At 58.5% G+C, this 115,343-nt stretch carries 103 protein-coding genes, 1 tRNA gene and 1 riboswitch (2 of these 105 only partly in view); of the genes, 32 read left to right on the top strand and 72 right to left on the bottom strand.

Features of this window, described 5'->3' with window-relative positions; genetic code table 11:
• A protein-coding gene (locus tag GBK02_RS04410; RefSeq protein WP_203468541.1) for a universal stress protein crosses the window boundary here: on the top strand, positions 1-314 show its 3' portion. 136 nt of this gene lie to the left of the window's left edge; 314 of the gene's 450 nt are visible here — the last part of the coding sequence; its start codon lies beyond the left edge, outside the window; it ends in the stop codon at positions 312-314.
• A 352-nt stretch (positions 315-666) separates the two neighbouring features.
• On the opposite strand, the gene GBK02_RS04405 is transcribed toward GBK02_RS04410, so the two are convergent.
• The 17 genes from GBK02_RS04405 to GBK02_RS04325 form a co-directional block, all read right to left on the bottom strand.
• Positions 667-2,562, bottom strand: coding sequence for a potassium transporter Kup (locus tag GBK02_RS04405; RefSeq protein ID WP_239003168.1), 1,896 nt, complete (start codon positions 2,560-2,562; stop codon positions 667-669).
• 87 nt (positions 2,563-2,649) lie between these two features.
• Positions 2,650-3,498, bottom strand: coding sequence for an HDOD domain-containing protein (locus GBK02_RS04400; RefSeq protein ID WP_203468540.1), 849 nt, complete (start codon positions 3,496-3,498; stop codon positions 2,650-2,652).
• A 231-nt stretch (positions 3,499-3,729) separates the two neighbouring features.
• A complete protein-coding gene (locus GBK02_RS04395) occupies positions 3,730-4,203 on the bottom strand; it encodes a hypothetical protein (RefSeq protein WP_203468539.1) in 474 nt (157 codons plus the stop codon).
• Positions 4,200-4,499, bottom strand: coding sequence for a nucleotidyltransferase domain-containing protein (locus GBK02_RS04390; protein WP_203468538.1), 300 nt, complete (start codon positions 4,497-4,499; stop codon positions 4,200-4,202). Before GBK02_RS04390 ends, GBK02_RS04395 begins: the two co-directional genes overlap by 4 nt.
• A gap of 111 nt (positions 4,500-4,610) precedes the next feature.
• Entirely contained in the window at positions 4,611-4,760 is a 150-nt protein-coding gene (locus GBK02_RS04385; protein ID WP_203468537.1) for a hypothetical protein, read from the bottom strand.
• A gap of 75 nt (positions 4,761-4,835) precedes the next feature.
• Positions 4,836-6,083 carry a glycosyltransferase WbuB gene (locus GBK02_RS04380; protein ID WP_239003167.1) on the bottom strand — a complete coding sequence of 416 codons (1,248 nt, stop codon included), beginning with the start codon at positions 6,081-6,083 and terminating at the stop codon, positions 4,836-4,838.
• A complete protein-coding gene (locus GBK02_RS04375; protein ID WP_203468535.1) occupies positions 6,080-7,168 on the bottom strand; it encodes a glycosyltransferase family 4 protein in 1,089 nt (362 codons plus the stop codon). The genes GBK02_RS04380 and GBK02_RS04375 overlap by 4 nt, the downstream gene beginning before the upstream one ends.
• Positions 7,155-7,682, bottom strand: coding sequence for a DapH/DapD/GlmU-related protein (locus tag GBK02_RS04370; RefSeq protein ID WP_203468534.1), 528 nt, complete (start codon positions 7,680-7,682; stop codon positions 7,155-7,157). Before GBK02_RS04370 ends, GBK02_RS04375 begins: the two co-directional genes overlap by 14 nt.
• Positions 7,679-8,554: a hypothetical protein gene (locus GBK02_RS04365; RefSeq protein WP_203468533.1), complete on the bottom strand. Its 876-nt coding sequence runs from the start codon at positions 8,552-8,554 to the stop codon at positions 7,679-7,681. Before GBK02_RS04365 ends, GBK02_RS04370 begins: the two co-directional genes overlap by 4 nt.
• A gap of 67 nt (positions 8,555-8,621) precedes the next feature.
• Entirely contained in the window at positions 8,622-9,425 is an 804-nt protein-coding gene (locus GBK02_RS04360; protein ID WP_203468532.1) for a hypothetical protein, read from the bottom strand.
• A 158-nt stretch (positions 9,426-9,583) separates the two neighbouring features.
• Positions 9,584-10,792, bottom strand: a complete 1,209-nt coding sequence (locus GBK02_RS04355; RefSeq protein WP_203468531.1) for an O-antigen ligase — start codon at positions 10,790-10,792, stop codon at positions 9,584-9,586.
• Positions 10,785-11,573, bottom strand: coding sequence for an alpha-1,2-fucosyltransferase (locus GBK02_RS04350; protein ID WP_203468530.1), 789 nt, complete (start codon positions 11,571-11,573; stop codon positions 10,785-10,787). Before GBK02_RS04350 ends, GBK02_RS04355 begins: the two co-directional genes overlap by 8 nt.
• A gap of 85 nt (positions 11,574-11,658) precedes the next feature.
• Positions 11,659-12,945: a lipopolysaccharide biosynthesis protein gene (locus GBK02_RS04345; RefSeq protein ID WP_203468529.1), complete on the bottom strand. Its 1,287-nt coding sequence runs from the start codon at positions 12,943-12,945 to the stop codon at positions 11,659-11,661.
• Complete coding sequence (gmd, locus tag GBK02_RS04340; RefSeq protein ID WP_203468528.1) at positions 12,911-14,044, bottom strand: GDP-mannose 4,6-dehydratase; 1,134 nt, start codon at positions 14,042-14,044, stop codon at positions 12,911-12,913. Before gmd ends, GBK02_RS04345 begins: the two co-directional genes overlap by 35 nt.
• A gap of 49 nt (positions 14,045-14,093) precedes the next feature.
• On the bottom strand, positions 14,094-14,525 hold the full coding sequence (locus tag GBK02_RS04335) for a hypothetical protein (protein WP_203468527.1): 432 nt from the start codon (positions 14,523-14,525) through the stop codon (positions 14,094-14,096).
• A complete protein-coding gene (locus GBK02_RS04330; RefSeq protein ID WP_203468526.1) occupies positions 14,509-15,210 on the bottom strand; it encodes a nucleotidyltransferase domain-containing protein in 702 nt (233 codons plus the stop codon). The genes GBK02_RS04335 and GBK02_RS04330 overlap by 17 nt, the downstream gene beginning before the upstream one ends.
• Positions 15,211-15,212: 2 nt before the next feature.
• Positions 15,213-16,277 (bottom strand): GDP-L-fucose synthase, encoded by a 1,065-nt coding sequence (locus tag GBK02_RS04325; protein ID WP_203468525.1) that lies wholly within the window; start codon positions 16,275-16,277, stop codon positions 15,213-15,215.
• Positions 16,278-16,708: 431 nt separating this feature from the next.
• Here GBK02_RS04325 and GBK02_RS04320 point away from each other — a divergent pair, with 431 nt between their 5' ends.
• Together GBK02_RS04320 and GBK02_RS04315 are read left to right on the top strand one after the other, a co-directional pair.
• Positions 16,709-17,329 (top strand): DUF6088 family protein, encoded by a 621-nt coding sequence (locus tag GBK02_RS04320; protein WP_203468524.1) that lies wholly within the window; start codon positions 16,709-16,711, stop codon positions 17,327-17,329.
• Entirely contained in the window at positions 17,326-18,312 is a 987-nt protein-coding gene (locus GBK02_RS04315; RefSeq protein ID WP_203468523.1) for a nucleotidyl transferase AbiEii/AbiGii toxin family protein, read from the top strand. Before GBK02_RS04320 ends, GBK02_RS04315 begins: the two co-directional genes overlap by 4 nt.
• A 152-nt stretch (positions 18,313-18,464) precedes the next feature.
• Here GBK02_RS04315 and ssb read toward each other — a convergent pair whose 3' ends face one another.
• Positions 18,465-18,938, bottom strand: a complete 474-nt coding sequence (gene ssb, locus GBK02_RS04310) for a single-stranded DNA-binding protein (protein WP_203468522.1) — start codon at positions 18,936-18,938, stop codon at positions 18,465-18,467.
• Between the two features lie 12 nt (positions 18,939-18,950).
• The gene (locus GBK02_RS04305) at positions 18,951-20,159 is read right to left on the bottom strand and encodes an MFS transporter (RefSeq protein ID WP_239003166.1); all 1,209 of its coding nucleotides are present in this window, start codon (positions 20,157-20,159) and stop codon (positions 18,951-18,953) included.
• A 156-nt stretch (positions 20,160-20,315) separates the two neighbouring features.
• Between GBK02_RS04305 and GBK02_RS04300 the strand changes: the two genes are divergently transcribed.
• From GBK02_RS04300 to GBK02_RS04290, 3 genes are all read left to right on the top strand, one after another.
• The gene (locus GBK02_RS04300; protein WP_203468521.1) at positions 20,316-20,933 is read left to right on the top strand and encodes a hypothetical protein; all 618 of its coding nucleotides are present in this window, start codon (positions 20,316-20,318) and stop codon (positions 20,931-20,933) included.
• A 105-nt stretch (positions 20,934-21,038) separates the two neighbouring features.
• Complete coding sequence (gene uvrA, locus GBK02_RS04295; protein WP_203468520.1) at positions 21,039-23,864, top strand: excinuclease ABC subunit UvrA; 2,826 nt, start codon at positions 21,039-21,041, stop codon at positions 23,862-23,864.
• Positions 23,861-24,241: a diacylglycerol kinase gene (locus tag GBK02_RS04290; protein ID WP_203468519.1), complete on the top strand. Its 381-nt coding sequence runs from the start codon at positions 23,861-23,863 to the stop codon at positions 24,239-24,241. Before uvrA ends, GBK02_RS04290 begins: the two co-directional genes overlap by 4 nt.
• Here the strand turns inward: GBK02_RS04290 and GBK02_RS04285 are convergent.
• The 12 genes from GBK02_RS04285 to GBK02_RS04230 form a co-directional block, all read right to left on the bottom strand.
• Positions 24,182-24,916 (bottom strand): phosphatase PAP2 family protein, encoded by a 735-nt coding sequence (locus tag GBK02_RS04285; RefSeq protein WP_203468518.1) that lies wholly within the window; start codon positions 24,914-24,916, stop codon positions 24,182-24,184. The genes GBK02_RS04290 and GBK02_RS04285 overlap by 60 nt on opposite strands.
• A gap of 9 nt (positions 24,917-24,925) precedes the next feature.
• A complete protein-coding gene (locus GBK02_RS04280; RefSeq protein WP_203468517.1) occupies positions 24,926-26,797 on the bottom strand; it encodes an LTA synthase family protein in 1,872 nt (623 codons plus the stop codon).
• Positions 26,798-26,883: 86 nt separating this feature from the next.
• Complete coding sequence (locus tag GBK02_RS04275; RefSeq protein ID WP_203468516.1) at positions 26,884-28,194, bottom strand: sensor histidine kinase KdpD; 1,311 nt, start codon at positions 28,192-28,194, stop codon at positions 26,884-26,886.
• Positions 28,181-28,849: a response regulator transcription factor gene (locus tag GBK02_RS04270; protein ID WP_203468515.1), complete on the bottom strand. Its 669-nt coding sequence runs from the start codon at positions 28,847-28,849 to the stop codon at positions 28,181-28,183. The genes GBK02_RS04275 and GBK02_RS04270 overlap by 14 nt, the downstream gene beginning before the upstream one ends.
• A gap of 3 nt (positions 28,850-28,852) precedes the next feature.
• The gene (locus GBK02_RS04265; RefSeq protein WP_203468514.1) at positions 28,853-30,148 is read right to left on the bottom strand and encodes a diguanylate cyclase; all 1,296 of its coding nucleotides are present in this window, start codon (positions 30,146-30,148) and stop codon (positions 28,853-28,855) included.
• 9 nt (positions 30,149-30,157) lie between these two features.
• Positions 30,158-30,925 carry an ABC transporter substrate-binding protein gene (locus GBK02_RS04260; RefSeq protein ID WP_203468513.1) on the bottom strand — a complete coding sequence of 256 codons (768 nt, stop codon included), beginning with the start codon at positions 30,923-30,925 and terminating at the stop codon, positions 30,158-30,160.
• The gene (locus GBK02_RS04255) at positions 30,925-31,662 is read right to left on the bottom strand and encodes an ABC transporter substrate-binding protein (protein ID WP_203468512.1); all 738 of its coding nucleotides are present in this window, start codon (positions 31,660-31,662) and stop codon (positions 30,925-30,927) included. Before GBK02_RS04255 ends, GBK02_RS04260 begins: the two co-directional genes overlap by 1 nt.
• A gap of 120 nt (positions 31,663-31,782) precedes the next feature.
• Positions 31,783-35,196: an exodeoxyribonuclease V subunit beta gene (locus tag GBK02_RS04250; RefSeq protein WP_203468511.1), complete on the bottom strand. Its 3,414-nt coding sequence runs from the start codon at positions 35,194-35,196 to the stop codon at positions 31,783-31,785.
• Entirely contained in the window at positions 35,193-37,994 is a 2,802-nt protein-coding gene (locus GBK02_RS04245) for a PD-(D/E)XK nuclease family protein (protein WP_203468510.1), read from the bottom strand. Before GBK02_RS04245 ends, GBK02_RS04250 begins: the two co-directional genes overlap by 4 nt.
• Entirely contained in the window at positions 37,894-38,580 is a 687-nt protein-coding gene (locus GBK02_RS04240) for a ComEA family DNA-binding protein (protein WP_203468509.1), read from the bottom strand. The genes GBK02_RS04245 and GBK02_RS04240 overlap by 101 nt, the downstream gene beginning before the upstream one ends.
• 55 nt (positions 38,581-38,635) lie before the next feature.
• Positions 38,636-40,828: a patatin-like phospholipase family protein gene (locus GBK02_RS04235; protein ID WP_203468508.1), complete on the bottom strand. Its 2,193-nt coding sequence runs from the start codon at positions 40,826-40,828 to the stop codon at positions 38,636-38,638.
• 66 nt (positions 40,829-40,894) lie between these two features.
• On the bottom strand, positions 40,895-41,548 hold the full coding sequence (locus GBK02_RS04230; RefSeq protein WP_203469296.1) for an OmpA family protein: 654 nt from the start codon (positions 41,546-41,548) through the stop codon (positions 40,895-40,897).
• A gap of 175 nt (positions 41,549-41,723) precedes the next feature.
• Here GBK02_RS04230 and GBK02_RS04225 point away from each other — a divergent pair, with 175 nt between their 5' ends.
• The 3 genes from GBK02_RS04225 to GBK02_RS04215 are packed head-to-tail and all read left to right on the top strand — an operon-like array spanning position 41,724 to position 49,162.
• On the top strand, positions 41,724-43,787 hold the full coding sequence (locus GBK02_RS04225; RefSeq protein WP_203468507.1) for a site-specific recombinase: 2,064 nt from the start codon (positions 41,724-41,726) through the stop codon (positions 43,785-43,787).
• The gene (locus GBK02_RS04220; RefSeq protein WP_239003165.1) at positions 43,762-45,489 is read left to right on the top strand and encodes an autotransporter assembly complex family protein; all 1,728 of its coding nucleotides are present in this window, start codon (positions 43,762-43,764) and stop codon (positions 45,487-45,489) included. The genes GBK02_RS04225 and GBK02_RS04220 overlap by 26 nt, the downstream gene beginning before the upstream one ends.
• Before the next feature lies 1 nt (position 45,490).
• Entirely contained in the window at positions 45,491-49,162 is a 3,672-nt protein-coding gene (locus GBK02_RS04215) for a translocation/assembly module TamB domain-containing protein (protein ID WP_203468506.1), read from the top strand.
• On the opposite strand, the gene GBK02_RS04210 is transcribed toward GBK02_RS04215, so the two are convergent.
• From GBK02_RS04210 to GBK02_RS04135, 16 genes are all read right to left on the bottom strand, one after another.
• Positions 49,142-52,201, bottom strand: coding sequence for an efflux RND transporter permease subunit (locus GBK02_RS04210; RefSeq protein WP_203468505.1), 3,060 nt, complete (start codon positions 52,199-52,201; stop codon positions 49,142-49,144). The genes GBK02_RS04215 and GBK02_RS04210 overlap by 21 nt on opposite strands.
• Complete coding sequence (locus tag GBK02_RS04205; RefSeq protein ID WP_203468504.1) at positions 52,198-53,334, bottom strand: efflux RND transporter periplasmic adaptor subunit; 1,137 nt, start codon at positions 53,332-53,334, stop codon at positions 52,198-52,200. The genes GBK02_RS04210 and GBK02_RS04205 overlap by 4 nt, the downstream gene beginning before the upstream one ends.
• Positions 53,335-53,448: 114 nt before the next feature.
• Complete coding sequence (locus GBK02_RS04200) at positions 53,449-55,452, bottom strand: acyl CoA:acetate/3-ketoacid CoA transferase (protein ID WP_203468503.1); 2,004 nt, start codon at positions 55,450-55,452, stop codon at positions 53,449-53,451.
• 33 nt (positions 55,453-55,485) lie between these two features.
• On the bottom strand, positions 55,486-56,883 hold the full coding sequence (locus tag GBK02_RS04195; protein ID WP_203468502.1) for a GntP family permease: 1,398 nt from the start codon (positions 56,881-56,883) through the stop codon (positions 55,486-55,488).
• 160 nt (positions 56,884-57,043) lie between these two features.
• Complete coding sequence (locus tag GBK02_RS04190; RefSeq protein ID WP_203468501.1) at positions 57,044-58,480, bottom strand: sigma-54-dependent Fis family transcriptional regulator; 1,437 nt, start codon at positions 58,478-58,480, stop codon at positions 57,044-57,046.
• Position 58,481: 1 nt separating this feature from the next.
• Positions 58,482-59,066 (bottom strand): hypothetical protein, encoded by a 585-nt coding sequence (locus GBK02_RS04185; RefSeq protein WP_203468500.1) that lies wholly within the window; start codon positions 59,064-59,066, stop codon positions 58,482-58,484.
• Positions 59,067-59,298: 232 nt separating this feature from the next.
• Positions 59,299-59,556 (bottom strand): hypothetical protein, encoded by a 258-nt coding sequence (locus GBK02_RS04180; RefSeq protein ID WP_203468499.1) that lies wholly within the window; start codon positions 59,554-59,556, stop codon positions 59,299-59,301.
• A gap of 186 nt (positions 59,557-59,742) precedes the next feature.
• Positions 59,743-59,818: transfer RNA gene (locus tag GBK02_RS04175), tRNA-Phe, on the bottom strand.
• Positions 59,819-59,906: 88 nt separating this feature from the next.
• Entirely contained in the window at positions 59,907-61,394 is a 1,488-nt protein-coding gene (locus tag GBK02_RS04170) for a sensor histidine kinase N-terminal domain-containing protein (RefSeq protein WP_239003164.1), read from the bottom strand.
• A complete protein-coding gene (locus GBK02_RS04165; RefSeq protein ID WP_203468498.1) occupies positions 61,387-62,058 on the bottom strand; it encodes a response regulator transcription factor in 672 nt (223 codons plus the stop codon). The genes GBK02_RS04170 and GBK02_RS04165 overlap by 8 nt, the downstream gene beginning before the upstream one ends.
• 301 nt (positions 62,059-62,359) lie before the next feature.
• Positions 62,360-64,039 (bottom strand): cation acetate symporter, encoded by a 1,680-nt coding sequence (locus GBK02_RS04160; protein ID WP_203468497.1) that lies wholly within the window; start codon positions 64,037-64,039, stop codon positions 62,360-62,362.
• Position 64,040: 1 nt separating this feature from the next.
• Positions 64,041-64,349, bottom strand: coding sequence for a DUF485 domain-containing protein (locus tag GBK02_RS04155; RefSeq protein ID WP_203468496.1), 309 nt, complete (start codon positions 64,347-64,349; stop codon positions 64,041-64,043).
• 179 nt (positions 64,350-64,528) lie between these two features.
• Positions 64,529-66,181 carry a chaperonin GroEL gene (gene groL, locus GBK02_RS04150; RefSeq protein WP_203468495.1) on the bottom strand — a complete coding sequence of 551 codons (1,653 nt, stop codon included), beginning with the start codon at positions 66,179-66,181 and terminating at the stop codon, positions 64,529-64,531.
• A 73-nt stretch (positions 66,182-66,254) separates the two neighbouring features.
• The gene (locus GBK02_RS04145; RefSeq protein WP_028994852.1) at positions 66,255-66,545 is read right to left on the bottom strand and encodes a co-chaperone GroES; all 291 of its coding nucleotides are present in this window, start codon (positions 66,543-66,545) and stop codon (positions 66,255-66,257) included.
• 204 nt (positions 66,546-66,749) lie between these two features.
• Positions 66,750-67,457, bottom strand: coding sequence for an EF-hand domain-containing protein (locus GBK02_RS04140; protein WP_203468494.1), 708 nt, complete (start codon positions 67,455-67,457; stop codon positions 66,750-66,752).
• A gap of 190 nt (positions 67,458-67,647) precedes the next feature.
• Complete coding sequence (locus GBK02_RS04135; protein WP_203468493.1) at positions 67,648-68,142, bottom strand: Spy/CpxP family protein refolding chaperone; 495 nt, start codon at positions 68,140-68,142, stop codon at positions 67,648-67,650.
• Positions 68,143-68,282: 140 nt separating this feature from the next.
• Between GBK02_RS04135 and GBK02_RS04130 the strand changes: the two genes are divergently transcribed.
• The 5 genes from GBK02_RS04130 (at position 68,283) to GBK02_RS04110 (ending at position 72,120) form a co-directional block, all read left to right on the top strand.
• On the top strand, positions 68,283-68,966 hold the full coding sequence (locus tag GBK02_RS04130; RefSeq protein ID WP_203468492.1) for a response regulator transcription factor: 684 nt from the start codon (positions 68,283-68,285) through the stop codon (positions 68,964-68,966).
• Between the two features lie 3 nt (positions 68,967-68,969).
• A complete protein-coding gene (locus tag GBK02_RS04125) occupies positions 68,970-70,061 on the top strand; it encodes an ATP-binding protein (protein ID WP_203468491.1) in 1,092 nt (363 codons plus the stop codon).
• Between the two features lie 93 nt (positions 70,062-70,154).
• Positions 70,155-70,529, top strand: a complete 375-nt coding sequence (locus GBK02_RS04120; RefSeq protein WP_203468490.1) for a response regulator transcription factor — start codon at positions 70,155-70,157, stop codon at positions 70,527-70,529.
• A 2-nt stretch (positions 70,530-70,531) separates the two neighbouring features.
• Entirely contained in the window at positions 70,532-71,146 is a 615-nt protein-coding gene (locus GBK02_RS04115) for a chemotaxis protein CheC (RefSeq protein WP_203468489.1), read from the top strand.
• A complete protein-coding gene (locus GBK02_RS04110) occupies positions 71,143-72,120 on the top strand; it encodes a sensor domain-containing diguanylate cyclase (RefSeq protein WP_203468488.1) in 978 nt (325 codons plus the stop codon). Before GBK02_RS04115 ends, GBK02_RS04110 begins: the two co-directional genes overlap by 4 nt.
• Positions 72,121-72,133: 13 nt before the next feature.
• Here GBK02_RS04110 and GBK02_RS04105 read toward each other — a convergent pair whose 3' ends face one another.
• Positions 72,134-74,179, bottom strand: a complete 2,046-nt coding sequence (locus GBK02_RS04105; RefSeq protein WP_203468487.1) for a diguanylate cyclase domain-containing protein — start codon at positions 74,177-74,179, stop codon at positions 72,134-72,136.
• A gap of 261 nt (positions 74,180-74,440) precedes the next feature.
• On the opposite strand from GBK02_RS04105, the gene GBK02_RS04100 reads away from it, so the two are divergent.
• From GBK02_RS04100 to GBK02_RS04080, 5 genes are all read left to right on the top strand, one after another.
• On the top strand, positions 74,441-76,525 hold the full coding sequence (locus GBK02_RS04100) for a methyl-accepting chemotaxis protein (RefSeq protein WP_203468486.1): 2,085 nt from the start codon (positions 74,441-74,443) through the stop codon (positions 76,523-76,525).
• 83 nt (positions 76,526-76,608) lie between these two features.
• Positions 76,609-78,045 carry a D-alanyl-D-alanine carboxypeptidase/D-alanyl-D-alanine-endopeptidase gene (gene dacB / locus GBK02_RS04095; protein ID WP_239003163.1) on the top strand — a complete coding sequence of 479 codons (1,437 nt, stop codon included), beginning with the start codon at positions 76,609-76,611 and terminating at the stop codon, positions 78,043-78,045.
• Entirely contained in the window at positions 78,042-78,764 is a 723-nt protein-coding gene (locus GBK02_RS04090; RefSeq protein WP_203468485.1) for a hypothetical protein, read from the top strand. Before dacB ends, GBK02_RS04090 begins: the two co-directional genes overlap by 4 nt.
• Positions 78,765-78,796: 32 nt before the next feature.
• Positions 78,797-79,405, top strand: a complete 609-nt coding sequence (locus tag GBK02_RS04085; protein WP_203468484.1) for a YitT family protein — start codon at positions 78,797-78,799, stop codon at positions 79,403-79,405.
• Positions 79,406-79,506: 101 nt separating this feature from the next.
• A complete protein-coding gene (locus GBK02_RS04080) occupies positions 79,507-82,230 on the top strand; it encodes a CHASE domain-containing protein (RefSeq protein WP_203468483.1) in 2,724 nt (907 codons plus the stop codon).
• Here GBK02_RS04080 and GBK02_RS04075 read toward each other — a convergent pair.
• The 6 genes from GBK02_RS04075 to ubiA form a co-directional block, all read right to left on the bottom strand.
• A complete protein-coding gene (locus tag GBK02_RS04075) occupies positions 82,227-82,631 on the bottom strand; it encodes a hypothetical protein (RefSeq protein ID WP_203468482.1) in 405 nt (134 codons plus the stop codon). The two genes, GBK02_RS04080 and GBK02_RS04075, sit on opposite strands and share 4 nt — an antisense overlap.
• Positions 82,632-82,634: 3 nt before the next feature.
• Positions 82,635-83,132, bottom strand: a complete 498-nt coding sequence (locus GBK02_RS04070) for an N-acetyltransferase (protein WP_203468481.1) — start codon at positions 83,130-83,132, stop codon at positions 82,635-82,637.
• A 62-nt stretch (positions 83,133-83,194) separates the two neighbouring features.
• On the bottom strand, positions 83,195-84,568 hold the full coding sequence (cbpB, locus tag GBK02_RS04065; RefSeq protein ID WP_203468480.1) for a peptide-modifying radical SAM enzyme CbpB: 1,374 nt from the start codon (positions 84,566-84,568) through the stop codon (positions 83,195-83,197).
• On the bottom strand, positions 84,565-84,732 hold the full coding sequence (cbpA, locus tag GBK02_RS04060) for a modified peptide precursor CbpA (protein ID WP_203468479.1): 168 nt from the start codon (positions 84,730-84,732) through the stop codon (positions 84,565-84,567). The genes cbpB and cbpA overlap by 4 nt, the downstream gene beginning before the upstream one ends.
• Before the next feature lie 85 nt (positions 84,733-84,817).
• Positions 84,818-85,024, bottom strand: a riboswitch (cobalamin riboswitch).
• 14 nt (positions 85,025-85,038) lie between these two features.
• Entirely contained in the window at positions 85,039-86,514 is a 1,476-nt protein-coding gene (gene ubiD / locus GBK02_RS04055; protein WP_203468478.1) for a 4-hydroxy-3-polyprenylbenzoate decarboxylase, read from the bottom strand.
• A complete protein-coding gene (ubiA, locus tag GBK02_RS04050) occupies positions 86,511-87,392 on the bottom strand; it encodes a 4-hydroxybenzoate octaprenyltransferase (RefSeq protein ID WP_203468477.1) in 882 nt (293 codons plus the stop codon). Before ubiA ends, ubiD begins: the two co-directional genes overlap by 4 nt.
• Before the next feature lie 223 nt (positions 87,393-87,615).
• Here ubiA and GBK02_RS04045 point away from each other — a divergent pair, with 223 nt between their 5' ends.
• A complete protein-coding gene (locus GBK02_RS04045) occupies positions 87,616-89,280 on the top strand; it encodes a methyl-accepting chemotaxis protein (protein ID WP_203468476.1) in 1,665 nt (554 codons plus the stop codon).
• 39 nt (positions 89,281-89,319) lie between these two features.
• Here the strand turns inward: GBK02_RS04045 and GBK02_RS04040 are convergent, their stop codons facing one another.
• The gene (locus tag GBK02_RS04040) at positions 89,320-90,678 is read right to left on the bottom strand and encodes an MFS transporter (protein WP_239003162.1); all 1,359 of its coding nucleotides are present in this window, start codon (positions 90,676-90,678) and stop codon (positions 89,320-89,322) included.
• A gap of 55 nt (positions 90,679-90,733) precedes the next feature.
• Between GBK02_RS04040 and GBK02_RS04035 the strand changes: the two genes are divergently transcribed.
• Positions 90,734-91,621: an alpha/beta fold hydrolase gene (locus tag GBK02_RS04035; protein WP_203468475.1), complete on the top strand. Its 888-nt coding sequence runs from the start codon at positions 90,734-90,736 to the stop codon at positions 91,619-91,621.
• A 26-nt stretch (positions 91,622-91,647) separates the two neighbouring features.
• The gene (locus tag GBK02_RS04030) at positions 91,648-92,115 is read left to right on the top strand and encodes a glycine zipper 2TM domain-containing protein (protein WP_203468474.1); all 468 of its coding nucleotides are present in this window, start codon (positions 91,648-91,650) and stop codon (positions 92,113-92,115) included.
• 27 nt (positions 92,116-92,142) lie between these two features.
• Here the strand turns inward: GBK02_RS04030 and recG are convergent, their stop codons facing one another.
• Both recG and GBK02_RS04020 read right to left on the bottom strand, forming a co-directional pair.
• Positions 92,143-94,167: an ATP-dependent DNA helicase RecG gene (gene recG, locus GBK02_RS04025; RefSeq protein WP_239003249.1), complete on the bottom strand. Its 2,025-nt coding sequence runs from the start codon at positions 94,165-94,167 to the stop codon at positions 92,143-92,145.
• A 38-nt stretch (positions 94,168-94,205) separates the two neighbouring features.
• Positions 94,206-94,586 carry a RidA family protein gene (locus GBK02_RS04020; protein ID WP_203468472.1) on the bottom strand — a complete coding sequence of 127 codons (381 nt, stop codon included), beginning with the start codon at positions 94,584-94,586 and terminating at the stop codon, positions 94,206-94,208.
• 53 nt (positions 94,587-94,639) lie between these two features.
• On the opposite strand from GBK02_RS04020, the gene GBK02_RS04015 reads away from it, so the two are divergent.
• Both GBK02_RS04015 and GBK02_RS04010 read left to right on the top strand, forming a co-directional pair.
• Positions 94,640-94,966 (top strand): tetratricopeptide repeat protein, encoded by a 327-nt coding sequence (locus tag GBK02_RS04015; RefSeq protein WP_203468471.1) that lies wholly within the window; start codon positions 94,640-94,642, stop codon positions 94,964-94,966.
• Positions 94,967-95,144: 178 nt separating this feature from the next.
• Complete coding sequence (locus tag GBK02_RS04010; RefSeq protein WP_203468470.1) at positions 95,145-95,471, top strand: hypothetical protein; 327 nt, start codon at positions 95,145-95,147, stop codon at positions 95,469-95,471.
• Here GBK02_RS04010 and GBK02_RS04005 read toward each other — a convergent pair whose 3' ends face one another.
• From GBK02_RS04005 to GBK02_RS03990, 4 genes are read right to left on the bottom strand one after another with little or no spacing between them, the layout of a single operon-like run.
• Positions 95,472-96,329: an SPOR domain-containing protein gene (locus GBK02_RS04005; RefSeq protein ID WP_203468469.1), complete on the bottom strand. Its 858-nt coding sequence runs from the start codon at positions 96,327-96,329 to the stop codon at positions 95,472-95,474. It lies immediately after the preceding gene.
• Between the two features lie 8 nt (positions 96,330-96,337).
• Entirely contained in the window at positions 96,338-96,862 is a 525-nt protein-coding gene (locus tag GBK02_RS04000) for a DUF2802 domain-containing protein (RefSeq protein WP_203468468.1), read from the bottom strand.
• 21 nt (positions 96,863-96,883) lie between these two features.
• Entirely contained in the window at positions 96,884-98,089 is a 1,206-nt protein-coding gene (locus tag GBK02_RS03995; RefSeq protein ID WP_203468467.1) for an OmpP1/FadL family transporter, read from the bottom strand.
• Positions 98,090-98,149: 60 nt separating this feature from the next.
• Positions 98,150-98,548, bottom strand: a complete 399-nt coding sequence (locus GBK02_RS03990) for an acyl-CoA thioesterase (protein WP_203468466.1) — start codon at positions 98,546-98,548, stop codon at positions 98,150-98,152.
• 93 nt (positions 98,549-98,641) lie between these two features.
• Between GBK02_RS03990 and GBK02_RS03985 the strand changes: the two genes are divergently transcribed.
• The 8 genes from GBK02_RS03985 (at position 98,642) to GBK02_RS03950 (ending at position 109,571) form a co-directional block, all read left to right on the top strand.
• A complete protein-coding gene (locus tag GBK02_RS03985) occupies positions 98,642-100,462 on the top strand; it encodes an ABC transporter ATP-binding protein/permease (RefSeq protein ID WP_203468465.1) in 1,821 nt (606 codons plus the stop codon).
• A 24-nt stretch (positions 100,463-100,486) separates the two neighbouring features.
• Positions 100,487-103,990 (top strand): PAS domain S-box protein, encoded by a 3,504-nt coding sequence (locus GBK02_RS03980; RefSeq protein WP_203468464.1) that lies wholly within the window; start codon positions 100,487-100,489, stop codon positions 103,988-103,990.
• Positions 103,983-104,891, top strand: coding sequence for a response regulator (locus GBK02_RS03975; RefSeq protein WP_203468463.1), 909 nt, complete (start codon positions 103,983-103,985; stop codon positions 104,889-104,891). Before GBK02_RS03980 ends, GBK02_RS03975 begins: the two co-directional genes overlap by 8 nt.
• 36 nt (positions 104,892-104,927) lie before the next feature.
• Complete coding sequence (locus tag GBK02_RS03970) at positions 104,928-106,448, top strand: SpoIIE family protein phosphatase (protein ID WP_239003161.1); 1,521 nt, start codon at positions 104,928-104,930, stop codon at positions 106,446-106,448.
• Positions 106,449-106,468: 20 nt separating this feature from the next.
• On the top strand, positions 106,469-107,365 hold the full coding sequence (locus GBK02_RS03965) for a glutamate/aspartate ABC transporter substrate-binding protein (protein ID WP_239003160.1): 897 nt from the start codon (positions 106,469-106,471) through the stop codon (positions 107,363-107,365).
• 67 nt (positions 107,366-107,432) lie between these two features.
• Positions 107,433-108,170: an amino acid ABC transporter permease gene (locus tag GBK02_RS03960; protein ID WP_203468460.1), complete on the top strand. Its 738-nt coding sequence runs from the start codon at positions 107,433-107,435 to the stop codon at positions 108,168-108,170.
• Position 108,171: 1 nt separating this feature from the next.
• Entirely contained in the window at positions 108,172-108,846 is a 675-nt protein-coding gene (gene gltK / locus GBK02_RS03955; RefSeq protein WP_203468459.1) for a glutamate/aspartate ABC transporter permease GltK, read from the top strand.
• Positions 108,843-109,571 (top strand): amino acid ABC transporter ATP-binding protein, encoded by a 729-nt coding sequence (locus GBK02_RS03950; RefSeq protein ID WP_203469291.1) that lies wholly within the window; start codon positions 108,843-108,845, stop codon positions 109,569-109,571. Before gltK ends, GBK02_RS03950 begins: the two co-directional genes overlap by 4 nt.
• A 48-nt stretch (positions 109,572-109,619) precedes the next feature.
• Here the strand turns inward: GBK02_RS03950 and rplQ are convergent, their stop codons facing one another.
• The 11 genes from rplQ to rpsE all read right to left on the bottom strand — a co-directional run.
• On the bottom strand, positions 109,620-110,018 hold the full coding sequence (gene rplQ / locus GBK02_RS03945; protein WP_203468458.1) for a 50S ribosomal protein L17: 399 nt from the start codon (positions 110,016-110,018) through the stop codon (positions 109,620-109,622).
• A 58-nt stretch (positions 110,019-110,076) separates the two neighbouring features.
• Positions 110,077-111,051, bottom strand: a complete 975-nt coding sequence (rpoA, locus tag GBK02_RS03940; protein WP_203468457.1) for a DNA-directed RNA polymerase subunit alpha — start codon at positions 111,049-111,051, stop codon at positions 110,077-110,079.
• A gap of 24 nt (positions 111,052-111,075) precedes the next feature.
• Positions 111,076-111,705: a 30S ribosomal protein S4 gene (gene rpsD / locus GBK02_RS03935; protein WP_203468456.1), complete on the bottom strand. Its 630-nt coding sequence runs from the start codon at positions 111,703-111,705 to the stop codon at positions 111,076-111,078.
• A gap of 12 nt (positions 111,706-111,717) precedes the next feature.
• On the bottom strand, positions 111,718-112,107 hold the full coding sequence (rpsK, locus tag GBK02_RS03930; RefSeq protein WP_066880003.1) for a 30S ribosomal protein S11: 390 nt from the start codon (positions 112,105-112,107) through the stop codon (positions 111,718-111,720).
• Positions 112,108-112,119: 12 nt separating this feature from the next.
• On the bottom strand, positions 112,120-112,482 hold the full coding sequence (gene rpsM / locus GBK02_RS03925) for a 30S ribosomal protein S13 (RefSeq protein ID WP_203468455.1): 363 nt from the start codon (positions 112,480-112,482) through the stop codon (positions 112,120-112,122).
• Positions 112,483-112,530: 48 nt separating this feature from the next.
• Positions 112,531-112,644, bottom strand: a complete 114-nt coding sequence (gene rpmJ, locus GBK02_RS03920) for a 50S ribosomal protein L36 (protein WP_028994206.1) — start codon at positions 112,642-112,644, stop codon at positions 112,531-112,533.
• A 73-nt stretch (positions 112,645-112,717) separates the two neighbouring features.
• On the bottom strand, positions 112,718-112,936 hold the full coding sequence (infA, locus tag GBK02_RS03915; protein ID WP_203468454.1) for a translation initiation factor IF-1: 219 nt from the start codon (positions 112,934-112,936) through the stop codon (positions 112,718-112,720).
• Between the two features lie 14 nt (positions 112,937-112,950).
• Complete coding sequence (gene secY, locus GBK02_RS03910; protein WP_203468453.1) at positions 112,951-114,264, bottom strand: preprotein translocase subunit SecY; 1,314 nt, start codon at positions 114,262-114,264, stop codon at positions 112,951-112,953.
• 21 nt (positions 114,265-114,285) lie between these two features.
• Positions 114,286-114,720 carry a 50S ribosomal protein L15 gene (gene rplO, locus GBK02_RS03905; RefSeq protein ID WP_203468452.1) on the bottom strand — a complete coding sequence of 145 codons (435 nt, stop codon included), beginning with the start codon at positions 114,718-114,720 and terminating at the stop codon, positions 114,286-114,288.
• Positions 114,721-114,723: 3 nt separating this feature from the next.
• Positions 114,724-114,906 (bottom strand): 50S ribosomal protein L30, encoded by a 183-nt coding sequence (gene rpmD, locus GBK02_RS03900; RefSeq protein WP_203468451.1) that lies wholly within the window; start codon positions 114,904-114,906, stop codon positions 114,724-114,726.
• Positions 114,907-114,909: 3 nt separating this feature from the next.
• Positions 114,910-115,343: the 3' portion of a 30S ribosomal protein S5 gene (gene rpsE, locus GBK02_RS03895; protein ID WP_203468450.1), read on the bottom strand. Its footprint extends 94 nt past the window's final position; 434 of the gene's 528 nt are visible here — the last part of the coding sequence; its start codon lies off the right edge, out of view; it ends in the stop codon at positions 114,910-114,912.

Here is a 115,343-nt window from a genome sequence, read left to right as displayed (position 1 = left end):
AGCACGGCATGGGATTGGGCAGCTACATCGATGTCGACCGCACCAAGCAAGCCATTCGCGACAGCTCGCAAGCCCTGCTCGACAACGCCGGCAAGCTGGCTGCCGCCGCCGGCGTCAACACCGAAACCCGCCTGCTGGAAGCGACCGACCTGCGCGTTGCCGAACAGATCGCACATGGCGCCGAAGCTTTCGGTGCCGACCTGATCATTGTCGGCACCCACGGCCGGCGCGGCTTTGCCCGCCTGCTGGTCGGCTCGGTGGCTGAAAACCTGGTGCGGATTGCCCACACCTCGCTGCTGATGGTCCGGCTGTAATCCTGTAGCCTGAAGACAAAACGCCGAAGAGAAATCTTCGGCGTTTTTTTTTGCGCTATCGCAACGTGTCCAGCAAATCCCTGACCCGTGCCGGGAAAACCTTGATCTGGTCGAAACCGAAATGGGGAAGGCGTTCTTCAATCACGCTGAATACAGCATTGACGCACTCGGTGAATTTAGCCTTGTTGCATTTGAACTCGGCACATATGTTTTTTCAGGAAAAACAATGACGCCCTTGATTTGTCCTGAAAACACTAATAATTCAAATAGTTAAGAAAATTTCGTCCATAAAAAAAGCCCCTCGGAAAACAACCGTTTTCCGAGGGGCTTTCGCAAGCGGCAACTGGCCGAGTTACAAAACCACCTGAGTCCCCAGTTCGACCACCCGGTTGCTCGGGATCTTGAAGAAGGCGGTTGCCGAGCCGGCGTTGCGGAACATGGCGATGAAGATTTTCTCGCGCCAGAAGGCCATTTCGGAACCCAGACGCGGGATCAGCGTTTCGCGGCCGATGAAATACGAGGTTTCGAGCGAATTGAATTCCAGCCCCGAATCGGCACAGAGCTGCAGCGCCTCGGGAATATCCGGCTCATCCTTGAAGCCGTACTGGATCACCACGCTCCAGAAATTCTCCTTCAACTGGCGCACTTCGATCCGGTCGATATCCGGCACGTAAGGCACGTCGAAGAACTGCACCGAAACGAGCACCACGCGCTCATGCAGCACCTTGTTGTGCATCAGGTTATGCAGCAGGGCATGCGGCACGCCCTTGGGGTCGGCATTGAGAAAGACCGAGGTGCCTGCGACGCGCGTCGGCATCGACGAAGCCAGCGACTCGATGAACATCGACAGTTCCAGCCTTTCGCCCTTGAGACGGTCGGCCAGCAACTGGCGGCCACGCTTCCAGGTGGTCATCAGGATGAAGACGCCCATCCCGGCGACCAGCGGGAACCAGCCGCCATCAGGAATTTTGAGAATGTTGGCGGCCAGAAACACCAGCTCGACCGACAGAAAGCACGAGAACAGCAGCACGGCGCGCGTCCAGCCCCACTTCCACGAACGGGCGACGACCACCGTGGCGAGCAACGAGGTGATCACCATATCGCCGGTCACCGCAATACCGTAGGCTGCGGCCAGATTGTTCGACGACTTGAAGCCGAGCACGAGGATCATCACCGCTGCCATCAAGCCCCAGTTAACCGCCGGCAGGTAGATCTGGCCGGCTTCCTTGTCGGACGTGTGCTGCACCTCCATGCGCGGCACGAAGCCCAGTTGCATGGCCTGACGCGTCACCGAGAACGCGCCGGAAATCACCGCCTGCGAAGCAATCACCGTCGCCACCGTGGCCAGGCCGACCAGCGGCACCAGCGCCCAATCCGGCGCGAGATGGAAGAATGGGTTGGCCGCAGCTTCCGGCTCGGCCAGGATCAACGCGCCCTGACCGAAATAATTGAGCACCAGCGCCGGCAGTACAAAGGCAAACCAGGCACGCTGGATAGGCTTGCGGCCAAAATGCCCCATATCGGCATAGAGCGCCTCGGCACCGGTCACCGCCAGCACCACATTACCCATCGCCACCAGCGCCATGGCCTTGTTGGCGAAGAGGAACTCCAGCCCGTAAGCCGGGTTCATTGCCGAGAGAATGGCCGGATGTTCAACGATGCTGTTGATCCCGAGCAAAGCCAGCGTTGCAAACCACAGCACCATGATCGGCCCGAAAAACGCGCCGACCACCGCCGTACCGCTGCGCTGGACAAAAAACAGGCCGAACAGCACCAGCATGGTGATTGGAATCACAAAAGACTTGAGCGCCGGGGTAATCACCTCCAGCCCCTCGACCGCTGAAAGCACCGACATCGCCGGCGTCACCATACCGTCGCCGTAGAACATCGCCGCGCCGAGGATGCCGACGATCATGATCGCCTTCATCTGCCACGGTTTGCCCTGCGCATCGTGCAAGGCCAGCGCGATCATCGCCATCACCCCGCCTTCACCCCGGTTGTCGGCCCGCATGATGAAGATGACGTATTTGATCGAAACAATGATGATCAGCGCCCAGAAGAAGAGCGAGAGGCTGCCGAAAATATTGGCTTCGGTGACCGGAATCGGATGATTGCCGGCAAAAACCTCTTTCACCGCATACAGCGGGCTGGTGCCGATGTCGCCATAAACCACCCCGAGGGCGGCCAGGGCCAGACCGGCAAGACGCTTGCCAGTCGCATCGACGGCCATATCGTGACTACTGCTCATAAAACCCCTTGAAACACCGGCGACTCAAATCGCTCTGAACATGGTGCAAACTTCGGCCCGCCGATCATCGGCCGGACCGCCAAAACATTAGCCACCCAGCGCCGATTTCAGCGACTGAACTTCTTCCTGCGACTCTTCGATGATTTCGGCCAGCATGGCCGGATCGAAAATTTCATCCAGCATCGAGGTGTCGACCGCGCCACTCAGCGAGGTATCGCGCCAGCACGCCGAACGGTTGGCGATCTTGTTGGCGACATAAAGCACCTCGGACAAAGTCTTGATCTCGGTGATCGGCCGATCCGTTTCGTGCTCCTGCACCGCCGTCACCACCGATTCCGGCAGACCCAGCGCCGAAAGCAGCGCGTGGCCGATGTTGTCGTGCCAATCGACCAGCAGCGCGTGCAGCTCGGGGCGGTCATTGGCGATCTCGGGGAAATTGGCCGCCCGCGACATCAAATAGAAGACGCCGAGGTCATGCACCAGACCGGCAAACATCGCCTCGTCGCCATTGATCTTGGCCAGCTTGCGCGCCAGCACGCGGCACAACGCCGCCACATGCGAAGAATGCTCCCAGAGCTTCTTCGAAATATCCTCAAAGGCATGCATCTGCTTGGACTTGAGCAACTGCTCCATGGCCACCGCAAACGACACCGTACGCACCGCCTCCATCCCCACCCGGACAATCGCGCTCTTCACATCGGCGATCTCGCGCCCGGAAGGATTGAGCGCCACCGAATTGGACATGCGAATGATCTTGGCGCTCATCAGCGGCTCGGCCCCGACCAGCTTGGCCAGTTGCTCGACGCTCAGATTCGGGTCTTTCAGCGCGGTGCGCACCTGGAAGGTGATATCGAGAAAAGTCGGGAAGGTGATTTCCTCCCCCGACAGATCACGGGCGATGTCTTCGAGAATCTTGAAAGTAGTAGCGTTGGACATGTCTTTATCCTTGACGGCAATCGGTGCGATGCAAGCTGCATCGGCCACTTGAACCTGAGCCATCAATACAAGAACGCGGGCGCAGGATCAGCGCGCATTTTAGCCCGAAAATTTCATCGGGCAGGCCATCGCTGACGCAGCCCCACCTCAGCGATTACCCCCATCACCCACCGTAAAATGACAATTAAAATTGTAGTACGCTAAAAATTGTGTACTACAAAGCTTCGCGGCCTATTTGAGCAGGGGCTGGATGACCGGCTCAACACGAGCCAGCAATGCATTCAATATTTGTACGGCCCCGACCGCCTCATTCAAATAAGCCGCCTTCAAAGCATCATCCTCAGGGTAATCATGGGCAAAGTGGTTTCTGACTGCCCGCAACGTATGCCACTCATCCACAGATTCGAGAAAAGCCAGCTTTTCCAGACGATGTAACTTATCCAACATGGGCCGGTCCTCATAAGGCTCTTGAAGATAAGCCAACAAAGCCGGGTACAAGCGCGCGCCCATGGCATCCTGCAGTTTGGTAAAACGCAGAATGAACTGATCCCAATCCTGCACAGTCTCGTCATCCATCGCTGCAACCCTATCCGGCGACACAGGCAACAACGGGGTAATTGCCGCTAGCGCATGGTGAAGATGATGCAAATGCCGTTCACATTGACGCCAAGCATCCAGCAAGCGAAGCAAGATTACATCTGTCATAGCAATACGCCCTCCCTACGGGCAATCGCATAAATTGGCGCATCCTGTTGCCGAGTTGGAAAATCAATCAAGAGGTCAATTTTTTGCTCACCAAGCCGAGCATAAACAAAAGACAAGAAGCGGGTATGCGCCTGCGCAATCAGGCGGGCATCCGTCATGCGGGTTTCAACCAGCAAATCAATGTCGCCCCCCCGGCCTGCATCATCAAGACGCGAACCAAACAAGCGCACAACGGCATCTGGCTCAAAAGAAATTCGTGCGGCCTGTACCAAGGTTTCACCCTCGAATTTACTCAAGCGCATCACACCACTCCCAAAATTAACCAGGCCAATTCTAAGTCAAATCAAACCAGCCAATTTCATGCGCAGCCCGCTTCCCCAAATATTCAGGTTCAAAGCGGCCAATTTTCAATTCAATGGCGACCAGACAATCAGCCCCCGGTGAAAGAACAGCAAATCCAGCACATAACTATCCTTGAACACACTCAATGCCTCTGGATGAATTTGTGACAGCACTGCTGACATTTTTGCCGGACCAAGCACCGTACGCTCAAACAAGGCAGTCTTAAACTGTCGCTCAAGTTCACGGCTGCTCCATTGCTCCCGCACCGCCAACCGCAACCGATAAGCAAATTAGCCGATTGCTGCGGTCGACCGCGACTTTTGGGCCAATTTGATCAACTCCGCCTCAAACCGTCGCAACACCGTTTCCTTGTCCAGATTTTCTTCGGCATAGCACCGTGCCGCCACGCCATAACGCTGGCGCATCTCGGCATCGTCGGCCAGCGCAGCAATCGCATCGGCAAAGGCACGGGGGTTTTCCGGCGGCACAACCAGACCGCAGCCCTCGACCACCCGCGCCACCTCTGTGCCGACATGCGCGGTAGCAACCACCGCACGGCCACTGGCCAGCATCCCGGTCAACTTGCTGGGCATGACCAAATCCGCCGCATCGGCCCGTTGCGGCAACAGGTGAATATCTGCCGAAGCCAGCATGGCCCCCAACTTTTCCAAGGGCTGCAGATCGAGGAAGCGCACATTGGGCAAACCAGCGCATTGCGCCATCAGATCAGCCCGGCCAGCCCCATTGCCGCAGAAAACGAACAACAGCCGGAGATTGGCCTGCAGCAAGGCCGCAGCCTGCGCCAGAATTTCCAACCCCTGCTTGCCGCCCATATTGCCGGAATACAGCGCAATCACCTGATCGGGCGCGGCACCCAACTCAGCCCGAAAATCATCACAGCGCATCTCGGGGCGAACCGAAGAGATATCCACCCAATTGGGAAACAAAACCAGCCGGTTCGCAGCAACGCCCTTGTCTGCCGCTCTTTCCAGCATGCGGTGAGAAATGGTGGACACCACATCAAAGCGCTGGAACATCCAACGCTCAACAGCCAGCACCATGCGGCGCAACAACTTGCCCTTGAGCAAGCCCAGATCAAAAGCGGCATCCACCTCGTAATCCTGAACATGAATCCAGGCCGGCGCACCGGAGAGTTTCGCGGTCAACCACGTTCCAGGCGCACAAAAGAAAGCCGGCGCCACCATCCAGACCACATCGGGCTTCCAGAAAATCTGGCGCAGCATGATCGGCAGACTGGAAAGAGCAAAGCTGGCCAAGTGGATTAGACGCTTCAAACCACCAGGCAGCGAGGGAACCCAAAGGGGGCAACGATAAACAAGGCTCCCCCCAAGCGGCTCTATTTGATAAGCATTCGCCGAATAGCCCTCAGAGACACGCCATACAGGGTAATAAGGTGGCGTAGTAACAATATGGAGTTCATGACCTTGTAAAGAAAGCCACGCAACCATTTCACCGGAGTATTTGCCAATTCCGGTTAACTCCGGAAAAAAATTCAACGATACACAAAGTATCCTCATACGGCTAAGCCGCACCTATTGAGCGCATCAACGAAACGATCCGCCATTATTTCAGCCGAATAATTATTTTTACAACTGTCTGATATTTTAGCAGCTGAATCAGCCCATTTGTTTCTTTCGTTCCAAATCAAAATCATAGAATCAGCTAATGATTGTTCTGAATCAGTATCAAAAAAAATACAATTTTCACCCTCAACTGCGGCCTCAATTTCAGGTGCATGAGGCTCATCTCTTGAAATAACAACTGGAACACCAAAACCTAAACTTTGAGTAATAGACAAACCGATGTAGCCAGGTGACAAACTACTGACTGACCTACTATACAATTTAGCAAGTTCTAACTCGTCAGAAATGTGACCAAAAAACAAAACGCATTCATTTAATCCTAAGCGTGAAACCAAATTTTCACACTCACTTCTAAGCGGGCCATCACCAACAATAAGCAGTTTGGCATCGATATTTCTATTTTTTATTAAAGAAAATGATTTAATGGCGAGAAGAATCTTTTTAGACTCAACCAATCGCCCCACATAAATAAATGAATCTCTATTAGAAACAACTGATTGCATTTGCTGCTTTCTATATAGCGCATTGGGCGCAGCAATCAAGCGGCCAGAATCAAATCCATATTTTTGCAACTGCGACTTTTGAGTTTCTGTATAAACGATGAGAACATCGCTTAATGCGCGCATCAATGATCTAATAACATCACTGTGAGAACTGATACCCTTCCTTGGCCAAGCATGCCCCCAAAAAATTGTTTTCTTGCCAAAAATTTTTCGCAAAAACACAACAATCCAATTTGTTATTATTCTGGGATTCAATTCCAAGACAACCACATCAGCCATTACAGCAGGAAATACCGCCCGCCACTGAAACAAAAAACGACGATTTAAAACAAAACAATTATTTACACTAGAATAAACAATTGGCTTCTTAATACCCGTTATGAGAGACGATTCAAAATACCTATCACCACACATTATAGAAAATCGATCACCAAGTCTGCTAAACACCTCTTCGAGGAATGCCTGCCTATAATCTCCAATCGCTGTCTGAAGAAGTAAAATATTATTTGCAGTCATATCGCCCCTTGATTGGCTTTGCTGGATTACCGACGCAAATAGTGTACTCAGGCAGATCTTTAGTGACCACCGACCCAGCGCCAACAATTACTCCATCACCAATGTGAATATTACCAACCACCGTAACACCGTGACCAACCAAACAATCTCTACCTACCACTACCTTGCATGGGGGCAAACGCTTTCCAGAATAAACAGTTTTTTTTCTATCAGAAAAATCATGATCATTCCCCACCATTGAAACTCTTGATGAAATCAATGTATCTTCACCAATCGTACAATTAACCTGTAAGAAAAATTCGCGCCCAATAGAAACCCTATCAGCAACGACACAAAACTCCGGTGGATGCACAATACACTTAGCACCAAAATATGTTCCTCTACCAACCCTTATATCCTTACCAAGAGACTGATATTTTATTAAAACAAATCTAACCCACCTCAAAAATAACCTTAATGGATGAAGAAAGCCGGGAATCGGTCTAGCAGACTCAGGTGAAGCAGAACCAATCATCGGAAAAACTTCCTAATAGAAAAGAACAGAGTTCTTGGAACAAAGATAGAAACAAACATTCTTAGTAACCTAAAGGCGCCACCCGCACCATGAACAGCTGCTGCAATTTTAGTATCAGAAGCACGGTGCAAATTACCGATTGAATAGTCCAATGCAGCAACATTTAATTTTATCGGTCTAATAGCATTCAAATGCACTTCTTTCGATGTGTGAGTTGCAACTGAATCAACCCCAAGATATTTAATTAGCATCCCAGGAGGGCAAATTGAATATCTCCGAAGAACCCAATTGTACAAACACCATTGGACATCCCATGCATTCATTTTTTGTTGATCAGCCAATTTAAACAACAACAAAAAATATCCTAGCTGCTTCCATGGCAACGATATTGAACTAATCAGCCGAAAGCGCTGCAAAAAGCCATATTTCGAAATATCTCGATCAAAACCTATCCACCTATCTTTCCATGTTGCCCATCCCCAAGTAACCGGAATCATGGTGTAACAAACTTGGTCCATTGGCACCTGTTTATCAAACTGGCACCCTGAAATAAAGCCAACCTCCCTATTTGTTCTGTATTCATGTAGACCACGCTTGCAAAACTCTAGAAATCCTTCGGCGGGTAGGCAGTCATCTTCAATAATCACACCCTCTTCAACATTTTCAAAAAACCAATTTATTGATGAATAGACTCCAAATCCTGCGCCATTATTTCTAGACGCCAGAAGAGTTTTTATATTAAATCTTGACGAGAATTCGTGAACCACACATTTCACTTGCTCAACCAATTCAACCTCACCCTTAACATGAGGGCGGGCACAGTCAATTGATATATATAAATTTCTAACGCCAGAATTAAGTAGGAAATTCAAAATCTCCCTTGTAGATTCAGGCCTCTTAAACAGAACCAAAAGAACCGATATATTTTCTATTAGCATATTAAAAACAGACTAAATTTTTATTCTCAATCAAATCGGATTTAATTTGTTCTTTTCCATCCATATTCTTCTGCCAAACCTTCAAAGAACGAATTGTAAGTGGTTGTTCATACCCGGTTCCAACAATAAGCATATATTTTTCGCGATCAATAGATGAAAACCCTTTTTCCCATTTTTTCAAATCGAAATCATCATCAACTCGATAATCCCAAGTAACCCCCATGCCTACTTTATGTGAATCAACAAAAAACGTTGCGCTACCTTGCCTTGAAGATGTAGCGGGCACCCATAGTAATCCGTACCTATGAAATTTAGAAAAATCAAAAAACAAACCCGGAAATCTTTTACTATCACGCGTAGGAATTGAATATCTACAGAAATTTGGAACGCACGTTTCATTGTAGACACCATACCAATTATGAAAACCACCACCATAGTAAAATTTATTTGATTGGTTATACTCGAATATATCTATTTCAACAGTATTTGCGTATTTATCGGCGGCACCAGGCCAAGTCAACCCGGCGAATTTTTTCCCGTTATTAACAATTGGTATAGCCCAAAACGATGGCCATCCATTTTTTGTATTAACAGTTGACGGGTCGAATTTAAACTCAATTTCAAAATACGCCCCCCCCTTAAAAACTGTTCCGACATATGAATCATGATCATTCTGATCTAGGGTTGCTGTTGCCAAATGTCCATTCGCAAATTTTTTACTTCCACTTACAACAAGATTTCCATTCTCATCAAGATAATCATTATCTTTATTATATTTCCATCCAAAAAACCTAAACTCAAACAATCGGTCACTAGACTTTTGTTCACAAATATAGTTAAGGGAGTAAGTCAGCGTGGAAAACCCAGCACTTTTAACCTCGAATGGAGGCTCTTCAGATTTGCAATCACACGCCCCACAAAGAAATGCGAAAAATATTATATTAAAGACCGCTCGGCACATTTTTATATTTTAAAGCCCAATTTAAATCTAACCACCAATGCATAGTATGAAAAACAAACGCCAAAAGAAAGCCAAACAATTCGCTGAAAAAGGGCGGGAGACAATGAAACACTTATAAGTATCAAAGCGAAAATTGCAATCATGTACTTGCGAGACTTAAGTAACCATGGATTACCTGTTTTTTCGTAAAGGCTTGAGAAACTTCCTGCAAAAATACCAAGCATACCGATAAAAGAGAGAATCCCTCCTTCTCTAAAAGACCGAAGGAATATATTGTGGACGTAATCACCAAGCAATGACAGAGTAACTTCGTCTGAGTTGCCTACGCCAACAAATGGATTATTTATAATATCCTCAACAGCTAACTCATAAACAATAAATCGAAGACCTAAAGTCCCCTCCTCTGTTGACAAATCTTTTTGCCCGACAATTCTATCTACAATATTGTTTTCGCCACCAATAACAGCAAATAAGCTCACACAAAAAATCGAAACCAAGGCTACAAAAAACAACTGTTTTATAAAAATGTAATTTTTATCTTTATACTCATAAAATGTTAAGATAAATATTGCAACCAATAGCGCACCAACAGACGTCATTGAAGATGAAAGAACCAGCCCAATCATCGACAACAAAAAACTAATTGCGCATGCCGTTGTCTTAAGAGCTGAATTTGAATTCTGGAATATATATATGCATACAAAACATGCCATTGCACAATGAAAACCAAGTTCATTTGGATGCTCTGTAAATCCCGTCATCCGACCATATTGCTCAAGCCCCCCCAAACTCCCAATACCAATAGTTGCTTGCAATAATGACCCTATGCCACTTATCGCTCCGGATAGCATTAATACATACATCAAATTAAAAAAACGTACTTGCGAATTAACCAACATAGGCAGACACAAGTAAAAAACCAAAAATGAAAAACAAAATTTTGACAACTGAACTAAAGAATCAAAAACATAGCCAGAAAACAAATCTGAAATAAAAAACCCGGACAAGCACGCTAGGAATCCAGCACCAACTAATGGGCTCAAATTTTTAAATGAGAACCCAAGAAATCCAAATAAAACCCAAATCGCAACAGCGCCCAAAAAGAATATATCGTATATAGTTGCTCCGATATCTCTGTATGCTGAAAATCCAATAGACAGAACACCCCCTTGCAAAACAAACCATGGGATTCTGTGTAGAATATTATTCATACTTAATATTTTCTATAAATATAGGGGCTATTTGATCTGACATTCCAACCTCAATCTCCCATTGAGAGTTGTCATTCAAGGACTGCTGCTTTAATCCTTTATACCAAATACTTGGCATTTGCCCCAAGAATGCTCCCCACATGCTAAATGTCGAAGCCGATGCAATTAAGCATGCATGTTCAGATATTAGGAGGATATCCTCAGCCGCATTTCCACCTAATGCTCTAGAAACATTATCCAAGCTGAGCAAGGGGCTTAACTCAAAATCAGACGCATCTGAAAATACATTAAATTTCACTTGACCAGAGTAGTGAGTGTTGAGTTGATTAACGATAGCGACATACCACTCAATTGGAATTCTGATATTTCTAACTTCATTATCTAGATCAGATACTGTGGGCACTTTAAAGTCACCAAATCGAACGTGCACGGCAATACTTTTTCTTGGATTTAACTTATCCATAAGCGAATCAATATTATTACTGCTAATTAATATTTTTTTAAACTCGCTTTTTAAAAATGATGAATAGCCGATTAAATCCATAAAATAATCGCCTAACCCCTCAAAAACAATCATATCTCCAGCTCTAGCCTTACCAATAGATGATTCCGGAATTTTTCTATCGATTACAATTCTCTTACACTTGACAAAGCCGCCAACCTCAGAAACACCTGGACGAAACATACCCGTGTAAAATCTTTTATCAGGCTCATTCCGAATAATAGGTCCGACTTTAAACTGGGGCCACGTTGGTGTAATAAACGTGCAATTGTTTTTCATCGCAAATATTTTCGCCCGAGCCCAAGGAAATAACAAGTTCCCCAATCCGGGCCCGAGGAGCCTGAAGAATATAAAATCTAACTTACTAAACCTTGGGTAGACGGAAAGCACTGCGAACTCCATTTAAATATGATGCAAAATACAAAAATAAAACCATAATCAAACCAACAAAAACAGATATTGCTGCACCTACCATTCCATATATTGGTATTAATAACAAGTACAAGGCAAATACGACCCCCCCTGAAACCAGCTGTGCAAGCATCGCCAATCGTGACTTATTTATCACAACTAAAACTGAAGACGTAATAAGCACTATCGAATTAACCAAATGCGCCGCACCAAGGTAATAAATTACATCAACCGCAAATGAATATTTCTCATTGACCATACCAAGAATATTTGAACCATAAATGCATAAAAACAGATAGGCTAGGACGGCTGAACTCACTCCCACACCAAGAGCCCGAACAAAAATTTTAGTTAACTTTTTATAGTCGCCTTGCGCATAGTACGCTGCAGCATTAGGTTGCATCTGTGATGCAACAACCATTGGGACAAATATAATTAATCTTACAAAATTACAAACCATATTGTAGGCACCTACTTCAAAATCGCTTAAGTAGGCTCCGAGAATTAAGGTATCCAACTGAAAGAAAACAAAGCCTGTAACTCCCAAAATCAGAAAGTCAAAGTACTTCGAACCTACCATTACAAATTCGGATTTATCTAATTTTCCAATCGAAACCTTGGAAGACAAAAAAACGCTTACCAAAAACAGCAATAACGAGACAACAAAAAAAGATATGAGGTTATCGCCCCATCCAAAAAAAACAGCTAAATATAACACCAAAAATAGCAGCACATTCTTGACTAGCATTTCAAGAAAATCAGCTTTTAAAAATTTACGCGCACCTCTTAGCCAACCAAGATAAACGTAATACCCACACTGAAAAAAAACACACGCCCATATATTTATAGCGCCAAATTTTTTGTCCGCTATATAAAAACCAAATAAGCCATCAAAATATATCACTCCACTTACAACCACTACTGATGTTATTAACACGAACACCAGCCCACTAATTAACAACCCATCTGTATTTTTATTGTTTGATATATTTATCGCTGTATTTTTTAATACATTAACCTCAACTCCTGATTTTGAAAATATCAAAAGCAAAGAACAGACCGTTAAAAACAAAACATACTTGCCGTAGTTATCTCCACCGTAGTTTTTAACTATCCAAATTTGCAAAAAGAGGGCAAATATTGCCCCCCCTCCTCGCAAAAATATGCTCGATAAAATATTTAGCTTCTTAATCATCTGACCGATATCATCTCTCGGTACTAACCGCCACATCAAACCCATGCTTTTTCAACAGCGCATGGCGCTTGGCAGATTCCAGATCAGCTGCGACCATTTCTTCGCACATTTCCTGCACGGTGATTTCCGGCACCCAGCCGAGTTTCTGTTTGGCCTTGCTCGGGTCGCCGAGCAGGGTTTCCACTTCCGCCGGGCGGAAGTAGCGCGGGTCGATCTTCACAATCACGTCGCCCACCTTGAGTGCGGGTGCGTTGTCGCCCTTGATGGCGGCCACGATGGCAACTTCATCGACGCCCGTGCCTTCAAAGCGCAGCGTGATGCCGAGGTGTTCGGCTGACCAGCTGATGAACTGGCGCACGGTGTATTGCACGCCGGTGGCGATCACGAAGTCTTCCGGGGTGTCCTGCTGCAGCATCATCCACTGCATGCGCACGTAGTCCTTGGCGTGGCCCCAGTCGCGCAGCGAATCGATGTTGCCCATGTACAGGCAGCTTTCCAGCCCCTGGGCAATGTTGGCCAGGCCGCGGGTGATCTTGCGGGTGACAAAGGTTTCGCCACGGCGCGGCGATTCGTGGTTGAACAGAATGCCGTTGCAGGCATACATGCCATAGGCTTCGCGGTAGTTAACGGTGATCCAGTAGGCGTACATCTTGGCTACAGCGTAGGGGCTGCGCGGGTAGAAAGGTGTGGTTTCCTTTTGCGGGGTTTCCTGCACCAGGCCGTAAAGCTCGGAGGTGGATGCCTGGTAGAACCTGGTTTTCTTCTCCAGCCCCAGGAAGCGGATGGCTTCAAGCAGGCGCAGCGTGCCGATGGCGTCTACGTCGGCAGTGTATTCCGGCGCTTCGAAGCTGACAGCCACGTGCGATTGGGCGCCCAGGTTGTACACCTCGTCCGGCTGCACTTCCTGCAGGATGCGCGTCAGGTTGGAGGTGTCGGAAAGATCGCCGTAGTGCAGCTTGAAGCGGCTGTTTTCGATGTGTGGATCTTCGTAGATGTGGTCGACACGCTGGGTGTTGAACAGCGAGGCGCGGCGCTTGATGCCGTGCACCACGTAGCCCTTTTCGAGCAGGAATTCAGCCAGGTAGGAACCGTCCTGGCCGGTAACACCAGTAATGAGGGCGACTTTGGGTTGTTGTGTGGTCATGGTTGATTTTCCATTTGTTGATCGGCTATTACTAATGCGTGACTTTTTGTCACGGTTTTATCTTTTGATCGACGAGTTTTTCAAGTGCGGTGAGTACTTGATTTGCCGCATCGATTAAATCAATAACGATTCGCGCATTGATGCTGATATCTCCTTCGTATTCTGAGAGATTCCGCATATCGTGGCACTTGGCAAGAATGCGCCACACCGTTGGCCCCAGCCCCAATGTATGGGGCAAAACCTGAAACACGATGTAACGGTTCTTTGCGCGAAAGTCTTGCTGCCTCAGGGCGGCAAGGCAGAGTGCGTGGGCTGCGTTGTAAGCGAGATCAAATCTGCTCTCTAACGACAGGTCGCCATTTTGTGCGTCTTGCAGACGGGTTTTGCCCGACTTGATGAGCCCTCGTGTTTCATTTTCATCTTTTGGCTCAAATACAAGGCTGCCTGTTTGCGTAGCGAGTTTTTCAAGGGGCGATGACATGCTCGTCTCCTATGAGCCAGATTTTCGGCTGACTCAAAACTCGAACGATGAAGGCGTTGTCGCTGCTTGCCCTCTGTTGTATTTCGGCTGTGCTGTAAAGCGTTGGATTGATCTGCCGCCCGAGGAAGTTTTCAACCTGCGACACGCGAGCGTAAAGGTCGGCATAAGCCAGTGTTTCGCTGATGATCATCAGATCAACATCGCTGCTCGCACTGTCGGTTTTCTTGGCTACAGAGCCATAGATAAAAGCTGCCCGTATCTCCGCACCAAACTCGGCGAGTGCTTCACGCAATGGCCCGGCAAGACCGAAGGTTTTTTGTACGATGCCACAAAGCTCCTGATAAATCGGTGAAGCCGGGTTGGCCTGGTAGTGTTTTTGATTTCCACGCCGTTCGATACGGAGCAAACCGCTATTTTCCAGGCGCTTCAATTCCCGTTGTACTGCACCTGTACCGCCACCCGTCAAGGCAATCAGTTCATTGGCAAAAAATGTTCGCTCAGGCTGCCCAAATAGATAGCCGAGTACGCGTTGCTGCGTAATCGAAAACAAGGCATTGCCCAAACCGTCTTTGTGCATTGCACCGCCCCCTTTTAAAAAACCCATATTGGGGTTAATCATACCCGAAACGGGAATGATCCCTATCGGAATAACGAGGGGAGCCAGTGATGCCTCGGCCAACTTCACGATCAGGCCTGGTAATCCGCATAGGCTTGCTGCAAGCCTTGCTTGAGATCGATGCGGGCTTTCCAGCCCAGTGTTTCGAGACGGCTGCTGTCCATCAGTTTGCGGAAGGTGCCGTCCGGCTTGCTGGTGTCGAATTCGATATTGCCGGTATAGCCCACCACCTCGGCCACCAGTTGGGCGGCTTCCCTGATTGTCAGGTCGCTGCCGTAGCCCACGTTGATATGGCTGAGCATGGGCTGGGTGTTGGCGTCGTAACCGGCTTTGTCCAGGTTCATCACGAAGATGCTGGCGGCGGCCATGTCGTCCACGTGCAGAAACTCGCGGTACGGTGTGCCGGTGCCCCAGAGCGTTACGCTGGTTTTGGGGCTGATGCTGCGGTCGACCGCGTTAAAGCCGATCATTTGGCAAATATCGGCCGGGATTTCGCCCTTGCGTTGCTGGTCGGCTTCAATGCCGGCAAGGTCGCCGGCCCGGGCCAGCTTGGCCAGGTGAAACTTGCGGATCATCGCCGGCAGCACGTGGCTGTTGGCCAGGTGGTAGTTGTCGCCGGGGCCGTAGAGGTTGGTCGGCATCACGCTGCGGTAGTCGCGGCCGTATTGGCGGTTGTAGCTTTCGCACAGCTTGATGCCGGCAATCTTGGCAATGGCGTAAGGCTCGTTGGTGGCTTCGAGCACGCCGGTCAGCAGCGCGTCTTCACGCATCGGCTGGGCAACGGCTTTGGGGTAGATGCAGCTGGAGCCGAGAAAGAGCAGCTTTTGCACGCCATGGGCGTGGGCCGACTGAATGATGTTGGCCTGGATCATCAAGTTTTCGTAGATGAACTGGGCCGGGTAAGTGTTGTTGGCGTAGATGCCGCCGACCTTGGCTGCGGCGAGGTACACCTGCGTCGGCTTTTCTGCGGCAAAAAAGGCGTCGACCGCAGCCTGGTTGGTCAGATCGAGCTCGGCATGGGTGCGGGTGACAATGCTTTGCTGCCCGGCAGCCTTGAGTTGGCGAACGATGGCCGAGCCGACCATGCCGCGATGACCGGCTACGTAGATTTTGGTTTGTGCGTTGGATGACGACATGAATTCGAATTCAGCAAGTTTTATGAGTTGTGTGCTTGGTATTGACGTCGACCTTCCCCCATTGAAATCAGCTGATTAGCGCGGTCGACCGCGCGATTTTCCCATTTCCCGCCACAATGATAAAGAAATATCGTGCAGCGCAGCATTGGGGCATAAAACCCTATCACCATGGTGATATTTCATATGCTTTTCAGGGGAAAACAGACAATCGACCGGTTAAAGCTTGCCGGGCAACGAGGGCTGATTTTGGGGGGAGTTGTCGCGTTACGGCAAAAATATGTATTCAGCGAGATATCTTGGCAGAAAAACATCTCACCGGGAGATCGCCCGTCGTATTGCGCCATGCCTGGTCACCAAACAAGCGCATTCGAATTGCTTTATTTTTCAGGAAAACACTGGTTTTTTCCTGAAAAATAACTATCCTTCGATTAATGCAAGCCATTGAACAAAAGATACTTTCCAGGATATATGGGCGCGGCAGGGGTTGGGCATTTACAAAAACAGATTTTATTGCTGGTTTTGGTGAAACCAATATCCATCAGGCGCTATCCACGCTGGCCCGCTCGGGGCGGATTCGTCGCGTCTGCCACGGGGTTTATGATTACCCGCGCTACAGCGATCTACTCGGCCAGAACTTGAGCCCGGATATCGATCAAGTTGCGGAGGCGCTGGCGCGCAAATTCAATTGGCGAATTCAACCCTCAGGCGAGGCGGCTCTTAACATGCTCGGCCTGTCGACACAGGTGCCAGGCCGCTGGGTCTATCTTTCCGACGGGCCGAGCCGAGAGTACCCGGTTGGCGAAGATAGCCCACAGGTACTGGCTTTTCGCAAGGCGCCGCTCAAGGATGTCGGTTTCAAATTTCGCGAGAGCGGCCTTCTGGTCCAGGCACTGAAGGCGCTCGGCAAGGAGCGGGTAGATGCAACTGTTGTCGATACCCTGCGCCGCTGGTTGCCAACCAGGCTGCACCATGCCGTACTCAACGATACGCGAACTGTCAGCGGCTGGATTTTGCAGATTATCAAGCAGGTTTGCGAGGAGGTCGGCGAATGAAGAAAGTTGCTCAACTTTCGGCCACGCAACGCCGCGAGCTCTTTTCTGAAGCAGCGGCCCGCCTTCGCATGACGCCAGCAGTGGTTGAAAAGGATTTCTGGGTAACCTGGGTCCTCGACCGCCTGTTTTCCACACCGAACTTGGCTCGATTGCTGATGTTCAAGGGGGGTACCAGCCTGTCCAAGGTTTATGGCTTGATCGAGCGGTTTTCAGAAGATATCGACCTGATTCTTGACTGGCGGGTGCTCGGCAACGACGACCCGCTGGCCGAACGTTCGAAAAGCCGGCAAACAGCATTCAACGAAGCAATCAATGAGCAGGCCAAGGCTTACATTGCCGGCCCCTTGCTGACTGAACTATCGACGGCATTGGCCGGTATCGCCGAATGCCGGATCGGCGAGGATGATCCGCATGTGATCGAAGTACGCTATCCGGCGGCTTTTGCCGATACCTACTTGCGCCCCGAGGTAAGGCTGGAAATTGGCCCGCTGGCTGCTTGGCTGCCACATGAAAATCGTACGATTACGGCTTATGCAGCAGAAGCGTTTCCCGGTTTGTTTGACCGGCGCGAAGTGGCGGTGCGGGTGATCAGTGCAGAGCGAACTTTCTGGGAGAAGGCAACCATCCTGCATCAGGAGGCGCATCGTCCTGATGGTACGCCGCAGCCATCCCGCTATTCACGCCATTACTACGACCTGGCCCGGATGGCAGACTCACCGGTACAGGTGACAGCCCTCGCCAATCGAGCCTTACTGGCCAACGTTGTCGAGTTCAAGCAACGGTTCTATCCACGCGCTTGGGCGCGCTACGATCTTGCCACGCCAGGCAGCTTGCGCTTGTTGCCCGGTGATGCTGTATTGGCAACGGTATCCGCTGATTACCGCGCAATGGCCAACATGATCTTCGGCCAAATTCCACTTTTTGCAGACATCGTGGAGCAACTGGATGCCCTTGAAAAAGCCATCAATGGCAAGGTTGCATAGGCCACGTACACAAAAACACCTCCCGGAACACACCTTCCCATATACGTTTCTAATGGCACATAGCCTTAACTGTGACCTTTGCGAAACAAAGAAAAAGCCCGGTAACCATTACGGTTACCGGGCTTTATTTACTTTTTAAAACCAGGTGTACTTCAGAACGGAATGTCGTCGCCGAGATCGTCGAACGAAGGTTTCGGCTTGTTGGCGCGGGCCGGGGCCGGCGAGTAATCCGGTTCGTTGTCGTAACCGCCGCCACCGCCGCCGCCCGACGAGGCCGGGGCGCCCATGCCTTGACGCGAGCCAAGCATGGTCATTTCAGCACCGCGAATTTCGGTGGTGTAACGCTCCTGGCCATCCTTGTCGGTCCATTTGCGGGTGCGCAGGCTGCCTTCGACATAAACCTGCGAGCCTTTTTTGAGGTATTGGCCGGCGATTTCAGCCAGCTTGCCGAAGAAGGAAATGCGGTGCCATTCGGTCAGTTCCTTCTTTTCGCCGCTCGCCTTGTCGCGCCAGGATTCGGTCGTGGCCAGGGTGAAGTTGCACATGGCTTCGCCGCTGGCGGTGTAGCGAACTTCCGGGTCCTTGCCCAGGTTACCGACGAGAATCACCTTGTTTACCGATGCCATTACCCTTTTCTCCTAAACAGTTTGGGTCGCTGCCGGCGCTGTGCGCGGCCGCGGAAAATTCATTGAGTTTGCAACGACCAGCCAGATAACAGCCAGGACGGCGGCGGTCGCAAAAACCGCATTATCACCGAAATTTTGCGCCACATAACCGCCGGCTGCGCCGCCGATGAACAGGCCGATGGCCTGCGTCGTGTTGTAAACGCCCAGCGCAGCGCCTTTGGCCGCAGCCGGTGCCGTGCGCGAAACGAGCGACGGCAGCGTGGCTTCCAGCACATTGAAGGCGACAAAAAAGAGCAGCAGCCAGAGCGAGAGCGTCCACAAACTCTGGCCGAAAAACAGCAGGCCGATTTGAACGATGGCCAGCAGGCCGATGGCGGCGCGGAAGATCGGGCGCATCTTGTCCTTGCGCTCGGCGGCGATGATCGCCGGAATCATCACGGCAAACGAAACCAGCACGGCAGGCAGATAAACCTTCCAGTGCGAGGCGGCTTCCAGCCCGCCGTGGTCGACCAGCGCATGCGGCAGAACGACGAACATGGCCATTTGCACGATATGCAGCACGAAGATGCCGAGGTTGAGGCGCAGCAGATCCTTGTCGAAAATCACCCGGCGCAGCGGCAGCTTTTCATGGCCGTTGGTTGGTGGGGCGGGCGGCACGGCCTTGAGCAGCAGGATGATGGCGGCCAGCGCCAGCCCGCCGGTCATGCAGAACAGGCCGCCCATGCCGATCCAGCCGTAAAGGATCGGTGCGCCAACCAGCGAGAGCGCAAAGACCAGGCCGATCGACGAGCCGATCATGGCCATGACCTTGGTGCGGTGTTCTTCCCGCGTCAGGTCGGCGGCCAGCGCGGTGACGGCGGCGGAAATCGCCCCGGCGCCCTGCAAAACCCGACCGACGATGATCCAGTTCATGTCCGGCGCCCAGGCGGCGACAAAGCTGCCCAGCGCAAAAATCAGCAGGCCGATGACAATGACTGGCTTACGCCCGAAGATGTCGGAGGCAATGCCGTAGGGAATCTGGAAAATGGCCTGGGTCAGGCCGTAGGCGCCCAGCGCAAAACCAACCAGCGCCAGGTTGTCGCCGCCCGGCAGGGTCTTGGCATAAACGGAGAAGACCGGCAGGATCAGGAACAGCCCAAGCATGCGCAGGGCGAAGATGGAAGCCAGCGAAGCACCGGCGCGGCGCTCTTCGGGACTCATGCGGTCAGCGGGAATGGACATCAGCGGAACAACCTTTGTTGCATTGCAGCGAAGGCGGCAATATTAGCAGGTTTGAATCGCGCTTCCGGCATAAAGACACGGCGCGCGGCACGGCGTTCAGCCGAAAATATCCTGATCGTATATGCTGCAAGCCTCACACGGAATGGGGGTGACACCATGGGACAGTCTTCACAGAAAAATCGCAGCACGCTGCTTGCCGCTTTACTGCTGGTCGTTGCCGGCACGAGCGGCTGCAGCAGCACGCGTTCCTACCTGTTCGACGCGCCGGAAGCGCCGGCCTCGACACGCACGCAGATCAAGCCGCCGCCCGAAATGCCGGGCGATGCACCACCGCAAACCACGTTCGCGGCACCGCCCCCGGCCCGCGCCAGCGAAGCACCGGCTGCGCCGCTGCAGCCCCGTGCAGCGCCAGCCGCCATGCCCGACCCGCAAGAGGCGGTGCGCAGCCAGCTGGCCGCTTGGCGGCAAGCCTGGGCCAGCCGCGACGTGCCGGCTTACCTGGCGTTCTACGCGCCGGGTTTCAAGGCCGGCGAAAGCAGCCCGGCCCGCTGGCAGGCAGCACGCCAGCGCGTCATCGGCAAGGCCGGCGAAATCGAGCTGACGCTTGGCCGGGCCGATATTCGCCAACTTGATGCGCAGCGGGTCAGCGCCAGCTTCACGCAGCAATATCGCTCGAACAGCAAGACCGACAGCGGGGTCAAGACTCTGCAGTTCCGCCTGATCGACGGCCAGTGGCTGATCGAGCAGGAAAGCTTCAGCGCTGCGCAGCGCTGATCGTCCGGCGGCACCGCCAAGCTGTATGTTCATACAGTTTGACGGTGCAATCGCCGGCTGTTTTGCGTATAGTTCCCGCTTTCACCCCAGCCGGTTAGAACAGCGATGGAAACCATCCGCATTCGTGGTGCGCGCACCCACAATCTGAAGAACATCAACCTCGACCTGCCGCGCGATCAGCTGATCGTGATCACCGGGCTTTCCGGCTCGGGCAAATCGTCGCTGGCCTTCGATACCTTGTATGCCGAGGGGCAGCGCCGCTACGTCGAATCGCTCTCGGCCTACGCCCGGCAATTCCTGCAGTTGATGGAAAAGCCGGATGTCGATCTGATCGAAGGCTTGTCGCCGGCCATTTCCATCGAGCAGAAGGCAACCTCGCACAACCCGCGTTCAACCGTCGGCACGGTCACCGAAATCCACGATTACCTGCGCCTGCTCTTCGCCCGCGCCGGTACGCCGTATTGCCCGGACCACAATCAGCCGCTCGAAGCGCAAACGGTGTCGCAGATGGTCGATACCGTACTGGCCCTGCCGGCTGAAACCAAGCTGATGATCCTGGCGCCGGTGGTAGCCAATCGCAAGGGCGAGCAGGTTGATCTGTTTGCCGAACTGCGCGCCCAGGGTTTTGCGCGGGTGCGGGTCGACGGCACGGTGTATGAGATCGACGATGTGCCGAAGCTGGCCAAGTCGCAGAAACACAATGTCGATGTCGTGGTCGACCGCCTCAAGGTGCGCGACGACATGCGCCAGCGCCTGGCCGAATCGTTCGAAACCGCCTTGCGCCATGCCGAGGGCCGGGCCATGGCGCTGGAAATGGACAGCGGCACGGAACACATGTTCTCCGCCAAGTTTGCCTGCCCGGTCTGCTCGTTTGCCTTGCAGGAGCTGGAGCCGCGTCTTTTCTCGTTCAACAATCCGATGGGCGCCTGCCCGAAGTGCGACGGACTGGGCGTGATCCAGTTTTTCGATCCCAAGCGGGTCGTCACCAATCCGGCGCTGTCGCTGGCCGGCGGCGCCATTCGCGGCTGGGACAAGAAGAACCAGTTTTATTTCCAGATCATCGAATCGATTGCCGCGCATTACGATTTCTCGGTCGACACGCCTTTCGAGCAACTTTCCGAGGCGGTGCGCCAGCTGATCCTGTACGGTTCCGGCGCGACTGAAATCAATTTCCGCTATCTCAACGACAAGGGCACGCGCTTCGACCGCAGCCACACCTTCGAAGGCATCATCCCCAATCTTGAGCGACGTTATCGCGGCAGCGATTCGCAGGCGGTGCGCGAGGAACTGTCGAAATACATCAGCAACACCGGCTGCCCGCAATGCGGCGGCACGCGCCTGCGGGTTGAGGCGCGCCACGTCCGGGTCGGCGCCAAGACGCTGCACGAAATCAGCCGCCTGCCGCTCGGCGAGGCGCGCAATTACTTCAATTGCCTGACGCTGACCGGCGCCAAGGCGCAGGTCGCCGACAAGATCCTCAAGGAAATCACCGCCCGCCTCTCCTTCCTGATCAATGTCGGCCTCGATTACCTGTGCCTCGAACGTTCGGCCGAAACGCTATCGGGCGGCGAGGCGCAGCGCATTCGGCTGGCTTCGCAGATCGGCTCGGGGCTGACCGGCGTGATGTATGTGCTCGATGAACCGTCGATCGGCCTGCATCAGCGCGACAACGACCGACTGCTCGAAACGCTGAAGAACCTGCGCGACATGGGCAATACCGTACTCGTCGTCGAGCATGACGAAGACGCCATCCGCGCCGCCGATTACGTGATCGATATCGGCCCCGGTGCCGGGGTGCATGGCGGTTCCATCGTCGCCGAAGGCACGCCGGCCGAGGTGGCGGCCAATCCGCTGTCGATGACCGGCGACTACCTGTCCGGGCGCCGCTCGATTTCGCTCCCGAAATCGCGTCGACCACAAAATCCCGACAAACAGCTCAAAGTGGTCGGCGCCTACGGCAACAACCTCAAGGATGTCACGCTGGAGATTCCCGGCGGCCTGCTCACCTGCATTACCGGCGTTTCCGGCTCGGGCAAGTCGACGCTGATCAACGATACGCTGTACGCCGCGGCCGCCCGCCACCTTTACGGTTCGACCAGCGAACCGGCGCCACACCAGGAAATTTCCGGGCTGGAACTGTTCGACAAGGTAATCAACGTCGATCAGGCGCCGATCGGCCGCACGCCGCGCTCCAACCCGGCGACTTACACCGGCCTGCTGACGCCGATCCGCGATCTTTTTTCGCAGGTCCCGGAATCGCGCGCCCGCGGCTACGGGCCGGGCCGCTTCAGCTTCAACGTCAAGGGCGGGCGCTGCGAGGCGTGCCAGGGTGACGGCATGATCAAGGTCGAGATGCATTTCCTGCCCGACATCTACGTGCCGTGCGACGTTTGCCACGGCAAGCGCTACAACCGCGAAACGCTGGAAATCAACTACAAGGGCAAGAACATCCACGACATTCTCGGCATGACGGTCGAGCAGGCGCGTGAGTTTTTCGATGCCGTGCCGGTCATCGCCCGCAAGTTGCAGACACTGGTCGATGTCGGCCTGAGTTACATCACGCTTGGCCAGAGCGCAACGACGCTGTCGGGCGGCGAAGCACAGCGCGTCAAACTGGCGCTCGAACTGTCCAAGCGCGACACCGGACGGACCCTGTACATCCTCGACGAACCGACCACCGGCCTGCATTTCCAGGATATCGAGATGCTGCTCAGCGTGCTGCAGCGGCTGGCGACCAACGGCAATACCATCGTCGTCATCGAACACAATCTCGATGTGATCAAGACCGCCGACTGGATTGTCGATCTCGGGCCGGAGGGCGGCGACGGCGGCGGGCGGATTCTGGCCGCCGGCACGCCTGAGCAGGTCGCCAAGTGCAAGGCCAGCCATACCGGCCGCTTCCTCAAACCATTACTCGACAGAAAATCATGAGCGACGCCAGTCAATTCAAGGGAAAAAAGGGCTTTGTCCGGCTGTGGAACGCCCTCGGCTATTCGCGCGACGGCCTCGGGGCTGCGTGGAAGAATGAGGCGGCTTTTCGTGAAGAAGTGCTGCTCGCCATCGTGGCCGTTCCGCTGGCCCTTTTTCTGGCAAAAACCGGTGTCGACCGCGCCCTTCTGATCGGCAGCATCATCCTGATCCTGATTGTCGAAATCCTGAACTCTGCCGTCGAGGCGGTGGTGGACAAGGCTTCGCCGGAAAAACACGAGTTGGCCAAGCGGGCCAAGGACATGGGCAGTGCGGCGGTGTTACTGAGCCTGTTCAACGCCGCGGCGATCTGGGCCTGCGTGCTCTGGCCGAGCAGTTGAGGCACGGCCGAGGCCAAGCCCGGCGGCCAGGGCCAGCGTGATCGCCCAGGCCAGCCAGGCCGACCACAAGGTATGTGAAATGAAATGCCCGCCCTGGGCCTGACGGGTCAGGCCCATCACCGTGCCAAGCAACAAGGCCAGCCAGATGGCGCGACGCGACCAGTGCGGTGAAACAGCATGCAGGGCCAGCGCCGGGGCCAGCCACATGAAGCCGGTCGCCGCATGCGAAGCCGGGAAACAGACGCCACGCACGATATCGCCCGGCATTTCGGCCAGCAGCCCGAGGTAGGGGGCAAACCCGCCGAACTCGGCAAGATCCCACGGGCAATGCCGGTTGGTATTGAGTTTGAGCAAGGCCACCGCCGAGGGAATCAGGATCAGCCCGAGCAGGGCCAGCGCCGCCGCACGCTTCGGCAACCAGTCAGCCTTGCCGCTCAGGCAGAGCAGACAGCCGACGGCGGCAAAGACGGCGCTCGACAGCACGGCGAACTTGAAGCCGTAGTAAAAAACCGGTGCGAACAACCAATGCTGGCGGAGCGGAAAATCATGCACGGCGGCGTCGTAGAACGGACGCGCCAGGGTGAGGTCCAGCCCGGTTTGCTCGAACACAACGAGCAGCACCAGGGCGCTGCCCGCCAGCCAGGCTGCATGACCGAGAAACCAGCGCCGCGACATGTTGCAAGCCTAGCGGGCGCTGCCGTTGGTGCCGTGCTTTTCCATCAACAGGGCGGCGCCCTGGAAGTAGGCGACGGCCTCGCTGGCCTGCTGCGCATCGGTCGGGATCAATTGTGCATCCTTGCCGTCGGCACTGATCCGGAAAGTCTCGATCTTGCGCTTGGGCTGCAGCACGGTCATCGTGTCGCCCTTCAGGTAGCCCAGGTTCTGGTAGGTCGACAGCAGGGCCCGGCCTTCTGCCGGCGGCGTACTCAAAATGTCGCGCCCGATGAAGCGGTCGTCGCCTTGCAGGCCGAGCATGGCTAGCAGCGTCGGGGCCAGATCGATCTGGCTGGCCAGCGTATCGACCTTCTTCGGGGCGACCAGCTTGGGTGCATAGACGATGGCCGGGATATGGTAGCGATGAACCGGGATCTTGCTCTTGCCGGCGCTGCTTGCGCAGTGGTCGGCGACAAACAGGAAGATGGTGTTGTCGAACCAGTCTTTCTTGCGCGCCATTTCCATGAAGCGGCCGACCGCGAAGTCTGCGTACTTGACGCCCCCGTTGCGCTTGCCCGGCGATGGAATGTCGATCCGGCCATCCGGGTAAGTGAAGGGAATGTGGTTGGAGGCAGTCATGATGTGGGCGTAGAACGGCTTGCCGGCAGCGGCGTCCTTGTCCATGTCGATCAGCACCTGATCGAACAGGTGTTCATCGGCCACCCCCCAGATGTTTTCGAACTGGACCAGGCCATCCTGGAAATTGGTCCGGTCGGTCACCTTGTAGCCCTGCGCGCCGAAGAAGCCATTCATGTTGTCGAACATGCCGTAGCCGCCGTAGAGGAAGTGCGGCGCCCAGCCACGCGCGGCGAGCACGCTGCCCAGCGTGTTGAGGCGCGTGATGTCCGGCCAACGCACGACCGACTTGCCGGGCAGCGGCGGCAAGGCGGCCGACAGCGCTTCCAGACCGCGAACCGTCCGGGTGCCGGCGGCATAGAGATGCGTGAACAACAGCCCTTCACCGGCCAGCCGGTCGAGGTTCGGGGTCAGGTTTTCGGTGTTGCCGAAAGTCGCCATGTACTCGGCGGACATGCTTTCCATCATCACGACGACGACGTTCGGCTGCTTGCCACCGGCTTTCACCGGTTTGTAGGCGGCCTTTTGCCCGGCATCGAGTGTTGCGCTGACCTGGCTGTGGCCGGACAGACGCTGCAGGTCGGCCATCACTTCGGCATCCGGCCGGGTGGCGTAGAACTGGCGGTAATCCAGCTTGTTCTGCCGTGCTGCCCAGAGGAAACTGCGCCAGCCGTTGTCGGCCAGTTCGTTGGCAAAGTTGTTCGGTGAAAATTCGGGCGGGGCCATCTTGTAGGCCACGACCCAGACCAGCACCAGCAGGCTGAGGCCCCAGGCAAACTGGCTGCGGCGCGGTGCTTCAGCGGTCACGGCGGATTTGAACGGACGACGCAGCGCCCAGAAGATCAGCGCCGAGAGGGCGAGCAGTGCGGCGACGATCTTGCCGACCGGATAGGATTCACGGATGTTGCCGATGACTTCGGTGGTGAAAACCAGGTAATCGAGTGCGATGAAATTGAAGCGGACGCTGAATTCGTCCCAGAAGATGCCTTCGGATACGCCGACGAAAAGCAGCGTGAAGATGTACAACCCGAACAGCGGACGACGCAGGCGGTCGCGCCAGCTCGGCTTGAGCAGCAGCTCGAAGAGCAGCCACGGCGAAGCAACCACGGCGGCGGCCGGAATATCGCGCCAGGAACCCAGCGCCAAGCCACCGAGCAGAACGCTGAATGACTGATCACTGACCAGTACGGACTGGGCAAACAGCACGCAGCGGGTGACAAAAAATACGGCCATGGCCAGCAGGGCGGTCAGGCCCCAAAGTCGCATGGCGGATCCGTTCAGGGCACGAAACATCATGATCGGTAACCGTTGGCAAAAAGATGCCGCCACTTTAGCCGACCGGGCGTGATGTTTTAGTGAGTAGACGACAAAAAACCGGTCTGTCCGGAGACTTCAAGCGCAGCGCCGAAATCGATCGTCACTTCGCCCCCACCGTCTGCTGCATTTTGCGCCGCCACCCGCCAGCCGGTCGCCCGGCAGACATGATCGACCAGCGCCAGGCCTAGACCGTGCCCACCTTGCGCCCCCTTGTAGAAGCGTTCGAAAACGTGTGCCAGCTCGGCAGGTGCAAAGCCATCGCCGCAATCGATAATCGACAAGCGGGTGCCGTCCAGCCGGCAAACAATGCATCCATCTGCCACAGCCCGGCTGTGGCGCAGGGCGTTGTCGAACACATTGCGCAGAACCAGATCGAGCAACGATGGATCGGCCAGCACGACACATTCGGCCGGCACATCGAGGGTCAATTCAAGCGGGCTCGGCGTGGCCCGCTGCAAGGCATCCCAGACGCCCTGCACGGCTTCGTGCAGCAGCACCTTTTCCGGCAGGGCCGGCTGCGCTTCGCGGGCCAGCAGCAACAGACTGCCGGCCAGCGCAGTGACACGGTCGACGCTGCCCATCATGCGTAAAGCGCGTTTGCCGACCCCGGCCGGGAGGTCCGGCTGGCTGGCCAGCATTTCGGCATCGGTACGAATCGCGGTGAGCGGCGTGCGCAGTTCGTGCGACAGGTGTGCGGCAAAATCCCTTTCGCGCTCAAGCTGCGCTTCCTGCTGCGCCCGGTAACCGTCGACGGCATGCGCAATGGCCAGCAACTCGCGCTCCATGCCAGGTTCGACCAGGGAGCCGGGGGAGCCGTTGGCTACCCGCCGGGCAAGGTGTTCCAGGCGGACAACGACGCGCCCGGCCAGCACGTAGGTCACCAGCAAGACGAGCAAGGCGAGCAGGACGGCGGCCGTCAGGGTAATCAGGCGCAGTCCGCGCAAGCGGTTTTCATGGTCGTCCACGTCGTAGACCAGGATGAACCGGGCTTGCGGATCGTCGCGTACCGCGACATGAAACTCGCGTCCATCGAGGTAGAGCTCATGATTGCCGACCGCCAGTTGCCGGATCGGGCCGGGCAAGCTGGCAGGCAGGGCATCGCCCTTGGCAATCCGGAACAACTGCATGTCCGGCGTGTGCGGATAGGCCGCCTCCGGAGCGCTGGCCCAGACTTCCATGCTGTGTGCGATTTGCTGGGTGATCAGGCTTTCGATGAATTCCTCTTCTTTTTCCTCGAACAGGCTGAACATCGCCACCGACTGGGCCAGGATGACCAGCAAGGCCAGTGCCGCCACCGCCGCGGCCACCCGGAAACGCATGCTCGGCACCGACTCAGTGGCAAACAAGCTTGTAGCCCAATCCGTGCATATTGACGATTTCAACGGCACCGCTCGCGCCAATCGCCTTGCGTACCGTGTGCAGGATGCTGCGCAGGTTGTCGCTCGACTCCTGGGCCTGCCCCCAGACGGCGACCTCCAGTTCGCGCCGCGAAAAGACCCGGTTCGGCTGTTGCAGCAGCATCGTGACCAAACGGATCGCCTTGGGCGGCAGGCGAAGCGCCACCTGATCGATGCAGACCTCCTGCGCCGCCGGATCGAAACTCAGCCGCCCCTGCTGCAAGCGCTCACTCTCGTTACGCGGCGCACGACGACGTTGCAGGGCCAGTAAACGGGCCTCGACTTCCTTGAGGGCGAACGGCTTGATCAGATAGTCATCGGCCCCGGCATCGAAGCCGTCGAGCTTGTCGTCCAGCGTATCTCTCGCGGTCAACAGCAAAACCGGCAGCATTTCGCCGGCAGCCCGCAGGCTGCGTACCAAGTCGGCGCCATCGCCATCCGGCAGGTTGCGGTCGAGCAGGACAACATCGAGAGTCGATTCGGCGATGATGCGCCGCGCCTCGGCCAGCGAGGCGGCAAAATCGCACTGGTGGCCGCGTGCTTCCAGAAAATCGTACAGGTTCTCGGCGATCGGACGATCGTCTTCGACAATCAGCACTTGCATCAATCAGGCCCCGGATTCCGGGGTCATGGCCTCGGCCAGCACGACCTGGTTCCGGCCCAGGCGCTTGGCTTCGTAGAGTGCTGCATCGGCCCGCCGCAAGGCGTCTTCGAGCGACGATTCGCTGGCATCGGCCAGACCGATGCTGGTCGTGACGCAGACTTCGCGACCGTCCGGCAAGAGAATATCGAAGGAAGCGCAGCGCCGGCGGAAACGCTCGGACAGCACGTGTGCCTCGGCCTGCGAGCTTTCCGGGAAGACGAAGGCAAACTCCTCCCCACCGTAGCGGCAGACCAGATCGGACTGCCGGAAGCTGTCGCGCATCAGGGCCGCCAGCGCACGCAGCACGGCATCGCCAGCGGCATGCCCGTAGGTATCGTTGAGCTTCTTGAAATTATCCAGATCGGCCATGCCGACCACCACCGAACGCTGGTAGCGCTGCGCCCGGACCACTTCGGCTTCGGCCAGCGACATGAAATGACGCCGGTTGTAGAGCCCGGTCAGGCCGTCCTGGTTGGCCAGCAGTTCAAGCGAAACCCTGGCCGTTTCGTTTTCGAGCAGCGAGGCGTGCAACTCGCCGATGGCCTCTTCGACGGCCTGGATTTCGCTCATTGCCGAGGGATCGAAAACCGGCGGCGGCGAATCGACATTCAGGGTGGACAGGGTGCGGTCGATGACTTGCAGGGGGTGAATCAGATGCTGGCGCAACAGGATCAGGAAGATCAGCAGGAACAGGCCGACCAGCCCGAGCGCCGCCGCCAGTTTGTAGCGTGCCAGACGCATCGTGGCGGCCACTTCATTCAAGTCGGTATTGACCAGATTGACGCCCTGGATCGAGACATCATCGACCAGCACGCTGAGCCGGGCGGCGTAACGCCCCCACTCTTCGTAATAAGCACCGAGGATGGCCGCGTTATCGGTCGATTGGGACAGGGCGTTGCTCAGGAACATTTCGGTCTGGCGGGCCAGTTCGGCCGATTTCGGATGCTCGAGCACGCTCGGATGGCTGGCGACCAGCGCCACGACGAACATCGCACGCTGCCGGGCCTGCGGCGTGCTGGCGGCAAAGACGCGCTCGCCTTCCTGGCGCAGCTGTTCAAGATTGCGCGCCAGACGCTGGTGGCGAATGATTTCGGACACCGTCTGATCCTGCAAACGCATCGTGGCATCGAGCACGCGTTGCTGATCCAGGCCGACGAGCAGCACCATCCCGCCAAAACTGAAGACGAAAAAAACTGCCAGCAAGGCGAAGAATCGCCCGGCACGGAATCCTCTGAAACGATGATCGGGACCAAAAATCACGAACCCACCCTAATCGAGACTGAAGGGGAACGAGCGCCGCACGATGCGGTGATAGCTCCCGTCGGAACGCATGGCTGCCATGGCTTGATTGACCGCCCGGCGCAATGCTTCATTTCCCTTGGGCAAAGCGATATGCACGCTGCCCCCCAAACCCTGCTCATGCATCGGCGGACCGACGAATGCCAGTTTCTCACTGCCCTGCTCGGTCAGGTAAGCATAGACGATGAGTGTGACAAACAGACCAAAATCCGCCTCGCCTTTGCGCAACATGGCCACCCCATCGGCTTGGGAAAGCACACCTTTGACCGTCAGTTTCTGGGCTGCGGCAATACGTTCGAGGTAGGCCAACTGGCGGCTTCCCTCGACGGCAACAACCGTCGCCCCGCGCAGCGTGGCGAGCGAGAATTCTGTGCCTGCCGGCGTGGCAAAACGTCGGTAAGCCTTCGGCTTGCCGACCAGCCGGGAGGACGCCTGCCAGATGCTGTCGGAAAAGCTAACCTGTGCCTCACGCTCCGGCGTTTTCAGGTAATTGCCGAAACCCAGCTGGATGTCGCCCTGCGCGACGGCCGGCAAAATCTGCTTGAACGGCATGTTGACCGTGACACAGCTGTAGCGGATGCGACGACACAACTCCTGCGCCAGATCGAGATTGAACGTCATGATTCCCGGATGCGCACGTCCCGTCGTATCTTGCGATGGAATTGCGACGCGCAATTCGGCGGCCTGGAGCAGGCTGGCGGAACAGGCAAGGCACAACATTAAGAAGATGAAACGCATCAATTGATCCTGAAAGGCAAAAACCGGGAATTGATCCGATCATAAGCGCCATTGCGTTTGATGCGATCAAGCGCCGCATCGATTTCTTCCTTCAACTCGGCCCGCCGCGGGGAAATACCAAACGAGGCATCACCGCCCAGTTCAGGCTCGTTCATCACGGTGGTCGACAGGGCCAGGGCCGACATTTCCGGCTGCTTGACCAGGTTCAACCCGGAACTCATCGGCACGATCGCGGCATTCGCCTGCCCGGCACGCAAGGGCGCCAGCAGTTCGGCATTGCTGCGTACCGTATGGACCGCCCAGTGCCGTGCCAGGGCGAAACGCTCCTGGGCCGAACCGCTGACCACAGAGACACGGGCGGTCGCGTCTCCCGGTGCGATGCCGGGTTTGGCAAACCACAGCGAAACCGAACGGAAATAAGGTTTGGCGAAAATGATCTGGCGGCGGCGCTCCGGCGTATCGAGCAGGCTGACTGCCGCAATATCAACTTCACCGCTGGCCAGCACATCGATCGTCCGATCCAGGGTGACGACCTGCAGAAGACACTTGGTACGCATTTCTTCGCAAATGGCCTGGATGATCCCGATACTGAAACCGGTCAGTTCGCCGTGTTCGTCCCGATAGGCCATCGGCGGTGAATTTTCGAGGACGGCAACACGCAAGACTCGTTCGCTCCCCGCCAGCCCGGCCAAAGGCCAGCAGACCGTCAACAGTACGATCACGAAGAAACTGCGCATCCGGAAAAACACCGCGCCCCCTTTGGCTGGATTAACGGGCAAGTTACCACAAGGTTATCGCGGCGAACATGGCTCATTACCGGCACATTCACCAAAATAGCAAACCGGTTCCCTGCAATTTCACGCCGAATACGGAATTTCGACCAGGCAATCCTGCAGCGGGAAATAAATCGCCAGTTTCAGCGGGATAGCCTGTCCGGCGAACAGGGCTGCGTAACGCTCCAGCTGGGGTCGGAACCCCTCGGCCCGGCGCACCAGGCTGTCATTTTCTTCGTTCTCGGCCAGTCGAACCGTCTTGTAGTCGATGATCCAGCGCCAGCCGTCGGCCACGAAAATCCGGTCGATCACGTGGTTGACCGTGACAGGCCGGGCGGCGCCTGATGCAGCGGCAACAACAGCCAGGCTGCTCCACGCCTGTTCGGCGGCCGACTCAGGATGATCGCCGAGCAGCCAGCGACCGGTTTCGCTTCGCAGGGTGCGCTGCAAACCGGCCAGCACTTGCGCCACACCGCTCTCGACCTCTTCTCCGGCATGCCCCTGCTGCGCCAGCCAGCGGCGATAGGCCGGGGCCAGAGAGGCAACCCGCTCGGCCGACCAGGCCGGCAATCCCTGATCGACGATCAGCGCCAGTACCCGGTGAATCAGGGTGCCGACCGATGCTTCAAGCGACACCGTGCTGTCCGCTACATCGCTGTCGAGCGGATTGAGCGCCGGCTGGCGCACATGCGCGGTATCGTCGGCCAGCAGCGGCGGCATCTCCGGGCGGGGCAGACGCAGCAGGTCGGGGATGAAACCGGCTGGATCGAAGGTGCTGCCGGGCGCCTCGCTGGCCGGCAAGGACTGCAGGGCGGCGGCGAAGACGGGCTGCGCCACGCCGGACCAGAGCAATTTCAACAGGGTGCTGGCGGCCGGCGGCTTGAGTCCGTCGTCCGTTGCACCATCCGGCTCGGCGACGCCGAACAGGTGCAGGCTGCGAATAGCCCGGGTCGCCGCGACGTAGAGCAGGCGTTCGGTTTCGTGGGCGGCCCGCTCGCTTTCCAGCTTCTTGAGAAAATCGTAGGCTGTCGCACCTTCCCGACCGGCGCCCTTGGCCTTGATCGGCGCGACCAGCAAGTGCTCGCGGCCATCGACATCGACCACTTCGTCCCACAGCAACAGGCTGCTTTCATTGACCTTGGGCGTGCGATGCAGGCCGGGCAGGATGACGGTTTCGAATTCCAGCCCCTTCGACTTGTGGATGGTCATCATCTGCAGGCTCTCGCCCGCTTCGCTGTCGGGCGGCGCAAAAAGCTCGGCAACCTGGACGGCCAGCGTTTCCGGCGACAAGCTGCGGGCGGCGACCAGTTGATCGACCAGGCCGAAGAAGGCGGCGACATCGGCCAATGCCTCGCTGCGCTCCAGGCAGCGCGGCCCGCCCAGCATCAGCCAGACACTTTCCAGCCAGCGCCGGGGATGCTGCCGACCCTGCCCGGCAAAAGCCTCGGCCAGCACGCTGCGCACGTGGCGCAGGCGCTGCTGCCCGTCCTCCGACAAGGTCGACAGGCGAGCTTCATCGTGCATCAATTGCCAGATTGTGGACTGGGCATCGTCGGCTGCCAGCCGATGCAGGTCGGCCAGCGTCAGGCCACACCACGGCGCACGCAGCACCGCCAGCCAATGGACCCGGTCGGCCCGGTGCGACAGGGCATGGAACAGGGTCAGCAGATCCTGGATGTGCTGGCGACCGTCCAACTGTTCGATTTCGACCGCCTGGAACGGCAAGCCCGGTGCATGGCGACGGATTTCGGCGACCAGGCGGGTCAGGTGGCTGCGCGCCCGGACCAGCACGGCGATGCGCTCGCCCGGCCGTGCCTGTTGCGTCTGGCGGATCAGCGCCAGCACCTGGGCAGCTTCGACCTCATGGGGATCGACGCCGGCTTGCTCGATGACCGGATGCACGACCACCGCGCTGCCCGGCTCAGCCGGCCGAGTCGCCGCCGACTCGGCATAACGTACGGCGCCCGAGGCCGGATTGTCCTGTTGCGGAAAAATGTCGGGGAAACTGGCATTGACCCAATCGACAATGCCGGGGAAAGAGCGATTGTTGCGGAACAGGCGCAGGTGGCTCAGGCGGATGTCGCCGATACCGCTTTCGCGGACACGCAGGAAAAGCCCGACATCGGCTTTGCGGAAGCGGTAGATCGACTGCATCGGATCGCCGACGACAAACAGCGTCCGCCCGTCATCCGGCATCCAGCCGCGGGTCAATTTGCGGATCAGGCTGACCTGGCCCGGACTGGTGTCCTGGAATTCATCGACCAGCAAATGCTGGATCCGGTAATCGAGCGCCTGGGCCAGATCGGTCGGCGCTTCATCCTCGCCCAGCGCCAGACCGGCCCGGGCGGCGATCTCGATGAAATCGACTTCGCCCGATTCCTGGAAAACCAGCCACAACTGCCCGGCGGCCAGCCGGAGCAGGCGCGAGAAGCATTCCACGGTCGACCACTCGGCATCGCTCAATTCCGGCTGCGGCAAATCGGCCAGCAAACCGAGCTTTGCCTCCAGGCCGGCGACCGCCGAAAGATCGCCGAGCAACTCGACCATCGCCTCTTTTTGCGGCTTGAACGGCTTGTCGGCCGGGAAGCCGATGTTCTTGGTCAGCGACTTGCGCAAGGTGCCGCCGCCGGTCAGCAGCAAGCCGGTCAGCGCCTGCCAGCGCGGCAGGTCATCGATGGCGGCCTCAAGCGGCACCTGCCAGTCAGCAAGCGGCGCAAGCAGCTCGGGCACGTTGGCGGCGGCAAAACGGGCCAGCGGGATCAGGCGTTGTTGCCAGCCGGTATCGAGCAGTTCGGCGACGCACTGCAGATCGCGCTCGACCAGTGCGGCAAACCCGGCTTCGACCTCGGCCTTCATCGCGCCGCTCTCGATGCGCGAAGCATGATGCAGCCATTGATCGCGCCGGCTGAGCATGGCGATCAACAGCTTTTCCAGCCGACCGGCATTGTTGTCCATGAAGGCCAGCGCCGCGGCGACCACCTCGGCATCGGCGTTGCCGGCTTCGACCATTTCCAGCGTCCGGCGCACCGCCGTCGCATAGTGCGCCTCGGCCTCGCCACTGACGCCGGGCTGGGCGCCGAAGCGGCTGAGATAGGGCATTTGCCGGGCCAGGCTGGCGCACAAGGCATCGATTGTCGTGATGCGCAAACGGCCGGGGTGGCCGAGCAGCCCCCAGGCCCGCTGGCGATCGTGCTTGAGCACCGCGCTGGCCAGCTCGTAAGTCAACTGCTTGTGCGGCTGGCTGGGCCATTCACCGTTGGCCGCACGCTCCAGGCTGCCGAGAATACGGTCGCGCATTTCGGTCGCTGCCTTATTGGTGAAGGTCAGCGCCAGGACTTCTTCCGGGTTGTCGACCACCGCCAGCAGACGCAGGTAACGTTGCGTCAGCAATTCGGTCTTGCCGGCCCCGGCTGGGGCTTCGACAATGAACGAGGCCAGGGCCAGCGCCCGTTGCCGGGCGAGATCGTCTTCTTGAAGGCGGTCGACCGCGAAATTCATGGTTGTTCTCCGGCCTGCGCCTCGGCCAGCAGGCGCCGCCGCTCCGGCAAGCGCAGCAGCGGCAGGACATCGCAATATTGCAGCGCCTTTTCATCGGCCAGCATGACGCCGGCGCGCCCTTCCCTGACCTCGCGGGCGATGGCATGCAGGCGTTCGCGCCAGTGCGTGACAACGGCCACCCAATCGGGAAACTCGGCGGGATCGAAGATTTTCTGCTTGTCGTCGCCGACGCCCTGGACGCCGGGCAGGATGTCCTTTTCTTCGGCCACACCGGCAAAAGCCGGCTTGTCGAGCAGGACCTTGGCAAAGACGACGGCCGCTACTTCGTCGTTGATCAGCGCGGCATAAATCGGCAGTTGCGGTTCGGTGATGCGTTGCGCCGCCCAGTTCTTGGTATCGATACTGGCCCCGGTCTTGTAATCGATGATCACCTGTCGGCCGTCGGCCAGCCGGTCGATGCGGTCGACGATCATTTTGACCCGGATTTGCTCGATCTCGACTTCGGCCGGCTGCTCGCAGGCAAGCACCTCGAAATCAACGCCGCGCCGGGCTTCGACGGCCAGCCACAGATCGAGCAGACGAACCAGGCGCGCCGCCTCCAGTTCACGGAAACGGGCCGGCAAGGTGATGCGCCGCGCCAGTTCGAAATTTTGCAGGGCGGCGGCCACGGCATCGGCCATCGCCTGCTGTCGGCCACGCTCATCCAGCGCCGCCAGCGCCTGCGAGTTCGGCACATTCGTCCAGAAAGCTTCGAGCGCCTCATGGACCAGCGTGCCGCGGGCCGCCGGATCGAGCCCTTCGACTGGCGTTTCCATCGCCTGCGCTCCGAGCCGGAACTGGAAATAGGCCCAGGCCGGGCAAATCGCCTGCGCCCGCAAAATCCAGCTGCCGCCGGACACCTTTTCGCCCGCCGCAACCGGTGGCGCATCGGCATCGGCCAGACGGGCCAGCGTCCCGGCCTGTTGTGCCATTTGCGCCAGCAGGCTTGGCTGGACGACCGGACAGACAGCCGTGCGCGGCACCTCGGCGATCAGCGGGCTGGGCCGCAGGATGCGGTTGCCGCTGGCCTGCGAAAAAGAAAAGATGACTTCCGGCGCGGCGCTGATCAACCGGGCCTGCACACGGCGGGCAAAATCAAGCTCGACTTCGGCACTGGCGTGCGCCGCACCTGCAGCCCGCTGCATTTCAGCCGAGAGCAAGGGATTCGGCCGCGGCGCGGGCGGCCAGACATCGTCATTCATCCCCATCACCCACAGCGCATCGAAAGCCAGCCCGGCGCTCTCAAGGACACCCAGCACCTGAATCGACGGTTCGCCACGCGTTTCCGGCTGGAAGATGCGCTGCCGGCACAGCTGGGTCAGACGCCGCACCGCTTCATTCAAGGCCAGCGGGCCAAGCAATCCGTCGAGCCGGGCAAAGGCATCGAGCACTTCGCCGAACGCTCGCCGGGCCTGGAATTCATGGCTCGACAAGGCTCGGTCGCCCGGCCAGCCGGCGGCTTTCAGGCAAGCGCGGAAGGCGCCGGACCACTGGCCGGGAAGCTGCTTGCGCGCCAGACGATCGGTCGTTTCAATGAAAGCCTGCAGCGACTGAATAGTCTGCGGGCAGAGCGGCGCGGCATTGTCGGCCAGGCGCTCAGCCAGCCGGACGAGCGACGGCAGGTTGGTGAAGTACGGCAGGTCGCGGCGCATCGCCACATCGAGCCGGGCGCGGCCATCCGCTTCGGCATCGGCCGCCGACCAGCCGCCGGCCAGCAGCAAGGCACTGAGCCGTTGCTGCTCAACCTTGACCCGGCTGCTGCCGAGCGCGAGCAGATCGAGCCCGACCCGGATCAGCGGCAGATCGGCCAGCGTACGGCCGAGCGAGAAGTTGAAGCAACGCGGCACTTCGCTGGCCGCCGAGCGAATCAACGCCGGATGCAGGGCATCGTCCAGCTGAAAGGCCAGCGTGTCGCGCAGGCTGGCCAGGTCGGGGGCCACGATGCCCAGCCGGGCCGTCGGGCTGGCGGCCAGCCGGGTGCGCGCCCAGGCGGCCACGGCGGCACATTCAGCCTCGGCATCGAGACAGGGCAACGCCTCGACCTTGCTGCGGTCGACCGGCGGGAGAGCCTCGTTTTCAACAAGGACCCCGCGCTCGCGCAAGGCGGCCATCAGACTCAGCTCAAGCGGCGTGTAGCGATCAAAACCGGCGAAGACAATAGCCTCGGGCAAGGCAAAATGCCCGGCTTCGATCAGGCCGATCAGCTGCCGGTGCAACCCCGCCTGGTCGATCCAGCCGCCTGACGCGCACGCCTGCAGAAAGGTCTGGCGCCAGCCGAGAAAGAGGCGGGCCTCGTCCGACAGCTCGCCTTCGGCCGGTTCCAGTTGCCAGACACGCGCCAGGGCGTGGGCTTCGGCCGCAGATGCGGCCATGCCGGGTAAATCGAATAGCGGCGCGGCTTCGGTCAGCGATTCGCCAATCACCCGTTCCCAGAGCAGGCGTTCGGCGAAAGGGTCGAGCACCGCCGGCACATCGGCGATCCCGGCCAGCAGGGCTTCATCGGCCAGCGTCGCCAGCCACTGGCCCGGCGTCAATGCCGGGCGGGTCGGCCAGACCGACTGGCCGGCAGGTTGTTCGGCACGTCGGGTCTGAGCCAGGCGTGTCGTTGCGCAAAGCAGCAGGGAACGCGTCAAACGAACCTCGAATTCGACCAAAAACTCAGTTGACCGCAGCAGGCCGGGCCGGCTGTGCCGGACGAGCCGGTGATGCCGGTGCAGCAGGCGGATGGCTCGAACCGGCGTCGGACGATGACGGTACATGTCCAGCCGGCGCAGCCGGGGCCGCTGGACGAGCCGGCATGGCGGCACCCGGTCTGGCCGGGGCTGCGACGGTGGCGGGCTTGGCGACCGGGGGCATGGCCGGACGGGCCGGCTCGGGTTTGCCGGCAGCGGCAGACGGAGCAGGCATGGCCGGCTGCGCACGTTCAACAGCCGGTTTGGCCGGTGCCGCAGGATGGGGCAGGCCAGCCACCTGGGGCCGGGCCGGCGCACTGACCGGCGAGGCCGGACGCGCGGGTGCCGCCGGCGCAACCGGACGTTGGGCGGCCTGGGCAGGCGATGCCTCGGCCATCGCCGCCGGACCGGAGCGGCCACGCTCAGAGCCGACACTGACGTCGTTGCGCAGGGCCTTGAGCGTTGACGGACCGATGCCCGGCACATTCTGCAATTCATCGACCGAGCGGAAAGGGCCATTTTTGCGGCGATAGTCGATGATCGCCTGCGCCTTGGCCGGCCCAACGCCCTTCAGGCTGTCGAGCGCCTCCTTGTCGGCGGTATTGATATTGACCTGGGCCGATGCCCAGCTCGAACAGCACAGCCAGACGAGCATGATCAGCAGTTTTTTCACGAGTTGCTCCAGTCGCGGGGAAATGGCTGAGAGTATGCCAGCATCACCCACCGTTTCAGGGGGTTCCGATAAACAGGAACATGTTGGAAACGCCCTGCGTCGAGACGCCCAGCCCGAGGTAAGTCGGGCCGATGGGCGTTTCGCCGCCGAAGTAGAAGGCCAGGGAGTTGAGCACCCGGCTGCTGTTCGTTTCGGTGTAGCGACGGCTGACTTCGGCAAATTCCAGCGCCATGCCCATCCGCATGTCGCCGCGCAGCCCGAGCGGCAAACGCCCGACGATGCGCTCGGCGCGCAGGCCGGCGTAGCGGATGTCGTCGGCCAGCACCTGATTGTTGGCATAGGCCGACAAATTCAGGAAACCGCCCAGCGTGCCGGAATCGTAGTGCGGCAGCCGCCCGGCCGGCGAGCCGGTGTAGCGCAGGCGACCGTTGAATACCGTGCGGCCGAATGCGTAAGCGCCTTGCAACGACACGTCGGTCCGGTCGTAGCCCTGCTCCGGCGAGTGGAAATAACTCATCTGCGATGCCCAGCCCCGGGTCGGGAAATACATCCGGTCGAACTGATCGAAATCGACCATCGCTTTCCAGCCGCCGAAGCGCTGGTTGGCCGCCGGCAGCCATGGCGCGCCGATTTCGACACTGTCGCTGCGCTGCCGCTCGATCCAGCCAAGCTTGAGCTGGCCGAGCAAGCCGACCTGCGCCCCGGCCCACAGCCCAAAGAAGGTTTCGTTGTTGCGATACTGGGCGATCCGTTTGTCGTCCTGATAGATATTCATCCGCTCGGAGGTATAGCCGAGCGCCGTTTCGACAAAAAAGCGCTGGCGGGCATCGAGCGGCTGGTAGTAGTTGACGCCGATCCGGCTGGCCGTGCCGATTTCCCCGGTCAACAGCAATTCCGCGCCCAAATCGTTGAGCAGGGTCTTGTGGTAAGCGCCGCGCAAGGCGAAGTTCGACCCCTGGCTGGTATCGGCATTCAGATTCATCGCAAAGCGGAGGTAATCCGGCCCCCAGTTCTTTTCGACCGGCATGACGCGCAAAAGCGTCTTGTCGCGCTGGTTGAGCACGGTGTAATCGACATGCTCGTAATAGCCGTCGCCGTACATGCGCAGAATGTCGCGATTCAACTCGGTCCGTTTGATCGGCTCGCCGGAGATCATGTGCAAGTGGCGTTCGACGGCGGCCGGATTGACGTTTTTCAGGCCGACCACTTCAATCGAGTCGATCACCGGTGACGGCTGGTCGGCCATGGCGATCGTCGCCCACCAGCGGGCATAAGCCTCTTCCGGCACCGACAGTGCCGCGAGGCGCTGGCTCAGGGCCTCGGCAGCACGACGCCCCTGTTCGGCGGTCTCGGCATTGCGCTCGAAATCGCCGGCGGTGATACCGTCGAGCTCGGGCTTGATATACACGTCGGCCGGCTTCAAGGTGGCCAGCGAGCGCGTCACATTCTGCTCGGTGAGGATATTCACCATCTGGGCTGAAACGGTCAGCAAGGAGCCGACGCTGTCGGCCTTGAGCAAGGGCGAGCCGACATTGACGACAATCACCACATCGGCCTGGCACAGATTGCGCACTTCGCCGATCGGAACGTTGTCGACCAGGCCGCCATCGACCAGTTTGCGGCCCTGGTGCTCGATCGGCGCCATCAGGCCGGGCACCGACATGCTGGCACGCATCGCCTTGGTCAGGCTGCCATCGCGAAAGACAACGCGTTCGCCGCTGCCGATATCGGTGGCGATGATCGCCAGCGGCAGCGGTAACTGCTCGATGATCCGCTCGCCCTGATTGGCACGCACCAGCTCATTGAAAAAGAGTTTGATTTTCTGCCCGGCCACCACGCCCGGCTGATAGCGCACGCCATCGGCCACCACCCCGGTTTCCGAACCCGGCTGGAAACGGCGCGAAATGACCTTATTGCGATAACTCATCTCCGAGTATTCGGGGTTATCGAGGAACATGTCGCTCCAGTCGGCCGCCGCCATCTGCTGGCGCATGCTGCCCGGCGACACCCCGGCCGCATAAGCGCCGGCAACCAACGCCCCCATGCTCGTCCCGGCGATGCAATCGACCGGCACGCGCATTTTCTCCAGCACTTCAAGCACGCCGATATGCGCCGCACCGCGCGCCCCGCCACCGCCAAGCACCAGGCCGATTTTCGGACGAACCGGCGGCTCTGCGGCCTGCAGCAGACAAGGGACAAGCAATGCAGCGAGCACCAGACGACGGCACCCAACGGAAAAACTCAGCATGACGTGAAATCCTGTGTCACAAAAAAAGCCCCGCTGGGCGGGGCTTTTTGTTGAAGCTTCGGCAGATTACTTGGTGCCGATCACTTCGATATCAACGCGACGATCCGGCTGCAGGCAGTCGATCAGCGCCTTGGACTTGCCGTTACCCTTGCACTTGTCGCCGGTAACCGGTTGCTTCTCGCCCTTGCCTTCGGTGTAAACACGGTTGGCTTCGATACCCTTGGAAACCAGGTATTCCTTGACGGCAGCTGCGCGCTTTTCCGACAGCTTCTGGTTGTAGGCATCGCCACCGATACGGTCGGTGTGGCCAACGGCCAGGATCACTTCCAGCTTGATGGCCTTGGCCTTGGAAACCAGCTCGTCGAGCTTGGCTTTACCAGCCGGGCGCAGAACAGCCTTGTTGAAGTCGAACAGGGCGTCGGCAGCGACGGTGATCTTTTCACCGGACGGCTTCGGACCGGCAACGGCAGCACCGCCGGCAGCGCCCTTGGCAGCAGCTTCACAGGCTTCCTTCGGCAGCAGGTCCTTGTCGCATTCGCAACCGGCAGCGTCCTTGGCGGCAGCAGCCGGGGTCCAGTAACCGGTGCGCCAGCACAGGCCGAAACCGGACTTGGCGACGACGTCGCGCTGGTCGATCACGTAAACGCGTTCTTGAGCAGTAGCAGCGAAACCGATACCGGCCAGCAAGGCCAGAACCAGTGTTTTCTTGGCGATATTCATCATGAGGGGGTCCCTGTCAAAAAATTTAGACGGCGTATTGTATGTTAATCCGATTGATTCTATTACGAATCGTATGACGACGATTACATAACAACCCTACAAAATGGCCTGATTTTGACCATCCGTCAGTTAACATGGCTATTCACCGTCAGGACAGAATCCTTCAGGCGCAGCCATGCAACAGATCAAACCGTTTATCAACTGGCTACTCGGCAAGCCACAGCTGGCCAGCGATCCGCTGGGCGATGCGCTGGCTGCCTTTCGCGATCCTCTGGCCGACTCGCTTGAACTGAGCCGCCGCCTGGTCGTCTGTTTGCGCCCGAAAAACCGGCGTGACGACAGTTTTCTCGAACGCTACGACAGCATGCTGACCCGCCTGGAAAACGACCCCGGTCTGCAAGCGGCTTTCCGCAGCCACATCATTCACTTCATCGCCACCCGCCGGCTGGTCACGTTTTTTACCGACAGCGGGATTCTGCCGGGCACCGGTTTTTTCTCGGAGTGGTGGCGCATCCTGTGGAACCGCATCCTGCCGGAGGCGCCGGATGAACGGCGGCTGAAAGATTGCCTGCACGTCGTTTATGACCGGCCCGACGACTGGCGCTGGCTGGAACGCGTACCGCACGAATACACCCAACGTTTCTGGGCTATTGCCGCCCCCACCGAGGCACTGCATAACCTTGACTGGCGCGACATCCAGGAACAGATGCTCGATGCCGTGATGCTGCTCGCCCACCGTGTCAGCGGCCTCGGCGCAGAATCCGAACTGATGCGTGCATCGCCCGACTTCGATGACGATTCACCCCGTTTCATCGCCCTTTCGGCCGAGGCGCTCGAATTTGTCCGCGAAATGCGCAGCGCACTGGCCGACCCGGCAGCACCGCCGGCCGACGGCAGCCAGTTGCTGGTGATTGCCGATCAGTGCCGCGACACCCTGCAGCGCATTCGCAAGCGGGCGCTGACCATCGGTACCAGCCTGCATCTCAGCTACCTGCTGGCCCGCAGCGAACAAAGCCTGGCACGGATTGAAGACCTGATCGCCATTTTGACCGCCAGCCAGGCGTCGACCGCGCGAGAAGGGGCGGTCGACGCCTGGGGCGATTTTGCCCGCGCCGCCTTCCTGGCCGAAAACCGGCGCAACAGCCTGCGTTTCTACATGACCCAGCTATCGCGCCTGCTGGCCGTGCGCGTCACCGAAAATGCCGCCCGTTCCGGCGAGCACTATATTTGCGAAAGCAAAAGCGATTACCGCCACATGTGGCATTCGGCCGCCGGTGCCGGCCTGCTGATCGGCGGCATGGCGCTGCTCAAGATTTTTGCCGCCGGCCTGCACGCACCGCTGTTTGTCGAAGCCTTCCTGTTCAGCATGATCTACGGCCTCGGCTTCGTGCTGATCTACCTGCTCGGCATGACCGTAGCCACCAAGCAACCGGCCATGACCGCCCAGACGCTGGCCAGTGCGCTGGGCGACATCAAGCCGACGCGCCAGGCCGATCTCGAGCGCATGGTCGATCTTGTTGCCGCCGTATTCCGCAGCCAGCTCGCCGCCATTGCCGGTAATGTGATGATTGCCCTGCCGGTGGCCATCGGCCTGGCTTACGGTCTCGGTCATTTGCTCGGCGAACCGGTCATCGCACTGGGTAAAGGCGCCCACCTGCTGGCCGATCTGGACATTCTCAGCTGGGCGCTGCCGCACGCAGCGATTGCCGGTTTCTATCTATTTCTCTCCGGCCTGCTGACCGGTTATTTCGACAACCATGCCGCCTACAGCGACATCGGCATCCGCATTGCCCGGCTGCGCTGGCTGCGCCGGTTGCTGGGCAAAAACCGCGCCGAACGTTTTGGCAGCTATATCCAGGAACGCCTGGGCGGGATCATGGGCAATTTCCTGTTCGGCTGCATGCTCGGCTCGACCGGCGTCATCGGCACCATTCTCGGCTTGCCGCTCGACATCCGGCACATCGCCTTTTCTTCGGCCAATCTCGGCTACGCCCTGGTCGGCTTTCAGTTCGAACTGCCGGTCAAAGCCATTCTTTGGGCGGCACTGGGGATTGCTGCGATCGGCTTTACCAATCTGGCGGTCAGCTTCGCCCTCGCCCTGCGCACCGCGCTGGGCGCCCGGCGCATCCAGTTCGAACATTGGGGGCCGTTGCTCCGGGCCATTGGCCGACGCTTCCGGCAAGCCCCGAAAAGTTTCCTGATGCCGCCGCAAGATGCGCCGGAAGGCCAACACGGCTAGGCGCAAGGTGTTGCATCTGCGCCGGCTTCCGTTCGCCCTGCTGCCACTCGTCCTGCTGCTCCCGATTCTGGGCGCACAGGCGGTCACGCTCGAAGTTCAGGCGCCCGATGAGATCGGCGAACTGCTCGAACCCTATCTGCCGCACGACGAACAAGCCAGCCCGACGCGCATCCATCAGCTGAGCGGCGAAATCCTGGCGACCGAAGGCTATTTTTCACCGCAGATCGACGTCGAGCCACGCGACGATGTTTTGTATCTGCGGATCGATCCCGGCCAGCGCACGCGGGTCGACCGTGTCGATGTCGCGGTCGACGGCCCGCTCGACCCAAAAACCAGGGAAAGCCTGATCGCCGCCTGGGGCTTGCCATCCGGCCAACCGTTTCGTCAGAACGACTGGAACGATGCCAAGCAGCATCTGCTCGCCGCCCTGCTGGCCGAAAATCATGCCGCCGCGCGCCTGGTCGACAGCCAGGCCGAGATCGATCCGGAAACGCATCGCGCCGACCTCAAAGCGCATTACGATGCGGGCCCGCGCTACCGTTTCGACGAATTGCGCATCGAAGGATTGCAGCGTTACTCGCCGGAACTGATCGCCCGCTACAACCGCGAGGTCACCCCCGGCACGCCCTATAGCGAAGCTCGACTGGGCAGCTTGCAAAACACCCTGCAGGCGACGCCTTATTTCAGTTCGATCCAGATCGATATCGAGCGTGACACCGCACCCGATGCCGATGGCGAAGTCAGTGCACCAGTCATCCTGCGCGTCCGCGAACGGCCGGCTCACCGGCTGGCCTTCGGGGTCGGCGCCAGTTCGAATACCGGCGCCCGGGTCGAAGCCAACTATCACACGCCGGATCTCTTCCGGCAGGCTTGGGAATTCGATACCGGCTTGCGGCTCGAACAGAAAAAACAGACGGCTTATAGCGACATTTTCTTTCCGCCCGACAGCAAAGCCCGCCGCCACAGCGTCGGCCTGATGGCGGAAGGCACCGACATCCAGGGCTTGCGCACCGAACGCTACGGTTTCGGCGTGCAACGCGTCGAGCAACGCGGCAGCATCGAACAACGCCTCTCGCTCAACTGGCAGGAAGAGCGTCGCCAGCCCGACGGCGCACTCGAGACGCGGAGCCAGGCGCTGGTTCCGAATGTGATGTGGACCTGGCGTCAGGTCGACAACCTGCTCGACCCGCATCGCGGCATCGTCCTGCAGATGCAGGTCGGCGGCGCCAGCAAGGCGGTGCTGGCCGACCGCGACTTTGTCCGGCTGCATTCGCGCGTCCAGTATTTTGTCCCGCTCGGCAAGGTCGATACGCTGACGCTGCGCGGCGAGGTCGGCTACACCCTGGCCGATTCGCGCCAGGGCATTCCGCAGGATTACCTGTTCCGCACCGGCGGCACCGGCTCGGTGCGCGGTTACGCCTACCAAAGCCTGGGCGTCCGCGAAGGCTCGGCGGTGGTCGGCGGGCGCTATCTCGGCGTGCTCAGCGCCGAGGCGACCCACTGGCTCAACGAAAGCTGGGGCATCGCCGCCTTTGTCGATGCCGGCGATGCGGTCGACGCCTTGCAGAAAGCCAAAATGGCGCTCGGTTACGGGCTGGGCGCGCGCTGGCGCAGCCCGGCCGGACCCATCGGCGTCGATCTGGCTTATGGCCAACGCACGGCCGACATCCAGCTGCATTTCGCACTGGCCATTCCTTTCTGACATGCGCCGCCGGCTGATCCTCCTGATACTGCTGCTCGCGCCGGGGCTGGCCCTGTGGTGGCTGATCAACAGCCAGAGCGGCCTGCAGGCCGGCAGTGCGCTGCTGGTTCAGGCCAGCGGCGGCCATCTCGTGCTGAACGGTCTGCACGGCCGACTGAGCGGTCCGCTGCAAATCGACGAACTGCGCTGGCAGAATCCCGACCTGCAGATCGAGGCAAAGGGCCTGCACGTCGACTGGTCGCCGCGACAATTGCTCGAACGCCGCTTGCAGGTCGACGAACTGAGCATCGACCACCTGACGATCGACAGCGCCGCAAGCGATACACCGGCCCAACAACCGGCCAACCTCGGTCTGCCTGTTGCGGTCGACTTCGAACGGATCGCCATTTCCACCTTGCGCTACGGCACGCTGCCGGCCGTGCGGCAGATCGATGCCCGGCTGCACAGCGACGGCACCGAGCACCGGCTTGAGACTTTCAGCGCCCGCAGCGGCGACACCCGGCTCGACGCCCGGCTGACGCTGGCCGGCAACGCCCCTTTTGCCCTGTCCGGCGAGGCCGTTCTCAGCGGCCAGCTTGACGCACACCCGCTGCAACTCAGGCTGAGCGTCGCCGGCGAACTGGCCGCGATCAACCTCGACGCCCGTGCCGAGGCTGGGCTGCAGGGCAAGGCAGCAGCCACGATCACGCCATTCGCACCGGCCCTGTTGCAACAGGCCAGCCTGGCACTCGACGAACTCGACCCCGCCGCCTGGCTGGCCGGCGCCCCCTCGGCTCGCCTTGCCCTGCGCGGCGAACTGGTGCCGGAAGCCGGCGACGCCCAACGCTTGAGCGGCCATTTCCGCATCGACAATGCGCGCCCCGGGCCGCTCGACCGGCAGCAACTCCCGCTGGAAAACCTGGGCAGTCGCTTTGCCTGGCAAGCCGGGGTACTGAGTTTCAGCCAAATCGAAGCCCGCCTGCCCGGTCGGGCAACGCTGGCCGGCAAAGCCCGACTGGCCTCCGGAATCCTCGACCTCGATCTGCAGGCACACCAGGTCGATGCGGCAAGAATTTTCTCGATGCTGCGGTCTACCCGGCTTGCCGGGCCGATTTCGGCGCGCCTGGCCCCAACGCAACAAGACCTCAAGCTCGACTTGCGCGACCCGCTGTTCCAGATCAACGCCGAAGCCCGCCATGCCGACCGCCGGCTGGTCGTGCAGCAGTTGTCATTGCAGCACGGCACGGCCCGCCTGAATGCCGAAGGCTGGCTCGACCTCGGACCGGCCATGAGCTTCAACGGACACGGTGAATTGCACGGCTTTGACCCGAGCCGCTTTGCCCGGCTGCCGGAAGCGCAGATCAATGCCCGCTTCTCGGCCGAGGGGCGACTTGAGCCGCAAACCACGATCAACGCCCGTTTCGACCTCGACAATAGCCGTCTTGCCGGCCAGCCCTTGAGCGGCAAAGGCAGTCTGAACATCGCCTGGCCACGCATCCCGAATCTTGATCTGCAACTGGCCGCCGGCCCCAACCGACTGACCGGCAGCGGCGCTTTCGGCCGCCCCGGCGACCATCTCCAGATCAGGCTCGACGCCCCCAAACTCGATCCCTACGGCATTGAAGGCAGCCTCAACGGACAGTTCAACCTGAGCAGCGAACGCGACCAGAACCTGCTTTCGGCAACGCTGGAGACGCCCGGCCTTGCCCGTCGCGGCCTCGGACGGCTCAAGGGACTGAACCTTGCCGCCACACTGGGCAGCGCCCCGAGTGCGCCGCTTCGCGTGACGATGGCGCTCGCCGCACTGGATAGCGCCGAGCAGCGCGACATCGTCCGCAATATCAAGCTGCAGCTGGATGGCAGCCAGCAAGCACACCGCCTGACGGCCAGCGCCCAGGGTTTCGGGCGCGACGAAATCAAACTGGCGCTGAATGGCGCACTGGGCGGCAACAAGGCACAGCCGGACTGGCGCGGGCAACTGACTGAATTGACGCTGAACAGTGAAGAAAAGCAGCGCAACTTCCACCTGACTCAGCCGGCACCGCTGACCGCCAGCCAGGGAGCATGGCAGCTGGGTCCACTGCAACTGGCCGGCGACGGCGGTGGCCAGCAGCGCTGGCAGCTCAGCCTGCAAGCCGGTGCCGACCGCCAGCATCTGAAGGCAAGCGTGCACGGCCAGGGCGACCGCCTCGGACAACTCGACGGCCAGCTCGATGCGACGATGCGCAGTGCCTGGCAGCTCGATCCGGATGCCCGCTGGCTGGGCGAACTACAAACCGACAGCAAGGACCTCGGCTGGCTGGGTGAATGGCTGGGCGAACGGATTCACAGCGCCGGGCGGCTCAAAGGTCGCCTCAAGCTGGCCGGCAGCCCGGCGCAGCCACTCGTTTCCGGTCAGTTCAAGGGCGATTCGCTGAGTCTCAAAGTGGCCGATCAGGGGCTGGCGTTGGCCAATGGCGAACTCGACGTGAGCATGACCGACAATCTGCTGCGCGTCACCCGCCTGAGCTTCGACAGCGTGCTGCAAACCCTGCCGCGTGCGCTGCAGCGGAGTGATGACGCCGCGCTGCAACAACTTGTCCGGCGCCCCGGCCGGCTCGAAATTAGTGGCGAAATGCGTGTCGACCGCAGCACGGCAGCAGACAAGGCATTCCTCGATGTCCATCTCGACCGCTTCGGCCTCTACCAGCTGCCCGACCAGTGGGTGGCCATTTCAGGCAACGGCCGGCTGGCGCTGCAAGACGCGGCACTCTCGGTACGCGGCAAGCTGGCCGTCGATGCCGGTTACTGGCAGCTGGCCCAGATGGGCACGCCGCGCCTGTCCGACGACGTGGTGATCAAGTCGAAATATGCCGACCCGGCAGCCAGCAAACCACGGCCGCGACTCGACCTCGATCTCAGTACCGATTTCGGCCAGCACTTCCTGTTCCGCGGTGCCGGCCTGTCCACCCGCCTGAGCGGCGATCTCCGCCTGCGCGCCGAGGGGCGCGACCTGCCGCGGGCGAGCGGCAATATCCGGATGCGGGACGGACGTTTCGACGCCTATGGCCAGCAACTCAGCATCGAGCGCGGCGTACTCAGTTTTCAGGGACTGCTCGACAATCCGACGCTCGATGTTCGTGCCGTACGAACCGGACTCGCCGTCGAGCCCGGCGTCCAGATCAGCGGCAGCGCCCGTAAACCGGTCATTCGGCTGATTTCCGACCCGGAACTGCCGGAAGCCGAAAAACTGGCCTGGCTGGTTCTCGGTCACGGCCCGGAGCAGGTCGGGGCCGGCGACGCCAGCGTCTTGCTATCGGCCGCCAGCGGGTTGCTCGGCAACGATTCGGGCGGTGTCATCCAGCAACTCAAGAGCAGTTTCGGGATCGACGAATTCGGCGTGCGCAGCGGACAAGTCGGCGATGCCGGCGGGCGCCAGCGGACCAGCCGCGTCGCCGCCGGCAGCGCGGAGACGGCCAGCACGACGGGCAACCAGATTCTCAGCGTCGGCAAGCGCCTGTCGTCAAATGCCGTGCTGAGTTACGAGCAGGCGCTCGGCAAGGCCGAGAGCGTCGTCAAGCTGACGGTCAACCTGAACCGCCAGATTTCGGTCATCGGCCGGGCCGGCAGCGACAATGCGCTCGACTTGTTCTACACCCTGACCTTCGGGCGCCAGCCCCCCGTTTCCCGTACTTCAGGCAGGGCGACGGAATAAGCGCCCGAGTGCGCCGATCAGGTCATCGACGTAGGTAAAGACGACCGGCACGACCAGCAGGCTGAGGAAGGTCGAGGTAATCAGGCCGCCGATCACGACAATCGCCATCGGCGCGCGGAAGCTCGGATCGGTGCCGATACCCAGCGCAATCGGCATCATCCCGGCGCCCATCGCCACCGTCGTCATGACAATCGGCCGGGCGCGCTTGCGACAGGCGTCGAGCAGCGCGCTCCAGCGGTCAAGGCCGTGATCGCGGCGGGCCAAAATGACGTAGTCGATGAGCAGGATGGAGTTTTTCGTGGCGATACCCATCAGCATGATCAGGCCGATCATCGATGGCATCGACAGCGCCGTATGGGTCACGAACAGCGCCAGGAAAGCACCGGGCACGGAAAGCACCAGCGCGGCCAGAATGGTCACCGGCTGGACGAAGTCCTTGAACAGCAGGACCAGCACGACGTAGATGCACAGCACGCCGGTCAGCATGGCCAGCCCGAAGCTCTGGAACAGTTCGCCCATCGCCTCGGCATCGCCGACCGTGGTCTGGAGCACGCCAGGCGGCAGTTCGCGCAGGCTGGGCAAGGCCAGCGCCTGTTTCTCGATTTCACCAAGCGGCTGGCCGTTCAACTCGATTTCAAAGTTGATGTTGCGCAAACGGTCGTAGCGATCGATCTCGGCCGGGCCGCCGGCAATGCTCAGCGAAGCGACGTTGGCGATCATCACCGGGCCGTGCTTGCCTGGCACGGTCAACCGCTCCAACAGGCTCAAATCCTGACGCGCATCGGGCGGCAATTTGACGATGATCGGAATCTGGCGCTGGGCCAGATTGAGCTTGGCCAGCCCCTGATCGTAATCGCCGGCCGTGGCAATGCGCAGCACTTCGGCAATCGCCGCCGAGGTCACGCCGAGATCGGCGGCACGGGCAAAATCGGGACGCACGACGAGTTCCGGACGGACCAGGCTGGCGGTTGAAGTAATCGCCCCGACACCGGGAATGCCACGCAACTCGCGCTCGACCAGACGGGCATGCTCGGCCAGCAACGGCCCGTTTTCACTGGCCAGCACCAGCACGTATTTTTCATTTGAGCCGCCCAGCCCGACCTTGACCTGCACGCCGGGCAAATCGGCCAGACCCTCGCGCAGATCGCGCTCGACCGACTGCTTGGTCACGCCACCACGCTGCTGGCGCGGCGTCAGATTGATCGTCAGCGTCGCCTTGCGCACCTCTGCTGCACCGCGCGGGGCGAAAGGATCGCTGCCGGCCGCGCCGCCGCCGATCGCCGTATACACCAGTTTCACGTGCGGATTTTTCTCGACGATCAGACGCGCCTTTTCAGCCATCGCGCGGCTTTCCTCGAAGGTACTGCCCGGCGCCAGCGAGAGGTAAACCTGGGTCTGCGAGAGATCGTCGGGCGGCAGGAAACCGGTCGGCAAATAGGGCACCAGCGCAAACGAACCGAAGAAAAAGACAGTCGTGGCGAGCAGCGTCACGATCCGGTGTTTCAGGCACCACGCGGCCCAGCCGGCGTAGACGGTCATCCAGCGCGGCTCGTGTTCGTCCTGGCTCGGCGGCTTGAGGATGTAGGCGGCCATCATCGGCGTCAGCATGCGGGCGACGACCAACGAGAAGAAAACAGCGATTGCCGCGGTCCACCCGAACTGGACGAAGAATTTGCCCGGCACGCCACTCATGAAGGCGGTCGGCAGGAACACGGCGATCAGCGTGAAGGTCGTCGCGATCACCGCCAGCCCGATTTCGTCGGCAGCCTCCATCGCCGCCTGGAAGGGCGTCTTGCCCATGCGCAGATGGCGCATGATGTTTTCGATTTCGACGATGGCATCGTCCACCAGGATGCCGACGACCAGCGACATCGACAGCAGGGTCACGACATTGAGCGAGAAGCCCATCAGGTACATCACGCCGAAGGCCGGGATGATCGACAGCGGCAGCGCCGTCGCCGAGACCAGCGTGGCCCGCCAGTCGCGCAGGAAAAGCAGCACGACGATGACGGCGAGCACCGCGCCCTCGATCAGCAAGGACATCGAGCCGGTGAAATTCTCCTCGACCGGATCGACGAAATTGAAAGCCTCGGTGATCGTGATGTCGGGGTAGTCGGCTTTCAAACGGTCGAGCATCAGCCGCACGTTGCTGGCCAGTTCGACCTCGCCGGCCCCCCGGCTGCGCACGATCTCGAAGCCGACCACCGGCTGGCCGTTGAGCAAGGCCGCCGAGCGCTGCTCGCCGACCGTGTCGCGGATACTCGCCACCTGATCGAGACGGACCTGCCGGCCATCCGACAAGGTGATATCCATCGTCGCCAACTCTGCAGCCGACTGCACCGTGGCGATGGTACGCACCGACTGCTCGATGCCGCCGACGTCGGAACGCCCGCCCGAAGCTTCCTGCTGGATGCGCCGCAACTGCCGCGAAATATCGGCGGCGGTCGCTTTCAGGGCGAGCAGCTTGGCCGGATCGAGTTCGACATGCACCTCGCGCGTCACGCCGCCGACGCGCGATACGGCGCCGACACCACGCACGCTGAGAATGGCCTTGGTCACGGTGTTATCGACGAACCACGACAGCGCTTCGTCATCCATCCGGCTGGAGGCCACGGTGTAGGTCAGGATGGGCGCACCGGCAAGATTCATCTTGCTGATCACCGGATCTTTCAGATCGCCCGGCAGATCGGAGCGGATGCGCGAAACCGCGTCGCGCACGTCGTCGACCGCTTCCTGCGTCCCTTTTTCCAGACGGAATTCGACCGTCACGATGGCCGTGCCATCCTGCACCTTGGTGTAGATATGCTTGATGCCCTGCAGCGTGGCCACCGAGTTCTCGATCTTGCGCGCCACCTCGGTTTCCATCTGGGCCGGCGCTGCACCGGGCAGGCTGGCGGTGACGGTCACGGTCGGCAGGTCGATATCCATGAACTGCTGGATCTTCATCGCCCGGAACGCCATGCTGCCGAACAGCGTCAGCATGATGAACAGCAGGATGGCCGGAATCGGGTTCCGGATGGACCAGGAGGAAACGTTCATTGCGCTTTGCCGTCGGCAGTGCTGATCTTGACCGTGTCTCCATCGGCCAGGAAGCCGGCGCCGCGCTCGACCACACGGGCCGAGGCATCCAGCCCCGAAACGATTTCAACCCGTTCACCCTGACGCCTGCCGGTCAGCACCTTGGTCTGGGCAACGCGGTTTTCGCCATCGAAACGGAAAACATAGGCAAAACCTTCGCGCAGGACCAAGGCGGTTTGCGGCAGGGTCAACGCCGGGCTGGCCGCCAGCGCAAACTCGCCGCGCGCGAACATGCCGGCCCGTACCGCCGGGCTGGCTGGCAGATCGACATAGACCAGGCCGTTGCGCGTTTGCGCATCGACGCTCGGCGCCACCGTCCGGACCTGACCCTGGACAGTTTCACCGGCCGGATTGCTCAGACGGGCCGGCACGCCCGGCTGAATCCGGGCCAGATCAGCTGCCGGCACTTCGGCTCGCCATTCCAGACGCCCGCCACGAATCAGGCGAAACAACTCCTGGCCGCTTTGCGTCAATGAACCAACCACCGCGCCGCTGGCCGAAATCACACCGTCATCCGGCGCCAGCACCGCCGTTTTGCCCATTTTCAATTCAGCCGCCTGCAAACGGGCGCGAGCGGCCGCAAGACGGGCCTGCGCCGTGTGGTCCGCGGTCTGATACTGGGTGTGCAACTGGGTGCTGTAAAACCCCTTGGTTTTCAACTCCGTCGCACGCTCGCTGTTACTTTTCGCCTCGGCGGCACTGGCCTCGATTTCGGCGACCGCAGCACGAACCTCGGCCAGCTCGCTGGCGACGGTATCGCTGGCAATGCGCGCCAGGACTTGGCCCTTCCTGACCCGGTCGCCAACCTGGACCTTGACCTCGGCAATGCGGTAATTGCTGATTTCCGGGCCAATCACGGCTTCCTGCCAGGCCACCACGTTGCCATTGGCCGGAATCAACTGGGCCCAATCCTGCTGCTGGGGAGCAACCAGGCTGACGGTCAAGGCCGGCTTGGCCGTTTTCGCCGGCAACGCGGCCGGCGGCGCAGGCTGACCGCCGGAGAAAACAACAAAGCCGGCCCCGGCCAGCAAAGCCACCCCAGCCACCCAACGGAATTTGCGCCCGGAAAGGGCTGCCGGTAAATTGATTTTCATGCCAAAACCTGTGTCGACCGCAGTAAGTCCGGCATGATACCGCGAGCATGCGCGCTCATGGCAGCCTGCAACCGGGTCATTGAGTTACGCCTGATGCCCCGGTCGCGATCCTGCTCAAACGCTGCCGAAATGCCCTTGGGCCTGGTCGGCACTTTCGTAAAGATGCGGCTCGATCTGCTGCTTTTCGAGTGCTTCGCCGAGTTGCATGCGCATGAAGGTGCTTGAGGTATAGCGCGTCACGTCGTGGTAATGCCGGCTCATGATGCCTTTGACGATGCCGATGTAGTCATCGACCAACTCGGGGGCGATCGAAAACCGGTCGTAATTCACGATGGCGTTGACCTTGTGGCCCAGCGGCGCAAGCTGCGCCTCGACGGCATCGAGAATGCGCCCGATGTCAGCCTCGCTGCGCACGCTCATGCCGGCAAAATTGACGAAGAACAGGTTCTTCTCGGCATCGTAGGACAGCCGCTCGGCCATCGGAATTTCCAGCATGTCGGGCCGGATGTTCATCGGCTCGTCGCTGAAAATCCGTGCATCCATCAAGGCTGGCTGGCCGTTGATGATCGGCATGAAATCCATCTTGTCGAGAATGTCCTTCTGCAGGTCGACACCCGGCGCAATTTCGATCAGTTCCAGCCCTTCGGCCCGCAACTGAAAAACGCAGCGTTCGGTGATGTAGAGCACGCGCTTGCCCCATTTCGCTGCCTGCGGACCACTGAAGGTGCGATGTTCAACCTCTTCGACGAACTTCTTCGCCTTGCCATCTTCAAGAATCGCCAGTTTTCCCTCGTTGACCGCGACATCGAGATTGCCGGCCGTGAAAGTGCCGACGAAGACGACGGTCTTGGCATTTTGCGAAATATTGATGAAACCGCCCGCCCCGGCCAGGCGCGGACCGAATTTGGAGACATTGAGATTGCCCTGACGGTCGGCCTGGGCCAGACCGAGGAAAGCAATATCCAACCCGCCGCCGTCGTAGAAATCGAACTGGCTGGGCTGATCGATGATCGCCTGGGCATTGGTTGCCGCCCCGAAGCTCAGGCCGCCGGCCGGCACACCACCGATGACGCCGGGTTCGGCAGTCAGCGTCATCAGGTCGATGACCTGCTCCTCGGCGGCGACGTTGGCCACGCCTTCCGGCATACCGATGCCGAGATTGACGATGGCGTTGGCCTTGAGTTCCAGCGCAGCACGCCGCGCGATGATCTTGCGCTCGCTCATCGGCATCGCGGCGATGGCTGACATCGGTACCTTGATCTCGCCGGCGTAGGCCGGACTGTATTGCTCGACGAAGGTCTGCATGTGGTATTCCGGCTTCTCGGCAACGACCACGCAGTCGACCAGAATGCCGGGAATCTTGACCTGACGCGGGTTGAGCGTACCGCGCTCGGCAATGCGTTCAACCTGCACAATGACGATGCCGCCGGAGTTGCGTGCAGCCATCGCAATGGCTTGCGCCTCCAGCGTCAGCGCCTCCTTTTCCATCGTGATGTTGCCATCCGGATCGGCCGTCGTACCGCGAATGATCCCGACATTGATCGGAAATGCCTTGTAGAACAGGTATTCCTGATCGTCGATTGCCATCAGGCGAACAAGATCTGTCGTCGTTTTTTCGTTCAGTTTGCCGCCACCAAAACGCGGATCGACAAAGGTGCCGAGGCCGACATGGGTAATCGTCCCCGGCTTGCCGGCGGCGATATCGCGAAACAGGTGCGAGATCACGCCTTGCGGCAGGTTGTAGGCTTCGATCCGGTTGGCCACGGCCAGTTGCTGCAACTTGGGCACCAGGCCCCAGTGACCACCGATCACCCGACCGACCAGACCGTCGTGGCCGAGATGGTTCAGGCCCCGCTCCTTGCCGTCACCCTGCCCGGCCGCATAAACCAGCGTCAGGTTGCGCGGACTGCCGAGGCCATGCACATCGGCCTCCTCACCTTCGAGAAAGCGCTGTTCAAGCGCAACGGCAATGTTTTCCGGGAATCCGATGCCGACGAAACCGCCGGTTGCCAGTGTGTCGCCATCCTTGATCAGGCGGACAGCATCACGGGCAGAAACGATCTTGCCGGTATCGGACGCACGCAATGAAGCGGCTATCGGGTGACGGGAAAGGGCCATGGTCAGTCTCCGTTTATTATTTTGTGGTCTGGCTCAGACAATGCCGGTCGCGTAGAACACCGCGATGACGACAAAGACAGCCAGCGTCTTGATGCAGGTGATGGCGAAAATATCCTTGTACGCCTGACGATGGGTCAGACCGGTCACCGCCAGCAAGGTGATGACGGCGCCGTTGTGCGGCAGCGTATCCATGCCGCCCGAGGCCATCGAAGCAACGCGGTGGAAGACTTCAAGCGGAATACCGGCCGCATTGGCATTGGCGATGAAGGTTTCAGCCATGGCAGCCAGCGCAATGCCCATGCCGCCGGAAGCCGAACCGGTGATACCAGCCAGAGCCGTGACGGTAATCGCTTCGTTGATCAGCGGATTCGGAATCGAACTCAGCGCATTGGCGACCACCAGGAAACCCGGCAAGGCTGCGATCACGGCACCAAAGCCGTATTCGGAAGCCGTATTCATCGTCGCCAGCAGCGCACCGCCGATAGCGCCCTTGCTGCCTTCGGCAAACTTGGCGAAAACCGTCTTCCAGGCAAAGATGAAAACCGTCGCAATACCGACCAGCAGCGCACCTTCAACCGCCCAGATGGCAGCGATGGCCTTGGTCTGCTGGACAACCGGTGCGGCCTTGCCGATCACCGCCGGAATGAACGAAACCTTGTCGCCGTAAAGCGCCGGAATCAGGTTGGTAAACACCTTGTTCATCACACCGACCATGATCAGCGGCAGGATGGCAATCATCGGGTGGGCCAGCTTTTCATGCTCGAAGGCTTCCGGTTCGTTGCTGTGGCCTTCGCCATAACCTTCACCGGCAGCGATGGCCTTGCGACGGCACCATTCAAGGTAGGAAAGGCCGCAGACGAGGATGAAGATGCCACCGATCAGACCCAACCAAGGTGCGGCATAAATGTCAGTCTTGAAAAAAGTCGTCGGGATGATGTTCTGGATCTGCGGCGTACCGGGCAGCGAATCCATCGTGAAGGTAAAGGCGCCGAGCGCGATGGTGCCGGGAATCAGGCGCTTCGGGATGCCGCCCTGGCGGAACATTTCGGCGGCAAACGGGTAGACCGCGAAAACCACCACGAAGAGCGATACACCGCCATAGGTCAGCAGCGCACAGACGATGACGATGGAGAGCATGGCGCGTTCGCGCCCAATCATCTTGATCACCGAGGCGACAATGGCCTTGGAGAAACCGGACAGTTCGATCACCTTGCCGAAAACGGCGCCCAGCAGGAAGACCGGGAAGAAGTTCTTCACGAAGCCGACCATCTTGTCCATGAACAAGCCGGTGAACATCGGGGCGACCATTGTTGGATCGACGAAAAGCACGGCGCCGAGTGCGGCAATCGGTGCAAAGAGAATGACGCTGTAGCCGCGATAAGCGACAAACATCAAGAATGCCAGCGACGCCAGCACAATCAAAAAGTCCATTGTTGTCTCCTAAGAATTAGATTTGCCCGAAGGCTATCGCACGCCTCGTGCCATGGAGAACAAGCCATTGAAACCAATGAGAAAATGCAAAAATCAGCGGTCGACCGCAGGAGACATTCCGTCTGCACTGGCTGACACACTGTCCAGCCCGGCAGACACATCAAAGCGACGCTGCATCAACGCCCAGTACAGCGATTTTTTCGTACAAGGCGGCGCGCGAAATGCCGAGCAGACGGGCGGCCTGCGCCTTGTTCCCCCCCGCTGCGCGCAAGGCGTTGCCGATCGCGTCGCGCTTGGCCTGGGCAATCGCTTCGGCGATATCGAGACTACCAGCCACCGCCTGCTGAACGGCCGGCGGCATCACGGCATCGAGATCTTCCACCTCCAGGCAATCGCCGTCGGACATCAGCAAGGCGCGCTCAAGCACGTTGGCCAGTTCGCGGACATTGCCGGGCCAGGCATGCTGCGTCAACCGGGCGAGCCCGGCGGTCGAAATACTGCGTACCGGCTCGCCTTGTTCGCGACAAATGTGATCGATCAGGAAATCGGCGAGCAGCGGCATGTCTTCGAAACGCAGCCGCAGCGGCGGTGTTTTCAGGGTAATGACATTAAGCCGGTAATACAGATCGGCACGAAAACGTCCTTCGGCAACCATCTGCTCAAGATCGCGGCTGGTCGCAGCAATGATCCGTACATCGACCGGAATCAGACGATTCGAGCCGACCGGCTCGACTTCGCCTTCCTGCAAGGTGCGCAGCAGCTTGGCCTGCAACGCCAGAGACATGTCGCCGATTTCATCGAGAAAAAGCGTGCCGCCATCGGCCAGCTTGAACTTGCCGTCGCGCCCATGTTTATCGGCCCCGGTATAGGCACCTGGCGCGACGCCGAAAAACTCGGCCTCAAGCAGCGTTTCGGGCACGGCGGCAATGTTGACCGCAACAAAGGGCTGATGCGCCCTTGGCCCGGCGGCATGCATCGCCTGGGCCAGCAACTCCTTGCCGGTCCCGGTTTCACCGAGCACCAGCACTGACGCCGTAGTCCGTGCCGCCCGGCGAGCCAGTTGCTTGACGGCCATGCAGGCTTTGCCGGCGCCGATGAAACAGGAAAAACTGTAGCGGGTGCGTCGGGCATCGGCCAGTTTGCGCTGAGTATCGGCGAGATCCGTACGCAAACGCTGGTAGCGGGAAACGACCGGCGCCAGATGGCGCGGATCGTCGTAGAGCATGAAGCCGACAGCGCCAATCACGACCCCGTTTTTGTCGCGCAGCGGAAGGCGGCTGACGACAAAGGACTCATCGGCGAAATCCATGATGTCGAGCATGATCGGCCGACCGCTTTCAACAACCTCACGCAGCAGGCTGTTGGGAATGATCGTTTCGATCGGCTGGCCGATGACGGTTGCCGGATCGGCAATGCCCAGACGATCCGGATATTGCCCGTTCATCCAGACAACGCGTGCATCCGCATCAACAATGACGGCCCCCTGACAGAGGTCGACAAAGTAAGTGGACAGCGCACGCGTCGCCAATTCACGCAGGTCTTCGCGTGGCCCGCTGGCTGCGTCGTCCCGCGTCATCGGCACTACGCGCAGCGACATCTCAGTTGGCCAGCGCGGCCTCGATCTCGGCAAAGGTCTGGGGCAGATCGAAACCGAGCACCGGCACACCGAGCAGACGACCGATCTGTGTGGCCGAGAAAATACCGCGAACACGCGGCAAGCCCGTGACCGGATCGATGTCCTCAACCAGGATGTGCTGACGCCCTTTGTTCTTGAGCGCTTCGAGGATATCAATCACGCGGGCATGCATGACTTCATTGAGATACAGGGTATCGATATTGCCGACCGGGCACATCAGGTCGCGCACCGCCAGCTCAGCCGGCTTGACGCCACGTCCCTGGGCGATCTGCATAGGACGCTCACCCAACGTATCACGCGCCGTAATCAGACCTTCAACTTCGCCATCGGATGCCGTGACCATCAGCAAACGGACGCCACGCGAAATCATCGTTGCATTGGCTTCGGCCAGCAGCGCCGCCGCACCGATCGTCACCGTGTGGACACGCGAAAAGTCGGTCATCGCCTCAATGGCCGGCGAATCGGCACCGATCTGGTTGTAACCGGAAAGACAGAGCGAGGCATTCTGGGAAAGCTTGTGCGTACGCACTTTGGCAGCAAGAGTCATACCTTTTCCTCCTTAGGGGTTTTCAGTCTGAAACAGCACGGGGAAAACGTGTTTTTGTCTCTTCTCAAGCCGCTTTCCCGTAGTCAAGTATTGTGAGAATACGAGATATTTGCAATAGCCCTAGGGGAAAACCCCTAGATGCAATCGTTACGTGCCCGAGAAAAGCAAAACCCCTTGAATTCCCGGCCTAAGGAAATGGATGGTCAGCGTGCACGGCACCGGATCAAGGAAACTACGGTTTCCTGACCAATTGCCGGGCAAAGGCTTCGTCGTTCTTCGAGACACGGCGCACGACTTGCGGGCCCAAGGCATCAACAAAGCGGACAAAATCGTCCTGCGTCATCGCTTCACCAAGCTCTCGGATCTCGCCTGCAATTTGCTCACGCAATTTGAACAGCCCGCCTCCGGTCACGACCATTTGATAAAGAGGCCCATCGGTCCGACGATTAAGGCGGGCAACAGCGGCCGCCGCGCGAGTCGAGCGGGTCATTCGACACTCCAAAACAGTGGTACACGACAATGCTGGATCAAAACTGATCTCCCGCTTGTTTGGCATCGGTCCCTTGAGAAGATGACCGAACAGTCGATGCAGAAAAAGTGCCCAAACGCATTCTACAAAGCAAAACGCCAACCGGTTAGGGTTGGCGTTTTTTCCTTGGCTTGCAAGGAGATGTTCTGGTGGCCAATCGCGGAATCGAACCACGGACACGCGGATTTTCAATCCGCTGCTCTACCAACTGAGCTAATTGGCCAAAACGAGGCCGAATTATAGCGAGGTGCCGGAGGCCGCGCAACAGGATTGTGCATTTTTCTGCAGTCCACCGCGGGATTGATCCTCGATCACGAGCCAATCGGCGGCGACTGGCGATACAACTCCGAGAAATCATCCGGTGTAGGCGGTGGCGGCGGTGGTGGGTGCCAGGCGACGAACACGACCCGAGCCAACGCTCCCCGCCCTTGCGGATTGGGCTTCAAAGTAGCGCTCGAATCATGCTGCACGGCGATCTCCTGGACAATCGCCAGCCCCAGGCCGCTGCCTTCACTCGCCGCATCATCGACGCGGTAAAAACGCTCAAAGACCAGTTCGGATTGCTCCTCGCTGATCCCGACGCCGTCATCATCAACCTCAAAAACAACATGCTGCTGATCATGCAGCACGCGACAGGTTACATGCCCGCCACTGGGGGTATAGCGCAGGGCATTATCGATCAGGTTTTTGGCCAGCTCGCGCAGCAGGAACGCATTTCCGGTAATCATCGCTCCTTTTTCTGCCTCGAACCCGAGATCGATCCCCTTGTCGATGGCAATCATCACCCAGTCCTCGACGGTGTCGCGGACCAGTTGGGACAGGTCGAGCACTTCGTGCTGCTGCTGCGCCACCTCGCCGCCCTCTGTTCTTGCCAGCGTCAGTAGCTGGTTGACCAGGCGCCCGGCCCGGTCAACACCCGAAGCAATTTGACGCAGTGCGTGCCGCAAGGCATCAGGGTCGGTTTCGCGGATGGCAAACTGGGCTTGCGTTTTCAGCCCGGTCAGCGGGGTACGCATTTGATGGGCTGCATCGGCGACAAAGCGCTGCTGTGCTTCGACATTCTTCTTCATGCGCTCGAGCATTTCGTTGAATGCCTCGACCAGCGGCTCCAGTTCTTCGGGAACGCGGCGCGTGGCAATTGGCGACAGGTCGCCGGGGTCGCGTGTCTCGATGGTCTGGCGCAGGCGCGTCAGCGGACGCAAGCCGCGCGAGAGACCAAACCAGACGAGCATCACGGCAAGCGGAATGATGATGAATTGCGGAAGAATGACGCTGGCGACGATCTTGTTGGCCAATTGCGTGCGCTTTTCCGTCGTTTCAGCCACCTCGACGACAATCCAGCGCTCACGGGACATCTGCGGTTCAGCCAGATAGGTATAGGCAATACGCAGATCCTGGCCGTTGAATTCGGTATCTCGCAGATAGATTTCCCCGGCCAGAGGTGCCTCGTCACCAGACGAGGGGGGCATGGGCAACTCCTTGTCGCCCGCCAGCAGTTTGCCATCCTGGGTGACGACATGAAAATAGACATTGTCGGTTTCATCGGCACGCAACAAGGCACGCGCCGAGGCAGGCAAATTCAGAACCGGCTTGCCGCCAACCAGTTTGACTTGGCGCGTGATCGCGGCAACATGCTCGCGCAGCGCCTGATCGTAGGGGTAGTTGGCAACGTTGTTGGCAAAATAGTGGGTAAAAGCAATACTGAGCGGCCAGACAAACAGCAGGGGCGCCAACATCCAGTCGAGAATTTCACCGAAGAGTGAGCGCTCGGTATCCCCCCCCTGCAGCGGATTACTCACTGGGCGGCCGCTCCAGACAGTAACCCAGGCCACGCACTGTCGCTATCTTGACGCCGCCGGATTCCAGTTTCTTGCGCAAGCGGTGCACATAAACCTCGATGGCGTTATGGCTGACCTCTTCTCCCCAGCCACAAAGATGATCGACCAGCTGGTCCTTGCTGACCAGCCGCCCCATTCGCGTCAGCAGCACCTCAAGCAAACCGATCTCACGCGCCGAAAGGTCCAGCGTCTGCCCTTGTATTTGCGCAACCCTGCCGACTTGGTCGTAGCTCAGGCTACCACATTGAATCACCGGCGTAGTCCCGGCCGAACGCCGGGTCAAGGCACGGACACGGGCCTCAAGTTCAGCCAGTTCAAACGGCTTGACCATGTAATCGTCAGCCCCGAGATCCAGCCCCTTGACACGGTCGCCTGTCCCGTCAAGCGCTGTCAGAATCAGGACGGGAACCTGCGAACTGCGCGTCCGCAAGCGTTTCAGAACATCCAGACCTGGCAACTTCGGAAGACCCAAATCAAGAATCAGCAGATCGTAGGAAACCGTCATCAGGGCCGTATCGGCCTCAAGACCATTGGCTGCCCAATCGACCGCATAACCACCCTGTCGGAGGGAACGGGCCAGGCCATCGGCAATGATGGCATCGTCTTCAGCAATAAGAATGCGCATTTAGGATATGTAAGCTGTGCCTGCGTAAGATTTTTGTAAGCCTGCCGCCGTATTCTACTCGGGCTGTTCTCCTTTTATGGTCTTCGGAGTCCGTGGCTCAAGCCGCGACTCAGGGGGTGGCCCGATCCTGCACTGGGTACCCCCTACCGTTTTTTTCTCCCAAAGCTCGAATAGTTTAACAAACTCCAGCCACTGCCATCTTCGCAGTGTTTTTTGCGTCCACATTTTCTGCGGTCGACCGCACCGTAGACGCAAAAAAGCCCGGGTCGAAACCCGGGCTTTGCGGTAATTGCTTTTCGGCTTAGTGACCGGAGGCGCCGGAAGCACCCAGACCGGTTTCCGAACGCAGTTGCTGCGACGGATACAGGGCACGTTCCTTCTGAGCCTGCTCGGAGTTGTCCAGGATGGACACCAACCAGATGGTCACGAAAGCTGCAGTCATCGAGAAGATAGCGGCAGAGTTGTACGGGAACCAGGCAGAGCCCTTCGGATTCTGGAGTACAGCTTCCCAGACCGAGGCGGAACCAACAGTCAGCACGGCAGCCATGACCAGGCCGACGAACCCGCCAACCACGGCGCCACGCGTCGTGCAGTTCTTCCACAACACGGACATGAACAGCACCGGGAAGTTGGACGAACAAGCGATCGTGAAGGCCAGCATCACCATGTAGGCAACGTTTTCCTTTTCGAAGGCAATACCCAGCACCATGGCCAGCAGACCGAGAGCAATGGTTGCCATCTTGGAGACACGCAGTTCCTGTTCGGAAGAACAGTTCTTGTTGAACACCGAAGCGTACAAGTCATGCGACACGGCAGAAGCACCGGACAGGGTCAGACCGGCAACCACAGCCAGGATGGTTGCGAAGGCCACGGCAGAGATGAAGCCGAGGAACAGGTCGCCACCGACAGCCTTGGCCAGATGCACAGCAGCCATGTTGCCGCCGCCCTTCAGGCCCTTGGCCAGTTCGCCACCGACATAGAAGTCAGCCGGATTCTGAACCAGGTTGGTGATAGCACCGAAGCCGATGATGAAGGTCAGGATGTAGAAATAACCGATCCAGGTGGTTGCCCAGGCAACCGACTTACGAGCCTCCTTGGCATTCGGCACGGTGAAGAAGCGCATCAGGATGTGCGGCAGACCAGCGGTACCGAACATCAGCGCCATACCAACGGAGATGGCGGAAATCGGATCCTTGATCAGTGCGCCCGGCGCCATAATGGCATCCTTCTTGGCGTGCACTTCAACAGCCTTGGTGAACAGCGCTTCCGGCGAGAAACCGAACTGCATCAGCACGGCAACGGCCATGAAGGTTGCACCGCCGAGCAGCATGACAGCCTTGATGATCTGCACCCAGGTCGTTGCAGTCATACCACCGAACAGCACGTACATCAGCATCACGACACCGACGAGCACTTCAGCGTAGACATATTCCATACCGAAGAGCACCTTGATCAGCTGACCGGCACCGACCATCTGCGCAATCATGTAGAAAGCGACGATGACCAGGGAAGCGGAAGCGGCGAAGATGCGAACCGGTGTTTGCGAGAAGCGATAGGACGCCACGTCGGCAAACGTGAACTTGCCCAGGTTACGCAGACGCTCAGCCATCAGGAAGGTGATGACCGGCCAGCCGACCAGCCAGCCGATCGAGAAGATCAGGCCGTCGAAGCCGTTGGCGAAGACGAGGCCGGAAATACCGAGGAAGGACGCGGCAGACATGTAGTCGCCAGCGATGGCCAGGCCGTTCTGGAAACCGGTGATACCGCCACCGCCGGTATAGAAGTCAGCCGCCGACTTGGTCTTGGAAGCAGCCCACTTGGTGATGTAGAGCGTACCGCCGACGAAGATGGCGAACATGGCAATCGCAGTCCAGTTGGTGGCCTGCTTCTGGGTATTGCCGAGATCGGCACCCGCAGCAATGGCTGCACCGGCGGCGAGCAGGGCAACGAGGCCAGCAAGAATCTTGGTAAATTTAGTCATCTTACTTCTGTGCCTCCTTGATGATGGCTTCGTTGGTCGCGTCGAATTCGGTATTGGCGCGACGGACATAAATCCAGGTCAGGAGAATGGTGAAAGCGATAACGCCGACTCCAATCGGAACCCCGACGCTCATCGTCATGCCGGCACCCATCTTCACCGCCAGAAACTCTTTGTCGTAGGCAACGAGCAGGATGAAGCCGTAATAGGCTGCAGCACTGACGATGGCCATAATGATCGAGTACTTACTGCGCATGGCAATAAACTCGTGGAATTTCGGATTAGCTGTAATCCGATCGAGTACGTTCTGCATTGATTTGCTCCTCAGACTTTTTGTTTATAGAGGCATTGCTGCGGAGCCTAATTTAGGCGCAGCTACTTACAAAGAGCTTACAGAGCGTTACAAAAAACCAGCCTTGCGCCTTGATATGGCGCAAAAAAGCCCCGCACTTGGCGGGGCTTTTATCAAGCGGTAAAACCTGGACGGGGCAATTACATGCCCATGCCGCCCATGCCGCCCATACCACCCATGCCGCCCATGTCAGGCATGCCACCGGCCGGCTTGTCTTCAGCCAGTTCAGCAACCATGCATTCGGTGGTCAGCATCAGGCCGGCTACGGAAGCAGCGTTCTGCAGTGCGGTGCGGGTCACCTTGGTCGGGTCGAGAACACCCATTTCAACCATGTCGCCGTACTCGCCGGTGGAAGCGTTGTAACCGTAGTTACCCTTGCCACGCTGCACCTTGTCGACCACGACAGACGGCTCGTCGCCAGCATTGGCAACGATTTCGCGGAGCGGCTGCTCCATGGCGCGCAGGACGATCTTGATACCGGCGTCCTGGTCGTGGTTGTCACCCTTCAGCTTGCCGATGGCAGCGCGGGCACGGATCAGGGCAACGCCGCCGCCGGCGACGATACCTTCTTCCACAGCAGCGCGGGTAGCGTGCAGGGCGTCTTCAACGCGGGCCTTCTTTTCCTTCATTTCGACTTCGGTGGCAGCACCAACCTTGATGACTGCAACGCCGCCAGCCAGCTTGGCCACACGTTCCTGCAGCTTTTCCTTGTCGTAATCGGAGGTGGCTTCCTCGATCTGGATGCGGATCTGCTTGACGCGGGCTTCGATGGCAGCAGCTTCGCCGGCGCCGTCGATGATCGTGGTGTTTTCCTTGGAAACTTCGATGCGCTTGGCCTGGCCCAGATCCTTCAGGACAGCCTTTTCCAGCGTCAGGCCGGTTTCTTCGGCGATGACGGTACCGCCGGTCAGGATGGCGATATCTTCCAGCATGGCCTTGCGACGGTCGCCAAAGCCCGGGGCCTTGACGGCCACGGTCTTCAGGATGCCGCGGATGTTGTTGACGACCAGAGTCGCCAGGGCTTCGCCATCGACATCTTCAGCGATGATCAGCAGCGGACGGCCAGCCTTGGCAACTTGTTCCAGGATCGGCAGCAGGTCGCGGATGTTGGAGATCTTCTTGTCGAAGAGCAGAACAAACGGGTTTTCCATCAGGGCTTGCTGCTTGTCGCCGTTGTTGATGAAGTACGGGGACAGGTAGCCGCGGTCGAACTGCATGCCTTCGACGACATCCAGTTCGTTTTCCAGGGACTTGCCATCTTCAACGGTGATGACGCCTTCCTTACCGACCTTGGCCATCGCGTTGGCGATGATTTCACCGATGTTGAAATCGGAGTTGGCGGAAATGGCGCCAACCTGGGCGATTTCCTTGTTGGTCGTGCACGGCTTGGAGAAAGCCTTCAGCTCGGCCAGGGTAGCAACCACAGCCTTGTCAATGCCGCGCTTCAGATCCATCGGGTTCATGCCGGCAGCAACGTACTTCATGCCTTCGCGAACAATGGATTGCGCCAGCACGGTGGCGGTGGTGGTGCCGTCACCGGCGATGTCGGAGGTCTTGGAAGCAACTTCCTTGACCATCTGGGCGCCCATGTTGGCGAACTTGTCTTTCAGTTCGATTTCCTTGGCGACGGAAACGCCGTCCTTGGTGACGGTCGGGCCACCGAAGGAACGTTCGAGTACGACATTGCGACCTTTCGGGCCAAGGGTAACCTTGACTGCGTCGGCCAGGACATTGATGCCTTCGACCATGCGGGCGCGGGCGGAATCACCGAATTTGACTTCTTTAGCTGCCATTTAATAGCTCCTGAATTTTGATCAATTTCCCGGTTGACCGTGGGATCAACCGTCATTTCGAGGGATGCAGAAATTACTTCTGCAGAACGCCCATGATGTCTTCTTCACGCATGACCAGGACTTCCTGACCATCGACCTTGACGGCCTGGCCGGCGTACTTGCCGAACAGAACGCGATCGCCGACTTTGACGTCGAGAGCGATTTGCTTGCCGTTGTCGTCACGCTTGCCCGGGCCAACGGCCAGGATTTCGCCCTGATCCGGCTTTTCGCCAGCGGAATCAGGAATGACGATGCCAGAGGCGGTGGTGCGCTCGGCTTCAACACGCTTGACGATCACACGGTCGTGCAAAGGACGGATATTCATAAAGCTACTCCTAGTAGTTCACAGACATTGAAATTGGCCGGCTTGCAACAAAGGGCATCCGGGATCGGGGGAGGCAAATCGTTAGCACTCACCCGGGTCGAGTGCTAATAATAGGGGCGACCCCAGCTGATTTCAAGAGCACTCCGCAATGGCAAGACGAAAAAAAGCCGGCCCAAGGCCGGCTGACCCGCTCGTGACAGTGCTTCAGGCGGTCACCGAGAGCAAGCTGGAAACGGCCGAGTTCTCGCCTGAGTGGGCGGGATTACCGTAGGCGTGCATCAACTGCATGATCTTGAGCATGATCTGAGCATCGCTATTGCTCGCGCTGCTGCTCGCTGCGGCCGAGGTGCTGGCCGACGACGTGTCGGAGGAATCGCTCGTTCCCGTTTGCTGCGTAGACTGGTCGTATGCCATGGCCTCGCTGAAGCTGACCTTGCCATCCTGATCCGTATCGGCAGCCTCGAAATTATCGACCACTTTCGAAATCAGGCTTGAACGCTGCGAATCGGACGAGCCGATCTCTTCAAGCTGGCTACTCAGTTCATCCTTGGTAAATCCAGCATCATTGCCCTGCGGTGGCGGCGGAGGCATGCCACCCATGCCTTGCGGACCGCCATGCCCCCCCTGGCCCTGCATGCGCATCTGGTTGAACTGTCCATCGAGTTCTTCCTGCAGCTTGGACAAGGTACTGGCAAATTCGCTTTCGGTGACCTTGCCATCGCTGTCGCTATCCAGCGCGGAGAAAACGTCGTCAACACTGGTGCTACTGGAACTGCTGCTATTGCTGCTATTCGAAATCTTGCTGAAAGCCGAAACAAAGTCGCTTTTCTCGAGATAGCCCTGACTTTTCGTATCGAGTGCCGAGAACAGCCGACTACTCATTTGTGATGCATTACCGATGCCACCGATCATGATTGGCTCCTTGAAACAGGTTGAATGAAGATCAGGAGTCTCCTGACAGCCCATTTCGAGCAATTTATCGGCCCAAAACGGCCAGAATGGGCGGTGGTTGGCGTTAAGCAGGGTAAAAGTTTGTTAAGAAAAATCCCCGCAACCCGACATCCAGCAGGCTTGCGGGGAAACATTCCGGCGTAAAACCGGCTTAAAGCGGCAAATCCGGACGGCTGGCAATTTTTGCCGCCAGCTGTTTACGCTGATCTGCGCTCAATAAAGCGAGCACCTTTCGATCCAGCTGAACCTTCAACAACGCCATTTCAGTTTGCGAGCTAGCCGCGGACTGCGCCAGCGCCTGGGCTCGTGTTTCGTTGAATCGCTCATCGAGCGCCAGCTGGCGGAGGGCATCGAGAGATTTCCGCAGCTGTTTTTCCTGCTGACGCATGGCCGGCACCTGGGCGTGCATGAGTTCAAAAACCTGATCCTGCTGCCGTTCACTGAGTTTCATGCCATGCAGGAACGGAGGCAGTGCGCCCCCCGGCCCACTGGCAGCATGTTCATGTCGGCCCATTTTTGCCATGCAGGGCTGGTCGACCGGAGCAGATGGCTGGGCGTGAACAGAAAAGGAAGCAGCAAGCAACGCAGCAATAAAAAGACGGGATTTCATGGGCTCTCCTGTTGAATGGGATGCGTCCGGCCGCAACGGCCAGTCGAGGCATGCATTGTTTGCCGACCGGCGGTTAACCGCCGTTAGCCGCCGGTAAAAGTCTGTAAATTGAGTGCCGGATTGAAAAAGCCTTGGCTATGATCCCAACCCATGCGAACCCAGCAACGGAAAGTGCAATGACAGCAGTTTTGCTGATTGACGATGATGTCGAACTGGCCGAAATGCTCGGTGACTACCTGGCTCAGGATGGCTTTACCGTCACCACCGAGCATGACGGCGAAAGCGGCGTTCAGGCAGCACTGAGTGGCAACTATGCGATTGCCGTGCTCGACGTGATGATGCCCCGCCTTTCGGGGATCGAAGTCCTGCGTCAAATCCGGGCGGCCAGCACGATGCCCATCCTGATGCTGACAGCTCGCGGCGACGACATGGACCGTATCGTCGGGCTTGAGCTCGGCGCCGACGATTACGTCCCCAAGCCCTGCCTGCCCCGCGAACTGGCCGCCCGGCTGCGCGCCATTCTCAGGCGCAGCACCGCCCCCGGCGAAAGCAGCAGCACCCCACTGGTTTTTGGCGCCCTCTGCGTCCGCCCCGAGCAACGGCGCGTCGAATGGAACGGAGAGTCCGTCGAGCTGACCGGCACTGAATACAATTTGCTCGAAACACTCGCCCGCCACGCCGGCCGACCGGTCAGCAAGGAAGAACTTTCCGAACAAGCCTTGGGCCGCGCCTTGAGTCGTTTCGATCGCAGCATCGACGTCCATCTCTCCAGCATCCGTCAGAAACTCGGCCGACTGGCGGATGGCCGTTCATGCATCCAGACGGTTTATCGCCAGGGCTACCAACTGATCCGCGAATAAATCATGGGCCGTCTTTTCTGGAAATTCTTCCTGTTCGTCTGGCTGGCCCAGATGGTCGGCGTCGTCGCCACCGGCACCCTGTTCTGGCTTGAACATCAGCACCACGATGCCCGACCGGACGCCCCGCACCGGGAGCGCATGCCGCCCCCTCACCTGCCGCCTCCGAACGACTTCAGGCCGCCTCCGCCCCCCGAACATCGCGGCCCGATCATTCCTTACATCCACATCGCCGCCGGACTATTCGCCAGCCTGCTCTGTGCCGCCGGTCTCGCCTGGTACATCGCCAAGCCGATCCGCCACCTGCGCGAAGCCTTCGAAGCGGCGGCCGAGGGCAATCTGGATCTCAGGATCGGGCAAAGCATGGGGCGCAGAAGAGACGAACTGGCCGACCTCGGCCAAGGCTTTGATCGCATGAGCGACCACGTGCGCGCCCTGATGGAGGGACAAAAACGACTGCTGCACGACGTCTCGCACGAATTGCGTTCGCCGATCGCCCGACTGCACGCTGCCATCGGACTGGCCCGCCAGCAACCCGCCCGGATTGACGACAGCCTGCTGCGTATCGAACGCGAAGGCGAGCGGATGAACCGACTGGTCGGCGAACTGCTGACGCTTTCACGCCTGGAAGCCGGTGTCGGTACGCATATCGACACGCTGGACCTGGCCGACCTGCTGGGTGACTTGATTGAAGACACGCGTTTTGAAGCCACCGCCCGACATATCGCGGTCGACTGCCCGACACTGCCCGATTTCACCTTGCGCGCCAACGCCGAACTACTCCACCGGGCGATTGAAAACGTCCTGCGCAACGGCTTACGATTTTCGCCAGAGGGCGGCACCCTGCGCATCGAAACCCGCATCCTGGAAAACCGCCATTGCCTGATCGCCATCACCGACCAGGGGCCAGGCGTCCCCGATGATCAACTGGAAGCCATCTTTACCCCGTTTTTCCGCGGCACCAATCCCGGTGAAGGCTATGGACTGGGCCTGGCCATCGCCCGCCGCGTCCTCGCTGCGGTCAACGGCCAGATAACGGCCAAAAACACGCCAACAGGCGGCTTGCGCGTCGAAATTACCATCCCGCCAGGTCTCTGATCAGACAAAAGCCCCCGCTACGGCACAAGAGCACGCCTAGCGATATTTGATTTGAGTTGACGACACCTGCCCAACTTTAGTCATAATTACGCGATGAACATCGAAAATCCCCCGCTGCTTCTGATCGTCGACGACAGCCGCATGTCACGCATGCTGATCAGGGCCATCATTGCCGACAGTCGCCCGAACTGGCGAATCATCGAAGCGGTCAACGGTGACGAAGCCATCGCACTGGCCAACGAAACCCCGCCCGACTTTGTCAGCATGGATGTCAACATGCCCGGCATCAGCGGGCTTGAAGCGGCTGGACGCATCCGCATCCGTCATCCGGATGCCCGGATTACGCTATGTACAGCCAACATTCAGGAAAGCACCCGCGAAGCAGCCAGCCGAGCCGGCGTACACTTCGTCGCCAAGCCGATCACGGCGCAATCGGTGGCTGACGCCATCGCGTTTTTCGAGTCTTGAGCATGACCGAGCTGAGCGAACTGCAGTGCGATGCACTGGGTGAAATTTTCAATATCGGCGTCGGCCGTGCCGCCTCAAGCCTGAGCCAGATCGTCAATGACGAAGTGCTGCTCAGCGCGCCGGGCGTCATGGTGGTGCCGCGTGAAAAAGCTGCCGAAATTCTGCTCGGCACGGAGTTCCGCCAGTTCAGCACAGTCAGCCAGACATTCAGCGGCCCGTTCGATGCGGAAGCGATGCTCGTCTTCCCCGAATCGAACGCCCTGGAAATCGTCCGCCTGATGGTCGGGCCGCACATGTCGGTCGAGGAGCTGTCCGAGTTCGAACAGGAAGCCATGTGCGAAGTCGGCAACATCATTCTCAATGCCTGCATGAGCTCGCTGGCCGACCTGCTGCACATCAGTTTTGACAGCACCTTGCCCCTGCACCGTTTCGGCGACACCAACTCGATCGAAATCCTGGAGGGCGACGAAGATCACATGGTCGTCCTGCTCCAGGTCGACATGAAAATCAGTCAGCAATGCATACAGGGACACATCCTGTTTCTGCTCAGCGTGACGTCGATGGCCAATCTGCTGTCCTGCCTGACCCAATACCTGCGAGACCAGGGACTGGCATGATCGATTTGCCGGCCAGCGCCCTGTACGCCGTTGTCGACAGCCTTGAAGCGGGCGTCGTCATCCTCGACCATGAACAGCGCGTGCTTTACTGGAATCAGTGGTTTGCCACCCGCTGCGGCCAGACAGCCGCCGCCGCAAGCGGCCATTTACTGAACGAGGCACTTGCTGGTATCGCCAACAACCGGCTGCAGCAAGCCGTCGCCCAGGCAATCCGTCACCGCCTGCCGGCCCTGCTCTCTCCGGCCCTGCACGGCGCCATTCTGCCGCTTTATCAGACCGAACAGGATCGGCGGCGGGAACGCCGGATCCAGCAACTGATCCATATCATCCCGCTGCGGGACGACCCCAGGGCGGCATGCCTGATCCAGATCAGCGACGTCACGGCCAATATTTCACGCGAGCGCCTGCTGCGCCAGCAAACCGACATGCTGCGCCGAAGCACCACCCAGGACGAAGTCACCGGTTTGCCCAATCGCCGCACCTTCGATGCGGCACTTGCCCAGGAGTTCGACAAAGCCAGGAAAGCCGGCCGACCACTTGCCCTGCTGGTCGGCGACCTTGATCAGTTCAGTCACTTCAATGCGGTACACAGCCGCGACATTGGTGATGCCTGCCTGAAACAGGTCGGCGAACTGTTTTCCGGCACATTGCGGCCGGTCGGCGGGCTGGCGGCACGCTACGGTGGCGATGAATTTGCCTTGGTCCTGCCGGGCTACAACGAAGACAATGCCTGTCAGCTGGCCGGCAAGATTTGCCGACAAGTCGATGCGCTGCAGATTGCCCACCCGGACACGGCGCCGACCCCATTCCTCAGTCTCAGCATCGGTGTCGCCGTGATGACCCCGACCGAAGATGCCGACACCGACACCTTGCTCTCATCGGCCGATGTTGCGCTCTACCAGGCCAAACACGAAGGTCGCAACCGCGCGGTTTATTTCTCGGTAGAAGACGGCAGTTTCCGCGCCTGCGAGTAGCAGGACCACTCCCTCAGTCGACTTTCAGCGCCGGCCCCGGCAGATAAACCTGATAGCCATTCCGGCCGGCCCGCTTGACGGCGTAGAGCGCCATGTCGGCATGCTGCTTGAGCACATCCAGATCTTCGCCATGCACCGGATAAAGGGCGATGCCGACACTGGCAGAGATACGTGCCACATCGACTTCCAGATGAAATTCCCGGGCCATTTCGAGCACGATCCGCTGCGCCACTTCCTCCACTTCGCTTCGGCCCGCGATCTTCGGCAGGATGACGGCAAACTCGTCGCCGCCCAGACGTGCCACGGTATCCGAATCGCGCACCGCCAGGACCAGGCGTCGCGCCGCTTCGATCAACAGGGCATCACCGGCAGCATGGCCGAGCGTGTCATTCACATTCTTGAAGTAATCCAGGTCAAGATAAAGCAGACCGAACTGTTCGCCATAGCGGCGAGCCTGGGTCTGGACCATTTGCAGGCGATCGTAGAACAGCGCCCGATTTGGCAGATTAGTCAGCGGGTCGCTGTGCGCCTTGTGGCGTAGCAACTCTTCCATTTCCTTGCGCTGGGTAATGTCGATGAAGGTCGCGACATGTCGTCCGCCACTTTCCAGCGCGCCACCGTGGATAGTGGAAATTGCCAGCCAGACGACGTAGACCGTGCCATCCGGACGCTTGTTCCAGACTTCGCCGGCCCAGTGGCCATCGCTCGCCAGCCGCGCCCACATGTCCTTGAAGAACCCGTCGGAATGCCGCCCGGCACCGAGCAAGCGCGGATCCTTACCAAGAACCTCCTGCGGCCGGTAACCGGAAATGGCCGTGAATGCCGGATTAACCTGGATGATGTGGTTATCGACATCGGTGACCACAATCCCTTCCGTTGCGCTTTCCATCACCGCGGCAGAAATCTGCAGGGCACGCTCGCTGGCCAGACGGTCCGTCACATCCTGCACGCTGACCACCCATTGCAACAACCCGGCATCGCTTTCGATCCGGGCAATGTGGACATCGCAAACCCGCACCCGGACAGCCTCCGGATCGGCAAAACGACAACGGGCCGCAGCAGAAACCGGCAAACCGCGCAACCGCTGGGCCAGACGTTCGGCCACCATCGGCCGGTCAGGCTCGAAGACAAAATCGATCACCGGCCGCCCAAGCAGGCGCTCCGGCAGCAAACCAAGCATGGCCGCAGCGCGTTCGTTGGCAAACACGATCTCGAAGGTCGGCGCCTGCATGATCAGGATGCCGTCCTGGCTGGTTTCGATCACGGAACGATAGCGCGCCTCGCTTTCGGCAATCAGCGCTTCATTGCGCCTGCGTTCGGCAATTTCATCGATCAATTGGGTATTCGCGCTGGACAGCGCTTGCGTACGTTCGACGATCAAATTTTCCTGTCCTGCGGTCAACTCGTGCAGACGCAGGAAATGGCGACGCGAACGCCAGATCGCAAAATGCATCAGGAGCCCGATGATCAATCCGGCAGCACCGTAAGTCAGCATCGTCCGCTGGCGTTGCTCGCGGCGAATTTCAAGAACCTCACGGGCAGGCATGGTGATGCTGATCCCGCCGCGCACCTGACCCAGCTGATACCCCTGTTTCTTGTGGCACTGCAAGCAGGCTTCCTTGACCAGCAGCGGCGCCATGAAACGATGCACCGGACCATTTTCAAGATTGATCAAGGACAGCACTTCGCGCTGGCTGTGTGCCTCGAACGCCCGCAACGCTTCCGCCTCCCAGGCGTCCGGCATGTTGGCCGGGCGGATCGGATTCAGGCTGGTGATGTGATATTTGACCCCGTTCGCCTTTTCGGCGATTTCTGCAATCTGGCGCGTCATGTAAGCCGGATTGATCATGGTCAACCGGACCCCGTCCGTCGTTTCCAGATCGCGCTGCGGGTGCGACAGATAAGGATTGGGTTGTGTGTGCTCGGAAACCCGGACATACACGCCGCCGTGCAGCGCATTCCAGTCCCGCGTTAACTCGACCAGGCGAAACAACACATTGCCGCGCTCACGGGCCAGCGTAGTTACATTTTCATCAATATGACTGAACTCGTTCGACATACCGAGTCCACAAATAATCGCCAGAAAGAGATAGGCCAAGACAACCGATGCCCGATAACTGACGGTCGGTCGCAAGGAGTTTTTGGCGAAAGAATCGATCCCACTGCTCATTGTTTAATCATACCCACGATCCCAAGCAAAAAACAATGACAAAAACATCGAAAGTCGCAAAAACCAAGACAACAAAAACTAAGACTTTATGGATAGAATTGCCCGCGTAACAAATTCGTACAATCCAGATTCCCCCAGCCAGGTCAAACAATGAAAAATAATCAGCCGGTCACTCAGCGGGAAGTTCCTTTCCCACCCAACACCTATCTGGTCTCACGCACCGACCTCAAAGGCATCATCGTGTATGCGAATGATGCCTTTGTTGATATCAGCGGATTCAGTCGTGATGAACTGATCGGCAAGAACCATAATCTGGTCCGTCATCCAGACATGCCCGAAGCGGCTTTCCGCGACCTGTGGACAACCGTCAAATCCGGCCTGCCATGGCGTGGCCTGGTCAAGAATCGCTGCAAGAACGGAGACTTCTACTGGGTTGAAGCCTTCGTTGTCCCGCTCAAGAAAAATGGCGAAGTCACCGGCTACATGTCGGTTCGCACACCGGCAGACAGCAGCAAGCGCGCCATGGCCGAAGCCGCCTACGCGGCAGCGGGTCAAAAGGGCAGCCTGCCGACGACCGGCAAACGTACGCTGTCGTTGCAAACCAGGCTCTGGGGGGCGATTGCCGCGATTCTCGCGGTCATGACCCTGATCGGTATTTTTGGTCTGCAAGGCATTGCCGAAAGCAACGCACAACTCGATCGCATGTATCGGGAAAAACTGCTGCCGTCGAACACGACCAACCGAATGATGGCTTTGCTGGCGGACAACCGCGCCCAAATCATGCTCGGACTGCAGCACGACAGCGCGAATCCAAATTCGAAACTGCACGATCACCCGCTCGGCATGCATATCGATGCCACGCTGAAAAACCGCGAAGAGATCAATGCTCTGCTCGAAGAGATCAAAAAACTGCCGCTCAACAGCAAAGAACAGGAATTGCTCAGCAAATTCTCGGAAACACGCGAGCGTTTCTCGAAAGAGGGCATCAATCTGGCGCGCGGCATGCTGGCTGAAGGCAAATTCCTGCAAACCAACGAGTTGCTGCTGCTCAAGATCAACCCGCTGTACAACGAGATGCGCCAGGCCAGTGAAACCCTGATCAAGGAGTTCGCCAAGACCGCCGAAAGCAACTTTGCCGCAGCCGAAGAGCGCTACCAGACGACTCGCAACATCACGATCGGCGCGCTGGTTTTCCTGTTGCTGCTGACGCTGGGCGGCGGCGCCTTGCTGATCAACGCCATCATTCGTCCGGTGCGCAAGGCGATCACCCACTTCGAACGCATTGCCGAAGGTCGCCTGACCGATGAAATCGACATCAATGGCCGCGACGAGACCGGGCTGTTGCTGTGTAACCTGGCCTCGATGCAAGGCACGCTGAAAGCCATGCTCGACGATATCAATGCTGCCTCGAAAGCGATCGATACGCGCTGCAACCTGCTCGGCACCCAGATGAGCCAGGTTGCCGAACAATCGGTTCAGCAACAATCCAGCGCCGAAGGCGTGGCTGCAGCCACCGAAGAATTCAGCCAGTCAGTCCAGGAAGTAGCCAGCAACGCCCGCGATGCAGCCAGTGCCGCTCACGCCTCGCAGAATCAGGTTCGGGAAAGCAATGCCAGCATCAACCAGAGCATGGCCGCCACGACCCGCGTGGTCGATGCAGTGCAGTCGTCCAACGCAACGATCGACCAGTTGAATCAATCGATTGCCAAGATTGGCGATATCACCCGGGTCATCGCCGACATTGCCGGTCAGACCAACCTGCTGGCGCTCAATGCCGCGATCGAAGCCGCCCGCGCCGGCGAGCAAGGCCGAGGCTTTGCCGTCGTCGCCGACGAAGTGCGCAAACTGGCTGAACGGACCACGGTGTCGACCGCCGACATCAACCAGACAGTCAACGAGATTCAGTCGGTTACGGCACGCGCTGTCGCCAGCATGGATGTCGCCGCCAAGGAAGTCGATACCGGAATCGGCATGCTGCGCCAGAGCGTCGCCGGGCTGGAAGGCATCACGCAATCGTCCAGCCAGGTATCCGAAATGGCCGAGCAGATTTCCGAAGCGGCGCGCCAGCAAGGCATCGCCAGCGAAGAAGTCGCGGTCAGCATGCAGCAGATCACCGACCTGGTTGAGCAAAACACGGCATCGGCCCGCCTGGCCAAATCCGCCGCCGATGAACTGCTCGATACGGCACGTCAGCTCGACCAGTTGATTGCCGGCTTCGAGCTTTACCGCAAGTAAGCAGCAGACACGTAGAATGGGGCGCTTTCCTGCCCCATTCTACGATCATGATTCAGCCCCAGCCCAGCCCGCTTGCCTTGGGCATGCGATACCTCGCCCCCCTGCTGCTGGCGGCAGTCCTCACCCAAAGTGCCCAGGCCGACGGCCTGCCGCCCAATGTCCTGAAGGCACTGAAAACCGCACAGATTCCGGCGAGCAGCGTTGCCGTCGTCGTTCAGCCGGTAGACAGCAATACACCGCTGGTCGCCCACAACGCCGGCCAGGCGATGAATCCTGCCTCAGTCATGAAGCTGGTCACGACCTATGCCGCACTCGACCTGCTCGGCCCGGCCTATACCTGGAAAACCACGGCATGGATCGAGAATGCCGCGGTCGACGGCATCCTGAACGGTAATTTGTATCTCAAAGGCAGTGGCGACCCGCACTTCGCCATCGAGCATCTGTGGTCGCTGCTGCGCCAGTTGCGCGTCCGCGGCATCCAGCAGATCAACGGCGATGTCGTGCTCGACCGGACGGCATTCAATGTCCCGGCCATCGACCCTGGCGCCTTCGATGACAAGCCGATGCGGCCGTACAACGTCGGCCCGGATGGCCTTTTGCTCAATTTCCGGGCGCTGCGTTTCACCTTGCAGCCGGACAACGGCAAGCCGCGCATCCTGCTGGAAACGCCGAGCGAAGGGCTGCGCGTCGACAACCAGCTGCGCGCTGGCGAAGGCGGCTGCAGCAGCAACTGGAAAGACCTGATCAATGCCCGCCTGATCCCGGAAAACAACGGCAATCGCCTGGAATTCACCGGCACCTACAACGCCCTGTGCGGTGAAAAATCACTCAATCTTTCGCCGTTGCCGGCCGACGCCCAGGCCGGCGGACTGATCCGCAGCCTGTGGAAGGAACTCGGCGGCAGCCTGAGCGGCCAGATCCGCAGCGGTGCCGTGCCGGTCGGCGCCAAACTGCTGACCCAGCACGATTCGGCACCGCTCACGGCGGCGGTCAGCGACATCAACAAGTACAGCAATAACGTCATGGCCCGCCAGGTTTTTCTCAGCCTCGGCAACAGCGACGCCCCGGCGACGGCCGAACGCGCTCGCCAGCGTATCGGCGAGTGGCTGAACAGTCGCGGTCTACGCTTCGCCGAGCTGGAAATCGAAAATGGTTCAGGTCTGTCGCGCCGTGAACGAATCAGCGCCGACAGCCTCAACAAACTGCTGCTCGATACCTGGAAAAACCCGGTCATGCCAGAGTTCATCGCCAGCCTGCCGATTGTCGGCATCGACGGGACGATGAAGAAACGCCTGAGCGGCTCCGATGCCACTGGCCGGGCCCACATCAAGACCGGCACGCTCGACGGCGTCAAGACCGGCGCCGGCTATGCGCTGGATGCGCAGGGGCGGCGCTATGCGGTGACCTTCCTGATCAACCACCCGAAAGCCCAGGCCGGCAGCGCGGCAATCGACGCGCTGCTGCTCTGGGTTGCCCAGCGCAGGCCGGGCGAAAAAACGCCGCTGCTGGAAAACGAATGAAGCCTGCCCTTTTCCCGGTCGACCGGCTGAATGCGGCCGGATTGAATCGCCAGGCAGTGTTCAACCTGGCGGACCTGCCATCCGATATTCGCCAGAAACTGATGCCGCAAGCGGGTGAAACACAGCTCATCCTGTTGGGCCACGGCGGGCGACGCTTGTGGGCGTGCGTTGCCCCGACCGCGGGGGAGAGCAAGGACCCGATCGACGATCACTGCGTGGCCACACTCCGGCAACTGTTTGCCGAGGAACTTCCGGAGCATCACTATCGCATCCTCTATCCCGGCGAGCAGATCATCGGGCTGCAGGCGCTCGGTCAACTGGCCGGCTGGCACCACCCATCGCCGTTCATGATCGGAGTCGATGCCCGCTGGGGGAGTTGGTACGCCTACCGCGCCGTCGTTTTGAGCGACACTGATTTTCCGGCCCAGACACCGGTCGACCGTGACAAACCAGCCGACCCGCCCTCGCCTTGCCTGTCGTGCACCGAACGCCCCTGCATCACGACCTGCCCGGCCAATGCACTGCTCGACGGCCACTTTGACCTGGCGCGTTGCAGCGACTATCGCCTGCAAGCCGATTCGCCTTGCGCCTTCACCTGCCTCGCCCGACTGGCCTGCCCGGTGGGCAGCGAACATCGCTACGACGCTGCGCAACTGCATCACACCTATGCCCGCTCGCTGCAGATGATCAGGCACTATCGCAACCAGGCTTTCCGGTAGACTGCCGGCTTGATTTCCCCTGCCAGCCCAGCATGACCCAGCAATCCGCCGTTCGCCATACCCTTTTTGAAGATGCCCAGGCCATTCTCGTGGCGCCGCTGTTTGTCGCCCTGGCCGTCCTGCTCTTTCGCCATGCCGGCCTGCTCACCGGCGGGACGATCGGCATTGCTTTCCTGATCCACTACATCAGCCACTGGCCGATCGGCTGGCTTCTGTTCATCATCAACCTGCCGTTTTATTACCTCGCCGTGCGCTCGATGGGCTGGCCTTTTGCCATCAAGACGCTGCTCTCGGTCAGCCTGCTGGCAATCTACACCGAAGTGCTGCCCTCGCTGATCAGCCTCAATTCGGTCGACCGCCTGTTCGCTGCCGTGATGGCCGGTTTCATGGCCGGTGTCGGACTACTCATCCTGATTCGCCACAAGGCCAGCCTCGGCGGCCTCGGGATTCTCGTCATTCATCTGCAAAACACCCGTGGCTGGCGGGCCGGCAAGCTCCAGATGGCGGCCGATGTGCTGATTCTTGCTTCCGCCGTATTCATCCGCGACCCGCTCAGCGTCGGCCTGTCGATCATCGGTGCGCTGGCACTCAACCTGGTTATCGCGGTCAACCATAAATCCGGCCGATATATGGGTATCTGAGAGAGGCCCTTTGGCCGGGCAGAACAGGCGTTACAATGTAACAAATGGCGCTGCCCCCGGTTCGGCGAGGGCAAACAGACAGTCGTCCCGGAAGACTCCGCATGCATTCCAGCAACCAAAGCAAGGCGCCACAGCGCGACAAAAGTCTCCTTCCCAATAGGCAGCTACCCTGGCTCGTCCTGGTCATCGGACTGCTCACCACCTACATTTCCCAACGCGCCGCTCTGGATGATGCCAACCAGGCCTTGCAGGCTCGTTTCGACGCCCAGGCACAAAACATCGTCTTGCGCATCGAACAGCGCCTGACTACCTACAAACAGGTCTTGCGCGGTACCGCCGGCCTTTTTGCTGCGTCCCGCTCAGTCGAACGTGACGAGTTTCGCGACTACGTCACAACCCTGCACCTGCAAGAAAGCTACATCGGCCTTCAAGACGTCGGCTATGCCCAACTGGTGCCCGCCCGCGACAAGGAACGCCACATTGAAAACATCCGCAAGGAAGGTTTTCCCGACTTCAGGATTCATCCCGAAGGAGAGCGCCCGGTCTATACCTCGATCATTTTTCTCGAGCCATTCAACGACCGGAATCTGCGAGCCTTCGGTTACGACATGTATGCCGAACCGGTTCGCCGCGAAGCACTGGACAAAGCCCGCGAAACAGGCCGCCCGGCAATTTCCGGAAAAATTCGGCTGATACAAGAAGACGGACAGAAAACCCAGCCCGGATTCCTGATGCTTTTTCCGGTTTATCTCAATGGCAGTAACCTGGACACCGTCGAAGAACGACGTGTCAGCACCATTGGCTGGGTCTATTCGGCCTTTCGGATGGACGACATGATGCGCGGCCTGCTGGGCGATCAGGCGAAGGACATCGACATTGAAATCTTCGATGGCGAAGAAGCCGATCCCGATCACCTGATGTACGACAGCAACAGCAAGCTCTCACTGGCCAACCCTCATGTTTCGCATTACTCGGCCAGCCAGAAACTCTCGATCAACGGCCACGCCTGGGTGATTCGCCAGGAATCCCTGCCGTCGTTCGAGGCCATGATCGATACCGGGCGGGCAGTCGACATCAGGATTGCCGGCACACTGGGCAGCCTGCTCCTGACCTTGATTCTCTGGGGCGTGGTCAATAGCCGCGAACAGGCGATCCAGCGCGCCCAAAAAATCTCCGGCGACTATCAGGACAGCGAGAACCGCTGGAAATTTGCCATTGAAGGCACCGGCGATGGCCTGTGGGACTGGAATATCGTCGGCAGCACTGTTTTCTTCAGTCGGCGCTGGAAGGAAATGCTCGGTTTTGATGAGCATGAAATCGGCGACGGACTTGAAGAATGGAGCCAGCGCGTACATCCGGACGACATGCCGGCCACCCTGGCGATCCTGCACGATTATCTGGATGGCAAGACAAGCCACTACCTCAGCGAACACCGCGTCAAATGCAAGGATGGCCGCTGGAAATGGATACTCGATCGCGGCATGATCGTCAGCCGCAACGCTGATGGCAAACCTCTGCGCATGATCGGCACGCATACCGACATCACCCGCGAGAAAGAAGCGGCGCTGGCCCTGGAAGTCAGCAAGATTGCCGCTGAGAAAGCCTCCCGCCTGCTGATCGAGTCAATCAGCAGCATCACGCAGGGCTTCACCGTTTTCGACGAAGAAGACCGCCTGCTGATTTGCAACGAAACCTATCGCCAGATTTACGAAACCAGCCGCGACCTGCTGGTCACCGGCACACGCTTCGAAGACATTCTTCGCCAGGGAATTGCACGCGGACAATACCCCGAGGCGCAGGCCGATCCGGAAGCATGGCTCAAAGAACGCATCCACCAGCATCAGAATGCTTGCGGCAAGATGCTCGAACAACGCCTCGACGATGGCCGCTGGCTGTTGATCACCGAACAGCGCACGCCAAGCGGCTATATTGCCGGCAGCCGGATCGACATCACGGAACGAAAACTGGTCGAAATCGAACTGGAAAACCATCGCAACCATTTGCAGGAACTGGTCGAAATCCGCACGGCTGACGCCATTCAGGCCAAGGAGGCGGCCGAAGCAGCCAATCGTGCCAAGAGCACCTTCCTGACCAACATTTCCCATGAGTTGCGCACACCAATGCACGCCATCCTGTCGTTCGGCGGACTAGGCCTGCAGAAATCCGTGGGCGATTCGGCGCCGCTGCCGAAATTGAATGCCTATTTCGAGCACATCGTCGGCAGTGCATCGCGGCTGATGGTGCTGATCAACGACCTGCTCGATCTATCCAAGCTCGAGGCGGGCAAAATGTCCTTCAACATGCAACGAACAACACTCGCACAGATCATTCGCGATGCTGCACGCGACATTGAAGTCCTGCGCCAGACAAAAGACATCGAACTCACCATTCACCCCTTGCCCGAGGGGCTTGCACTGGTTTGCGACGCTTTCAAGCTCGGCCAGGTCCTGCGCAACATCCTGAGCAATGCCGTCAAGTTCTCTTCAGCCGGCAGCGTCATCGAATTAACGGCAAAACCGGGCGAGCTTCCCGGAAAAAACCTGGGCGATCCACCCGTAGCCGGCTTGACGATCGAAATCAGCGATCAAGGGATCGGCATACCGCCGGAAGAGCTGGAAGCCGTTTTCGATGAATTCATCCAAAGCAGCAAGACTCGCACGGGCGCCGGCGGCACCGGCCTCGGCCTGGCAATTTGCCGGCAGATTCTCCATGCCCACGGTGGCAATATTTGCGCCTTGAACCGAGCCGAGGGCGGCACGCGAATTCGCTTCGCGCTACCGCTGGAACAAACCGGCCAGCCGGCTGCTGCGGTCGACCCGGTCTAGCCCAGCGAACGCTCGCCAAACAGGGCAACCCAGCCACGAATAACGCGATAGCCGACCCACAGGCCCAGCACGGCAATCAGTATCCAGGCGAGCGGAATGCCAATAATCGTCACGATCAACAGGCCATAGACCACCAGCCAGAGCAGCGTGAACCAGAAAGTTCGGATCTGCCACAGGAAATGGCTTTCCAGCCATGTACCACGCACCTCGCCACGTTTCAGGTAGTTGAGGAAGACGGCACAGAGCGATGGCAGTCCAAAGACGAAACCGCCGGCCACCGTTGCTGCCGAGGTGATGCCAACAAAAACGGCGATGGCATGCAAACCATAGATGAAGTGGGTTAATTGGACGAGCGAGGCGCGCACGCCATTCACTTCAACGACTGTAACGGGTTCCGACATGACTCAAACCTCCTGAAGATATTTCTGCATAAGCAAGGCTTGGCCCGCAGCCGGGTCCAGCACATAGGGCGCGAAACCGGCGCGCTCATACGACCGCATGGCCGGGCGATTGTTCGCGAGAATTTCCAGCGTCAGCTTGCAGCAGCCGAGTTGCCGAGCCTGCATTTCGGCCCATTGTAGCAGCGCCTGGCCGATGCCCTGGCCGCGCACATCGGCACGGACGACGAGATCGTGAATATTGAGCAGCGGTTTGGCGGCAAAGGTGGAGAAGCCGGTAAAGCAGTTGATCAGGCCAACCGGCTTTTCGCCCCAAAACGCCAGTGCACCGCGGAAGGTCGGCTGGGCTTTCAGTTGTTCGACCAGATGCGTCCTGGCGTAATCGGTCAGTCCCTCGCCGCCGCCCATCGGGTCACGGGCGTAGTGTTCCAGCAAGTCGATGAAGGCCAGCGCATGCTGCGAGGACGTCAGATCGGTCGGGCAAATGGCAAGCGGGGAGGTCATCGACAGCAGTACCAGAGAAAAAGGGAGAGTGCGCCATCTTAAAGCGCCCTCCCCCTTCGGACTCAATTCAGCGCAAAAACGGTTTCCGTCCCCTCGTCCCAGCCGTCCCACAGATAGTCATCGGCCTTGCCGTCGGCGATCAAGCGCAGGGCGTAATTGACCTGTTCCTTGTAGAAATCGCAGAAGGCGCCGATCTTGTCCATGCCGCCATTCATCTCGAAGGCCTCGGCCGGGCACGGCGAGCCGCAGAAGTGGCGGATGGCGCAATCGCCGCAGGGACTGAACCGGTCGACGTCACGCGTCGTCACCTCCTTGAAGGCAGCCGAAGCTAGCGCCGCCTCGACACCGCCGGTCAGCAAGCTGCCGCCATTGAAGCGCGGCAGGCCGATGAACTCGCTGCACGGATAAAGACTGCCGTCGGCGGCCAGCGCGAAGAAGGCACGACCGCCGCCGCAGGGCGAGATGTCGCACATCAGCCGGCGGGCCGTCGGGGCCAGGATACCGATCAGGATATTGGCGAAATTGGCCACCATCAGCTTGCGCCCGGTTTCCTGGTAGAGCTCGTAGGTCCGGTCCATCGCGGCGAAGAAGGCTTTGGCCATGTCGCCGTCGGCCGGCTTGACCCCACGGGCACCGGGCAAGGTGCAACGCAGGGTGTTAAGCATGCAGGTCGGCACTTCGTGGGCGTGGAACAGCTCCACCATGCGCGTCAGGTAGGGCAGGTTCTCTGTCGTGCAGGTGGTGATCACGCTCCACGAGCCGTAGCCGCGTAGCTTGTCCATCGCCCGCAGCACCTTGTCGTGCACGCTCTTGCCGCCCCAGGTCCGCCGGGTGGCGTCGGTAATGTCGGCCACCGGACCGTCCAGCGACAGGCCGATGCTGACATTGCGCGAGGTCAGGAAATCGAGCGCCTTGTCGTCAAGCAAGGTGCCATTGGTCTGCAGACCGAAGACGAAATCGTCGGCGAAGGCGTCGATCGCTTCGAAGACGGCCGGTGCATTCATCAGTGGCTCAGCACCGTGGAAAATGGCGCGCGGCTTGCGATCGGCCGGCATCACCGAACGGAAGTAGTCGCGCAGTTTGCCGAGCGAGGCGAGCAGCGTTTCGACCGGCATGTGACTGCCGCCGCTGCGCTGGGCATCGGGCAGATAGCAGTAGGTGCAGTTGAGATTGCAGCGCTCGGTCGGGTTCAAATAAACGCCGGAAGGTTTCAGGCCGAAGCGCAGGGCATGCAGTTCCTGCTCAAACTGTTCGGCTTTGGCCCCATAGGCAGCGAGCAGGGCCGGATCACGGCCGGCTTCGTGAACCTTGGTCTTGTCGACCAGCGCCCAGAAAGCGGTCTGCGGATCAGTCACCGCGGCATAGACCGGGTGGCCGATATCGACCGGCTGGAAAAGCATGCCGCGGGCGGCACGCTCGGCGAGCACTGCGTTCATTTGGCCGCCTTCCGGTCCATCAGCACATAGTGCGACAGGCCGATGCCATCCGGGTTGCAACTCTTGCGGATGGCGATGGTCGGGGCGGCAGGCTGCGCTTGCTGCGCAGCAGCCGGCTGGGTTTCAACAGCGTTGGACGCGACTTGAGAGACGATCTGGGACATTTTCCACTCCTCGAGAAGACAAAAAACAAAAAGGGCCCCGGCTGAGGGCACGCTTGTCGCATGCACTCAGCCGGAGCCCTTGCCTTGGCTCCAGTCAGGAATCGAATCGTCTTCTGGCTTCCGGATCAGCCGAAGCGCTGCGCCTTCCCGGCGAGGTAAGCCTCGCAAGTGGCTGGTCTGGCGACCATGCAGTCTTCGTCCCCGGTTACAGCGGCGGGCCCGCCACGGATTTGCACCGTGTTCCGTATTTCGATTCCAGCAGGAGGGCGGATTCTCTCAAGGCGCTACGCCGTGGGTCAATCCATCCTAAAGGCCTAGTTCCTGCCACATCGCATCGACCTTCTTCTTGACGCCGTCGTCCATGACGATCGGCCGCCCCCATTCGCGCGTCGTCTCTCCCGGCCACTTGTTGGTCGCGTCCAGGCCCATCTTGGAGCCGAGGCCGGCGACCGGCGACGCGAAGTCGAGATAGTCGATCGGCGTGTTGTCGACCAGCGTCGTGTCGCGCGTCGCGTCCATGCGCGTCGTCATCGCCCAGATCACTTCCTTCCAGTCGCGGATATCGATGTCGTCATCCACCACGATGATGGTCTTGGTGTACATGAACTGGCGCAGGAAGGACCAGATGCCGAACATGATGCGCTTGGCGTGGCCGGGATACTGTTTCTTGATGCTAACGATGGCCATGCGGTACGAGCAGCCTTCCGGCGGCAGGTAGAAATCGACGATCTCCGGATACTGCTTCTGCAGCAGCGGCACGAACACCTCGTTCAGTGCCACACCAAGAATGGCCGGCTCGTCCGGCGGCTTGCCGGTATAGGTGCTGTGATAGATCGGCTTTTTGCGCATCGTGATGCGGTCGACCGTAAAGACCGGGAATTCGGCCTGCTCGTTGTAATAACCGGTGTGGTCGCCGTACGGCCCTTCAAGCGCCGTTTCGCCGGGATGAATCACCCCTTCGAGCACGATTTCGGCCGAAGCCGGCACCTGTAGGGCGGAGCCGATGCACTTGATCAACTCGGTCTTGCCGCCGCGCAACAGGCCGGCGAACTGGTATTCGGACAGCGAGTCCGGCACCGGCGTCACGGCACCGAGGATGGTCGCCGGATCGCAGCCGAGCACGACGGCGACCGGGAAAGGCTGGCCGGGATTGGCCAGCTGGAATTCGCGAAAATCGAGCGCGCCGCCGCGATGCGCCAGCCAGCGCATGATGACCTTGTTCGGCCCGAGTACCTGCTGGCGGTAGATGCCGAGATTCTGCCGGTTCTTGTGCGGGCCCTTGGTGACAACCAGGCCCCAGGTGATCAGCGGTGCGATGTCACCCGGCCAGCAATGCTGGATCGGCAGGCGCGCCAGATCGACATCCTTGCCTTCCCAGACGATTTCCTGGCACGGCGCGCTCGACACCGTTTTCGGCGCCATGTTCAGCACCTGCTTGAGGATGGGCAACTTGTCCCAGGCATCCTTGAGGCCTTTCGGCGGTTCCGGCTCCTTCAGGTAGGCGAGCAGCTTGCCGACTTCGCGCAAGGCCTGCACCGACTCCTCGCCCATGCCGAGCGCGACGCGCTTGGGCGTGCCGAACAGGTTGGCGAGGACCGGGATGTCGTGGCGGGTCGTCCCGCTGACCGGCCGCTCGAACAAAATGGCCGGTCCCTCGGCGCGCAGCACGCGATCGCAGATCTCGGTCATTTCGAGACGCGTATCGACGTCGACCGCGACACGCTTCAGTTCGCCAGTTTTTTCCAGTTGCGACATGAAGTCGCGCAGGTCGTGATATTTCATTTGAGCCAGAAATCCAGAGCAATGCCGACAAAAATCACCGCGCCGACATAGTTGTTATGCAAGAAAGCCTTGAAGCACGCCATGCGCTCGCGCCGACGAATCCAGCGGTAATGAACCGCCATGATCCCGGCAGTGATGCCCAGCGCCAGAAAGAAAACCGGGCCGCAACCCCGCCCATGGCCAATCCAGCCAAGCAGCAGCAGGGTCATGCCGTAGCAAACCATGACCGCCGCCACATCGAAGCGGCCAAAAGTAATCGCTGACGTCTTGATACCGATTTTCAGGTCATCCTCACGGTCGACCATGGCATATTCAGTATCGTAGGCGACCGCCCAGAAAACATTGGCCAGCAGCAGCCACCAGGCTTCGGCCGGCACCTGACCAAGTTGCGCGGCGTAGGCCATCGGGATGCCGAAACCAAAGGCAATCCCCAGATACGCTTGCGGAATGGCCAGGAAGCGCTTGGTAAAAGGATAGCTCGCAGCCAGGAAGACGGCCGGGATCGACAACACAATCACCAATGGATTGCCGAGCATCAGGACCAGCGCAAAAGCCAGCAGGGAAAGGCCGGCAAACAGGGCAATGGCTTCTCGAACAGTCACCCGCCCGGCCGTCAGGGGACGCTCCTTGGTCCGCTCGACATGCTTGTCGAAATCACGATCGGCATAATCGTTGATCACGCAACCGGCCGAACGCATCAGCACGGTGCCAAGCACGAATACCGACAGGACCGTCCAGTCAGGCCAAGCCGCCGCTGCCAGCCACAAACCCCAGAGGGTCGGCCAAAGCAACAGCAGGATGCCGATCGGCTTGTCGAGCCGCATCAGCTTCGTGTAAAGATCGAGTTTTTCGCCAATACCTTGAATATTTGCCACCATCGCGCCACAGCATGTTTCTTGAGCAAGACGCTAGTATGGCGGCGATGCCGCAAAGACGCGAGCCTTGGAGGCAATCAGGCAAGGACTTTCGAAGGCAGACGACAGCGCGGAACAATTGCAGTTCCACGGCAACTGGGACAGAATAAGTCGTTAGTAATAAGCCGATCATGGAGACGATCGGCTGGTAGGCCATAAACTCAAAAATAACGAAGGGGCTTCAACCATGAATATCAAACAAAAACTGATCCTGCTGCTGGCAGCGGCAATCATCGCCCTGCTGGCGGTCGGTGGATTCGGGCTGCGCGGCATCGTCACCGAACAGGAAGCCATCGAAGACATCGGCGGCAACCGCATGCCGTCGGTCGTAGCCTTGCTGACCTTCAAGGAGTCAATCACCAATCTGTCGAGAAGCACTTACCAGAGCCTGACGCTGAACAACAGCATGACGCCCGACAAGAAACGCAGCGAGATCGACGTCATCAAACAACGCAAGGCTGAAGCCAACAAGACACTTGCCGAAGCAGCCAAGAAATATGAAGCGACACCTGCCGATGCCACAGAGCAAGCCTTGTGGAATGAAACCAAGCTGAGTCTGGCCAAATGGTTGGACATGGAAATACTGATCACTCGAGCCGAAGACAGGGCAAGCAAGGCAACAACAGATGAAGGATTCACCGCTCAGATCAATGAAATCCGCGAATTAATCGGACAGCGTCGGGCAATGACCAAGGCGCTCAATGACAATCTGCAAAAAGTTATCGATCTCAATCTTGCCGAAGGTGACAAGTCCTTCAAAATGGCCCAGCAAGCGGCAAGCCAGGCCAAATTGGCTGAGATCATTGTCTTTGCAGTAGCCACCGCACTGATCATTGGCTTCGGGCTATCCATTCTGGGCGCCATCATGCGACCGATTGACATTGCCCGCGATACCGTAGTCGACATCGCAGCAACCAACGACTTGACCAAACGTGTCGCCTATAACGCCAGCGACGAAATCGGCAGCATGGTCAGTGCGCTCAACCGGATGCTGGAAAAGGTGCAAAGCTCGATGCACAGCATTCAGGACAGCATGGGTGAAGTCAAAGGGGCGGTCTCGGCTCTCTCGATCGCCTCGAACGAGGTTGCCACCAGCTCGGCCAGCCAAAGCTCGGCTGCCGCTTCGATGGCGGCGAATATCGAGGAGCTGACAGTCAGCATCAACACCGTCAGCGACAGCGCCGGCGACGCCCGGAAACTGGCCACCGAATCGGCTGATATTTCGGAAGAAGGCGGCCAGATCATCCAGCGGACAGTCGATGAAATGAGCACGATCAGTGACATGGTGTCGCGCGCATCAGCCGTCATCGAGTCGCTCGGCAAGGATGCCGACCAGATTTCCGCCGTCGTTCAGGTGATCAAGGATGTTGCCGACCAGACCAATCTGCTCGCACTCAATGCGGCAATCGAGGCCGCCCGTGCCGGCGAACAGGGGCGCGGTTTTGCCGTGGTGGCGGATGAAGTCCGGAAACTGGCCGAGCGGACGACCAAGTCCACCCTGGACATTGCCGGCATGGTCGACACCATCCAGCAATCGGCCAACAAGGCCGTCGGCGAAATGCAGCAAGTGGTCGGCCAGGTAGCACAAGGTCGCGAACTGGCCAACAACGCCGGGCTGCGGATGAACAATATCCGGCAATCGGCCCAGCACGTCACGGCAGCCATCGTCGACATCAGCAGCGCGCTCAAGGAACAGAGCATTGCCAGCCAGGATATCGCCCGCCACGTCGAGAACATCGCCCAGATGACCGACGAAAACCATGCGGCTGCGGATCACACGGCGGATAGCGCCCGTCGCCTCGATACGCTGTCACAGGACGTCGCGCAGGTTATTTCCAGCTTCCGCGTATAAAGCAGGATTGCTGGCCGCTCCCGGCGGCCAGCATCGCAACTAGCCGGCCCGTCGGCGCAACCAGCGAACCATGGCCGCGCCGTATTCGGGCTGCAAACGGTGAATCACCCCGGCCAGCACCGCATTGGCCAGCGCCGCGATGGCAAACAGTCCGGCCAGCGACAAACCGGCACTCAATGCGGCCGCCGCGCTCAAGGCACCAAAAACCATGAAGGCAGCGTTCAGGATGTTGTTTGCCGCAACAATCCGGGCCCGCTGTTCGACCAGGCTGCGCAATTGCATCAAGGCGTAGAGCGGCACGATGAACAATCCGCCGAATCCGCCGAGCATCAGCAAATCGAACAAGGCACGCCAGACAGCAGGTGCTTGCAGCAGCAGACCGAGTGCTTGCCCACTGGCTGCGGTCGACGCCGAAATTTCGGCCAATTCGTGGGTAACCCAGGCAAAATCCAGCCCGAACACCGTCAGGCCGATGGCTCCGAGCGGTACCAGCCCCGGTTCGAGATGTCGCCCGGAAAGTCGCTCGCACAGCATCGAACCGACGCCGATACCGATCGTGAAGGTGGCCAGCAACAGCGTTACGGCAGACTCGCTGCCACCCAGCACGCTGCACGCATAGGCCGGAAACTGGGCAAGAAAAAGCGCGCCATAGAGCCAGAACCATGAGATGGCGATCAAGGCGATGAAAATCACCCGATCATTTCTTGCCAGACGCAAGTTGCGCATCGTTTCGCTCAATGGATTGAGGTTGACCGCAAGATTGGGCACCGGCGCCGGGGCTGCCGGAATCTGACGACTCGCCAGATAGCCAGCCCCAGCCACGAGCAGTCCGCCGACGGCAATCCAGACCGGCGCATCGACAGTGCCAGCCAGCAAGGCACCGATCAGCGTTCCGGCCAGAATCGCGACAAAGGTACCGGCCTCGATCCAGGCATTGCCGCCGATCAATTCATCCTCGCGCAAATGCTGGGGCAGGATGGCGTACTTCACCGGGCCGAAAAGCGTCGAATGCATGCCGAGCAAGAACAAGGCACCCATCAGCACCACCAGGCTGTGCAGCCAGAAACCAAGCGCAGCGACCAGCATGATCAGCATTTCGAGTAATTTGACGGCACGCGCCAGCAGCGCCTTGTCGTATTTGTCGGCCAGTTGCCCCGCCGTTGCAGAGAACAGGAAAAAAGGCAGCATGAAAATGCCGGCCGCCAGATTGGCCAGCAAGCCGGGAGAAAGCGTACTCCAGCCTGTCGCATGAAAGGTCAGCAAGACAACCAGCGCATTCTTGAACAGGTTATCGTTGAAGGCACCGAGAAACTGGGTGACGAAAAAGGGGGCAAAACGGCGTGTGCCAAGCAGGTGGAATTGCCCGCCAACCTCTTCCTGCTGTGCGCTTTGCATCATTTCTGCGCTACCCTTTCATCTCAAAATTCAGAACAAGCTGCATTATCCCCGACCTATGCTTAATTCCCGCTCCGAATATCTCGACACCACGGGCTGCCGCCTGCACATCCGCCGCTGGGGCAATCCCGACGCCCCGACACTATTCCTGCTGCATGGCTGGATGGATGTTTCCGCCGGTTTCCAGTTTGTCGTCGACCAGCTGAAAGAGGACTGGAACATCATCGCTCCCGACTGGCGCGGCTTTGGCCCGAGCCAATGGCTGGAGCGCCCCTATTTCTTCGTCGAACACCTCGGCGACCTCGATGCCATTCTCGACCACTACGCCCCCAACGAAGCGGTCCGCCTGGCCGGCCACAGCATGGGCGGCATTCTCTCTTGCCTCTACGCCGGCATCCGCCCGGAACGCGTCGCCCGCGTGATGACGCTGGAGGGTTTCGGAATCGCACCCACCACTCCGGAGATGGCGCCGGAACGCTACGAGAAATGGCTTGAAACGCTGAAAAAGCCACCACGCATGCACGTTTACGCCGACCGGCCGGCCTTTGCCAGCCGCTTGCTACGCGACAACCGTTTCCTGGCGGCCGAACGCGCCGAATTTCTCTCGCACCATCTGGCCCGCGAAGGCGATGGTGACGACCGGCATGGCGTCAGGAAACACGGCATCGTCTGGAATGGCGACCCATGGCACAAGGCTTCCGGCCCCTATCTTTTCCGTCTTGAAGAATCGATGGCGGTCTGGAAACAGGTCACGTGCCCGGTGCGCTGGGTAGCCGGACGCCAATCATGGGTGATCAAGGAGTACGCCACCCGGCCAGGTGACTGGGAAGCCCGCCAGCAGTGCTTTGCCACGGTCGACGAAGTCTGGATCGACCAGGCTGATCACATGCTGCATTATGATCAGCCGGAAGAAGTCGCACGACAGATCGAAGCGTGGTTCAAATAAACAAAAGAAGCGGAGGGAATGCCACCATGTCTACCATCAAGATGACCACGCCCGCCCTGGCCTTGCTCGGCGCGCTGACACTCGGCGCCTGTATGCCGATGTACGGGCCGGGCTGGGAAAACGAACATCCGCCGGTTGCCTACTCGCGTGATTTGTATCCTGGCTATGGCCAGGTGCAATCCATCGAGCCGGTACGTCACGAATCGGGCAACAGCATCGGCATCGGGGCGATTGCCGGTGCCGTGGTCGGCGGCCTGATCGGCCACCAGGTCGGCGAAGGCAAGGGCAATACCGCTGCAACCGTCATTGGTGCAGCCGGCGGTGCGCTGATTGGACACCAGCTCGAAAAGCAGACACAAAACGAACAACTGCGCATTGGCATCCGCATGGAAAACGGGGCGTTTCAGCAGTTGATCGCCAACGACGAGCGGATCGACCTGCGTCCGGGAGACCGGATTCATATTGACCGCGACGGGGCAATCCGGCGTTATTGAAGCGGGCCTGAACCTGGCGGCAAAAGCCTAGGATTTAAGCAGTTCTTCACGCGAACCGAGCCAGCGCTTGAGGTGGCGCTCGGCCTGTTCAGGATGCCGGGTCAGCATGTCTTCGGCGACGGTTCGCGCCATTTCAACCAGATCGGCATCCATTTCCAGATCGGCATAGCGCAGCAAGGGCACGCCACTTTGCCGACTGCCGACAAACTCGCCCGGCCCGCGTATCTGCAGGTCCTGACGGGCGATCTCAAAGCCATCGGTGTTCTCGTAGATGATCTTGAGACGCTGCCGGGCAACTTCGCCGAGCGGCCCGGCATAAATCAGCACACAGCTCGATTCATACTGGCCGCGCCCGACCCGCCCGCGCAACTGGTGCAACTGCGACAGGCCGAAACGCTCGGCATGCTCGATCACCATCAGGCTGGCATTCGGCACATCGACACCCACTTCGATGACCGTCGTTGCGACCAATACATCGATCTCGCCAGCGGCAAAAGCGAGCATCACCGCCTGCTTTTCATCGGCTTTCATCCGGCCGTGCACCAATCCCACGGTCAACGCCGGCAAATCGGCCAAAAGCTGCGTGTAGGTATCCTGAGCAGTCTGCAGTTGCAGGGTTTCCGACTCCTCGATCAGGGGACAGACCCAATACGCCTGGCGGCCTTCATCAACCAGTTTCTTGACGAAACCGACGACATCCTCACGCCGGCTGTCGGCCACCAGCCTGGTCTTGATCGGCGTGCGCCCGGGCGGCAACTCGTCGAGCACGGTGACATCGAGATCAGCGTAATAACTCATTGCCAGCGTTCGCGGGATCGGCGTCGCCGACATCATCAACTGGTGGGGATTGTTGCCCTTGTTGCGCAGGGCCAGACGCTGTGCCACACCAAAACGGTGTTGTTCATCGACGATTGCCAGGCCGAGTTTGGCAAAATCAACACCATCCTGAATCAGCGCATGCGTTCCAACGACCAGTTGCGCCTCGGCTGCCGTCGCGGCAAGTTGCTCACGCTTGGCCTTGCTCTTGAGGCTGCCTGAAAGCCAGGCGACCCGGACACCGAGCGGCGCCAGCCAGTCTTTCAATTTCAGGTAATGCTGTTCGGCCAGAATTTCGGTCGGCGCCATGAACGCCGCCTGCCAGCCAGCCGAAATGGCCTGGCAAGCGGCCAGTGCGGCCACAATCGTCTTGCCGGCGCCGACATCACCTTGCAGCAAACGCTGCATCGGATAAGGCTGGGCCAGATCACCGGCGATTTCAGCCATCGCCCGCAACTGCGCGCCGGTCAGCCCGAAAGGCAGCTGATCGAGCAGGCGGGCGCCAAGGTTATCGCGCGCCACCAGTACCGGCGCACCTTTCTCGCGGCGTGCGAGGTAAGCCCGGCGCAGGCACATCTGCTGGGCCAGCACTTCATCGAACTTGACGCGCCGCCAGGCCGGGTGATTGCGCGCATGCAGGGTGTCGAGATCAGTCCCCGGCGGCGGTTTGTGCAGAAAGCGCAGGCTGCGCGCCAGACCGGGCAGTTTCAACTGCTGGCGCAGTTCGTCCGGCAGGGTATCGGACAGATCGCCGACGGCCAGTGCCTTGCCGATCAGCTTCTGCAATGCCGAATTGGCGACGCCTGCGGTCGACGGATAAACCGGGGTCATTTCGGTTGGCAAGGCATCCTCTGCGGCAACCTTGCGAAAACGCGGGTGCACCATCTCGGCCCCGAAAAACCCGCCGCGCACCTCGCCAAAAGCCCTGACTCTCGCCCCCGCCGACAGTGCCGCCTGCTGGCTGGGATAAAAGCTGAAAAACCGCATGGTCAGTTCGCCGCTCTCATCCCGGGCATGGACGACCATCTGCCGGCGCGGTCTGAACTGCACCTCGCACGAACTGACCTCGACCTCGACCTGTACCGCTTCGCCCCAGGGCGCCCGGGCAACCGGAACGATCCGGGTTTCATCCTCGTAGCGTAACGGCAGATGAACCAGCAAATCGGCCTCGCTGTGGAGGCCGATTTTTGCCAGTTTCTTGCGCAATGCCTCCGGAGCACGAATCGGTGGCGACATGGCCGGAGAAACGGGGAGCGAACTCCCGGTTTCGTTCATCAGCCGATAAACATCACGGCATCGGCCTCAACCAGCGCGCCGCGCGGCAGTTCCTTGACACCGACCGCGGCACGGGCCGGGAACGGTTCGCTGAAATAACGCGCCATGGTTTCGTTGACCTTGGCGAAATTGGCTAGGTCGGTCAGGAAGACATTGAGCTTGACGACATCAGCCAGCGAACCGCCAGCCGCTTCGGCCACGGCTTTGAGATTTTCGAAAACGCGAACGATTTGTGCGTCGATGCCGTCTACCATCTGCATGGACGCCGGATCGAGACCGATCTGGCCGGACATGTAAACGGTATCGCCAACCCGAACGGCTTGCGAATAAGTGCCGATGGCGGCGGGAGCGTTGGACGTGGCAATGATGGTTTTGGCCATGAGTAGCTTTCTGTATCCGGATTGGAAAAACCTTATTTTAGCCTTGGAGCACCATGAATCCACGTATCGAATCCCTCGAAAAAATGCTCGGCGGCCCGCGCGATGGCGCCCTGCTCCGTTTTTCCCTGGGCAATGAATATCTCAAGGAAGGCAATGCCGCTGAAGCTGGAAAATGCTTCCAGGCCGCCGTCGACCGCGACAAAAACTACTCGGCCGCCTGGAAGGCACTCGGCAAGGCACTCAGCGAAACGGGCGATCATCAAGGCGCCCTGGATGCTTACGAACAAGGCATCGCAGTCGCTGAAACACGGGGTGACATACAAGCTGCCAAGGAAATGACGGTATTTGCCCGACGCCTGAAGATCGCGCTGGCAGAATAACTGCCTCTACCACAGCATCACCAACGTTGATCTTTGGCGCGACATTTACCGGCGAGATGGAAACCGCCTGGTCACTGATCAAGATTTAATATTTGCTTACAAAACAGCCGGGCGGGTGAGTCAGCCCGGCTTCTACCTGCCACGTTATATGGACATGCTCACCCATCCAGTGAAAACCATGTCCGCCATCAAAACCATCCGTCGCGTTGTTCTTGCCCTGACGCTGCTCGCCAGCCTCGGTGCCTGCACCGTCATCCCGGCACAACACGGTTATTACCGGCCGGCACCGGTTTATGTCGAAACCTACCCGGCCTATGGCTACGGCAGTTCGCGCGGTTATTACGGTGACGACCACTACTACGACCGTCGCGGCTATGGTGGCTACCGTGAGCAACGCAACTATCAGGAACCCCGTCGGATCGAATCCCCTCTGGAGAATGCCGCACGGGTCCACCGGGATATACGCCGCAGTCTCGGGCTGCCGAGACTGCCCGGCATGCCCTGATCAGGGCTTGGCGCCTTTCGGGGCAAGCAGCACCGTTTCCACGCCCAGTTCCCGAAGTTTTTCCTGAGCCATTTCAGCCTCCTGGCGCGAGCGGAAAGGCCCCACTTGGACACGTGTTTCAAGTGTTGATGGCAAGCCGCTCAGCGTCAGCTTGGCATGCAACTCCTCGGCCCGCTGCGTGCTGGCAAACACGCCGGCCTGCAACGAAAAACCCGAGAACAGGCGCGCCATGCTTGAGGGCGGAACAACCTGCGGCGTCGTACGACGAACTTCAGTGACACGCGCGGACGGGCTAGCCGTCGGTTGAACAGCCGATGGCACAGACGGCGGCATGCTTGGCGGATAAGTCGGCTCTTCAACAACCGGCCGAGCCGGCCTGGCTGACGGCGTGACCGATGCGCTGACCGGCGGGCTGCCCGTCACTTTAGCCGGCCCGCGAGCAACGGCTGCGGTCGACGTTGCTGCCGGCCGTTTTTCGACCGGAGTTTCCGCCGCCTTTTCTGTCATCTTTTCTATGACCTTTTCCGGCTTCACTTCCGGTGCCGGCTGCACGGCAGCGACTTGCGGAGGCGGCGGCGTTTCAACCACCGGCTCCGGCGTCGGTTGGGCCGGCGGTTCGGGCAAACTGTCGGTTGTCTTGACCGGCTGGGAGACCTCTTTGCGGGGCGCAACGGGAACCGGCTCGGTGAAAATTCGGGTTTCACCATCATCCGGTGGGGATGACAGATAATCGAAGAAAGTCAGGGTCCCCAAGAGCAGCGCAACCAGCACCCCGGCAAAAGCCAGTCGCTTGACCAGTTTGCTGCGTAGTTCGCCAGCCTCGTCCTCGGTTTGTGAAGTCTGTGGTGTTTCTGCCATCGTTTTTCTCACTGCGCCTGACTTTTTGCCAGCGCCACGACCAGTTCTGCTTCGGCCCTGGCAATACCGCAACGCTCGGCGATCATGGCCGGCTCATAACCCGATGCGGCCATTTGCATGGCATCGCCGTAAATCGGTGAAACGCTTTGCGTCGCCCGCATATGCGCCAACTCCTGCAGCATATCGGCACGCAGCGCGGCAAGCTCTCCGCGCATGGCATCCACCTCTTCACGCAACTGGGCAAACTCCTGCTCCAGGCCTTGCCGCAGGATATCCTCGGCCATTCTGGCCGGCGGCTTTTCCCAGCTTTCTTCCAGGGTCAGTTCAGGCTCATCGTCCGCCAGACGTGATGGCGATACCGGTTGCCGATCAAGCGTCGGGGCAACGGACTGGGCAGTTACTGGTGCTGGTTTGCTGCGCAGATAGAACATGCGCAGCAAGACAAAGCCCATATAAAAAGCAACCAGCACGATCAGAGCGATCACACCCTCACGAATACCCAGCGTCAATCCACCGAGTTCGAGAACAGGCAAGCTCGCTCCAGACACGAACGTTTAGAACCCGACCGAATATTGCAGACCGACCACGTGAGCGCTGTCGTCGTAACGGCCGCGCAAGGTGCTGGCGCCGTTCAGCTTGGACTGGTTGATGGTCGGATCCTTGAGGTACAGATAGGAGTAGCCGAGATCAAACGTTCCGGTCTTGCCGGTATTCCACTGGCCACCCAGCGAGAACCAGACGCGATCATTGTCCGGCACGCGGGCCGAACGGTCGTTATTGGTCGTCGGGGTCTTGTCGTAGGCGATACCGAACTTCAGCTTGGTGGACTCGGTTGCACGATAGGCCGCGCCCCAGGCAAAGCGCCAGGAGTCCTTGTAGTTGAAGGCTTCGACATCGGTTCCGGTGCTGTGATTGATCTTCAGCTTGTCGAGTGTGCTCCAGTTGGTATACGACAGGTCACCCATCGCCTCCCAGCGGTCTGAAACCTGCTGCCAGACGGAGAGGATGAAAGTATCGGGCAACTTGATGTCGGCCTTGGCGGCCGACGAGGTTGCCCCTAGTGAACGCGTTCCCTCGAGCGTATAGCTGACTGCGGAACGATAGGAAATACCGACGCGCATGGCCGGTGAAAGCGTGAACAAGGCCCCGGCATTCCAGCCCCAGGCACTGTCATCGCCCTTGAGGGCGTACAGGCCAAGTGGCGTCGCATTGGTCATCTCGGCATTGATGGTCTGGTAATTGACGCCGAAGCCGAGCGATACCTTGTCGTTGACCTTGTAGGCGACGGACGGGTTGTAATTGACGGTTTTGATTTCAGACTTGATCGACTGGTTTTTCCCGATCCAGTTGCTGTTGTTGTACTCGGTCGACAAGCCAAAAGGCGCCGAAACGCCGAAGCCGAGATACCAGTTCGGCGAAAGCTGCCACGAGAAATAGGCATTCGGCACGGCCGCCCAGCCACCGGCATTGCCACCGTTGCCACTACCGCCGAGCAGTCCGCTGGACCCCTCGTTGTTGAACTCAAAGCGCGGCCCGATGCCATTGACACCCGCCGACAACTGGAAACCCGTCAGCTGAGTCATGCCAGCCGGATTGAAAAATACCGTGCTGGCATTATCGGCAACAGCGGCCGAACCGGCGTAGGCCGTTCCCAGGCCGCTGGCATTTTGCTCCCAAAGCTGGAAGGCGGCAGCCGAAGCGGCGCCGGAGAAAGCAATCAGGATCAGGGCAGGCAGGGTACGCAAGGTCATTTTATTCATCACTTCGCTCCATCAACGGCGGGCCAATTTATTAACTGCGTGATTTTATGTCATTTCTGCCTATTTTTCGGCTGGAACCTCACGCTTGTTTCCATCAATATCAATTGCCACATAGGTCAGTTGCGCCTCCGTCACCTTGACCGTGATCGGATTGGCGTAGTTGCGCTCGGCATAGACCTCGACATTGACCGTGATCGACGTCTTTCCGATACGCACGATTTCGGCATAAAGACTGACCACATCACCGACGGAAACCGGCTGTTTGAACAGGAAGGAATTGACCGAGACCGTTGCTACCCGGCCACGGGCACGACGCATGGCTGGAATGGCGCCGGCCACGTCAACCTGGGCCATCACCCAGCCGCCAAAAACATCGCCGTTCTGATTGAGATCGGCCGGCATCGGAACGACACGCAGCGTGGAGTGCTTGTTAGGAAGATTGATGCGGTCGACAGTCATGGGATGCCCGAATTCAAATAAAGCCTGATTTTCCCGGAATCAGGCCAGTTTTCATATACTGGCGAAAACACCATAACAAAAGGCAATACCCCGATGCGTCGCTCGACCGCCCTGCCCAAGCCGCCTGCCGGCCAGCCTCTGCCGGAAACCCATGTCTGGCTGACCCTCAAGACCCTGTTCCCCTATCTCTGGCGCTATCGCTTGCGGGTTTTGGCTGCCTTGAGCTGCCTGGTGGCCGCCAAAGTCGCCAATGTTGGCGTGCCGATGGTTTTCAAGGGGATGATCGACGAACTGTCAGGCCCGCAGCAAGCCCTGGCCATGCCCATTCTGCTGCTCCTGCTTTATGGCGCATTGCGCTTTTCAACCGGCCTGTTCACCGAACTACGCGAAATCCTCTTCGCCCGCGTCACCCAGCGCGCTGTGCGCCAGGTTGCGCTGGAAGTTTTCCGCCATCTGCACTCGCTGAGCCTGCGCTTTCATCTTGAACGCCAGACCGGCGGCGTCTCGCGCGATGTCGAACGCGGCACCCGCTCGATCTCCAGCCTGATTTCCTACACGCTCTATTCGATTCTCCCGACGCTGGTTGAAATCGGCCTGGTACTCGGCATCCTGTTCGTCAAATACGATCTCGGTTTTGTCATCATCACGCTGGTCTCTCTGGTCAGCTACATTGTCTTTACCGTCAAGGTCAGCAACTGGCGCATCGACATCCGTCGGGCGGTGAATGAAAACGACTCGGCCGCCAACACTCGCGCGGTCGACAGCCTGCTCAACTACGAAACGGTCAAATACTTCAACAACGAAGCCTGGGAAGCCCGCCGTTACGACGAACAGTTGATCAAGTGGGAAGATGCCGCGACGCGCAGCCAGACCACCCTCGCCTTCCTCAATCTCGGCCAGCAGATGATCATCGTGCTCGGCGTGACGGCCATGATGTGGCGCGCTGCCAGCGGGGTAGTAGACGGCACAATGACTATCGGCGACCTGGTGCTGGTCAATGCCTTCCTGATCCAGCTTTACATTCCGCTCAATTTTCTCGGCGTGGTTTATCGCGAAATCCGTCAAGCGATGACCGACATCGAGCGCATGTTCAAGTTGATGCAGGAAAACCGCGAAATTGCCGACGCCCCCGATGCGCGCGATTTGCCGAATGGGCCGCTGCAAGTCAACTTTGACACGGTCGACTTCGCCTACGACCCGGAAAGGCTGATTCTCAAGAACCTCAGCTTCGCCATCCCGCCGGGCAAGGCCGTTGCCGTAGTCGGCCACTCCGGCGCCGGGAAATCGACGCTTTCGCGCCTGCTTTACCGTTTCTACGATGTCACCGGCGGCTCTGTCCGAATCAACGGCCACGACCTGCGGACGCTGAAACAAAGCAGCTTGCGCGCCGCCATCGGCATCGTGCCGCAAGACACCGTGCTGTTCAATGACAGCATTTTCTACAACATCAATTACGGACGTCCGGAAGCCAGCAGGGAGGAAGTCTTCGCAGCCGCCCGCGCCGCACAATTGCACGATTTCATTGAAACCCTGCCGCAGAAATATGAAACCCGTGTCGGAGAACGTGGCCTGAAACTGTCCGGTGGCGAAAAGCAGCGTGTCGCCATTGCTCGCGCCCTGCTCAAAAACCCGCCTATCCTGATTTTCGACGAAGCAACCTCGGCGCTCGATTCAGGCACGGAAAGAGCTATTCAAAGCCAACTCGAACAGGCGGCGATCGGCCGCACCACATTAACCATCGCTCATCGACTGTCGACCGTGATGAACGCCAATGAAATCCTGGTCATGCACGAGGGCCACATCATCGAACGCGGCACGCACCAAGCGCTCCTTGCTGCAGCCGGCAGCTACGCCCGAATGTGGACTTTGCAGCAACAGGAAAACGGCAATATGGCAGAGCCGGAAAAACTATAACTTTAGTTTTATACTGAATGGCTTATGCCCATAATCGATCCCACGCCTCATCTGAACAGCCGCAATACCCGGTTTTTCCGCTGGATATTGCCGTCGATCATTTTTGGTGCGCTGGTGATCGCCACCTGGGCCGGATGGCAGTGGCAACTGCAGGTACAAGCCGACAACCTGAACGAAACGCATAATCAGGAAAGTGCGGCCATTACTGCGGAAATCCGCGAACGGCTGCACCTCCACGCCCATTTCCTGCGCTCGCTTCAAGCGTTTGCCTCAACCACTCCCGGCCAGGATCTCAAAAGCTGGCGCCGCTATACCCAGGAAATCAACCTCGGCAGCAACCTGTCCGGCCTTTTCGCCTTCGCTTATGCCCCGGCCGTCCGCCCTGCCGAACTGGAGCGCTTTGTTTCCGACACCCGGCGCCAGGTCGACCGCAGCGATTTCAGCATTTTCCCGGCGATTGACGGCGATGTCCTGACGCCGGTCACGTTCATTGCCCCGGACAACAACATGCTGCGCGGCAGTATCGGCTTCAACCTGCTCTCTGAAACCACACGCCGCCAAGCGATCGAGAATGCAATCGCCAGGCGCGATGTCGCCATGTCCGGGCCGATTGTGCTGCTGTTCGACAAGGGCAGCCGGCGTCCAGGATTTCTTCTGGTGCATACGCTTTATCACCAGGGCATGCCGTTGAACAATGTGCAGGAACGACAACAAGCCTTTTCCGGACTCGTCCTGACGGCCTATCGGACCGATGAATTCCTGAGTGCCCTGCAAAAGGGAGGCAACTCCCGCTTCTCCCTGCAGATTTTTGATGAAAACCTGAGCAGCCTGCAAAACACAGCCACCTCGCCAACGCTGATCTATGACTCCGACCCGGAGCTAAAACCCTCGCCGGACAGCCCGACTTTCCACCACGAAATCGACTTCGGCGGCCGCAACTGGATTCTCAGTTACCGACCGCGTCACGATGAAAGCAAGCACAGTGCGCTCAACCCCGCCAGCCTTATTCTGGTCGGTGGACTGATCGGCAGCAGTTTGCTGGCACTACTGGTTTTCTACCTGACCACCCACCGCGAACGTGCGCTGCGCTACGCCAATCAACTGACCGGTGAATTAAGCGCATCCGAGGAACGTTTACGCCTGGCCATGGCCGCAAGCAACGACGGCATATGGGACCAGAATCTGCAAACCCATCAGGACTACATCAGCCCCCGCATGGCGCAGATATTCGGTTTCAGCGAAGAAACAGCACCTGACAACATTGGCCCTTACCTGGCCAGCATCATTCCGGAAGATCTCGCTCTGCAACGCTCGGCCCTACGCCGCCACCTCAAGACCAACGCCCCGTACGATGTCGAACTGCGCATTCACAAACAAGGCGGCGAAATAACCTGGGTTCGGGTGCGTGGAGAAGCCTTGCGCAATCAGCATGGACATCCCATCAGGCTGGCTGGCTCAGTCTCCGACATCACCGAAAACAAGCAGGTTGAAGCACGCCTTGAACGCCTGCGCGGCTTGCTCAGCACCTCAGTTGCAGCCATTCCCTTGCCTGTTTTCGTTCAGGATGAACGCCATAGCCTGCTGATGGTCAACCATGCCTGCTGCCGCCTTTTCGGTTGCGCCGAAAGCGAGTTGCTGGGGCGCCACTGGCCGACGATCGGCAATATTCCAGCAGAAGATCAGCGACTGTTGTTGAGCAGCAGCGAGCGCACACTCAGCACCGGGCGCAGCAATCCGCTGGAGTTCCGCCTTTATCTGGAAAATGGCGACACCCGCCTGATCGTCGCACACACCGCACGCGCCCAGGGGCCGGAAGGACACCCGCTCCTGATCAGCACACTGACCGACATGACGGAACTGCGGCGGGCAGAGTCAGCCATCCAGGCCGCGGACCATCTGAAACAGTCGGTACTCGATGCGGCAACCGAAATCGCCATCATCGCCACCGACCCGCAGGGTTTGATTACCGTATTCAATCGCGGTGCCGAAAAAATGCTGGGTTACACAGCCGCAGAAATGGTCGGCCGCCTGACCCCGGCAGTCATTCACCAAGAAGCTGAAGTTACGGCTCGCGCCGAAGAGTTGAGTCATCAATTCCGACAGGAAATTTTCGGCTTCGCAACATTTACAACGCTGCCTCAGATCAACGGGGCTGAGCAACGTGAATGGACTTATATCCGCAAGGACGGGGCTTGCCTGACAGTCAGCCTGGTCGTCACAGCACAACGTGGGACCAGCGGAGAAACGATAGGCTACCTGGGCACGGCGATCGATATTACCGAGCAAAAACGTGCAGAACACAACTTGCGGCAAAAACACGAGCTACTGCAAACCGTGTTGGAACATATTCCGGGAGGTGTTTCGATGATCGATGCCGAGCTCAACTTCTCAATGGCCAACAGTGCGCTGAAGAGCGTGCTCGACTTCCCGGATGAGCTGTTCGCCGGCAAGACCCCGACATTGCACGAAGTTGCCCTGTTCAATGCCAGACGCGGGGAATACGGTCCGGGCGACCCGGAGATCATTGCCGCCGAAATCGTCGCCAAGGCCCGCAACCCGGAGCCGCACTGCTTCGAAAGAACCCGGCCCAATGGCAAGACGATCGAGGTTCGTGGCGCTCCGTTGCCCGATGGCGGCTTTGTCACCATTTATACCGACATCACCAAACGCCGGCAAACCGATGAAGAACTGCTCCAGCACCGCAACCATCTGCAGGAACTGGTCACCGAACGCACCGCACGGCTGGCCGAAGCTCTGCACCAGGCACAGGCTGCCAGCCAGGCAAAGTCGGAGTTCCTGGCCAATATGTCGCATGAACTGAGGACACCGATGCATGCGATCCTCAGCTTTTCCGAACTCGGCACGGAGCGCGCAGGAAGTGGCGGAGAAGCCAAGCTGCTTCAGTACTTCCAGCGCATTGAGCAAAGTGCACAGCGCCTGCTGGGCCTGATTAACGAATTGCTTGATCTGTCGAAGCTTGAAGCCGGGCGCATGGAACTGTCGCTCGAAAAAACAGAAGTGATGCAATTGCTGCAGCAAGTGGAGGCGCAACTTGAACCCTTACTACTGGCACACCGGCAAACCCTGACGCTGGAAGGCAAACTGCCGCAAACCGAAATCATGGCTGATCCAAACCGGATTACCCAAGTGATCTACAACCTGCTATCGAATGCCATCAAGTTTTCTCCTGACGGCGGCCAGATCAAGATCGCCCTTGATTCTGCCGTACTGGCCACGGGACGACGCAGCGAAGACCGAGGCGTCGAAGCTGCCATCGCCATACAGTTCATCGATGATGGCGTAGGCGTACCGGAAGAAGAGCTGGAAAGCATCTTTGACAAATTTGTTCAGAGCAGCACGACCAAAAACGGGGCGGGTGGAACAGGCCTGGGTTTGGCCATCACCAGGGCAATTGTTTTACAGCACCGTGGTACGATTGTTGCCACAAACAATGTCGGGGGCGGCGCATGCTTCACCGTCACCCTGCCGCTCAACAATGGGACAGTAAAGGTCGAATCGCATGAGTGACGTGCGCATCTTGATTGTCGATGACGAAGCGCTCAATCTTGAAATATTGACCGAATATTTCGAAGCCGAGCCGTCATTTTCTGTTCGTGCGGCAAATAGTGGAGAAGCGGCTTGGGCATTGCTGCAGGAACCGGATAGCCGGTTCAACGTCATTCTGCTTGATCGCATGATGCCGGGCATGGATGGCATTGCGCTGCTCCGCCACATCAAGGCCGACCCACGCTTGGCCGGTACACCGATCATTCTCCAGACCGCCGCTATTTCTGCCGGACAGATTCGTGAGGGGCTTGAAGCTGGCGCTTACTATTACCTGACCAAACCGTATCGTCGCGACGCTTTGCTGGCGATTGTGCATGCCGCACTTGCCGAAGCCGAGGTGCACGAATCGCTGCGCCTGGCATTAAACCAGCATATCAACACCCTGCAATTCCTCGACCAGGGCGAATTTTCCATCCGGACAATCGAAGAAGCGGGCCAACTGGCCTCCTTTATCGCCCAGGCTTGTCCCAACCCGGATAACGCCGTGCTCGGAATATCGGAATTACTGGTCAACGGGGTTGAACACGGCAATCTCGGCTTGAGCTACGAAGAAAAATCCGAACTCAAACGAACGGATGGCTGGAAAACCGAAATAGAGCGCCGCAGCACCCTGCCGGAAAACAAGGACAAGCGAGTCATTCTCAATTTCCAGAGAGATAACACCGGGATCACCCTGACTGTTTCTGACCAGGGCAAAGGCTTCCCCTGGCAAAACTTTCTTGAAATTGACCCTGCGCGTGCTTTTGACCCGAATGGTCGTGGTATTGCCCTGGCTCGACTGCTCAGTTTTTCGAGCATCCAGTACCAGGGGTGCGGCAACGTTGCGATTGCCACCATTACTTGTAGCGATAACGAAAACTAAAACCAACTGTCGATCATGGCTGCTAATTTTACAAAAATGAAAGTTCTGGCTGTCGATGACAACCGGACCAATCTGCACATTCTTCAGGTTTTCCTGAAAAAACTCGGGCATGAAGTCATTCTTGCAGAAAATGGCGAAGAGGCTGTCCACCGCTTTGAACACGATGCCCCGGATATTGTCCTGCTGGACATCATGATGCCGATCATGGATGGCTTCGAAGCAGCTCGGCGCATCAAGGCAACCAGTACCGAGCGATGGACACCGATCATTTTCCTCTCGGCACTCAACCGTGACGAAAATCTGGTCGAAGGGCTGGATTCCGGCGCAGATGACTATCTGACCAAACCGATCAATTTTGTCGTTCTTGAAGCCAAGTTGCGCTCAATGCAGCGAGCGCTCGGCATGCAGCAGGAGTCGATCGATTCCTTGCGCCGCGTTCAGGCAATTTCAGACAATGTGATCGACGCCATCATCACGATCAATGAGTTGGGACTGATTGCCTCAGTCAACCGTGCTGCAGAACGTATTTTCGGCTGGCGCTCGGATGAATTGCTGGGTCAGAACATCAAGATGCTGATGCCTGAGCCGTACCACAGTGAACACGACGGCTACCTGAGCAATTACATGGGTGGCAAACCAGCCAAAATCATTGGCCAGGAACGTGAAGTAGAAGCGCTTCGCAAAAATGGAGAGCGCTTCCCGGTCACGCTCGGAGTTACGGAAGTCCTGCTGGAAAACAAGCGGATGTTCATCGGGGTCGTACGCGACATTTCAGAGCAAAAGGCCGCCCAACAAAAATTGCGTGAAAATGCCGGGTTGCTGCAAGCCTATTACGACCAGAACCAGTCGGAGCAGCAACTGGCGATGCGCCTGATGGAGCAACAACTCCACCGCAAAGGGCTGCAGGATTCGCGTTTGCACTACAAAGTCATCCCTGCTGAAAATTTCAGCGGTGACGTCGTGGCCGCCAGCCGGTCGCCTGAAGGACGTTTCTATGCACTGCTCGCCGATGCCACAGGGCATGGTCTGACTGCCGCCATCAGCGTACTGCCCGTGCTGGCCCTGTTTTACCGCATGACCAAGCTGAACCGCTCGGTCAAGGAAATCATTCAGGAACTCAACCTTCAACTGAAAGAATCGATGCCGCTTGGCCGGTTTGTTGCGGCCACTTTGCTATGTCTGGACGAGGTTCAGTCAAATGGTGAAATCTGGGTGGGCGGAACACCCGAAGCCTTCATGTTTGACCGCTGGGGGCGGACTACCCGGATTTTCCCTTCAGAGAACCTGGCGCTCGGGATTGTCGATAATGACTTCATCGAATGCAAACCGGTTCAGTTTTCCTGGGAAAAGGAAAGTCAGCTGGTACTCTGTTCCGACGGTCTGCTGGAGGCCGCCAACAAGGAAGGCATCCAGTTCGGCGCACAAGGACTGGCCGCCGCGGCGGCCAACACCTCACCGATTACCCGCTTCAGCCACATTGAATCAGCCTTGACCCGCCACCTCGAAGGAGGCGTTGCGGCCGATGATATTTCGTTGATGATTATCGATTGCCCTTAACTCACCCCATGGAGACGAAAATGCATTTCATGAAGATAGCTTCTGCTGCAATTCTTGCCGGCGCCTTTGCTTCGACACCGCTCCTGGCACAGGAATCGGCGACCCTGAAAAAGATCAAGGAAACGGGCAGCATTACACTTGGACATCGCGAGTCCTCCATTCCTTTCTCGTATTACGACGACAAGCAGCAGGTGATCGGCTATTCGCATGAACTGATGCTGAAAGCCGTTGAAGGGATCAAGGAACAGCTCAAGTTGAGCAAGCTGGATACCAAGTTGATGCCGGTCACTTCGGCGAATCGCATCACACTCGTTCAGAATGGAACGATCGATATCGAATGCGGCTCAACCACCAACAATCTTGAACGCCAAAAGCAGGTTGGTTTCTCGACCACAATTTTTGTGATCGGAACTCGCTTGATGGCCAAGAAGGATTCCGGCATCAAGGACTTCTCTGACCTGACCGGCAAGAACGTCGTCACGACAGCCGGTACGACATCCGAACGCCTGCTGCGCAAGATGAATGAAGACAAGCAGATGAAGATGAATGTCATCTCGGCCAAGGATCACGGCGAGTCATTCCTGACGCTTGAGACGGGACGGGCCGTTGCATTCATGATGGACGATGCCCTGCTCTATGGCGAAATGGCCAAGGCCAAGCGTGCCTCCGACTGGATTGTGACCGGCACGGCCCAATCGAAGGAGGCTTATGGCTGCATGCTGCGCAAGGACGATCCCGAGTTCAAGAAGGTCGTTGATGCTGCGCTGACCAAAGCAATGACCTCTGGTGAGGCCGAGAAGATTTACAGCAAGTGGTTCATGAATCCGATTCCCCCCAAAGGCCTGAATCTTGCCATGCCGCTTTCAGATGAAATGAAAGCCGCTTTCAAGAACCCGAACGACAAAGCATTCGAATAAGCAAATCTTGCGGTCAACCGTCTGCGGCGCCTGAAAATGGCACCGCAGACTCACCGGAGGTTGTCCCATGTCATACCACTGGAACTGGCAGGTCTTTCTCCAGCCGAGCGCCACCGGAGAAGGCAGTTATCTCGCCTGGCTCGGCGAGGGTCTTCAATGGACAATCCTGCTCTCTCTCAGCGCCTGGATGATTGCCCTGCTCGCCGGCTCGATTATCGGCATCCTCAGGACGGCACCAAACCGGTGGCTTTCAGGAATTGCCACCGCCTACGTTGAGATATTCCGCAACATCCCCCTGCTGGTACAACTATTCATCTGGTACTTTGTCTTGCCAGAACTTTTGCCAGTCGAACTGGGCAATGCCTTCAAGCAAACCCATCCACTGATTCAGCAATTCTTTGCTGCCATGCTCTGCCTTGGCTTGTTCACGTCAGCCCGCGTTGCCGAACAAGTCCGCTCAGGAATCAATGCGCTTCCTCAAGGTCAAACAGCGGCGGGGCTAGCAATGGGCCTGACCTTACCCCAAGTTTATCGCTACATTCTGCTGCCTGTTGCGTACCGCATTATTGTTCCGCCACTCACCTCGGAGTTCTTGAATATTTTCAAAAACTCAGCCGTGGCAACCACCATTGGTTTGATTGAACTATCACGCCAAGCTCAACAGCTCGTTGACTACACGGCTCAACCGTACGAGGCATTCATTGCTGTCACATTGCTGTACGTACTTATCAATGCGACCGTGATGTATCTGATGCGACGATTGGAAATGCGGGTCAGGGTTCCTGGCTACATCGGGGGGAAGTGACATGTACGAATTCGATTGGTCATCGATCCCCGGCGCTGTACCTCTGCTCGCCAAAGGCATGCTCATTTCCCTTGAAGTGACGCTGACGGCAATCATCGTCGGCATTCTATGGGGAACAGTCCTCGCTGTTCTCCGGATGAGCAATACCCGCTGGATTGCCTGGATCAGCGCAGGCTACGTCAATCTGTTCCGCTCGGTTCCACTGGTCATGGTCATTTTATGGTTTTACCTGATCGTTCCCCAGGCATTGAAAAGTATTTTCGGCTCAGGAATTGGAGATATTCGCCTGACTTCGGCACTGATTGCTTTTGCCTTGTTTGAAGCGGCCTATTACTCCGAAATCATCCGTGCCGGCATTCAAAGCATCCCCCAGGGGCAGATTGCCGCAGGGCAAGCCCTGGGTCTGACACAAAACCAAACCATGCGCCTGATCATACTTCCTCAGGCATTTCGCAACATGCTCCCACTGCTTCTGACCCAGGCAATCATTCTTTTTCAGGACACATCGCTCGTTTACGTGATCGGCCTGTCAGACTTTTTTGGAACCACCTATAAAGTAGGGGACCGCGACGGTCGACTCGTCGAAATGCTGCTTTTTGCCGGCGCAATTTACTTCGTCATCTGTTTTTCGATTTCACGAATCGTCAAAACCCTTCAGAAGAGGTACGCCCGATAATTGATATCCGCTCAGTATCAAAGTGGTATGGCAACTTCCAGGTGCTTTCCGAGTGCACTACCTCGGTTGCCAAAGGTGAAGTCGTCGTCGTTTGCGGCCCCTCTGGCTCAGGTAAATCGACCCTGATCAAATGCGTCAATGGGTTGGAGGCGTTCCAGCAGGGCGATATTGTGGTGAATGGAACGTCGGTCGGCGATCCACGGACGAATCTCTCGAAACTCCGCGCCCATGTCGGGATGGTATTCCAGCATTTCGAGCTTTTCCCGCACATGAGCATTATTGAAAATCTGTGCATCGGTCAGACCAAGGTTCTCGGCCGAAGAAAAGACGAGGCCATTGACCGCGGATTCAAACTCCTGGACAGGGTCGGTCTGAAAGTGCAGGCCGAAAAATTCCCGGGCCAACTTTCTGGCGGCCAGCAACAGCGCGTAGCAATTGCACGGGCATTGGCCATGGATCCGATTTGCATGCTTTTCGATGAGCCAACATCAGCGCTGGACCCTGAGATGATCAACGAAGTACTCGACGTCATGGTCGAGTTGGCTCATGAAGGAATGACGATGATGTGCGTCACCCACGAGATGGGATTCGCACGCAAGGTTGCCCACCGGGTTATCTTCATGGACCAGGGAAAAATTATTGAAGATGCCCCGAAAGATATCTTTTTCGGCACTCCACGCTCCGCAAGAGCACAACAATTTCTCTCAAAGATACTGCAGCACTAAAAAGAAAAAGGCCGGAATATCCGGCCTTTTTCATGGGAACAAAACAGCTTATTCAGCGGCTTCGTCCACTTCCACAGCTTCGGTAACTTCCGGACGATCGACCAGCTCAACGAAAGCCATCGGTGCGTTGTCGCCATTGCGGAAACCACACTTCAGGATACGAAGGTAGCCGCCCGGACGAGCGTTGTAACGCGGACCAAGTTCGGCAAACAGCTTGACGACGATCTCGCGATCACGCAGGCGGTCAAAGGCCAGGCGCTTGTTAGCCAGCGTCGGGTTTTTGCCGAGGGTAATCATTGGTTCAACAACACGGCGCAGTTCCTTGGCCTTCGGCACGGTGGTCTTGATAGCCTCGTGACGGAGAAGAGAAACAGTCATGTTGCGCAGCATCGCGAGGCGATGGCTGCTGGTACGGTTCAGTTTGCGAAGTCCATTGCGGTGACGCATGGTTAATCCTTTCTATATTCTGCAGGCGTCCCTTGACGACCCGTGCTGAAAAAGGTCCTTAGACCTTTTCCAGACCGGCGGGCGGCCAATTTTCCAGTTTCATGCCGAGGGTCAGACCACGTGCAGCAAGCACTTCCTTGATCTCGTTCAGCGACTTACGACCCAGATTCGGGGTCTTGAGAAGTTCATTCTCGGTACGCTGAATAAGATCGCCGATGTAATAAATGTTCTCAGCCTTGAGGCAGTTCGCAGAACGAACCGTCAATTCGAGATCATCCACCGGGCGAAGGAGAACCGGGTCAACCTGAGCCGGCTTGGAGGCTTCCACAGCGGGGGCCGTGCCTTCGAGATCGGCAAACACGGAGAGCTGTTCCATCAGCACGCGAGCTGCGTAGCGAATGGCCTCTTCCGGCTCGACAACACCGTTGGTCTCAATGTCGACAATCAGCTTGTCCAAGTCGGTACGCTGTTCAACGCGGGCGCTTTCAACAGAGTAGGCAACACGGCGGATCGGGCTGAATGAAGCATCCAGCACGAGCTTGCCGATCGTCTTGGAATCACCGAGGTTGCGAACGTTACCCGGCACATAGCCGCGTCCCTTTTCGACCTTGATTTCCATCGCCAGCTTGCCGCCAGGCGACAAGTGAGCCACGACATGTTCCGGGTTGATGATTTCGACGTCGTGCGGCAAATCAATATCGCCTGCACGGACAACGCCCTCACCTTCCTTGACCAGATTGAGCGTGACCGAGTCGCGGTTATGCAACTTGAACACGATGCCTTTGAGGTTCAGAAGGATATCAACGACATCTTCCTGAACGCCATCAACGGTGGAGTACTCGTGGAGCACACCCTCAATGCCGACTTCGGTCGGCGCATAACCCGGCATGGAGGACAGCAGGATACGACGCAGTGCATTACCCAAGGTGTGACCGTAGCCGCGTTCAAACGGCTCCATCACAACCTTGGCTTGCACGGGCGAAACGCTCTGCACATCAATAATGCGGGGTTTCAGAAGTCCACTGCTTTGCATGGGCTAAATTCCTCTGCTCAGTGATTACTTCGAGTAAAGTTCGATGACGAGACCTTCGTTCAGGGTAGACGGCAGCTCGGAGCGCTGCGGCATAGCCTTGAACGTTCCCTTGCCTTCCTTGACGTCAACAGCAACCCACTCGGGGAAACCGCGGGACTCGGCAGCTTCCAGAGCGGCCTTGCAACGCAGCGATGCGCGAGCGCGATCGGTCAGCTGAACAACATCGCCCGGCTTAACAAGATAAGACGGAATGTTGACGCGCTTGCCGTTCACCAAAACGCCGTTGTGACGGACGATCTGACGGGATTCGACGCGGGAAGCACCGAAACCCATGCGGTAAGCAACGGAGTCCAGACGGGCTTCGAGCAGTTGCAGGAGGTTTTCACCGGTCTGACCCTTGCGGCGATCAGCTTCGGCGAAGGTCTTGCGGAACTGACCTTCGAGCACGCCATAGACGCGACGAATCTTCTGCTTGGCGCGAAGATGGACGCCGTAGTCGGACAGACGGGCACCAGACTTCTGGCCATGCTGGCCAGGAGCGTAGGAACGGCGCTCAATGGCGCACTTGTCGGTAAAGCACTTTTCACCCTTGAGGAAAAGCTTTTCGCCTTCACGGCGGCACTGACGGCACTTCGGATCGAGATTACGAGCCACTTGTCTTTCTCCTTAGATGCGGCGCTTTTTAGGCGGACGGCAACCGTTGTGCGGCACCGGCGTCACGTCGGAAATAGCGGTGATCTTCATGCCCAGCGCGTTGAGAGCGCGGACGGAAGATTCACGGCCAGGACCAGGGCCTTTGATGCGAACTTCAAGGTTCTTGACGCCGCATTCTTGAGCCGCCTTGCCAGCAGCTTCTGCAGCCACCTGAGCAGCAAACGGGGTGGACTTACGCGAACCGCGGAAGCCGGCACCACCGGAAGTTGCCCAGGACAGTGCATTGCCCTGACGGTCGGTAATGGTGATGATGGTGTTATTGAACGAAGCGTGAATGTGGGCGATGCCCTCAGCAACGTTCTTTTTAACCTTTTTACGAACTTTGGTAGCAGTCTTTGCCATGTTCTGTCCCTATTACTTCTTGCCAGCGATGGCCTTGCGCGGACCCTTGCGAGTACGAGCATTGGTACGGGTGCGCTGACCACGGCAGGGCAAGCCCTTGCGATGGCGCAGGCCACGGTAGCAACCGAGGTCCATCAAACGCTTGATGTTCATCGTTACTTCGCGACGCAGGTCACCTTCAACGGTGAACTTGCCGACTTCGTCACGCAAGCGATCCATGTCCGCATCGGACAGGTCTTTCATTTTAGTCGTACGACCAACGCCAGCCGCATCGCAAATCTTCTGCGAGCGGGTACGGCCGATGCCATAAATCGCGGTAAGGGCGATTTCAGCATGCTGATGGTTCGGAATGTTTACCCCTGCAATACGGGCCATCGAGTCACTCCAATATTTCGAAAATTAACGTATGCCGAGTCGAGGCGATTAGCCTTGACGCTGCTTATGACGCGGGTCCTTGCAAATAACGCGCACGACACCCTTGCGACGGATGACTTTGCAATTGCGACACACGCGCTTTACTGAAGGTTGAACTTTCATGTTTACTCCTCGTCTGCGAGGGCTTGGAAGCAGCCGTGATTCCTTGCCCTGCGGTTTATTGCGTAGAGAATCTTTACTTGGACCGGAAAACAATCCGGGCCTTGGTTAAATCATATGGCGTCAGCTGGACGGTAACCTTGTCGCCGGGGAGAATTCGAATGTAATGCATCCTCATTTTCCCGGAGATAAAGGCATGAAGCACGTGCCCATTTTCCAGTTTGACCTTGAAGGTCGCGTTGGGAAGGTTTTCTAAAACCTCCCCTTGCATTTCAATACAGTCTTCCTTCGCCATACTCAGTTATTTGATCAATTAGTACCTTTGAAATTTGCCTTTTTAAGCAAACTTTCATATTGGTGCGACATTACGTAAGCCTGAACCTGAGACATAAAGTCCATGGTCACCACAACGATAATCAGAAGCGATGTACCACCGAAATAGAATGGAACATTCCACTTCAAAATCAAAAACTCAGGGAGCAGACAGACGACGGTAATATAAGCAGCCCCAATCAAAGTAAGGCGCATCAAAATCTTGTCAATGTAGCGAGAGGTTTGTTCGCCAGGACGAATGCCAGGAACAAAGGCCCCGCTCTTTTTCAGATTCTCTGCCGTTTCCTTGGAGTTAAACACAAGGGCGGTGTAGAAAAAGCAGAAGAAGATGATTGCTGCAGCATAGAGCATCACGTAAATCGGCTGCCCAGGAGACAACGTGCCAGCGATATCCTTCAACCAGCGCATCGAATCGCTTGAACCAAACCAGCCAGCGACAGTCGCCGGAAAAAGAATGATCGAAGAAGCAAAAATGGGGGGAATAACACCAGCCATATTCAGCTTCAATGGCAAGTGTGAACTTTGCCCGCCATAAACCTTGTTACCGACCTGACGCTTCGCGTAGTTAACCAGAATCTTGCGCTGACCACGTTCGACGAATACAACAAATGCCGTAACAGCAACTATCAGGACACAAATAACCAATGCAGAGAGCGGATGCATTGCGCCGGTGCGAACCAACTCAAGCAGACCGCCAATCGCATTCGGCAGACCAGCAGCGATACCGGCAAAAATAATGATGGAAATACCGTTACCCAAACCACGCTCAGTAACCTGCTCGCCCAACCACATCAGGAACATCGTTCCGGTCAGCAAGGTGGATACAGTCGTCAGGCGGAACAAGAAGCCAGGGTCTGCGACGAGGCCGGCCTGCGCTTCGAGGGCAACAGCGATACCCAGGCCCTGGAACAGCGCCAAAGCGACCGTGCCATAGCGGGTATATTGAGTAATCTTGCGGCGACCGGCTTCGCCCTCTTTCTTGAGTGCTTCAAGTTGAGGACTTGCGACGCTCATCAACTGCATGATGATCGATGCCGAAATGTAAGGCATGATCCCCAGCGCAAAAATGGTGAAACGCGACAGAGCACCACCCGAGAACATGTTGAACATGCCCAAGATGCCGCCCTGCTGCGAATTAAACAGATCAGCAAGGACGTTGGGGTCAATACCCGGAACCGGAATATGCGCACCAATGCGATACACCACGAGCGCACCCAGCAAGAACCACAAACGGCGCTTTAGATCGCCGAATTTTCCGCCCTTGCCTACGGTATTAGGATTTGCCGCCAACGTTCTTACCTTTCTTAGTTCTTACTCAGCGATCGAGCCGCCGACTGCTTCGATGGCTGCCTTGGCACCCTTCGTTGCACCGACACCCTTGAGAACGACTTTGCGGGTGATGGCACCAGAGAGGATAACCTTAGCAGACAAGGCATCACCCGGCACGACACCAGCAGCTTGCAGAGCAAGCAGATCGATCTCGTCGAGCGGCATGCGCTCAATGTCGGTCAGACGGATTTCGTAGTTACGAGCACGCGTCAGCGAGTTGAAACCACGCTTCGGCAGGCGACGTTGCAAAGGCATTTGACCGCCTTCGAAACCAACCTTGTGGAAGCCACCGGAACGAGACTTCTGACCCTTGTGACCGCGACCGCAAGTCTTGCCCAGGCCGGAACCGATGCCACGACCGACACGCTTCGCAGCCTTTTTGGAGCCTTCTGCGGGCTTGATGGTATTCAGACGCATGGCTTAACCCTCAACCTTGACGAGATACTGAACCTTTTGGATCATGCCGCGGACTGCCGGCGTATCTTCCAGGACAGCGGAACTGTTCAGCTTACGCAGACCCAGGCCGCGCACGGTGGCGCGGTGGTCCTGCTTGGTGCCGATAATGCTCTTGACGAGCTTCACTGTGATTTTCTTGTCAGCCATGACTTACCCCAGGATCTTTTCAACAGACAGACCACGCTTTGCAGCGATCTCTGCCGGCGTATTGACCTTCGACAGACCATCGATCGTCGCACGCACGATGTTGTAAGGATTGGTCGAACCGTGAGCCTTGGCAACGACGTTGGTCACACCAACAACTTCGAAGACGGCACGCATTGCGCCACCTGCGATGATGCCGGTACCATCCGGAGCCGGCTGGATCATCACGGTAGTGGCGCCGTGGCGACCCATGACCGTGTGATGAACCGTACCGCTCTTCAGGCTGACCTTAGCCATCTTGCGACGAGCCTCTTCCATTGCCTTTTGCACGGCAACCGGCACTTCGCGGGACTTGCCCTTGCCCATGCCAATGCCGCCATCGCCGTCACCAACGACGGTCAGGGCTGCGAAACCGAGAATACGGCCGCCCTTAACCACCT

The sequence above is a fragment of the Dechloromonas sp. TW-R-39-2 genome, assembly GCF_016864195.1.
Classification (GTDB): Bacteria; Pseudomonadota; Gammaproteobacteria; order Burkholderiales; family Rhodocyclaceae; genus Azonexus.
Note: the sequence above shows the minus strand (reverse complement) of the source record. Positions and strands in the feature narration are given on the sequence as shown.

What these genes read in the sequence shown, in the direction of transcription:
- rpsM (WP_203468455.1), bottom strand. Translation starts at nt 112,482, where the DNA reads ATGGCCCGTATTGCAGGGGTAAACATTCCGAACCATCAGCATGCTGAA.
- groL (WP_203468495.1), bottom strand. Translation starts at nt 66,181, where the DNA reads ATGGCAGCTAAAGAAGTCAAATTCGGTGATTCCGCCCGCGCCCGCATG.
- GBK02_RS04155 (WP_203468496.1), bottom strand. Translation starts at nt 64,349, where the DNA reads ATGCAGAACGTACTCGATCGGATTACAGCTAATCCGAAATTCCACGAG.
- GBK02_RS04355 (WP_203468531.1), bottom strand. Translation starts at nt 10,792, where the DNA reads ATGAATAATATTCTACACAGAATCCCATGGTTTGTTTTGCAAGGGGGT.
- GBK02_RS04285 (WP_203468518.1), bottom strand. Translation starts at nt 24,916, where the DNA reads ATGTCGCGGCGCTGGTTTCTCGGTCATGCAGCCTGGCTGGCGGGCAGC.
- GBK02_RS04035 (WP_203468475.1), top strand. Translation starts at nt 90,734, where the DNA reads ATGCTTAATTCCCGCTCCGAATATCTCGACACCACGGGCTGCCGCCTG.
- rplQ (WP_203468458.1), bottom strand. Translation starts at nt 110,018, where the DNA reads ATGCGTCACCGCAATGGACTTCGCAAACTGAACCGTACCAGCAGCCAT.
- GBK02_RS04300 (WP_203468521.1), top strand. Translation starts at nt 20,316, where the DNA reads ATGGGACAGTCTTCACAGAAAAATCGCAGCACGCTGCTTGCCGCTTTA.
- uvrA (WP_203468520.1), top strand. Translation starts at nt 21,039, where the DNA reads ATGGAAACCATCCGCATTCGTGGTGCGCGCACCCACAATCTGAAGAAC.
- GBK02_RS04400 (WP_203468540.1), bottom strand. Translation starts at nt 3,498, where the DNA reads ATGTCCAACGCTACTACTTTCAAGATTCTCGAAGACATCGCCCGTGAT.
- GBK02_RS04345 (WP_203468529.1), bottom strand. Translation starts at nt 12,945, where the DNA reads ATGGGTTTGATGTGGCGGTTAGTACCGAGAGATGATATCGGTCAGATG.
- GBK02_RS04290 (WP_203468519.1), top strand. Translation starts at nt 23,861, where the DNA reads ATGAGCGACGCCAGTCAATTCAAGGGAAAAAAGGGCTTTGTCCGGCTG.
- rpmD (WP_203468451.1), bottom strand. Translation starts at nt 114,906, where the DNA reads ATGGCTGACAAGAAAATCACAGTGAAGCTCGTCAAGAGCATTATCGGC.
- GBK02_RS04395 (WP_203468539.1), bottom strand. Translation starts at nt 4,203, where the DNA reads ATGACAGATGTAATCTTGCTTCGCTTGCTGGATGCTTGGCGTCAATGT.
- GBK02_RS04315 (WP_203468523.1), top strand. Translation starts at nt 17,326, where the DNA reads ATGAAGAAAGTTGCTCAACTTTCGGCCACGCAACGCCGCGAGCTCTTT.
- GBK02_RS04010 (WP_203468470.1), top strand. Translation starts at nt 95,145, where the DNA reads ATGTCCGCCATCAAAACCATCCGTCGCGTTGTTCTTGCCCTGACGCTG.
- GBK02_RS04335 (WP_203468527.1), bottom strand. Translation starts at nt 14,525, where the DNA reads ATGTCATCGCCCCTTGAAAAACTCGCTACGCAAACAGGCAGCCTTGTA.
- GBK02_RS04220 (WP_239003165.1), top strand. Translation starts at nt 43,762, where the DNA reads ATGCGCCGGAAGGCCAACACGGCTAGGCGCAAGGTGTTGCATCTGCGC.
- GBK02_RS04380 (WP_239003167.1), bottom strand. Translation starts at nt 6,083, where the DNA reads ATGAGGATACTTTGTGTATCGTTGAATTTTTTTCCGGAGTTAACCGGA.
- rpmJ (WP_028994206.1), bottom strand. Translation starts at nt 112,644, where the DNA reads ATGAAAGTTCAACCTTCAGTAAAGCGCGTGTGTCGCAATTGCAAAGTC.
- GBK02_RS04405 (WP_239003168.1), bottom strand. Translation starts at nt 2,562, where the DNA reads ATGAGCAGTAGTCACGATATGGCCGTCGATGCGACTGGCAAGCGTCTT.
- GBK02_RS04110 (WP_203468488.1), top strand. Translation starts at nt 71,143, where the DNA reads ATGATCGATTTGCCGGCCAGCGCCCTGTACGCCGTTGTCGACAGCCTT.
- GBK02_RS04260 (WP_203468513.1), bottom strand. Translation starts at nt 30,925, where the DNA reads ATGCGTTTCATCTTCTTAATGTTGTGCCTTGCCTGTTCCGCCAGCCTG.
- gltK (WP_203468459.1), top strand. Translation starts at nt 108,172, where the DNA reads ATGTACGAATTCGATTGGTCATCGATCCCCGGCGCTGTACCTCTGCTC.
- GBK02_RS04250 (WP_203468511.1), bottom strand. Translation starts at nt 35,196, where the DNA reads ATGAATTTCGCGGTCGACCGCCTTCAAGAAGACGATCTCGCCCGGCAA.
- ssb (WP_203468522.1), bottom strand. Translation starts at nt 18,938, where the DNA reads ATGGCATCGGTAAACAAGGTGATTCTCGTCGGTAACCTGGGCAAGGAC.
- cbpB (WP_203468480.1), bottom strand. Translation starts at nt 84,568, where the DNA reads ATGAACGCAGTGCTCGCCGAGCGTGCCGCCCGCGGCATGCTTTTCCAG.
- gmd (WP_203468528.1), bottom strand. Translation starts at nt 14,044, where the DNA reads ATGACCACACAACAACCCAAAGTCGCCCTCATTACTGGTGTTACCGGC.
- GBK02_RS04375 (WP_203468535.1), bottom strand. Translation starts at nt 7,168, where the DNA reads ATGACTGCAAATAATATTTTACTTCTTCAGACAGCGATTGGAGATTAT.
- GBK02_RS03975 (WP_203468463.1), top strand. Translation starts at nt 103,983, where the DNA reads ATGAGTGACGTGCGCATCTTGATTGTCGATGACGAAGCGCTCAATCTT.
- GBK02_RS04040 (WP_239003162.1), bottom strand. Translation starts at nt 90,678, where the DNA reads ATGATGCAAAGCGCACAGCAGGAAGAGGTTGGCGGGCAATTCCACCTG.
- GBK02_RS04305 (WP_239003166.1), bottom strand. Translation starts at nt 20,159, where the DNA reads ATGTCCATTCCCGCTGACCGCATGAGTCCCGAAGAGCGCCGCGCCGGT.
- GBK02_RS04085 (WP_203468484.1), top strand. Translation starts at nt 78,797, where the DNA reads ATGACCCAGCAATCCGCCGTTCGCCATACCCTTTTTGAAGATGCCCAG.
- infA (WP_203468454.1), bottom strand. Translation starts at nt 112,936, where the DNA reads ATGGCGAAGGAAGACTGTATTGAAATGCAAGGGGAGGTTTTAGAAAAC.
- cbpA (WP_203468479.1), bottom strand. Translation starts at nt 84,732, where the DNA reads ATGTCCCAGATCGTCTCTCAAGTCGCGTCCAACGCTGTTGAAACCCAG.
- GBK02_RS04160 (WP_203468497.1), bottom strand. Translation starts at nt 64,039, where the DNA reads ATGACTAAATTTACCAAGATTCTTGCTGGCCTCGTTGCCCTGCTCGCC.
- GBK02_RS04205 (WP_203468504.1), bottom strand. Translation starts at nt 53,334, where the DNA reads ATGAAAATCAATTTACCGGCAGCCCTTTCCGGGCGCAAATTCCGTTGG.
- ubiD (WP_203468478.1), bottom strand. Translation starts at nt 86,514, where the DNA reads ATGAAATATCACGACCTGCGCGACTTCATGTCGCAACTGGAAAAAACT.
- GBK02_RS04115 (WP_203468489.1), top strand. Translation starts at nt 70,532, where the DNA reads ATGACCGAGCTGAGCGAACTGCAGTGCGATGCACTGGGTGAAATTTTC.
- GBK02_RS04325 (WP_203468525.1), bottom strand. Translation starts at nt 16,277, where the DNA reads ATGTCGTCATCCAACGCACAAACCAAAATCTACGTAGCCGGTCATCGC.
- GBK02_RS04005 (WP_203468469.1), bottom strand. Translation starts at nt 96,329, where the DNA reads ATGGCAGAAACACCACAGACTTCACAAACCGAGGACGAGGCTGGCGAA.
- GBK02_RS04145 (WP_028994852.1), bottom strand. Translation starts at nt 66,545, where the DNA reads ATGAATATCCGTCCTTTGCACGACCGTGTGATCGTCAAGCGTGTTGAA.
- GBK02_RS04200 (WP_203468503.1), bottom strand. Translation starts at nt 55,452, where the DNA reads ATGGCCCTTTCCCGTCACCCGATAGCCGCTTCATTGCGTGCGTCCGAT.
- GBK02_RS04235 (WP_203468508.1), bottom strand. Translation starts at nt 40,828, where the DNA reads ATGCTGAGTTTTTCCGTTGGGTGCCGTCGTCTGGTGCTCGCTGCATTG.
- GBK02_RS04075 (WP_203468482.1), bottom strand. Translation starts at nt 82,631, where the DNA reads ATGTCGGAACCCGTTACAGTCGTTGAAGTGAATGGCGTGCGCGCCTCG.
- GBK02_RS04140 (WP_203468494.1), bottom strand. Translation starts at nt 67,457, where the DNA reads ATGATCGGTGGCATCGGTAATGCATCACAAATGAGTAGTCGGCTGTTC.
- GBK02_RS03960 (WP_203468460.1), top strand. Translation starts at nt 107,433, where the DNA reads ATGTCATACCACTGGAACTGGCAGGTCTTTCTCCAGCCGAGCGCCACC.
- GBK02_RS04245 (WP_203468510.1), bottom strand. Translation starts at nt 37,994, where the DNA reads ATGTACCGTCATCGTCCGACGCCGGTTCGAGCCATCCGCCTGCTGCAC.
- GBK02_RS04105 (WP_203468487.1), bottom strand. Translation starts at nt 74,179, where the DNA reads ATGTCGAACGAGTTCAGTCATATTGATGAAAATGTAACTACGCTGGCC.
- GBK02_RS04185 (WP_203468500.1), bottom strand. Translation starts at nt 59,066, where the DNA reads ATGACTCTTGCTGCCAAAGTGCGTACGCACAAGCTTTCCCAGAATGCC.
- GBK02_RS04045 (WP_203468476.1), top strand. Translation starts at nt 87,616, where the DNA reads ATGAATATCAAACAAAAACTGATCCTGCTGCTGGCAGCGGCAATCATC.
- GBK02_RS03970 (WP_239003161.1), top strand. Translation starts at nt 104,928, where the DNA reads ATGAAAGTTCTGGCTGTCGATGACAACCGGACCAATCTGCACATTCTT.
- dacB (WP_239003163.1), top strand. Translation starts at nt 76,609, where the DNA reads ATGCGATACCTCGCCCCCCTGCTGCTGGCGGCAGTCCTCACCCAAAGT.
- GBK02_RS04195 (WP_203468502.1), bottom strand. Translation starts at nt 56,883, where the DNA reads ATGGACTTTTTGATTGTGCTGGCGTCGCTGGCATTCTTGATGTTTGTC.
- GBK02_RS03995 (WP_203468467.1), bottom strand. Translation starts at nt 98,089, where the DNA reads ATGAATAAAATGACCTTGCGTACCCTGCCTGCCCTGATCCTGATTGCT.
- GBK02_RS04210 (WP_203468505.1), bottom strand. Translation starts at nt 52,201, where the DNA reads ATGAACGTTTCCTCCTGGTCCATCCGGAACCCGATTCCGGCCATCCTG.
- GBK02_RS04030 (WP_203468474.1), top strand. Translation starts at nt 91,648, where the DNA reads ATGTCTACCATCAAGATGACCACGCCCGCCCTGGCCTTGCTCGGCGCG.
- rplO (WP_203468452.1), bottom strand. Translation starts at nt 114,720, where the DNA reads ATGCGTCTGAATACCATCAAGCCCGCAGAAGGCTCCAAAAAGGCTGCG.
- GBK02_RS04100 (WP_203468486.1), top strand. Translation starts at nt 74,441, where the DNA reads ATGAAAAATAATCAGCCGGTCACTCAGCGGGAAGTTCCTTTCCCACCC.
- GBK02_RS04270 (WP_203468515.1), bottom strand. Translation starts at nt 28,849, where the DNA reads ATGCAAGTGCTGATTGTCGAAGACGATCGTCCGATCGCCGAGAACCTG.
- GBK02_RS03985 (WP_203468465.1), top strand. Translation starts at nt 98,642, where the DNA reads ATGCGTCGCTCGACCGCCCTGCCCAAGCCGCCTGCCGGCCAGCCTCTG.
- GBK02_RS04370 (WP_203468534.1), bottom strand. Translation starts at nt 7,682, where the DNA reads ATGATTGGTTCTGCTTCACCTGAGTCTGCTAGACCGATTCCCGGCTTT.
- recG (WP_239003249.1), bottom strand. Translation starts at nt 94,167, where the DNA reads ATGTCGCCACCGATTCGTGCTCCGGAGGCATTGCGCAAGAAACTGGCA.
- GBK02_RS04280 (WP_203468517.1), bottom strand. Translation starts at nt 26,797, where the DNA reads ATGCGACTTTGGGGCCTGACCGCCCTGCTGGCCATGGCCGTATTTTTT.
- GBK02_RS04015 (WP_203468471.1), top strand. Translation starts at nt 94,640, where the DNA reads ATGAATCCACGTATCGAATCCCTCGAAAAAATGCTCGGCGGCCCGCGC.
- GBK02_RS04215 (WP_203468506.1), top strand. Translation starts at nt 45,491, where the DNA reads ATGCGCCGCCGGCTGATCCTCCTGATACTGCTGCTCGCGCCGGGGCTG.
- GBK02_RS04350 (WP_203468530.1), bottom strand. Translation starts at nt 11,573, where the DNA reads ATGAAAAACAATTGCACGTTTATTACACCAACGTGGCCCCAGTTTAAA.
- GBK02_RS03965 (WP_239003160.1), top strand. Translation starts at nt 106,469, where the DNA reads ATGCATTTCATGAAGATAGCTTCTGCTGCAATTCTTGCCGGCGCCTTT.
- GBK02_RS03990 (WP_203468466.1), bottom strand. Translation starts at nt 98,548, where the DNA reads ATGACTGTCGACCGCATCAATCTTCCTAACAAGCACTCCACGCTGCGT.
- GBK02_RS04130 (WP_203468492.1), top strand. Translation starts at nt 68,283, where the DNA reads ATGACAGCAGTTTTGCTGATTGACGATGATGTCGAACTGGCCGAAATG.
- GBK02_RS04320 (WP_203468524.1), top strand. Translation starts at nt 16,709, where the DNA reads ATGCAAGCCATTGAACAAAAGATACTTTCCAGGATATATGGGCGCGGC.
- GBK02_RS04080 (WP_203468483.1), top strand. Translation starts at nt 79,507, where the DNA reads ATGCATTCCAGCAACCAAAGCAAGGCGCCACAGCGCGACAAAAGTCTC.
- ubiA (WP_203468477.1), bottom strand. Translation starts at nt 87,392, where the DNA reads ATGGTGGCAAATATTCAAGGTATTGGCGAAAAACTCGATCTTTACACG.
- GBK02_RS03980 (WP_203468464.1), top strand. Translation starts at nt 100,487, where the DNA reads ATGCCCATAATCGATCCCACGCCTCATCTGAACAGCCGCAATACCCGG.
- GBK02_RS04090 (WP_203468485.1), top strand. Translation starts at nt 78,042, where the DNA reads ATGAAGCCTGCCCTTTTCCCGGTCGACCGGCTGAATGCGGCCGGATTG.
- GBK02_RS04190 (WP_203468501.1), bottom strand. Translation starts at nt 58,480, where the DNA reads ATGTCGCTGCGCGTAGTGCCGATGACGCGGGACGACGCAGCCAGCGGG.
- GBK02_RS04225 (WP_203468507.1), top strand. Translation starts at nt 41,724, where the DNA reads ATGCAACAGATCAAACCGTTTATCAACTGGCTACTCGGCAAGCCACAG.
- GBK02_RS04070 (WP_203468481.1), bottom strand. Translation starts at nt 83,132, where the DNA reads ATGACCTCCCCGCTTGCCATTTGCCCGACCGATCTGACGTCCTCGCAG.
- GBK02_RS04165 (WP_203468498.1), bottom strand. Translation starts at nt 62,058, where the DNA reads ATGCGCATTCTTATTGCTGAAGACGATGCCATCATTGCCGATGGCCTG.
- GBK02_RS04020 (WP_203468472.1), bottom strand. Translation starts at nt 94,586, where the DNA reads ATGGCCAAAACCATCATTGCCACGTCCAACGCTCCCGCCGCCATCGGC.
- rpsK (WP_066880003.1), bottom strand. Translation starts at nt 112,107, where the DNA reads ATGGCAAAGACTGCTACCAAAGTTCGTAAAAAGGTTAAAAAGAACGTT.
- GBK02_RS04125 (WP_203468491.1), top strand. Translation starts at nt 68,970, where the DNA reads ATGGGCCGTCTTTTCTGGAAATTCTTCCTGTTCGTCTGGCTGGCCCAG.
- rpoA (WP_203468457.1), bottom strand. Translation starts at nt 111,051, where the DNA reads ATGCAAAGCAGTGGACTTCTGAAACCCCGCATTATTGATGTGCAGAGC.
- GBK02_RS04180 (WP_203468499.1), bottom strand. Translation starts at nt 59,556, where the DNA reads ATGACCCGCTCGACTCGCGCGGCGGCCGCTGTTGCCCGCCTTAATCGT.
- GBK02_RS04120 (WP_203468490.1), top strand. Translation starts at nt 70,155, where the DNA reads ATGAACATCGAAAATCCCCCGCTGCTTCTGATCGTCGACGACAGCCGC.
- GBK02_RS04255 (WP_203468512.1), bottom strand. Translation starts at nt 31,662, where the DNA reads ATGCGCAGTTTCTTCGTGATCGTACTGTTGACGGTCTGCTGGCCTTTG.
- GBK02_RS04230 (WP_203469296.1), bottom strand. Translation starts at nt 41,548, where the DNA reads ATGAATATCGCCAAGAAAACACTGGTTCTGGCCTTGCTGGCCGGTATC.